The following is a 115,343-nucleotide window of genomic DNA, read 5'->3' as shown; positions in this document are numbered from 1 at the left end:
GGACGCCGGTGGCGTCATGGCTGGTGAGCGTGCCGACGTGTTCGTGCTGTCGGGTGCGGAGGATCTGGTTCCCGTAGCGGGTGCCTACCCGGGGCGGGTGCACTACCGGCCGAGAACCGAGGGCGTGTTCGCCCGGATCGAGCACGTCAAGGACGCCTCCGGCGACTTCTGGGAGGTGCGTGCCAAGGACGGCTCCCGCACCAGGTACGGCACACCGCGGCCGGCCGACGCACCGGACGGCTGGCGGGACCCGGCCGTGGTCGCCGACTCCCGCACACCGGGCCATGTCTTTTGCTGGCGGATCACCGAGACAGCCGACGCCCTCGGCAACCTGGTCAGGTACTCCTACCTACGGGACTTCGGCCAGGAGCCGGGCCGTGTGTGGGACCAGCCCCTGCTGGCCCGGATCAAGTACGCGGACTACGGCGACCGGTCCGACCCGACGTTCTTGGTCACGGTGGACTTCGACTACTCCACGCGCCCCGACCCGTTCTCCGACTATCGGGCCGGTTTCGAGGTCAGGACGTCCTTGCGCTGCGACACAGTCAGGGTGAGCACGCACGCGGGCGACGGGGTGGCACGGGTGGCCCGCGAGTACCGCCTCGGCTACGACCAGGCCGCCTTCAACGGTGTGTCCTTGCTGACCGATGTGACGTGCGTCGGTATCGACGAAGGGACAGCAGGCACGGGAACGGACTCCCCGGGCGCGGGGGACGGCGGTAGCGGCTCGAGCTCTGGAGGCGGTGGATCGGGCACGAGCGGAGCGGGGAGTGGGCCAGGCGGACCCGCGTCAGGAGGGGAGCCGCTCACACCGACGCCGGACACAGGGTCCGACAACCGCCAAGTCTCAGAGAACCGCCAAGTCTCAGACAGCCGGAACATTGCGGAGGACAAGCAGCCGGCGAACCGCGCCATCGCCGCGGCCGTCTCCTTCGCCGACCCTGCCGTCGAGGCTTTCCCGCCCCTGGCATTCACGTACACCGACTTCGAGCCGGCAAGCCGCCGTTTCGCGCCCGTCACGGGCCCCGGCCTGCCCACCACTGCGCTGAACGGCCCGAGGCACGCACTCGTGGACCTGCGTGGGGTCGGCCTGCCCGATGTCGTGGAGTTCGGCGCGACCCAACGAGTGTGGCGCAACGCCGGGAACGGCCGGTTCGAATTGCCCAGGACACCGGCCGAGGCCCCTGCGTTCCCGCTCGGCGCGGCCGGGGTCCAGTTCCTGGACGCGGACGGCGACGGGCGTCCCGATCTGGTCGTCTCCCCCGCCGCCGCACCGGGCGCCCGCACGACCGTGGGCGGCGGACCGACGGGGTACTTCCCGATGACGTTCGCCGGCGGCTGGTCGCGACGGTCCTTCAGGCCCTACCGGCACACGCCGAGCGTGAGTCTGGCCGATCCGAACGTGAAGCTGGTCGATCTCGACGGTGACGGGCTGACGGACGTGCTGCGTTCAGGCAGTCGCCTGGAGGCCTGGTTCAACGACCGGGACCCCCAACTGGCCTGGCAGGCCACCGCGCTGAGCAACGGCAGCGGGCCCGGCGTCGACCTGGCCGATCCCCGGGTCCGACTCGCGGACATGACCGGCGACGGCCTCCAGGACCTCGTACTGCTGCGCAGCGGCAACATCTCCTACTGGCCGAACCTCGGCTACAACCGCTGGGGCGCCAAGGTGACGATGCGCGACTCGCCGCGGCTGCCCGACGGCTACGACCCCCGCCGGGTGCTGCTCGGCGACGTGGACGGGGACGGCACGGCCGACCTGGTGTATGTCGACCGCGGCCGGGTGTCGCTCTGGGGCAACCGGTCGGGCAACACCTGGACGAGCGAGCCTCTCGTCGTCGCCGGCACTCCTGACCTGGTCGACGCGGACTCGGTCCAGCTGTGCGACCTGAACGGGACCGGCATGGCCGGGCTGCTGTTCAGCCGCGCGGCGGGCACCTCGGGTCGCGGCGGGGCGAACGTGCGGTTCCTCGACCTGACCGGCGGTACGAAGCCGTACCTGCTGACCGGCATGGACAACAACCTCGGCGCCGTGACCCGGGTGACGTACACACCTTCCACCCGGGAGTATCTGCGCGACCAGACGCAGCCCGCGACGCGCTGGCGGACCACCCTGCCGTTTCCCGTGCAGGTAGTCACCAAGGTCGCGGTCGAGGACCGGATCTCAAGCGGCCGCCTGAGCACCGAGTACCGCTATCACCACGGCTACTGGGACGGCGTGGAGCGGGAGTTCCGCGGTTTCGCGATGGTCGAGCAGCTCGACACGGAGAGCTTCGGCGCCGCACCCACCGGGCCGGGCGCGGTGCCGCCCGAGCACTACACGCCGCCCACGCTCACCAAGAGCTGGTTCCATCTCGGGCCGGTCGCCGCCGACGAGGCCGGCGACTGGACCGAACTCGACCTGCGGCACGAGTACTGGGCCGGCGACGCGCAGATGCTGTCCGTGCCGGCCGCGCAGGATGCGCTCCTGGCCGCCCTGCCGCGCGACGCCCGCCGGGCCGCACTGCGGACGCTGCGCGGGCAGGCGCTGCGCACGGAGTTGTACGCGCTCGACGACACCGCCCGCAGGGGCCTTCCCTACACGGTGACCGAGAGCCTCCCGGGCGTCCGTGAGGTGTCCGCTCCGACCGACGCGCAGGATGCGAGCCGGGAACGCATCTTCTTCCCCTTCGCCCTGGGCAATCGCACCACGCAGTGGGAGCGCGGGGACGAACCCATGACCCGGTTCACCTTCCCCACCGGCTACGACGCGTACGGCTTCGCGACCGGGGAGATCTCCGTCGCGGTGCCGCGCGGCCGGGACCCGCTGGCCGCGGCCCCGCCCGGCGCGCCGACCGAGCCGTACCTGGCCACCTACACGACCACCGAGTACGCCCGCCGCGACGACACCGACCACTATCTGCTCGACCGCAAAGCGAGGACGACCGGCTACGAGGTCGTCAACGACGGCCGGCTGTCCGTGGCGGACCTGCGTACCGCCGTCCTCGCCGGATCCCAGCGCGCCACCGGGGACGGCGTGTCTCTGCGGGTGATCGGCCACACCCGCACGTACTACGACGGCGACGCCTATGTCGGGCTGCCGCTCGGCACGCTCGGCGAGTACGGCCTGGCGACCCGCACCGAGACCCTCGCGTTCACCGACGCGTTCCTCGACTCGCTCCACGCCCCGGGCGACCCACGGCCCCCGTACCTCGCGCCGGGCGGGCCGGCCACCTGGCCGGCCGATTACCCGCCGGAGTTCCAGCGCCTGCTGCCGCCGCTGGCCGGCCACAACCACTGCACCGACACCGACGTACCAGGCTCGCCCGGTGGCTACTACGTCACCGACGCGCGGCACCGCTACGACGTCCACGTCACCGGAAGGGTGCCGCGCGGGCTGCCGGTCGCCTCGCTGGACCCGCTGGGCGCAGAGAGCCGGATCGACTACGACGAGCACGACCTGCTACCGGTGCGTTCCATCGACCCGGCCGGGCTGGAGATGGCCGCCGCCTACGACTACCGGGTCCTGCGGGCCCGCACGGTCACCGACCAGAACGGCAACATCGCCGAAGTGGCCTTCTCCCCCAGCGGGTTGGTCACCGCCCACTTCGTCCGGGGCAAGAACGGCGAAGGCGACCGCACGGCGCCCGGCACCGTGATGTCGTACGACCTCACGGCCTTCGCTGAGCGCGGCGAGCCCACCTCGGTACGGAGCGTCAAACGGGTCTACCACGACAGCGACAACACCGCCCCCGCAGACCGACGCGACGAGGTGATCGTGTCGGTGGAGTTCACCGACGGCTTCGGCCGGGTTGTGCAGTCCCGCGGCCAGGCCGAGGACACCCTGTTCGGTGACCCGGTCTTCGGCGGCGGCCTCATACCGGGCCGAGATCTCGCACCGGCCGACGACAGCGCGGGCCGTACCCGCGGTCCGTCCGACCCGGACAACGTGATCGTCTCCGGCTGGCAGATCTACGACAACAAGGGCCGGATCGTACGCAAGTACGAACCGTTCTTCTCCACCGGCTACGCCTACGCGCCGGCACTCGACGCCCAACTGGGGCAGCGGACCAGCACGTTCTACGATCCGCGTGGACACGCCGTCCGGGTCGTCGGCCCGGACGGCAGCGAACAGCGCGTCGTCCTCGGCGTTCCCACCGAGCTGACCGACCCGGACCGGTACGCACCGACACCGTGGGAGTCGTACACCTACGATCCCAACGACAACGCCGGCCGCACCCACCCGGACGCCGGCACCGCCTTCCAGAGCCACTGGAACACCCCCGCGAGCGCCGAGTTCGACGCGCTGGGCCGCACGGTGCGCGCGGTCGTCCGCACCGGAACCGCCGACGAGGACCGGCTGACCACCGTCTCGGCGTACGACATCCGGAGCAACCTCGTCTCGGTCACCGACCCGCTCGGCCGCACCGCCTTTCGCTACGTCCACGACCTGACCGGGCGCTGCTGGCGCACCGACGGCATCGACGCCGGCCGCCGCGACACCGTGCCCGACGTGCTCGGCTCTCCGGTCGAATCGCGGGACGGCAAAGGGGCGTTGGCGCTCGGCGTCTTCGACGCGCTGCACCGGCCGACCCGGGTGTGGGCCCGCGACGCCGCCGGCAAAGCGGTGACACTGCGGCAGATCCTCGAGTACGGCGACGGCGGCACGCCCGACCAGCCCACCGCCGACCGTGCCGCCGCCCGCGCGGCCAACCTGCTCGGCCGGGTGGTGCGCCATCGCGACGAGGCGGGCCTGGTCTCCGTGACCGCGATCGATTTCAAGGGCGACGTGCTGGAATCAGCTCGCCGGGTGATCGCCGACGCCCCGGTCCTCGCGACCTACCCGGCTGCGGCGGCGAACGGCTGGCAGGTGGCGCCGTTCCAGGTCGACTGGACGCCGGCCGCGGGCCAGGACCGGGCGGCCCGGGACGCCGTACTGCTGGAGCCGGCCGGCTACCTCACGACGATGCGCTATGACGCGCTCGGCCGCGTGGTGTCGCGGCTGCTGCCGGCAGACGTGGAAGGACGCCGCCGCGAGATGCGGCCCACGTACAACCGGGCCGGAGCGCTGGAGGCGGTCAGCCTGGACGGTACCGTCCTCGTGCAGCGGATCGCCCACGACGCCAAGGGCCAGCGGATCCTGGTCGCCTACGGCAACGGCATCATGACCAGGTACGCCTACGACCCGCGCACCTTCCGGCCGACCAGGATGCGCAGCGAGCCCTACACGCTCGCCACCGGACCCACGTACCGGCCGGCCGGGGCCGCGGTGCAGGATCACGGCTACGACTACGACCTCGTCGGGAACATCCTCGGCGTGCGCGACCGCGCGCCCGGCAGCGGCATTCCGAACAATCCCGCGGCTCTGACCACGACCGACGCGGTGCTCCGGGGACTGCTCGGCGGCGGCGACGCGCTCGACCGCAGGTTCGCGTACGACCCGGCCTACCGTCTGCTGTCCGCCACCGGCCGCGAGCACCGGGCACTGCCCGCCGGTGATCCGTGGCCCGGGCTGCCGCGCGGCACCGACGTGACGCAGACCCAGGCGTACACCGAGACCTACGGCTACGACCGGGCCGGGAACCTGCTCACTCTTTCCCACACCGCCACCGGAGGCTTCACCCGCACCCACACCGTTGCGGCCGACAACAACCGGATCCAGCGCACGACCGTGGCAAGCACGGTGTACGACTACGTCTTCGACGGCAACGGCAACATGCTGTCGGAGACCACGTCCCGGCACTTCGGGTGGGACCACGCGGACCGGTTGACGGCGTTCGCCACCCAGACCGCCGGCGCCGAACCGTCCGTGCACGCGCAGTACTTGTACGCGGCGACCGGCGAGCGGGTGAAGAAGCTGGTCCGCCGCCAGGGCGGGGCCGTGGAGGTGACGCACTATCTCGACGAGATGTTCGAGCACCACCGGTGGGCGGCGGGAACAGCGGCGGGGCAGAACAACCACGTCCACGTGATGGACGAGAGCCAGCGCGTCGCCCTGGTCCGGTCGGGGCCGGCCCACCCCGACGACCGCGGCCCGGCGACCGCCTACCACCTGCCCGACCACCTGGGCAGCAGCACAGCCGTCCTCGACGCCGCCGGCGCCCTCACCAACCGCGAGGAGTACACCCCGTACGGCGAGACCAGCTTCGGCAGTTACACCCGCAAGTGCTACCGGTTCACCGGCCGGGAACGCGACGAGGAGAGCGGGCTCAGCCGTCATGGCGCGCGCTACTACGTTCCCTGGTCTGCGCGTTGGGCATCGTGCGATCCGACCGGCCCGGCCGGTGGCGTCAACCAGTATCGGATGTGCGGCGGTGATCCGGTCAATCGCACCGACACACGCGGCACGGACTGGGAATTCACCTGGGACCCACGGGAATGGGCTCCGCTGGAGTTCACCAAGGAGGAGATCGCTCCCAGAGCGGCGGGTGCCGTCAAGGTGGTGGCCGGCGCCGGCGCCTTCGTCGCCGGAGCAGCGCTGTGCGAAACGGGGGTCGGCTGCATCGCCGGCGGCCCGCTGATGGTGATGGGCGCCGACGTGGCCGGCTCCGGGGCGGTCCAGACGGTGCAAGGTGCCCCCGCACCCACCGCATTGGGCGCCCTTGCCGGCCCTTCCGCCCAGCAGTTCGAGGAGAACGTCGTAGCGGCCGCCGGCTTCGCTCACCTGGCCGCACAGGGCTATGCGATGTGGCAGACCGGTCGGCCGCTCGGACCGCCATCCGTACCGCCCAGGCCGAGCACCGCAACGAGATCCGCGGGAACAGGCGGGGGCAAGCCGGGCCCTGGCGGCAGTCCGCCGGCCGGGCCACCCGCCGAGCCGGCCTTCCTCAGGTCCACGGCACCCGAGCCCGCCGCCCCGGCTCCCAGGGCGCCCCGTGCCGAGCCGCCTCAGTCTCCACGCTTCCACATCGGTGAGGGTGTCCGCAGGGCGGTGGCGCACCGAGAACTGGGCATCCCCTCCGTCGAGGCGGTCCACGCCACCACCCGTCAGCCCCTGGGCCGGATCCCGCTCGACCAGTTGCTGTCGCCCAAGGCAGCCGTAGCAGCGGACTCCCGGTACCTGAACGTGCTTCGAGGAGTTGGAGGCGGCAATCCTCCGGGCGTGCCGGGCCCACCGCCCATCGCAGTGGACCCGCTGCCTCCGACGGCCAACACCAGCAACCTCACCCCGGTCTCTCAGGTTCGCCTCACCCGACCGACACGGTGAATACGCATGTCCCGTTCTCGCCCGTTCAGCGCGACCGCCAGCAGCGAAGAAAAAGCCTATGACCGGATTGGAAGTCTCGTGACCGTCAACGAATCCGCAGCCCCGAACGGCGCGATGGAACCGACCCTGATCTCCCAGACGATCCCCAAGGCGCCCCCGGAAGTCTTTCCCTCCGTGACCATCGCACCGGTGACCGCCCGTGTCGTGGCCGGAGTCGCGACCGCGGTCACTGTCAACGCCGGCCGGGGTACCCACTGGGTGTGGATATCTGCGGACCTGAGCTGGAACGACGAGCCGATGGTCACCTACACGGAGACCAGGATCAGCATCGACGGTGTCCAGGTCCTCGCCGACCACCGGGGCGGTGGCGGCACCGAGGCCGTGACCTTCCCGGCCCCCGGGACGCACACGCTCGTGGCGTCCGCGGTGACCACCGACGGGAGGGTCATCTCGTCGGACCCGATGAGCGTGCGCGTCTACGCGCCCGGACCGCCCGCGTTCACCATCGCGGCACCCGCGGCGGGCACCACGGTCAGCCTCGACGAGGCGGGCAAGGACATCGTCGTCCAGGTGACCACCACGAGCGACCAGTACTTCCCGCTCACGGTCAGCGTCGCTTGGGACGACAAGGTGGCGACCGGTCAGATCCTCAGAGGCAGTACCCAGTTCCAGACGACGGTCCACCTCGCCTCGATGCCGCTGGGCACCCGCACCATCGCGGTGACGGTCGCTGACCCCGACGGGGTCGGCTCGCAAAAGACCACCTCGGTGACCTGCAAGGACATCTCGCCCCCGCAGGTGCACGTCGACTACCCGCCCCAGAACGGCAACATCGGCGCCAGCGACGACACCGGGGCGGCGACCGTCCTCATGCACGGCACCGCGGCTGACCTCCAAAGCGGCATGCTCGGAGGCAGCGCCTCGGTGGCCTGGGCGCTGACGCCCACCGGCACCAGGACCCCGGCGATCCCGGTGGCGCCCGGTGACTTCCGTGACTGGACCGCCACCGTGCCGCTGACGCCGGCCGGGTTCGGCGCGCACACCATCTACGTGTGGGCGACCGACTTCGCGGGCAACACGATGGCGGCCCCGCAGACCGTCCCGGTGACGGTGATCAGCTCGTACACCCCGAAGACGCTGGACGAACGGCTCAACGACCGTGAGTACCTCGCCGCGCTGCTGTCGTTCACCCAGGAGCAGGTGACGTTGCCCGGGTCCCCGCCCACGCCTTTGGACACCCACACCCTCGTCGGCGCCCTCGGGCAGCCCGTGGACCGGCTGAGCCAGCCGCTCTCGGCGGCCGTCGACCAGGGAAACCGCGAGATCAACCAGTTGCGGGTGCCCATCGAGGTGCTGCGGGCCTACATCGCCGCCACCGGCACCTCCACGACTCCCGGGGCGGCCGGGGACCGGGCGTACCGCATCGCCGCCTACACGGCGCTGCTCGCCGCGGCCGGGACCTCGTACACCGAACTGCGGCTGGCCCGCGGTGCCGACCCCGCCGTCCGGCATGCCCTCGCCGCCCGGCTGGGCATCCGGCTGTCGGCAACCTCGCCCGACGAACTCGACCTGTTGCTGCTGGACTCCGCCGGTCCGGCCGAGTCGGTACTGGAGACCGTCTTCGGACTGCTGTCCACCGCGGCCGGCGACCCGCTGCGGGTGCCCTCCACGCCCTGGCTGCTGACATGGCGGCAGACCGCCCTCGCCCTGATGTGGGCCGACCAGGACCAGCACCCGACGGTGCCGCCCGCCTACCGGGTCCTCGCCGACCCCGACGTGATCACCACCGCCGACGTCGTGCCCGGCCCGAACGGCGACCGCATTCGCACGCTGCTCGGCTCGCGGGCCCTGGTGCTCACCCTCTACCTGGCCGCGCTCAACGACGCACGGACCAAGGCCGCCACCCCGGCCGACGGGCTCACCGCCATGCAGAAACTCGCCCTGCCCGGCGTCGACCTGGCCGCCCTGGAGACCAGGAACGCGCAGGGCGGCGACATCGGCGCCGACCTCGCCGCGCTGGGCCTCACCCGCGGCGGTTTCCTCCTGCTGCGGAAGCTGTGCAGACTCGCGGCCACCGGGACCGTCACGACCGACGAGTGGAACGACGCCATGGCCGTGCTCGTCCGTGCGCACAAGGAGTCCCTCTACCCCAGCTGGCGGGCGCAGGAGTCCACCTTCGTGCTCTCCCCGGACTTCTTCCTGCCGGGCACCACAGCCGGGCCGACGCTGAACGCCTACCGCGTCGACACCCAGGCCCGCACCGACTGGAAGGCCACCTTGCGCAACCGGATCACCCAGCGTGAGGACCTGATCGAAGCCAACGCACAAGCCGTCGCGGCGGCCGAGCAGGCCGCCCTGCCCCTCCTGCGCGACGCCCTTCTGGCCGACCTCGCACCCTCCACCACGGGCAATATCGGCGAGGAGATGTCGGCCCGGTTCTTCCTCGACGTGCTGGCCGGCGGCGCGCTGCGCACCACCCGCATCCGGCAGGCCATCGAGAGCGTTCAGTCGCTGCTGTCGGCCAAGCGCTCCGGTGAGCTGCCGGCCAACCACCCCGCGGCGCCTTGGATCCTCAACGGTCCCGCGTTCAGCGCCGCCTGGACATGGATGGGCCAAAAGGAGAGCTGGCAGGCCGCCACCCAGGCGTTCCTGTTCCCCGAGCGCCACCTGGACCCGGCCCTGCTCGTCCCGGCCACCGGTCCGCTGCACGACCTCTTCGAGACCGTCCGCGGCGCGGGCGTCTTCACCGGCACCGTCGCCGCACAGGCGGCGAGCACCTATCTCAAGGCCATGGGGAAGACCTTCGGCTACTTCGACACGAACCTCAACAGCCTGCCCACCGTGCCGGAACCGGCCAACACGGAGATCTTCTGGACCGTGCCCCTGTTTCTGGCCCAGCGGCTGCAAGCGTCCGGCGACTACCAGGCCGCTCTGGACTGGTATCGGCTGGTCTACTCCTACGACGTCCACGACACCGGCAAACCGGTGTCCCTCTACAGCCGGATCAACACCGAGAAGGTCTTCCAGCCCGACCTCAGTTTCCCGCCCGGCTGGACGACAGCGCTCAATCCCTTCGCACTCGTCGCCAACCGCCCGGCTCCCTACACCCGTTACACGCTGCTGTCCGTCATCAGGTGTCATCTCGACTACGCCGACGCCCAGTTCACCCGGGAGACCGACGAGTCGGTGGCGCAGGCGCGCACCCTGTACGTCACCGCGCGCCGCCTCCTGCAAACGCCCGCCCTGCAACCCCAGACGCCGCTGACCGCCGGCGAACCGGCCCTGCCCATCCCCGACCTGGACGTGCTGCGCAACCGGGCGCAGGTGCAGCTTGCCAAGATCCGGCAGGGCCGGAACATCGCGGGACTGCCCCGCGCCCAGGGCGTCACGGCGGCGACGGTCGTGCAGCCCACCCCCTACCGGTTCAAGACGCTGCTGGAGCGGGCCCGGCAACTCGCCGCCCAGGCCGCCCAGATGGAGGCCGGCTTCCTCGCCGCACTGGAGAAATACGACGACCGCAGCCTGCGCCTGTACGACGCGGTCAAGGGCATCGACCTGTCGGCCGCGCAGCTCGGCGTGGCCTCGAGCCGGGTGCAGGAGGCCCATGACGCGGTCACCGCCGCCACCGCGCAGAAGACCAAGGCGGACACGATGATCACCTCCTACGCGGCCGCCATCGACGCGCCGCCGAGCCGCTACGAGCAGAACCTGCTGGACGACTACGGCGACATGCGCGACATCAAAGACCACATATCGGAGGCGAACACGGCGATCGGAGTGGCCCAGGCCGCCTCCACCGCATCGAGCCTCTTCGGACTGTTCGACAGCGGAGGCGCCAAAGCGGCCCTCGCCGTCGGCATCGAAGTGGCAACCCTCGCCAAGGGCGCCTTCGAGCTCCAGCAAAACGCGCTCGAAGCACAGATGCAGGCCAACCAGCTGCGAGCCGGCATCGAGCAGCGCAAGGACGAGTGGCGGCTACAGCAAGTCTCCGCGCAGCAGGACGCACTCATCGCCGCCACCCAGGTCACCACGGCCCGCGACCAGGTCACCATCGCCGTCCAAGAGCAAGCCGTCGCCTCGCTTCAGCACGACCAGGCCACGGCCACACTGAAGTTCCTGAGCCAACAGTTCACCAACGCCGACCTGTACCTGTGGATGAGCAACACCCTGGGCGGCGCATACCGGTACTTCCTCCAGCACGCGACCGCCACCGCCCGGCTCGCCCAGGCCCAACTGGCCTTCGAACGGGCAGAACCGGCACAGACCTTGATCCGCAACGACTACTGGCAGTCGCCGGCGGAGCTGACGGCCAACACCGTACAGCCCGATCGCCAGGGGCTGACCGGCGCGGAACAACTCACCACCGACCTGGCCCAGCTCGACGACTACTCCTTCAACTCGGCGCGACGGCGTCTGAACCTGTCCCAGACGTTCTCGCTGGCCCGGCTGATGCCGGTGGAGTTCCTGGAGTTCCGGCGAACCGGAACGCTGGCCTTCGCCACGCCGATGGCCCTGTTCGACGCCGACTTCCCCGGCCACTACCTGCGGTTGATCCGCCAGGTACGCACCAGTCTCGTCGCGCTCGTGCCACCCGACCGGGGCATCCGCGCCACCTTGTACTCCAACGGCATCTCCCGGGTGACCACCGGAGCGGACGGCACCTTCCAGGACGTCACCGTGCGCTCCGACCCAGGGGTGATCGCCCTGACCTCGCCGGTCAACGCGGGCGGGGTGTTCGAGCTCGATGTCCAGTCGGACCTGCTGCTGCCGTTCGAGTCCAGCGGCGTGGACACCACCTGGGAGTTCCAACTCCCGCCCGCCGCCAACCCCTTCGACTTCTCGAACATCGCCGACCTGCTGCTGACCATCGACTACACCGCGGCATACGACGACACCTACCGCAGGCAACAGCTCACCCGGCTCAACGCCGACCGCAGCCGCGGCGCCGACTGCGTGTTCAGCCTGGCCCGTGACTTCCCCGACCAGTGGTACGACCTGAACAACCCCGCCGACCCCACGGCCCGTTCGGTGACCATCCCCTTGCGGGACGTCGACTTCCCACTGGAGATCGACTCCCTGTCCACCGCCGCCGTGGCCGTCCGCCTCTCCAGCAGGACACCGGTGCCCGACACGGCCGTCACCCTCACCCACGGCCCGAGCACAGGCACCGCCACCACCACGAACGGAATCGCCAGCACGAGACGAGGCAACGCCACCGCCTGGATCCCGCTGTGCGGCCCCGCCCCCACCGGACCCTGGCAGCTCACCTTCGGCAGTGAGGCCGCCCCGCTGTTCACCTCCGGCGCCCTCGACGACATCGTCCTCGTCATCAGCTGGACCGGCCAGGCCCCAGCCTGGACTCCATGACCCCTACCCGGCGGGAGCCCCCGAAGGACTCCCGCCTCGCAGGGCGGGCAGAACCGGCAGCCGATGAAGTCGACGTCGACCTGCGGGAGTTGCAGGGCCAGGAGCGACTGGATGTGTTCTGCGACTTCCTCCGGGAGATCGGCCGGCGGCTGGGCAAGCCCGCGCTGATGGAGCCGGAGGGCGACGATGGCCATCCGGTGATCGGCTTCGACGTCGAGGCCGACCGAGTCGTCCCCTCGCAGTCCCGCAGGTCAGGTGACTGCGGCCGATGGCTGAGGTTCATAGAAGGTTCCATCGCGGAGCATCGCGAACAGCACGTCGGCCCTGCGGCGGGCGAGGCAGAGTAGGGCCTGGGTGTGGGGCGGGCTGCTGCTGGCCGCTGGGCGCCCCTGGCAGCGCACCGGCACACACTGGGCACTCGGGTCGGTCGGGCTCGGTGCGGGGACAGCCCTGCTGACCCTGTTGGTCAAGGGCTAGACAAGTAGGTCCAGTTGCGGTGTTCTCAGACGTAGGGAGGGTGTCCGACATCGGGTTGTTACGACCGATTTCGACACCCGACGTCGTCCACCACCGCCGACTGGGTCAACTCCGTCGCGGGCTGCTCGGCGAAGAAACCGCAGGGCACACGAGCGAGCCGTTGTGGCCGTACGGGCGACGTGAGCAGATCACTGGCCGCGATGCGCTGTTGCCCGCGTTGGGCAGTGGTTCACAGGGCCGTGTCCGAGCCCGACCGGATCACAGAGAGACGGAGTTCGCCGACGCCCCTGATTTCGCTGATCACCTGGATGGTCGGTCGCGGGGGCACCTCGCGTTCATGGCCGGGACCGGTTCCGTTCGGCGTTCCGGTCGTGATCAGGTCCCCGGGCAGGAGGGTGCGGTACCGGACTCACGCCGGCGGCCCCACATCGGCCGGTTCGGGTTGCGGCACATCAGCCGCGACGACCTGGAGAACCGAGTTGGCCCTTGCCCCGACGGCACCACCTCAGGGCTGTCGTCTCCAGCCACTCGGCGGGGGTGGCCCCGACGGTCGTCGGATGTGCCGACAGCGCCCGGGTGTCCAGGCTGGGGACATGACCCAACACGTGCGTGAAAAGGAGCCCGGGACCGCTCCGGGGGCGTCGGCCGACGCCGACGTGCCGGACCGTGACGTCCCGCCTCGTAGGAGCGAAGTGCGGGAATTTATCGGCCTGGCGTTGGCGGCGGGCGCCGGTGCCCTGTTCGTCCTCCGTCCCGAGTTCTACGCGGCAGGGGTGCACATCCTCGCCACGCAGGCGGCCGCACTGGTCCACTGAGCCGCCGATCGCAACTCTCTCGGGGCACGCACCTGGCCGTCGTACGCCCTGATCTCCGTCTTGCCGTTGTGCACACGCTCGTTACGAGGGTGACGGCAACCGTCGACGCGGTGCGCGGCCCACCACATTGGAAAGGAATCCTGTGAACACCGCATCCGCCCCGGCGGCGACGGGTGCCGAGTCCTTGCGCGCCCGCGAGACGATCAAGGCGCTGTACGGATACGTCCGTCCGCACCGGCGGGCCGTCGCGCTCGGTCTGCTGTTGGCGCTGGCAGGCGCCACCGGCGGACTGCTCCAGCCCCTGGCCACGAAGGCGCTCGTCGACCGGCTCTCGTCCGGTGGCACGATCGGCGCCATCCTGCTGGCCATGACCGTTCTGGTCCTGCTGAGCATGGTGGCCGAGGCGTTCGGTGCCTACGTGCTCGAACGGACGGCGGAATCGGTGGTGCTCGCGGCCCGCCGCAGCCTCATCGAACGGCTGCTGCGGCTGCGCCTCACGGAGGTCGACCGGATGCAGCCCGGCGATCTGATGTCCCGGGTGACCTCGGACACCACGCTGCTGCGGGCGGTCAGCACCCAGGCGGTGGTCTCCGCGGCGACGGGAGGGGTGACACTGGTCGCGGCGATCGTGGTGATGGCATTCCTTGATGCCGTCCTGCTGGGCGTCACGCTCGGCGTCGTCGCGGTCGTCGGTGCGGCTGCCGCGCTGGTGATGCCGAAGATCGGGCAGGCCGCCGAGCGTGCGCAGGCGGCTGTCGGGGAGATGTCCACGGGCCTGGAGCGGGTCTTCGGCGCGTTCCGCACGGTGAAGGCGTCCGGCGCCGAGGAGCGGGAGGCCGCTCGCGTCGAGGGAGCGGCACGCAGGGCGTGGCGCCACGGCGTGCGCAGCGCGAGGTGGGAGGCCGTGCTGGGGTCGGCGGACAACCTCGCCGTCGAACTGGCGTTCCTGGCGGTACTCGCCGTCGGCGGGGCTCGCGTGGCGTCCGGGGACACGCCCGTGTCCACGCTCATCGCGTTCCTGCTGTACCTCTTCTACCTGATGGAGCCGGTGTACAAGCTGGTCGAAGCGGCGTCCCACTACCAGGAGGGGGCGGCCGCGATCGCCCGGATCGCCCAGGTGGACCGCTTGGCGACGGAGCAGCAGGACCGGCACCGGCCGGGGCGGCCCGCAGCGGTCAAGGCGGTGCGGCCCTCAGCGGTCAAGGCGGTGCGGCCGCGTCCGGCATCGGTTCGCTTCGAGGAGGTGTGCTTCCGGTACGGTCCCGGGTTGCCGTACATCCACCAGCGGCTGGACTTCGACGTTCCGGGCGGCGGGATGACGGCGTTCGTCGGCCCGTCGGGTGCGGGCAAGTCGACGGTCTTCGCGCTCGTCGAGCGGTTCTACGACGCGACCGGCGGCCGTGTCCTGGTCGACGGCAAGGATGTGACGAAGTGGCCACTTTCCGAGCTGCGGTCCGTCATCGGGTACGTCGAGCAGGACGCGCCTGTGCTGGCCGGCACGCTGCGGGAGAACCTGGTCTTCGCTGCGCCGGGCGCGACCGACGACGAGATACGCGAAGTCCTGACCCGGACCAGGCTTGCCGCCCTCGTCGAGCGCCTGCCGCATCGCCTGGACACCCCGGTCGGGCACCGCGGCACGAAACTGTCCGGAGGCGAGCGCCAGCGCATCGCGATCGCCCGCGCGCTGTTGCGCAGGCCACGGCTACTGCTCCTGGACGAGGCGACCTCGCAGCTCGACGCCGTCAACGAGCTGGCACTGCGGGACGTCATCGCCGAGACCGCACGCGAGACCACCGTGATGGTGGTGGCCCATCGCCTGTCGACCGTCATGGACGCCGACCGCATCGTCGTCATGGACGGGGGCAGGGTCCGGGCGGTCGGCGCCCACGAGGAACTGGTAGCCGAGGACGAGCTGTACGCACAACTCGCGGCGACCCAGCTGCTGACTCCTGCCGAAAGCCCCAGCGGGTGAAGCGGGCGGCCTGCTGGGACCCCACAGGCCGGCTGCTGCGCACGCAGGCGAGTTGGCGGGTCTCGACGCCCACTGCTGGTACGCGTAGGTACGCCGCGTCGTCATCAACCTGCGGACCGAGTGGTGGCGTGCGTGTAAGCAGGAGGGGCGCCGCCGGAGCACCTGCCGGACCCCGGGTTCGAGGAAGTTCGCACGCAGCAACTCGGGACAGCCCCCGCCGCGCGCGGACGGGGAATTGGCGGGTATCTCGACTGCCGGTTGACAGTGGACCACGAGTCCATACAGAGCCAGCTGTCCGGTGCGCTCCAGACGATCCTCAGGCTGGGCAGTGTGTCGATCCAGGAGGTGACGCGTGTGCGCCGGATGCTGGAGATTCCTGCCGCACCGCCTGGCCGCGGTGCAGCGGTCGGATGAGCAGGCGGCGGAATTGCGTGGTGGCCGCGATCGTCGCCCAGGACGCCGACGCGGCCGAGGACGCCAACAGCCGAGTAGACCAATAGACAGCAACCGCTCCCACCCCGCGCCACCACACCCGACGACCATGTTGACGTGATTCCAGGCCTGGGAGAGGTCGCGGAAGCTGCGCTCGAGCCCGCACCGGTCCCGGCGGCAGGAGCCCAACCGACGTCCGCTGGACAGCGGTACATCGGCGGCCTGTACCGGCGCGAGCACCGCGCATCCCCCCGGCCCCCGAAGACACCGACTCGTCAACGGCCCTGCCCGAAGTCGGCCGCGGGGAGCACCAGGCGGAAGGTGCAGCCCTCGCCCGGGACGGTGTCGAGTTCGAGACGGCCGCCGTGGCCCTGGGCGATGGTCGCGGCGATGGCGAGGCCGAGGCCGCTCCCGCCGTGGCTGCGGGAGCGGCCGGGGTCGGCCCGGTAGAAGCGCTCGAAGACGTGCTCGGCGTCGACGGGGTCGAGGCCCGGTCCCTCGTCCGCCACCTCGATCACGCTGACCGGGAGGCGCTCCGGAAGCGGCGGCGAGGCCGAGGTGCGCCCCGGCCGGTCGGTGCCGCCTGTTCGGGGTCCGGTCGCTGTCGTGCCCACCCGTACGTGGACACGGGTGCCGGGCGGGGTGTGGGTGCGGGCGTTGGACAGCAGGTTCTCCAGGATCTGCCCCAGTCGGCGCGGGTCGCCGACAGTCTCTGCCACGTCGAGTTCCTCGGTGCCGCCCGGGTCTGCCGGAGTGGGCAGCGGGCCGAGGTCGACGGGGTGGCAGTGGCTGTGGACGGCGGCCGCGCTCACCGCGTCCGCCGCGAGCGAGAGCAGGTCGACCGGTTCTTTGCTGTAGGAGGGTTCGCGGTCCAGGGTGGCAAGCAGTTGGAGGTCGTCGACGAGCAGGCTCATGCGCTCCGCGTTCTGCGCGATGATCCGGTTGGACTCCCGCAGCTCACGCTCCGGGCGCCGCTCCGGACGCAGCGCGAGCTCGGCGTATCCCTGGATGGCCGTGAGCGGCGTGCGCAGTTCGTGCCCGGCGTCCGCGACGAACCGGCGCAACCTTGCCTCCGAGGCCTCTCGGGCCAACAGGGCGGACTGCAACCGGTCGAGCATGGAGTTCAACACCCGGCCCAGTCGTCCGATCTCGGTGCCCGGGTCGGTGTCCGGCAGTCGCAGGTCGAGCCGGCCCGCGGTGATGTCCTGGGCAGTACGTTCCGTCCTGGTCAGTGGCAGCAGTCCCAGCCTGACCACCCACCGGCCCAGGGCGAGCAGGCCGGCGATCGTGACGGCGAGCAGCACGGCATTCAGCCACAGCAACTTCGAGGTGGCGCCGTCGACGGTGTCGAGCGGCAGGGCGACCACCGCGCTCATGCCGTCCGGGCCGGGATTGACCAACACCCGCCAGCGGCCGTCGCCGCTGGTGGCGGACACGGTTTCCGGGTGCCCGTCCCTCAGGCCGAGGTCCTGCGCCTGGTCGGCCAGCCGGGGCCCCGGCTTTGCCTGCGTGCCGAGGGAGCTGTTCAGGCGATGCCCGGAGGAGTCGTAGAAGTAGACGTGGAAATCCGACGGCAGTACGTCCAGGCGCTCGGCGGGCACGGGGAAAGCGCCACGGACGGCGTCGTAGAAGGCCGGGGTCGGGGGGTGGAACTCCACCAGCTGCTGGTCGACGCGATCGAGCAGCCAGGAGCGGAGCACCACGTAGCCGATGGCCTGGGAGGTCAGTACCGCCGCTGTGGCGAGGACGGTGACGCCGAGGATCAGTCGTCGTCGCAGTGAGCCGGGCGGCCGGGGCAGGCGGCGGATCACTGCTCCGGCGTCCCCTCGTGGTCGCGGGGCAGCCGCAGGCAGTAGCCGACACCGCGCACGGTCTGGATGAGCGGCGGCTCGAAGCAGTCGATCTTCCTGCGCAGGTAGCGGACGTACGTCTCGATGATCCTGGCGTCACCGGCGAAGTCGTAGCTCCAGACGTGGTCGAGAATCTGGACCTTGCTCACCACCTGGCCGGCGTTGGACAGGAGGTAGGCCAGGAGCTTGAACTCGGTCGGGGACAGGGCGATGTACTGTCCCGCGCGGTGCACTTCGTGGGCGCCCAAGTCGAGTTCGAGGTCGGCGTAGCGCAGGACGCTCGGTGGTGGGAGTGCGACGTCCAGCGGTGCCGTGCGGCGCAGGATGGCCTCGATACGCAGCAACACCTCGTCGATGCTGAACGGTTTGGAGACGTAGTCGTCCCCGCCGACTCTCAGGCCCTGGATACGGTCGCCGGTGCCGGTGCGGGCGGTCAGGAACAGGATCGGACACTCGTCCCCCGCCGCCCGCAGCCTGCGGGTCACCTCGAAGCCGTCCAGGTCGGGCAGCATCACGTCGAGCAGCACCAGGTGCGGTCGCAGGCGTTCGACCTCGACGAGGGCGGACTGTCCGGTGTCGGTGCTGCTCACCTCGTATCCGGTCAGGCGGAGCGTCGCCTCCAGCAGCGTGCGGATGCTGGGCTCGTCCTCGACCACGAGAAGCCTATGTCGCGGACGAGTCGTTGCGGACTGCTCGGTCATGACGTGATGCTGGTCCGTTCTCCCGGGTGGTCCCCGTTGCTCCGGCGTCGCCTACTTGGCGGCGCAGTCGTAGAGCACGTCGGCTCCTCCTCCGAAGCCCATCGCACTACCGCTGCTCTTCTCCGACGACGTGCCACCGTACGCCGATGCCGGAACCTTGGTGCAGTTGTCGGCGATCCAGTCGGAACGCTGCTTGCTGTAGTTGGCGGCCCCGTTCATGCCCGGCCTGCCGCCGCTGTTCGTGTCGGAACCCAGGACGTAGCGTAGTTCCCCGCTCTTCGTCCACTCCTTCAACTGGTCCACCGACGGCGCGTTGTCGCTGCTGGTGAAACCGCCCATGCCGATGACGGTCTCGTCGGAGCCCAGGATGAAGGAGCTGGCGGCCATGGCACCGCCTTCGACGGCGAGCTTGATGCGGGCGCGGGGTGCGTGCTCCACGGCGTAGTCGAGGATCTTGCGCTGCTGGCCGGTGAGTTCGCCGCCGCCGCCGAAGCCGCCGCGTCCGCTCGGGGCCTTTCCGGAGCCGCCGCCGGGGAACGACGGCATGCCGCTGCCTCCCGAGGTCGAGCCTCCCGACATGCCGGGCATGCCGTTCACTCCCCCTGTGGGCATACCGGACGGCATATCGGTCGGCATGCCTGACGGCAGTCCCGAAGGAGCATTGCCGGAGGAGGGCTGACCGGACTGTCCTGAAGGCGCGTCACCCCCAGGGAAGCCGGACGGCATCCCCGACGACGGAAGGTCGCCGTCGGTCCCGCTCTGCCGTGGCATGCGGCCGCCCCCGCCGAAGCCGAACGTCGTCGGACCGGCCGTCGGGTTGGAGCCGCCCATCGCGGATGCGGAGCCCGGTACGCTGACCGCCCACGCTCCCGGGGCCACCAGGACCGACGCGACGGTGGCACCCACGGCGACCGTCAGCAGCCGGCCACGCCGCCGCGCGAGGAGCAGCAGGACGACCGCGGCGCAGCCGAGCAGCAGGACCGGCCACACCAGCCAGCCGTTCCAGTCGGAGTCACGGCGGACCAGCGCCACGGCCCAGACCGCGCTGACGACGACCGCGGCCACGCCCACCAGGGGCGCCCAGCGCACGCCTGCACGGTGGACACGGGCCAGGGTGGCGGTCAGTCCGCCGCACAGGGCGGCGATCGACGGGGCGAGCTGAGTGGTGTAGTAGGGGTGGAAGATGCCTTTCTGTGTCGAGTACACGGCCGCGCAGACCACCAGCCAGGTCCCCCACAGCAGCCAGCCGGAGGCCGGCAGCAGGGCGTCGGCGGACAGCATGCCGCGTCGGCGCAGCACCACGCCGACCAGGGCGACGGCCAGGGCCAGTGCGCTGACCGGCAGCAGCCAGCTGATCTGGCCGCCCACCTGCGCGTTGAACAACCGGCCCAGTCCGGACGCGCCGCCGAAGCCGCCGCCGAACCCGCCCATGCTCTGGGACATCCCGTCGCTCGAGCCGAAGACCCTGCCCAACCCGTTGTAGCCGACCACGAGATCCCAGGCCGAGCCGTCCTTGCTGCCACCGATGTAGGGGCGGTCGCCGGGCCACAGGGCGACCATGGCGACCCACCACAAGGAGGACGCCGCCAGGATGGCCCCCGCGCCCAGCAGACGCCGCACTCGCGGTATCCAGGGGCCGCTTCCTCCCACGAGCCAGGCGAGAGTGAACGCGGGAATGACCATCCAGGCGGCGAGCATTTTGGTGAGGAATCCGCACCCGATCAGGAAGCCGCTCGCACACAGCCACCAGGTCGCGGTCCTGCCCACGGCCTGCAACGCGCGGGTGAGCGTGTACGCCGCGGACACCAGCAGCAGGACGAGCAGCGTGTCGGGGTTGTTGTCCCGGTTGATGGCCACGGTGATGGGTGTGAGCGTGAGCACCAGTGCGGCGACCAGCGCCGCCCCCTCCCCCGCCCAGCGCCGCACGGTGCGGTGCAGGACGAGGACCGCGGCCACGCCCTCGATCATCTGCGGCAGCACCAGCGCCCAGCCGTGCAGCCCGAAGATCTTGCTGCTGATCACCTGCGGCCACAGCGCGGCCGGCGGCTTGTCGACCGTGACCACCCCGGCCGGGTCGTACGAGCCGAAGAGGAAGTTGGTCCAGCTCTTCCCCATCGACTTCACGGCCGCGGAGTAGTAGCTGTTGGCCCATTCCAGGGAACCCAGTGCCCAGCCGTACAGGACGGCCGCGAGCAGGAGGATCGCTCCGAGTGCGGCCGGTGCCGCCCAGGCGGGCAGCGAGCGGACGAACGCAGGCGAATCGTCGGGTGTCGAGGCGGCCGGTACGGGCTTGAGGTGCGTGGGATTGCTCATGTCGGAAGTCGCTCTCGTCAACGGGTACGGCGGGGGGCGCTGGTGAAGACGGCCAGCCGCAGCACGGCGAAGCGCACGCAGGTGACCGCGATGGATGCCGTGGCGAGGATCGCGGTCTCCGCGGCTGTCGAGGCCCCGGGGTCGATCGACTTGAACCACAGCACCGCGCCGGAGGTGACCAGGTAGCCCAGGACGAACAGGCCCCCGGCGCCCAGGTGCGCCCGTGCGGGCGGGGCAGTGGAGTACCGGAAGGTGAGGCGTCGGTTCGCCTCCGTGTTGAGGACGGTGAGGACGAACAGCGAGACCAGGTTGGCGGCAGCCGGGTTCCACCAACCGCGCAGCAGCCAGTACAGCAGCGCCTGCCCGAGCGTGGAGACGACGCCGATCGCCAGGAAGCAGCCGACCTCCCAGGACAACGCGCCCCGTCGGGCAGCGGGTGCGAGGACCGCGTCGGGGTGCTCGGCGGCCGGTGCGGGGCGAGACGGTACGTCGACCCGGGCGCCGCCGGATGCCTTCAGCCGCGCCATCCGCCACAGGCCCCGCAGGTCGTCGGTGGCGGTGTTCACCACGTCCACCCGGGTGTCGACGTCCTCGACCCAGTCGACGGGGACCTCGTGGACCCGCAGTCCGTTGTGCTCGGCGAGCAGCAGCAGCTCGGTGTCGAAGAACCACGCGTCGTCGCGGGTCACTTGCAGCAACGGCCGCAGCACCTCGGTGCGGGCCGCCTTGAACCCGCACTGGGCGTCGGTGAACCGGACGCCGTGCGTGAGCCGGATGATGCCGTTGTAGCAGCGGGAGATGAACTCGCGGCGCGGACCGCGCACCGTGCGCGACCCGGGTGCCAGCCGGGAACCGATGGCGAGGTCCGAGTGACCGCTGGCCAGGGGCGCGACCAGCGGGAGCAGCCCGTCGAGGCCGGTGGACAGGTCCACGTCCATGTACGCGACGATGTCCGCGTCGCTGGCGCCCCAGACGGTGCGCAGGGCGAGCCCGCGGCCCTTGCGGTCGAGGTGGACGACGCCGACGCCCGGCAGTTCGTCGGCGAGGCGACGGGCGGTGGCGAGGGTGTCGTCGGTGCTGGCGTTGTCGGCGACCGTGATCCGCCAGGGAAAGGGGAAGTCCGCCGCCAGTCGGGCGTGGAGGGTGCGCAGGCAGCCGGGCAGGGCGCGTTCCTCGTTGTGGACCGGCACGACGATGTCGACCGTCGCGGTACCGGCCTGTGGATGAAGAGACCGCTCGACCTGCTGGAACGGGGCCAAGCGCTCCGGTCGGGCGGTGGTCTCGAGGTGGGGGGTGGGAGTCATGGCTTCCTCAGGCGTGAGGGGACGGCAGACTGCGGCTCTGAGGCCCTGGTCCGGGCCGCGGCCTCACTGTTGCCGCCCTGCCTGTGGAGGCGGGGAAAGAATGCTGGGAACTGACGGGGAGTCAGATCTATGGCCGAAAGCGCTCCCCCTTCCACGGCGCCGTCACCGTGGCTTCGATCCGTCTTTGGCTCAAGCCGTGATCACTTGGCCGTCATGACAAGATCTGGGCGTGACGACGTTGTTCCTGACGGTTGGCCTGCCAGGGGCCGGAAAGACCACGACAGCGCGGCAGCTGGCCGAGGAGCACGGTGCGCTGCGGCTGACGCCGGATGAGTGGATGATCCCGCTGTTCGGCGACCCGCAGCCGGAAGGGAAGCGCGATGTGCTGGAAGGACGGCTGCTCTGGCTCGGCCTGGAGGCGCTGAAGCTGGGGACGAACGTGGTCCTGGACTTCGGATGCTGGTCTCGTGACGAGAGGTCCGCGATCCGCTGGTTGGTGATGTCAGTAGGCGCGTCCTGTCACCTTGTGTACGTACCGGTGGACCATGAGACCCAACGTGCCCGGATCGCCCATCGCCGGTCGACCACCCCTGATCAGACCTTCGCGATGAGCGAGGCGGACCTCGTCCACTGGAGGACGCTGTTCGAGGAGCCCGACGCCACGGAACTCGATGGGCATGAGGCTGGAGGTCCGCCTCCTGGGTGGTCAGGATGGCTGGAGTGGGCCGCCGATCGGTGGCCATCGCTCGCGTGACTGTCAGGCCAGCCTTGGTGCGGCCCAGAAACGCAGCCGTGCCAGGAGCGCCGGCCCTGGAAAGATCCGCCGGACAGGCACTGGTCGGCACCCGCAGTGACCAGCGTCTTCGCGCTCTGTCGCTTGGCCGCGTGGGCCAGTGCCTCGAGCCCGCTCGTGATCGGATAGCGCGCGGTGACAATAGGAGTCAGGTCGATTCGGCCCGCCGCCCGGAGAGCGCTGACGGGGTCGAAGCCACCCAGATGCCCCATGCTGAAACTGTGTGTGGCGCCGTTCACCATCGTCACGATCGGATGAATCGGCGCGGCAGGGCCGCCGACCCCCAGATGGACCACATGCCCGCCGACCGCGACAACGCGCTCGGCCTCGGGCAGAACGTCCGCTCCCGCGCCGGTGGCGTCGACGACCACATCGAAGCCGCGGCCGCAGGTGACGTCGCGCAGCCCGTCGGCCAGTTCGCGGCCGGACTCTCCCCTCAGGACCCGGTCGGCTCCCACTCTCCTGGCGATTGCCCCCGGTCCGCAGTGGGTTCAGTCGCCACGACAAGGTTCGCTCCTGCCCACGGGCCAGCGCGACAGCCGCCAGACCGAGCGGCCCGCAGCCGAAGACGGCCACGTCGGCCCCCGGTGCGAGATGACGATCGGCCTTGAACAGGGCGAGGTGGGCGACAGCCGCAGGCTCGCAGAGCGCGCCCATCTCGTAGATCGACTGTTCGTCCAGGCGGCCGCGGAGAGGCTCGAGCGATCGCGCGTGCATCTCCGGAACGGCCGCGTGGTCGGCCAGCCCGCCGTTGCTGTGGAATCCCACGAACTCGCCGTCGAGGCAGGCATTCGGCCGTCCGCGTCGGTAGGCCGAGCATCGCCCGCATGCTCGCAAGGTCTCGGCGGCGACAGCGTCTGTCGACCACTGCCTCGTCGGTCCGCAGAGCGGCGACGGTCTCGACCACGCGCATCAACTGCGCCAGGTTGAAGAAGTGCAGACCGGCGGACCGGCTCGGGTTGGTGACCGCGGTAGCCAGGTCCGTGACCGAGAGCGCCGAGGTGTTGGTGACGATGACCGCGGCCTCGCCGACCACTTGGGCCACCTCGGCGAGGATCGAGCGCTTGATCGCCTGGTTCTCGGTGGCGGCCTCGCGCGACTCGGTCGGCGTCCACGTCCAGGACGGTCACTTGCCGACCGGACTGAGCGGCCACCTGCGCGATCGGTGGAGTCGTGTCACCAGATCGCCGGCGTAGTTATGGACGTGGGTGCGCAATCTGCGAATCGGGGAGCCAGTCGCCCTTCCGACGCTCCGGCCCTGGGGCCAGGCACTCGTCTGAGTGCACCACCGAGTACGGGTTGGGTGCACCGCTGCTCATCGTGCGGCGGCCCGTGGCCTGTCCAACGCCGCAGTGGCGAGGACCTCGTTCGTCAGCGAGCACACAGTGAGGACCCATATCAGCAAAGTGCGGGGCATGTCCGAGGTCCGCCGATCCATGATCCGCCGGTCAGCAGATGGACGACCAGCGGTGCGAGCGGAACTTGGCGTTGATGTTCGACGCCGTATCGCCATGCTGCGCGATGAAGTAGCACCTGGTACCGCCGTAGTTCGCACCGTCGTAGAGAACGACCCAGTCGTACGAGGACGACGTCCCGTTGTTCTTGGCCGACCCGACGACCTGGTCGTCGGCCCACGAGCACACGACGGGGGCTCTGTACCAGTCCACATCGGCGTTCGACCATGTGCACCGATTGCCCGTACCGGCGGTGCCGGTCCAGATGCACAGATCACCGCTCGGACAGTCCCACGCCGCTTGCGTCGAGGCACTCGCGGCACTTGGTGCGATCAGCCCCAGGGCGGTCGTGGCAATGGCGAGCGCCGCAGCGGCGAGGGGCCGGCTTCGGCGTGGTGTGCGGCTGGACTTCCGGTCGTGCCCCTGCTCGTACGAGGACATTGCGTGCCCTTTCTCGCGGCAGCGCCAACACGTCTGTGGCTGGCGAGAATCCATGCTTCCGACCGGGGCATGTCACTGTCACCCTCATGCGAGTGCACTGACATGTCGCAGGTCACCAACGGGGGTTCACGGGGATGGGGATGCTCCGCTTCCATTTCATGTCCGAGGACCTCACCAGGTCCGAGTGGCGACCGCGCCGCGCGCGCTGTGGAAGATCGCGGTGAGTCTGCACCCTCTCCGGACCCGCGAGGGCCGCTGGGGCTGAGTGCGTTTGGAGTGATCCCCTGGATCCCAGCCACGCCGAGGACTTGGCAGGGGGCGAGATCGATGGTGCCCGCGAGCACGCGGTGGCTCCATCCAGCTCGGTTGAACCCAGTCGGTGGTTTACGTGAAGCAGTAGCGGGCCGCTGCGGCAGAACGCCACAGCCGGGCTCGCGCTCGCAGCGCCGCGAAGCCCGGCCACGCGCTGCTCGGCGCTGCGGGCGTCTCCCCTACAGGGTGATCCCGTTGAAGATGACCAGGTCAGCTCGTGTAGAGGTGATTTGGGCGAGCGTGCGAGCCGCTACACGATCGTCGTGGTCGGCCGGCCGGACCTGGTTGGCCCCAGAGGGAAAGCCATGCCGTTGCTGGAACTCGCCTGTCATGGCCGTGAGATTCTCGGAAATCCTCTGCCCACTAGGCCACTGACCCCTCATGCGTCGACGTCAGTGTGCCCAGACGGCTCCGACGGTGGGGGCGAGGGCGCGGCCTTGTTGCCGGCCGGCGTCGGCGGCCGGTTTGGCCTGGGCCGGGTCGTAGGGGTTTGGCCCGATGGCGGCGCGGCTGGTGGCATCGGGCGTGGCAAGCACGGTCTGCGCACTCTGGCTCAGGCGGGCGACGTCGTCCTGGGCGCTGGGGATGCCTGCGTGTCCTTCGGGCATGGGGGCCAGGACGACTATGCGGTCGTGGCCGGCCGCAAGGGTGGCGTTCGCGGCGGAGACCATGCCGGCGTCAATCCATTCGCGCCCACTGAAGTGCACGCTGGGCCATATACCGGGAACGGCACCGCTGGCTGCCGTGGCGGTTTCGATCGCGATCCCCGCTTCGGGCCCGAGAAGTTCAAGACGACCGGTGTCCGCGTCAGTGACGGCGACCCGCATGGTGGCCGGCCACTCCTCAGTCCGCAGGCGCGCGCGGACCACAGCCTGGCGCATCCGGGGGGAGACGTTCGACCCGAATTTCCGGGCCACCCGGCCGAAGCCGGCGCCCACCGCCTCAGGTGCGCCCGCGCCTGAGCGGAAGGCTTCTGCCCAGCCCTCATAGACGGCCGGGTCGATGCGCACCACCGGTTCGTGGTCGGCGGCGCGCGCCTGGTCGGCGAAGAGTGCTTCCCAGTCGGTGCCGGAGGTGAAGTTCGTTCCGACGAAGGCGCCGGCGGAGGTTCCGATCACCGTGTCCGCGGTGCGAAGGTCGATGCCCTCATCAAGCAGACCCGCGAGCAGGCCGACTTCCCAGCCTATGCCGGTGACGCCGCCACCACCGAGGACGAGTGCGCGGGTCGGGTTCGGGGGAGTCACAGGAACCGCCTTTCCGGTAATCACTATTTCCGATAATCTACGTTACCGTAAGCGGATGCAGCCTGTGCACCGTGGCCGCCCCCGCCAAGCCGACATCGACCGTGTCGCCCTCGAACACACCCTTGCCCTCCTGCAAGAGCGCGGCTACGACGGACTGCGGATGAAGGACGTCGCCGAGTCGGCCGGCATCGGCCTCGGTGCGCTCTACCGGCGCTGGGCAGGCAAGAAGGAGCTGGTCATTGCGGCCCTCCGGGCCGACGTGACCCAGCACGAGGCGGATGACACCGGTGATCCCTTTGCGGACCTGGTCACCGCCCTTGAACGCATCGGCGAGGCCGTGCCCCATGGCCTGGGCAGGCTGATCGCCGCCTGCCTTGCGGATCCGGACTCGGAACTGGCACGCGTGGCCATCGAGGCCAAGTTCACCCCCATGCTCGACGGTCTCACTGCCCGGCTGGAAAGAGTGACCGGCGCCGCGCCCGACGTGCGCCTGCGCGCCGAAAGCGGCCTGTTGTACCTCCTGTGGCGCACAGCCGTCGACGAGCAGACAGCCGACGCGACCGCCCTTCACCGGCGAGTCCTGAAAGTCATGGGAGTCCCCCCACAGCCTGGCCTGGAACAAAGCAGCGCGGCTACGGGACTCTGATGGTCAGCCAGGTGTGCCGTTTACTGACGTCGGCGCATTCACCCACGGGGTGAAACCGCGGCGACTCCAGGTGCAGCCAATAACTCTTCGAGGTGTGCGCTGCTCAGCGGCGTTCAGGGCTGAGCACCCGGGCAAGGTCCAGGAACAGAGGTGACTCGCCTCCGCCCGCGCCCAGGTCCGGATACGTCGTGACCAGCCTGGTCCGCCTCGATGACGGCGGAGACTCCGCGCCCCAGTTGGGGCACGACCAGCGACTTGCCACGTCCGGCAACGGACCCCCTCCCCACGTCCCACCCCCCACACGCCTTCCTCCACTGCCAATTGCGCCCGAAACAGGGGCTGTTGACGACAATGAGAGCACTCGAGCAGCAGAGGCCCCGCACGACTGTGCCGCCCTGCGCACCCCGCCTCAACCCGGTGGAAACCCTGTGGTCCGTGCTGCGGCGCACCAGCCAGGCGAGCCGGCCCTTCGCCGGCCCCGACGACCTGATCACCGCCATTCGGCGCGGCCTTCACCAACTCCAGTACCGATACGACGTCTTCGACGGCTGCCTCACCGGCACCGGACTAGCGAACCACCATGACGAAGTCACGCACTCATGGTCAGGGCTGGTAGGGCAGGGCGCGAAGCGCGCGGCCCACGTCCTTGCCGTAGATGCGCTGTACGTCCATGCCGGGAAGGCTCGGCATCTCGGCCCAGTGCGTGACCATTTCCTCGCAGGTCGGCCCACCGATCGGGAAGCGGACCACGCCGTCGGAGTCGTAAAAGCAGTTCTCGATGATCTCTCCGGTTTCCTCCACCGGATGGATGCGACGGAAGTACATGGGGAGTACCAGCCAGAACTCCTGACCGGAGAGCGAGTCGGGATCATCCTCCTGCTCGCCCGGATAGCGACCGGTCACGGCTGCGAGGATGCCGGCACCGTCGTAGGGGAGTCGCTCGTCGGCTCGGATCCATTCGACTGTCGTATTCATGCTTTGCTTTCTGGTCGAGAGGCGTGGGCAAGTTCCAGTCCACCCGATCTCGTGGCTCGCCGCATCGGGGATGTCCCCCAGCACGCCCCTGAGATCACTCCAACCCACCCCCGCTTGGGCTGTGCAGATCGACATCTCCGGACGGATCGACGGCACCGCAGAGGTTCACCGGATGGTCGCGCTGCTGCTTGAGCATGGGGGCGTGGCGATCGACGACTACACCCCTCACCCATGGACCCTGCCGGAGATCGTGTCTGGAACAGTGATCGACGGTCTCCGCTTCTTCCACTTTCGCGGCTACCACGAACGCATCCGCGGACATGGGCGTCCTGACTCGCTCACCCCACCAGCGCAAGTTCACAGAAGCAAGCGTGTTCGTGGGTGTCATCAGCTCGGTGGGCACAGCTGACCATTTCGTGCAGGGTGCAGGCGATCACCGGGGATCTCGATGCACTGTGTGGATACGGGCTCCCCCTGCTGGAAGTTGCTTGCGCAGCGCCGCGGGGGCCGCGGGTTCGTCGGCTGTGCGTCGGTCATCACGTTCGTCGGCGACAGCCTCGGTCGCAGTCTGACGGATCCACCCGTCCAGTGCTCTGGGATGCACTCCGAGGTCGACGGTCAGCTCTTGATCCACGGCTCTCGAAGCTGGCCGACGACACCGTCGGCAGGAAGCCGGTTCGGAGGTCACCTGCGTCCGCACCGCATGCTCGCGCGACTCTCACTGGCCTTTCGGGGTGCGGCCACTCCCGTCCACCGCACAGGCCCAGTAATCGGGCGGCCACAGACCCGACCGCTTCCGTGACATGTGCATCGAACACTCCTCACCAGGGCCGTTCGGCCCTTGTTGCCGGTCGGGCGCACTGTCTTCACTGGTCCCGCGGCCGTGCCGGTGCCGCTTGGACCCCGTCCCGGTCCCGAACTGGCGGTCACGTCACGTCCATTGGGGGCGACGTGACCGCAGAGCAAGAGGTGACGTGCGAGCGGGAGTTCCGTAGAGCGAGGAGGTGAGCGGGACGATGATCACGGCGGTAGGCCACGCAGACCTGACTGCGGACACGTTGGCGCTGGTGGAGGTCGAGCTGCGGACACGGCTGGAGCAGCAGTTCGCACAGAAGCCGGCAGTGGTGCGGGCGGGTGCCGGTGTGCCACTGGCGTTCGGGCGGGCGGCACGGGCGACGGGGCGGCAGCTGGTCGTGGTGACGCCCACCCAGGGCCTGGTGCCCGCGTTGCTGCCGCAGCGCGACCGGATGCCGACCGGGGAACTGCTGATGCTCGCCCAACAGGCGCGCCTGCTGGCTTACGACCCGGCTGACCGCGACGCGTGCGTCGGCGCGGACGAGCAGATGATCACGGGGTGTCGGCAGCTCCTGGCCGTCTGGGACGGCTCGCCGTCCGACGGACGGGATGCCACCGCGCATCTGGTGGCCTACGCCCGTGCACACGGGGTTCTGGTCGAGGTCGTATGGCCGCGGGACGCCGTGCGCGAGGGCATGGCCGTCGGCCCGGAGCCGGATCACAGTCGTGGTCCGCGCGCCGGCGGCAACCCCTCACCCACCGCTGGTCCATGGCCCACCTCCAACACCGACGAGTCAGGAACATGCCGATGACCGGCACCGCTGGTCGCGTGCGGCACCTGCCCATCAGGAGCCGTCGAGACAGACGAGAACGTGAGATCACGCCAACGACTGCCACCGGCGCCTCCCGCGCCTTCGCCTGGTTGCTGATCGTCTCCGGCGGGCTCGGCGCCCTCGCGTCTTTCGTGATCACCATCGACAAGTTCCGACTGCTCCAGGACCCGCAGTTCGCACCCTCGTGCAATCTCAGCCCGATCCTGTCCTGCACCAACGTCATGAAGAGCGCCCAGGCCTCCGTGTTCGGCTTCCCCAACCCGCTGCTCGGCCTGCTCGCCTATCCGGTGGTCATCGCGGTCGGTTTCGCGCTGCTCGCCGGTGCCCGCTTCCGCCGCTGGTTCTGGCTCGGGCTGAACGCAGGCACGGTGCTCGGTGCGGGCTTCTGCATGTGGCTCATGACTCAGGCGCTCTACCAGATCGGGGCGTTGTGTCTGTGGTGCTGCCTGGCCTGGGGGGCCACCATCGCCGCGTTCTGGTACACCACCGTGCACAACGTCCGGCACGGGATCATTCGCGCACCGCGAGGAGTGGTTGCGGGCATGCTGGAGTTCCACTGGGCGGTGCCCGTCACCTGGTACCTGGCCATCGTGATGCTGATCGCCACCCGCTGGTGGGACTACTGGCAGACACTGCTCTGACCCCGTCCCCTTTCAGCCCGCCGTAAGCAACGAGCAGTGCGGACAGGGGCATTAACACGCCGATCGTGGACGCAGGCCACCCGACACCTTCGCCGGCCGGGTGGCGAGGCCGATCGGATACCACTTCATCAGTACAGTTCCCCCCCCATCGGCCATGGGCGGGTCCCACGGGACCTCTGATCATGGTGTGGCGGGGGCGCCAGCTCCCCCGCCACCGGCCACTGGTGAACAACTACGAGCAGCGGACGGACGGCCGGCGAACTGTGACGCTGCTCTCCCATACGGTTGTGCGTACGCCCGGGCAGTTCCGCTCGAGCTGGGTGTCCATGGGCGACGCCGTACGACCGTGGCTGGACACGGCTGTCAGACCGGCAGAAGCGGCGCGGTCAGCGCGCTCACCGCCTCGCCGACCGACTTGGCGAGACCGCGCTGTTCGTCGGCGGAGACAGGACGACCTGCGGCTGGCCCGCGGCCGGAGGCGGCGGGGTCAGGTCCTGGGCCGGGAGATCGGGCTGGGAGGTCTCCTGCACGACGACCTGGTCGAAGTCGACGAAGCCGGTCTTCTCCATGACCGTGATGTGCTCCAGTACGGTGTCGTTGGCCTGAGTAGCGAGGGCTCGGATCAGAGAGTTCTTCGTGGTGGTGCGGACGCTCGCGATCGTGGAGAGGATCCGGCCGCTCGCCGCGCGCACGACAGTGACCATGTCGGTGTCGAACTGCTTGCCGCTCTCCGCTTTCAACCGGAACACGAAGCTCTGCTCCTGCGGTGACGACTGGTTGGGCAGCGTGATGCCCAACAGACCTGCCGTATTGCGGCAGGCGGCGTCCATTGAGGCGACTCCGTCGATCAGGTGCTCCCCAGCGGTCCTGGCCGCCGTCGTCCTGCTCTTCTCCAGCGCCATCTGCCCGACGGCGTACTCCCACAACCCGGCCGCACGCATCTTGACCACGAAGTCCCGGTCGGCTTCCGTCAGCGCTCCGGATGCCGGGGTGGCGATGACCCGGTCTTGCGCGGTGTTGACCTTCTGCACCCCGAGCATGGCGGGGTAGAGGAGAGAGGCCAGGGTGGTCACCACTGCTCCACCCATGAAGAGAGTTCCCGCCGCTTTCCGTGAAACCAACACGGTGTCTCCTGATTCCGGTTTACGGAACCCGCACGGGCAGGAATACGGATGGGAGGTTCCGCAGAACCTCTTGGGATCGCAATGGATTCGTAAAGCCCGTCAGCGTTCGGCTCTCTGCCAAAGGGCCAACGAGCGCCACCGAGGGGCCCCGAGGGGCCCCGAGGGGCCCCGGTCCAGCCCACCATGAACGGCCAGGCATCTCGCGGCTGTGGCTGGGCCGACGTCCGTGAATGCGCGTACACGCACCGGCCCCATCGTCTCCCCCTCCCCCTCCCCTCCCCCTCGCCCCTGCGGCCTTTCGTCCTGGACGACCACGAGGTCGTACACCGGGGAGTGAGTGACGGCTTGGATGCCGAACCGGACGTCGTCGTGGCCGGGGGGCGTGCCGTGAGCTGCGGGCTCGGATGCCCGGGCCGGCCTGGTCACATGCCGGCCTCGTTCTCCAGTCCCGGACCGATAGGCGCTCAGCACCGTACCTCCGCGGCCCGGTGCGAAGCGCGCCCGTCCACACACCGCTGCGAAGAAGGGCCGTTCGACCCTATCGCCGGGCCGCACTGGGGCTGTTGGGCCCTATCCGGGCCGGGTACCGCACGGTCGATCATGGGGCGACGGCCGGGAAGGGCCAGGACCATACGCCCGCACACTTGGTCCTTCCCGGCTCGTCCACAGCATGAGCACATGGGGAGGACACCGTCCGGTGGACGACATTCAACAAGTTGGGGCCGCGCGGTCAGGTGCCGCCGCCCCCGCGGTGGACAAGGCATCCGCACCTGCGCGACGCCTGACACCCCGGCCCGCGTGGACGGAGTGGCTGACGACCACCGACCACAAGAAGATCGGCACGATGTATCTCGTCACCGCGTTCGTCTTCTTCCTCGTCGGCGGTGTGCTGGCATTGATGATGCGAGCCGAACTCGCCCGTCCCGGACTGCAGATCATGTCCACCGAGCAGTTCAACCAGGCGTTCACCATGCACGGTTCGATCATGCTGCTGATGTTCGCGATGCCCTTGTTCACCGGCTTCGCCAACTGGATCATGCCGCTACAGATCGGCGCGCCCGATGTGGCCTTCCCTCGGCTGAACATGCTGGCCTACTGGCTCTTCCTGTTCGGGTCCTCGATCGCCGCCTTCGGCTTCCTCACCCCCGGCGGAGCCGCCGACTTCGGCTGGTTCCTGTACGCCCCGCTCTCCGACGCCGTCCACTCGCCCGGGCTCGGCGCCGACCTGTGGATCATGGGCGTCGCCCTGTCCGGCTTCGGCTCGATCCTCGGCGCGGTCAACTTCATCACCACGATCATCTGTATGCGCGCGCCGGGCATGACCATGTTCCGCATGCCGATCTTCACCTGGAACGTGCTGCTGACCGGCGTACTGGTCCTCATCATCTTCCCGGTACTGGCGGCCGCGTTGTTCGCCCTGGAGTGCGACCGCAAGTTCGGCAGCCATGTCTTCGACGCGGCCAACGGCGGTGCGCTGTTGTGGCAGCACCTGTTCTGGTTCTTCGGCCATCCGGAGGTGTACGTCCTCGCGCTGCCGTTCTTCGGCATCGTCTCCGAGGTGGTACCGGTCTTCTCCCGTAAGCCGATGTTCGGCTACATGGGCCTGATCGGCGCGACCATCGCGATCGCGGGCCTGTCAGTGACGGTGTGGGCCCACCACATGTACGTCACCGGTGGTGTGCTGCTGCCCTTCTTCGCCTTCATGACCTTCCTCATCGCGGTCCCGACCGGCGTGAAGTTCTTCAACTGGATCGGCACCATGTGGAAGGGCTCCTTGTCCTTCGAGACGCCGATGCTGTGGGCCACCGGCTTCCTCATCACCTTCGTCTTCGGCGGCCTGACCGGCGTGATCCTTGCCTCGCCGCCTCTGGACTTCCACCTGTCCGACTCGTACTTCGTCGTCGCCCACTTCCACTACACGGTCTTCGGTACGGTCGTGTACGCGATGTTCGCCGGATTCCACTTCTGGTGGCCGAAGATGACCGGCAAGATGCTCGACGAGCGGCTCGGCAAGATGACCTTCTGGACGCTCACGGTGGGCTTTCACACCACCTTCCTCGTCCAGCACTGGCTGGGTGTCGAGGGCATGCCCCGCCGATACGCCGACTACCTGGCCGCCGACGGCTTCACGGCGCTCAACACCCTGTCCACCATCGGCTCGTTCCTGCTCGGCCTGTCGATCCTGCCGTTCGCCTACAACGTCTGGAAGACCGCGAAGTACGGCAAGCCGGTCGAGGTCGACGACCCGTGGGGCTACGGACGATCGCTGGAGTGGGCCACCGCGTGCCCGCCACCGCGCCACAACTTCACCTCCCTGCCGCGCATCCGTTCCGAGTCCCCGGCCTTCGACCTGCACCACCCCGAGATCGCCGCACTCGAAGCGGGGAACTGAGCCATGGCTCAGCCCGTGGTGTCCCTTGGCGTCGCGCTGGTGACCGCGGCCGGCAACGTCTGGTACCTCCCAGCTCTCGCCGATCTGCGCGCGGGGGCCGACCGGCCGGACTCCCGCCGGACCGCGGCGGCGGCCTGCCTGACGGGCTGGACCACTCTCGCTGTCATCGCCGTACTGCTCTTGTGGGGTGTGCCGTGGCGGCCGACGTGGGTCATGGCGGCGGCCGGTGCCACCGTCACGGTTGCTCTGCGGATCCGCGCCGCCGCACAACATCGCCACGAGACACGGGACATCACCCGTCACTGGGTGACACTGGCGCCCGGCCGGCCTCAGCACGGCCGGAGCCAGCACCTCTCCCGATACGCCGTCGCCGCTCTCCTCGGCTGCGGCTTGGTCGCCACCACGGTCACTGCCGTAGTGGCCCTGGCCTCAGCGTCCGACCGGGGCCGGGGTTGGGCGCTGACCGCTGCCCCGACCGTCGCCGTCGGCCTGCCACTCACTGTCGCGATCACGTACCCACGCACCGCCCGGCGCCGCACCAGGAGCGGCCGTGCGCGCCCAGGACAATGAGACGCCTTCTCCACGAGTGCACACGGGGGCACGAGCCGGGCCCGTAGGCGTCGGTGGCAGGAACGGGCGCTCCTGCCAGTAGGGGCGACCGGTCGGTGGCGAAAGTGCGCTGCACGCCAACCGGGGCACCGCCCGGGTCGGGGTGCCTTCCGCCGCCGCCACGACCAAGGGAGCATGTCCGCGTCGAGGATCACCCGGCGCACTTCGTGCACGCCGCCCAGGTCGTTCGCGCCGCCGGCGACAGTGCCAGGAAAGCAGTCCTCGACGAGCCGGTCGCCACCGACTTGCGAGACAGCGGTGCTCGGTTCGACCACGGCGAGCGTCGGGCGGCTCGCACCGGAAGCCCAAGGCCCAACCCGACCTCAGTCGGGCCACCCCGGTGGTTCCCACCCCGTGCGTCCGGCCGGGCCGGGGGGCCCGGCCGGACGCATCGGTCATCGGATCGAGGTGTCAGGCGTTCGCGTCGACGGATCGGCTACCAGCCGACCGCGACCAGGAGCCACTGCGGGTTGGCGTGGGAGACGAACGAGGACTGGCCGGCAACGTCGTCGTAGGGGAAACCGTAGGCGAGGTGGTCGATGGCGTTGTCGTGCCAGAACTTCGCGTAGTAGTTGGCCGGTGCCGCCTGGTAGAACCGCGCCGGGTCGGACTGCTGGGATGCCGGCAGGGTGGCGACGTGGCGGTTGAGGGCGGCGCACATGTCGGGGTTGCCCGCCAGGGAGGCGGCGCAGCCGAAGATGTCGGAGGTGGCGGCGTTGACGCCGACGGACTGGGCGTAGGAGGTGAAGTAGTTCGCGTTGGCGCCCCCCGCGCGGAAGCTGGGGTCGCTGCCGGGGGCGATGATCCGGTACGGGGCCTGGGTCCGGGCCAGCACCTTGAACTCGTTCGGCACGGCGTCGGTGAAGCGCTGGAAGGTGGTGGCGCGGTCCTCGGCGAAGGTCTGCCGGTTCTCGCCCACCTCGACGTCGTAGCCGTCCTTGGTGTGCAGACGCATCGCCAGCTTCAGGCCGAAGGCATCGACGCGGGTGGTGTTGCCGTTGAAGACGTTGTTGCCGACCGTGAACTCGATGAAGTCGTAGTAGGGGCCGTTGGGTGAGCCGAGGTAGAAGTACATGCGGCCCGCGGAGTTGGCCGGCATGTCGAGGTAGGGCTGCTCGGCGATGGAGTGCGTCTGCCCGTTGAAGCTCCAGTACACCTGGCTGTCGGGGTACTTGCCGTTGGTCCGGTTGAGGATCTTGACCTCGACGGCGTTGCTCGCCGGGGGTATGTCGCCGGTGCTGCCCCAGAAGTCGTCCGGCGGTGTGCTGCCGCCGGGGCCGTAGACCTGGAGCTCCCACAGGGAGTAACCGTACGGAGTGCCCCGCGCGGTGCCGTAGAGGCGGACGTATCGGCCGCTGCCGGAGACGGTGACGTTCTGGGTGCCGCCGGTGGCGCTGGTGGTGGAGTAGACGGTGGTCCAGGTGTTGGCGTCGGTGGAGGTCTGGATCTGGAAGGCCGTCGCGTAGGCGGCTTCCCAGACGAGGTTGACGCGGCTGAGCTGTTGGACGGATCCGAGGTCGACGCGTATCCACTGCGGGTCGGCGAAGGCGGAGGACCAGCGGGTTCCGGTGTTGCCGTCGACCGCGGCACTCGCGGGGAAGGTGCCGTTCTCGGTCGAGGAGGCGGTGGCGGGCCTGCCCTGGGACAGCAGCTGGTCGGCGGCGTGGGCGGGTGACGGTGCCAGGGCCGCGAAGAAGGCGGCGATCAGGATGACGACCAGGCCCAGGGCCACGCGGGTGCGCGTGACACCGCTGGGTGGTCTGTGGAGGGGTGCGCTGACGGAACTCTGCATGCGGGTCTCCTAGCCGGTTCGGCGTGTGTGGGGGTGGAGCAACAGCAGACGTGAGAGCGCTCTCTCGGGTTGTAGTCCCATCCGTGTCAACCGTCAACAACTGAAGCCGAAGACAGTCGGGTTCCGACCCCACGGCAAGAAAGGCCTGACGGCAGCGCTGGTGCCCGGCTCGACGCATACGGCACCTTTGTCTTCCGATGCGTTCAGCGGGTTCAGCTGGTCCGTCCTTACATCCTTTGACGCTTCCGGTCTGGACCTGACTGTTCCGTAACGCCGATGCGTGGGCTGTGGATGTACTCGTCGAACGGCCGGTCACTCTACGACTGTCCCCGCGAGCCCTGTCCCCTCGGCCGACGCATCCGCCGGAACGCGACTTCCCGAGCTGCGACAGCCGAACGCGGCGTGCTCCTGCCGTAAGCGCGAAGCGGGCCATCGCGCCAGTACATACCGTGCATTGGGGCCTGGCCCGGCGGTGCCGCCCTCACGCCGACGGGGCCGCCAGGGCGAGACGCCGCTGCATCCGCCTCGCCGCGCCGCCGCGCCTCACATACGGCTCACGACGTCCGAAGCGTCGCCAGATACGTGGACACCAGGGTGCGGGCCCAGTCGGTGGAGGCGGGCTCGGCGGTGAAGACGGCGCGGTAGTAGAGCGGGCCGAGAAGGAAGTCCGCCGCCCTCTCCACATCGAGTGCCGCTCCCCCGCGTTCCCGTTCGCGTCGGATGATCGCGCCGAGCTGGCGGTGGCGGTCCTCGACGCAGGCACAGCCGCCCGCCGGACCGGAACCGATGGTCGCCCGCATAAGGGCGAGCGTGTCCGGGTCGGCGACGTCGGTGGCCACATCGGCGAGCCAGCGCTGGAGGTCGCCTTCGAGGGAGCCGGAGTCGGGGACGACCAGGTCGTCAGTGAAGCGGCTGGTGGCGACGTCGTTGAGGAGCTGGGCGGTGGATCCCCAGCGCCGGTACAGGGTGGTGGGATGGACGCCGGCGCGGGTGGCCACCGCGGGCAGGGTCAGGGTCTCCGCCTCCTCCTCGGCGAGGAGTTCCGCGACGGCGCGGTGGACGGCCGCCCGCACCTTCGCGGAGCGGCCGCCGGGACGTACTTGGGTCGACGAGTCAGCCATGGGGAAATTATCGCACTGATCGTTGCGTTAGTGGTAGCGTCCTAAACGCATCGATCACTGCTTTTGGAGTCGCGTCGTGTCCGGTCCCGCCCCGTCCCAGGTCCAGCCCGCCTCGCCGCCCACCGGCAGCCCGGCGCCATCGCAGGAGAGGCGACGACAGTTGAGCCGCCCCGTCGCCTTCGCCTCACTCGCGGTCGTCTTCGTGCTGTTCATGGCGGCCTCCAGCGCGCCCTCCCCCCTCTACGTCGTCTACCAGCAGGAATGGCACTTCTCCGCCACCACCCTCACCACGGTGTTCGCCGTCTACGTGCTCGGCATGATCGGGGCGTTGCTTGTCCTCGGCGCCCTCTCCGACCACCTCGGCCGCCGCCCGGTCCTGCTGGCCGCGACAACCCTCGAAGCCGTCTCCATGTTCCTGTTCCTCACCGCGGGCAACGTCGGCCTCCTGCTGACGGCACGCTTCATCCAGGGCATCGCCACGGGGGCCGCCATGACCACACTCGGCGCCGCCCTGTCCGACCTCAACCCCACACACGCCCCGCACCGGGCGGGCCTCGTCACCGGCACCGCGCCCACCTTCGGACTCGGACTGGGCTCGCTCGGATGCGGACTGCTCGTCGAGTACGGCCCGCACCCCACCCGCCTCGTCTACGTCCTGCTGCTCCTCGCCCTCGTGATCGCGGGCGCCCTGCTGTCGGCCCTGCCCGAGACCTCGCTGCGCCGCCCCGGCGCCGTCCGCTCCCTGCAACCCCGCCTGCGCATCGCCGGCCACCTGCGGGCCGACCTGCTGAGCCTGGTCCCGATCCTCATCGCGAGCTGGGCGCTCGGCGGCCTCTACCTCTCCCTGGGCCCGTCCGTCGCCGTCGGCCTGTTCGGGCTCTCCAGCCATGTCGTCGGCGGACTCGTGGTCACCCTGCTCACCGGCCCGGCCTTCCTCACCGCTCTCGCCCTGCGCGGCTGGCCCGTCGCCCGCACCCTCGCCGTGAGCGCGATCCTGCTGCTGGTCGGCACGGCCGTCGCCCTGACCGGCGTGGAGGAGCACTCCCTGACCGCGGCCGCGGCCGGCACCGCGATCGCGGGCGTGGGCTTCGGCGGATCCGCCCTCGCCAGCTTCGGCACCCTGGCCCGCATAGCCCGACCCGCCGAACGCAGCGAGCTGCTCTCCGTCGCCTTCGTCATCTCCTACCTGGCCTTCAGCATCCCGGCCGTGATCGCCGGCATCGCCGCCACCCACGCCGGCCTGAAGGACACCTTCGTCACCTACGCGGCAACGGTCGCCGCCCTCTGCGCCCTCGCCCTGCTCGCCCAGCGCCTGCGCGCCACCCGCCCCGCCGCACCCGCGGGCCTCCCCCAGGCGTAGGGAGAAGCCCGAAACCGGTCGCCGCGGCTCGCTCGGGCCCGCGGCGACCGCGGTGTGCAGCACACGCAGGCTCTCTCCTGGAGCGCCGCCCGCTGCCCGACGACCCGCGCAACGACGGGCTACTGGCTGACCCGCCTGCGCCCACTGCGGGCAGCCGGTAGCCCCGGGCGAGGTGCGCGCCGAGGTGACCGCGGAGGGCTGGACACTGGCAGGGCCGGCCGTGGCTCACGAGGGCGTGCATGCCGTCCATGAACGGCATGAAGGTGTCACGCAACGACGGCGTGGGTGAGGCCTGGACGCCCCGGGCCCGCGACACAACCGGCTTCCCGGCGTCACCGGCCAGCAGGGCCGGAGCCGACGCGGCAGGCCGCGACCTGGATATCGCCCCGGCGTCGGGACCAGGTGAACCGCACCTGCCTCGGGGCCCATCAGCGTCGAGGTCAGCGACGTAAGGCACCTTCCCTTGGCCTGCGGGCCACAAATTCTCCCCGATCACGGCAACCTTTGTGCCCGTTACGGCAACTGGCAGGCAACTGGGTCCCAGAGCATGGCCCACCGCGCAAGAAAGACAGGCCGTTGCCAGATCAGAACCGCTCTCATCGCCGCCGTCCGGCAACCCGCCGCGTGATCGCCGCCGCCGTGGTCCTCGCCGCCGCGGGGGCCGCCGTACCGCTGGTCGCCCTGGCCGCACGCACGCCGGAGGCCCACACGCCGACCACGGTCGCCGACGCGGCGGCCGGCAGCGGCCGTTACTTCGGGACGGCAGTGGCCGCGGGCAGGCTCGGCGACTCCACGTACTCCACCATCCTCGACCGGGAATTCAACATGATCACCCCGGAGAACGAGATGAAGTGGGACGCCACCGAACCCTCCCGCGGATCGTTCAACTTCGCCGCCGCCGACTCGATCGTCAGCCACGCCTCCGCGCACGGCCAGCGCCTGCGCGGCCACACCCTGGTCTGGCACTCCCAGTTGCCCGGCTGGGTCAAGTCCATCACCGACGCCAACACCCTGCGCAATGTGATGAAGAACCACATCACCACCGAGATGGCCCACTACAAGGGCAAGATCTACGCCTGGGACGTGGTCAACGAGGCGTTCGCCGACGGCGGCAGCGGGCAGCATCGCAGCTCGGTGTTCCAGGACGTCCTGGGCAACGGCTTCATCGAGGAGGCCTTCCGCACCGCCCGGACCGCCGACCCCTCCGCCAAGCTCTGCTACAACGACTACAACATCGAGAACTGGACCGATGCCAAGACGCAAGGCGTCTACCGCATGGTCAAGGACTTCAAGGCGCGCGGCGTGCCCATCGACTGCGTCGGCTTCCAGAGCCACTTCGGTGCCGGCGGCCCGCCCGCCGGCTTCCGCACCACCCTGTCCGGCTTCGCCGCGCTCGGCGTGGACGTGCAGATCACCGAGCTCGACATCGCCCAGGCGTCCGCCACCGCGTACACCAACGCCGTCCAGGACTGCCTCGAGGTCGCACGCTGCACGGGTATCACGGTGTGGGGCATCCGCGACAGCGACTCCTGGCGCACCGGTGAGAACGCGCTGCTGTTCGACGCGGGTGGCAACAAGAAGCCCGCCTACAGTGCTGTGCTCACCGCTCTCGGCGGCACGGGCAGCACCGGCGGCGGCACCGGCGACGGCAGCGGCAGCGGCAGCGGCAGCGGCAGCGGCGCGCAGGCCGGGGGCCTCACCTCCGGCACCGTCTACACGCTCTCCAACACGGCCGCCGGACGCGTTCTCGACCAACCCGCGGGACAGAACGGCAACGGCACCCCGCTCCAGGTGTGGGACGCCAGCGGGGCCTCCAACCAGCAGTGGAAGGTCGTACGGAACAGCGACGGCTCCTACACGCTCACCAACGTCGCCAGCGGCCGGGTACTGGACGAGCCGGCCAACCGGACGGCCAACGGGACGAGAATGACAGTCTGGGACGCCAACGGTGGCGCCCACCAGCACTGGAAGGCCCGCCAGAACGGCGACGGCTCCTACACGCTGACCAACGTCGCCAGCGGCCGGGCGCTGGAGCTCCCCGGCGGTCGCACCGCGAACGGCACTCCGGCCCAGATCTGGGACACCAACGGCGGCGCCAACCAACGCTGGAACGTCCAGCCGACCGCGGCACCGAAGAGCGACACGTGTGCCCTTCCGTCGTCGTACCGATGGACCTCGACGGGCGCCCTGGCGCAGCCGGCGAACGGGTGGGCCTCGTTGAAGGACTTCACCACCGTGTCGTACGACGGCAAGCACCTGGTCTACGGGTCGAACTCCTCGGGATCGGCCTACGGCTCGATGATGTTCAGTCCTTTCACGAGCTGGTCGGACATGGCGTCGGCCCGCCAGACCGGCATGAGCCAGAAGGCGGTGGCGCCCACCCTGTTCTACTTCGCGCCCAAGAAGATCTGGGTGCTTGCGTACCAGTGGGGCCCGTGGCCCTTCAGCTACCGCACCTCCAGCGACCCCACCGACCCCAACGGCTGGTCCGCGCCGCAGCAGTTGTTCACCGGCAGCATCCCCCGCACCGACTCCGGCACCGGCCCGATCGACCAGACCCTGATCGCCGACGACAAGAACATGTACCTCTTCTTCGCCGGTGACAACGGCAAGATCTACCGGGCGAGCATGCCGATCGGGAACTTCCCGGGGAGCTTCGGCTCGTCGTACACGACGGTCATGAGCGACACGGTCAAGAACCTGTTCGAGGCGCCGCAGGTCTACAAGGTCCAGGGCAAGAACCAGTACCTCATGATCGTCGAGGCGCGGGGGGCGAGCGAGCAGCGCTACTTCCGATCCTTCACTGCCACCAGCCTGAACGGGCCGTGGACCCCGCAGGCCGCCACCGAGTCCAACCCCTTCGCGGGCAAGGCCAACAGCGGCGCCACCTGGACCAACGACATCAGCCACGGCGACCTGGTCCGCAGCAACCCCGACCAGACCATGACCATCGACCCCTGCAACCTGCAATTCCTCTACCAGGGCAAGTCCCCCGACACACCGCCGAACACCTCCTACGACAACCTGCCCTACCGGCCGGGCATCCTCACCCTTCAGCGCTGAGCCGCCCGGCCAACACTCACCACCTCGGGGAACCCCGGCCGTGCGTCGGCCGGGGTTCCTCTGTTTACTGCTGGCAGGCAGAGGCCAACGCGCAGTCCTGATGACGTGGGACATCACCGTGGACTCACCGGTCGCCCGGACCTACCATCACGAGCCCTGGCCGTGAAGCAGGGACAGAAGCCACCTTCGCTGCTCTTCACCGCTGGCCAGCGCCACGTCAGCCCGCAGTTCCAGCCGGTCCTGGAGGGCATCCGGTGCCCCGCACGGGTCCGGGTCGGCCGCGCACCAAGCCGGACAGGGTCCGTGCGGACAAGGCGTACGGCTCCGGCGCTACCAGGACCTAGCTGCGAAGACGCGGGATCGGCTGCACGATCCCGGAGACTTTCGCAACACTCTCAGTGATCAGGGCCTCAGGAATCGGGGTCCTGTGTTCGGCTCCGTGGGCTCAATCGGTCGATCTCGGCGAGCACGCGGTCCATGTGCGGACGCAGCTGCGCCCGAAACGCCTCGCTCCAGCTCTCTTCGGAGTACCGGCAGTTGAGATAGAGGTTCCTGGCGTGCTCGAGGACGGGGCGATGTTCGGGAGGGAGTTGGGCGAGGGCCCAGTCGGCGGCGGCTTCCTTCGACCTGATCTGGCCGGTGGCGAGCGTGGTCCAGATGCGTGCAAGGGTCAGTAGGACGTTGCGGGTGTCGCCCTCCAGGTTGTCGAGCAGGTCGGGGATGCCCGCCACGCTTGCCCGGACCAGGTCGGGTTGCGGGACGCGGTCGAGAACCTGTGTCGGCCGCGGGCCGATGAGAGGGTGGTCTCCGGTCAGCGCCATCGTGATCAGCAGGGCCAGATCGGGCATCGGCTCCGGCTGGGGGACCTCCCCGGCCTCATACTCGGCGCGCAGCCATTCGCCGTACAGGAAGTCGCAGGTCGGAGGGTATCGCCATGGCTGGACCTCGGACTGGACGACCACGGTGAGCTCGACCGGGCGGACCATGTTACGGGAGCCGGAGATCCCGAGCAGGCCACCGAGGAGCGCTCGTCGCTCACCCTCGTTCATCGACCGCCGGGAGACGATGAGCACGTCCACGTCGCTGGCCGGCCTGAGGCCACCGAGCACGGAAGACCCGTGAAGATAGGCGCCGATGGCATCCCCACCCAGCACGCCGCTGGTCAATCCCACGATCTCCTGAAGCTGATCCACCGCGCCAGTGTCTCTCGTCGTCCGGTCCGGCTGCACGGGAGTACGGGTCGGCTCGCGGTCCGCCGCCAGGCGACTCTGCTGGTCGCGCCCGTCAACGAGTGGCGGTGACCGGCACTTTGGCAACAGACCCTAATCGACCAACTCACCTGCAAGTCGACGAGTGGGCCGCCACGTCCAGAAGCCTTGTCAGGGCCAATCAGAGCCGATAGGAGCGCGATCCCCAGCAACTCTCTAAGCCTCGCCTCAGGTTGATCGAAGACAATGAGCGGCAAAACAACGACTGGAAGGGGGGCGGGCCTGCGTGCGGATCATGATCGCGGATGATGAAGCGGCCATCCGTGAGTCGCTGGAGCGGGTGCTCCAGGTCGAGGGTTATGACACGAGCACCGTCGCCAACGGTTTCGCCGTGCTCGACGGGGTCGTGGGGGCCGACGGCGACACGCTGGATCTGCTGATCCTCGACGTGATGATGCCCCGCCTCGGGGGGGGGTGGAGACCTGTCGGAGGTTGCGGGCCGCGGGGCGCGACTTGCCGGTGCTGATGCTGACCGCCCGTGACCAGGTCTCCGACCGGGTCACCGGGCTGGACGCGGGCGCCGACGACTGAAAACCCAAACGGACTGGTTCCGGGGAGTCGAAATGCCACGCGAAGCCAAGGAGAAGATTGCGTTCCGAAATGCGGAAAAACTGTTCGGAATGAAAGTTCCCACGAAGTGACGCGTCAACGATGCGCGGTTCGACCTGCACACCGTCATCCAGTGGGAGTCTTTCGCGCAGGAGCTGGGCTCTTCTCTGACTACGCCTAGCACCGGGCGTGCCTCCCGACCGGCGCTGCGAACGCCGGGCTGCTCCGCGACCAATCGCAACGACCACACAGGCGGATCAAGAACAGCAAACGACGTCCCCCTCTGAGCGATAGGTCACTCTCAACTCCTCAGCCACATAGGTTTCCTGATGACTCGTCGGGTAACACGGCAATCGCCGGCTGGGAAGGCCCCGGCCGGAAGGGAGTTTCGATCATGAACCGGACCCGGTTACACCGCCGCTCGGCCGCGATTCTGGCGAGCGCGACGGCCATGGCCGTCCTGCCCACGGTCACCGCAGCGGCGGCCCCCGCACAGGCCCAGCCCTGCGTGCAGAAGGTGGCCGTCGTCAACAACGCCGGCTTCGTCCTTTCCTGGGCCGCCACCGCCCGCACCGGCGAGCAGTCCGCCCCGACCGACGAATACCCGATCAACCAGACCAGGGTCATCGACCTGTCCACCACCTCCTGGCCGGAAGGTACCGACGTCCACCCCTACATCGACGCGGTCGCTGGAACCAAGGAGTTCGGCAGCTCTTACGTCTCCTACTGCGACAACGGTCAGACGGCCACGTACACCGTCACCGGCACCACCTTCGACTACTCGGTGACCCTGCTGACCTGACCGGCCACCGCAGGGTTCTCACGCGGCCGTGTCGCGCAGGTGCGCCGACCCCGCCCACCCGCTGGTCCGGGCGCTCCACCACTGGAGCGCCCGGACCAGTGCCGCGAAACCGGCCGACTGCCGCGAACCCGGCCGACATGCACCTGCTGCTGCACAACCGCCGCTTCCTCACCGCGCACTGCGCCCAGGGAACTTCCCTGCTCGCGTACAAACAGCTCTACCTCGCTCTCTCGGCCGAGGTTCAGCGCGCGGTCGGCAAGCCACATGGCCTGCGGCCGCTCCGCCCAGCAGGTAACGCTCACCCTGATACCCCTCTCGCGCATCCACTGAACAGCGCCGTCCCATGGTCATCCACCGTGTGAATGGCCCGAATACGGGATTCGGATCGCTCAGGGGATGGCAGGAGCGCCGCGGGCGACCCATAGTCGTCCCGACCCGCACGTACTCGTACGCCGCTGTCCGGATCAGTGGCCGACCCTGCGGCCACTCCCCCACATGCCGTGCGCCGTCGGTGCCCCCGAGGCCGTGTCCGCTTCCGTACGCCGTCCCCTGGAGTAGCCATGCCTGGTTCCGTCCCGCCGTCCGCGACATCGTCGACCGCGGTCGACGATGTGGCGTCGCCGCCCGTCGCTGCCTCCGGACCGGCCCATCTGCTGCGCGTGACCCTGCTGATGGCGGGCAGTTGCCTGCCGATCCTCGGGGCGGTGCTGATCGCCCCGGTGCTGCCGAAGATGCAGGACCATTTCGAGTCGACGCCGGGTGCCAAGGCGCTGGTGCCGTTGGCGCTGACCGTTCCGGCGCTGGCGCTGGCACTGCTGGCGCCCTTCGCCGGAGTGATCGTCGACCGGCTGGGCCGCAAACGCCTGCTGATCGTGACGACTCTGCTGTACGCCGTGTTCGGTACGGCCCCGCTCTATCTGGACTCCCTCGGCGCCATCGTCGCCAGCCGTGCCCTGGTCGGCATCGCCGAAGCCGCCATCATGACGTGCTGCACCACGCTGATCGGCGACTACTACAGCGGCGCACAGCGGGTGAAGTACCTTGCCCTACAGACCATGTGCGCTTCCGCGTCGGCCACCGTCTTCTTCGTGATCGGCGGTGCCGCCGGGTCGGCGGGCTGGCGGGTGCCCTTCTGGGTGTACGCCGTGAGCCTGGTGCTCGCCCCGCTGATGGCGACCGCTCTGCCCCACCCGGCGTCCCGCGCCGCCGTCGACGAGCTCCCCGCAGAGGTGGAGGTCCGGCGCAGCTTCCCGTGGCGGCAGTTGCGGGGCATCTGCGGCCTCACCTTCTTCGGGGCCATGGTCTTCTACACCGTCCCGGTCGAGATGTCGTATCTGCTCGACGACCTCGGGGTGAAGAACTCCGGTGTCATCGGCCTGGCCACCGCGGTCTCGAGCGCCGCCACCGTGGGCGGAGCCATCACTTTCGCCCGGCTGAAGCGCGCCCCCGCCCCGATGTTGCCCGCTGTCCTCGGGCTCTGCGCGGTCGGCTTCGGGGTGATGTTCCTGGCCGGCAACGCGCCGCTGCTGGTCGTCGGGGGCGTGATCAACTGCGTGGGCACGGGCATGCTGCTGCCCGCCCTCCTCACCAGCGCCATGTCCCGGCTGGCCTTCGAGGACCGCGGCAGGGGAACGGGGCTGTGGACGGCGGCCTTCTTCGGCGGCGAGTTCGTCTGCCCGCTCGTGCTGCTGGCCGGGGAGTCGGCGGTCGGCACGCTCGCCGGCGCGGTGGGTGTGCTCGGGCTGGCCACCGGTCTCGTGTCCGCCGGCCTCTATGTGGCCCGCCACCGCGGCGGTGCCGTCGACCGGCCGCTTCCGAAGCAGGCGGTCTGACGATCTGACGGACGCGCGATCGGTTCGAACTGCCGTGATGTGCCACCGCGAGGTCGCGGCGGCACATCACGGCCTCGTCGTGTCAGCGCGGCGCAGCGGCATGCGAGGCGCCCCGAGCCTGTCGTGCCAGCGCGGCGCAGCGGTCTGCGAACCCCCCCCCCAGCCCGTCGTGTCAGCTCGGCGCAGCGCCCTACGAAGCCTCCCCGAGCCCGTTGAGGCCGTCACCCTCGGCTGTCAACGTCGCCCCCACCTCCGCCGCCTTCTGCCGCAGCCAGATGTGGGCTGCGTCCTGTGCGTGCACGGGGTGCCACCACATCGCCTCCTGCACCGGTACGGCCTCGAACGGGCAGGGCAGGACACGCACCGCCGCGGCACGGACAGCCCGGCGGGCGAGCCGCTCCTGGATCATCGCGACCCGGCGGGTTCCCTCGACCATGTGCGGCAGCAGCTGGAAGGTCTGCACGGACACCTCGACCCGGGGGCTGATCCCGATCATGCTGAGCTGGCGTGCCGCCGGGGCGTCGTAGGGGCGCTGGTAGACGGCCCAGGGCAGCCGGGCCAGATGGTCGAGTGTGACCTCGTCCCGGACCTCGGGGTGGTCGTCGGCGACCAGGCACAACCACCGGTCGCTGAACAGGTCGACCGCCGGCAGACCGTCGATCACGCCGTGGGGCATCAGCAGCCCGTCGACGGTGCTCAGCACGGTCGCCGTGTTCTCCACGACGGAAGGCGCCGGGTGCTGGAAGGCGAGCCGGATCCCGGGTGCCTCGCGGTGCAGGGCGCGGGCCAGGGCAGCCCCGAACACGGCCGCGCCGTAGTCCGATGCGAGCAGGGTGAACTCGCGGGTCTCGGCTGTCGGATCGAAGTCGGCCTGGCTGGTGAAGACCCGTTCCAGCAGGTCGCACGCGGTCGCGCTGCGGTCGCGCAGGGCCACGCCGAGGGGGGTCAGCTCGTAGGAGTTGCCGGTCCGGGCGAGCAGCTCGTCGTCGAAATGGCGTCGCAGCCGGGACAGCGCCGCGCTCATCGCCGGCTGGCTGAGCCCGATGCGCTCACCCGCCCGCGTGACGTTGCGTTCCTCCAGAAGGGCGCGCAGGGCGACGACCAGATTGAGGTCGAGACGGGACAGGTTCACCGGGCACCACCTGGAGGTCAAGGGTATTTGTCACGTGGATTTGCATCATCCACAGGATTCATTTCCGCGATCTGCGCATGACGGTCACAGTAGACCGCAACTCAGCGGGAGGAAATCTCATGGCAACGCTCGCGCAACCTGTCGGCCCGTTCGCACTCGGCACGCTCTCCGCGCCTGACGGGCGGCTGTTTCCCGGCCTGGTGGTCCGGGACCGGGTGCTCGACCTGAGCCAGGTTCTGGCCTGGAGTCCGGCCGATGTGCGGACCGTGCTGGAACGGTGGGAGGAGATCCTTCCCGTTCTGCACGTCCTGGCGGGCGAGGACGCCCTGGAGTGGCAGCCACTCGACGGCCTGAGCGTGCATGCCCCGGTCGAGCCCCGCCAGATCTTCCAGTCCGGCGCCAACTACCGGCAGCACGTGATCGACCTGGAGGTCGCCCACCGCTCCCCCGACGACCCGCGCTCGGCCGAGGAGGCACGCGCGGAGATCGCCGCAGTGATGGACCGGCGGGCCGCGGAGGACCTGCCGTACGTGTTCATCGGCCTGCCCAGCACCATCGCCGGCCCCTACGACGACGTAGTCCTGCCCGCCTGGGCCGAGCAGCCGGACTGGGAGCTGGAGCTGGCGGCCGTCATCGCCAAGCCTGCCCACCGGGTCTCCGTCGAGGACGCACTGGAGTACGTCGCCGGGTACACGATCGCCAACGACCTCACCGACCGCGCCACCGTCTTCCGCCGGGACATGAAGGCCATCGGCACGGACTGGCTGCGCTGCAAGAACGCCCCTGGCTTCACGCCGCTCGGCCCGTGGATCGTCCCCGCCGGATCGATCGCGGACCCCGGTGAGCTCCGGGTGACGCTGAAGCTCAACGGCCGGACCATGCAGGACGAGTCGACCAAGGACATGCTCTTCGGCGTCGCCCGCCTGGTGTCGTACATCTCGCAGACCGCCCGGCTGCTGCCGGGAGACCTGGTGCTCACGGGCTCCCCGGCCGGAAACGGTATCCACTGGGGACGGCTGCTGCGCGACGGCGACGTCATGGAGGGCTCGATCACGGGGCTGGGCGTTCAGCGCACCCGCTGTGTCGCCGAGGAGGCGGACGCATGATCGACCGGACGGATCCCGAGGGCGCGATCGCCGAGGCCGCCAAGAAGTACTCCAACTGGGGCCGCTGGGGTCAGGACGACGTCCTCGGCACGCTCAACTTCCTGGACGAGGCGAAGCGGCGCGAGGGCGCGGCCCTGGTGCGCCGGGGCGTGAGCCACTCGCTCTCGCAGGCTTTCGACATGGACGGCCCGCAGAAGGGCTGGCGCCGGCGCACCAACCCGGTGCACACCATGCTGGACACCGGCACCGACGCGGCCCTCGGCAACCAGGGCTTCCCGCACGGCATCGGCGGCGCCGACGACGTGATCGCGATGCCGCTCCAGTGCTCCACGCAGTGGGACGGGCTCGGGCACATCTTCGACCACGGCAACGCGTGGAACGGGCGCAAGGCCGAGAAGGTCGTCACCTCCGACGGCGATCTCGTCACCGGCATCGAGCACATGGCGCCGCACGTCGCCGGACGCGGAGTGCTCCTCGACGTCGGCCGGGTGATCGGCGACGAACACGGAGAACTCCCCGACGGCTTCGCGATCACCGAGGAGCACCTGACCGCGACGGCCGCGGCGCACGGCGTGGCCGTCGGCCGCGGGGACATCGTCGTCGTACGGACCGGGCGGCTCACACGCGCCCGCCGTGAGGGCTGGGGCGACTACGCGGGCGGAGACTCCCCCGGCCTGTCCTTCACCACCGCCGGCTGGCTGCACGCGAGCGAGATCGCCGCCATCGCCACCGACACCTGGGGGTTCGAGGTACGGCCGAACGAGTTCGACCACGCCTTCCAGCCCCTGCACCAGGTCGCCATCCCCAACATCGGCCTGCTGATCGGCGAGATGTGGGACCCCGACGCCCTCGCCGCCGACTGCGCGAGTGACGGCGTGTACGAGTTCTGGCTCACCGCAGCCCCCCTGCCCATCACCGGAGCCGTCGGCTCCCCCGTCAACCCTGTCGCCGTCAAGTAGCACGCAGAGCCGGGCCGGATGCGTACTCCCCGGACAGCAGCCGCGCATCCGGCCCCCACCCGCTCCACCCGCCCACGGGTGATGCACCACAACACCAGCCCGCTCTCCAGGCGGGCGAGCCGCACCCTGCCGCCCGAAGCCGCGCGGCCCGATCTCGGGAGGATCCCGACATGGCAGACAGCCCGACACCAAGAGTGCTCGTCATCGGCGGAGGCGCCTCCGGCAACGCCGTGACCGTTCTGCTGCGCCGAGCCGGCATCACCGTCGACCTCATCGAGGCCAAGCCCGACTGGAACGCCACCACCGGCTCCGGCATCACCCTCCAGGGCAACGCCCTGCGCGTGCTGCGCGGACTGGGCGTCTGGGAGCAGGTGAGGGCTTCCGGCTTCGCCTTCGGCACGCTGGGCATCACCACCCCAGACGGCACCGTGCTGCATGTCGCCGAGGACATCAAGACCGGCGGCGACGACCTGCCCGCCACCCTCGGCATGCAGCGCCCCCAGCTCCAGCAGATCCTCATCGACGCGGTCCGCGCCAGCGGCGCCACGGTCCGCCTGGGCACGACCGCCGAGACCCTGAAACAGGACGCCGACGGAGTCTTCGTCCTCTTCAGCGACGGCACCGAAGGCCACTACGACCTGGTCATAGGGGCCGACGGCCTCAACTCCGCCACCCGCGCCGCGATCGGCATCACCGACAGGCCCGAGCCGACCGGTATGGCCATCTGGCGCATCGCCGCCCCCCGCCCTCAGAGCGTGCAGCGCAGCGACCTCGCCTACGGCGGCCCGGCCTACATCGCCGGCTACACCCCCACCAGCGAGACCACCATCTACGCCTTCCTCGCCGAGAAGTGCCGCGACCGCGCCTCCATCGACACGGCCTCCTACGCCGACGAGATGCGCCGCCTCGCGCAGGCCTACGGCGGAGCCTGGCCGGAGATCACCCGGCACATCACCGACCCGTCGAAGGTCAACTACACCTGGTTCAACCGGCTGCTGGTGGAGGGGTCCTGGCACCGGGGCCGCGTCGTGCTGATCGGGGACGCCGTCCACTGCTGCCCGCCCACCATCGCCCAGGGCGCGGCCCAGTCCCTGGAGGACGCCCTGGTCCTCGCCGAACTGCTCACCAGCGGACGGGACTGGGACAGCGAACTGCTCCAGAGCTTCCACGAACGCCGCATCCCCCGGGTGCGGGCCGTCGTCGAGGCGTCCGTGCAGATCGGCCAGTGGCAACTCGACGGCGTGCGTGACGCCGACGTCCCCGGGCTCATCGCCCGCATCATGAACCTCCTGAAGGAACTGCCGTGAGCACACCCACCGTGGACGTGCACGCGCACGTCCTGCTGCCCGAGGTCGACGCCCTGGTGGCGGGCCTGCCGGGACTGGCCGAGGCCCGGGCCCTCGACGTCCGCCGCAACGGGCCAGCGGCCCTCGCCGTCAGCGGCCCCATGGTCCGCGAGCGCGCCCCGAGGATGACCGACGTCTCCGCGCGGCTGTCCGCGATGGACGCCCAGGGCGTGGACGTGCAGTTGGTCAGCCCTTCCCCCTCGCACTACCACTACTGGGCGGACGAGGAGACCGCCGAGAAGGTCTTCCGGCTCGCCAACGAGGCGACGGCAGCACACTGCGCCCAGGCCCCCGGACGGCTGCACGGGCTCGGCCTCGTCCCCCTGCAACACCCCGAGCAGGCCGTACGCGCCCTCGAACACGCCCTGGAACAGGGCCTGTCGGGTGTCGAGATCTCCAGCCACGCCCCCGGCCGCGAACTGTCCGACCCGGCGTACGAACCCTTGTGGACCCGCGCTTCGCAGACAGGCGCGATCGTCTTCCTGCACCCCTTCGGCTGCACGCTCGACGAGCGCCTCGACCAGTGGTACCTGTCCAACACCGTGGGCCAGCCGGTGGAGAACGCGGTCGCGCTGTCGCACCTGATCTTCTCCGGTGTGCTGGACCGGCACCCCGGCCTGAAGCTGATCGCCGCCCACGGCGGTGGCTACCTGCCCACCCACATCGGCCGCTCCGACCACGCGTGGTCCGCCCGCTCCGACGCGGGCACCGGCTGCGCTCATCTGCCCAGCAGCTATCTCAAGCGCCTGTACTTCGACTCCCTCGTCCACGACCCGCACGTCCTGCGGGAGCTCGTGCGGGTGGCCGGTGCGGACCGTGTCCTGCTGGGCTCCGACTACGCCTTCGACATGGGCACCGAGGACCCCGTCGCCGCTCTGCGCGCCGCCCGGCTGCCCGACCCCGACTTCCACGCCATACGCGGCGCGAACGCCGCCGCGCTTCTCGACCTCGCCTGAGGAGGCCCCCCACATGTCCCACCGCTTGCTCACCCACCTGCGGCACGTCGACCTCGCCGTGCCCGACTACGACAAGCAGCTCGACTTCTACGCCGGCACCTGGGGCCTGACCAAGGTCGCCGAGGACTCCGGCATCTCCTTCCTCGCCGCCGAGGGCAGTCCCGAGCAGTACGTCGTCCGGCTGCGCAAGGCCGACGAGAAGCGCCTCGACCTCGTCTCCTACGGCGCCGCGAGCGCCGCCGACGTCGACACACTGGCCGAGCAACTCCTCGCGGGTGGTGTCCAGTTGGTCTCCCAGCCGGGCAAGGTGGAGACGCCTGGCGGTGGTTACGGCTTCCGCTTCTTCGACGTCGACGGACGGACCATCGAGGTCTCCGCCGATGTCGAGGTACGGCAGCACCGCAAGATCGAGGAGAAGGAGTCGATCCCGGTCAAGCTGTCGCACGTCGTCCTCAACTCCCCGGACCTGGACAAGACCAGGGCCTGGTACGAGGAGCACCTCGGATTCCGGCTGTCCGACACCCTCGGCCACCCGCACATCGGCGACGTCATGCACTTCATGCGGATCAGCAACCAGCACCATTCCATGGCCATCGCCAAGGGACCGCACACCTCGCTGCACCACATCTCCTTCGAGATGCGCGGCATCGACGAGTACATGCGCGGCTCCGGGCGTGTGATGCGCGCCGGCTTCAAGAAGATCTGGGGGCCCGGCCGGCACATGGCCGGCAACAACACCTTCACCTACTTCCTCGACCCGCACGGCAACACCGTCGAGTACTCGACGGAGTTGGAGCTGCTGGACGAGGACACCTGGCACCCGCACGTCTACGACTTCTCCCAGCCCGAGGTCACCGACCAGTGGGGCACCGCGAACCCCATGAACGAGCTGGTCACCAAGGAATCCTTCAACGACGTCGACCGCGGCGTGTTCGTCGCCCCGCCGGTCTGACCGGCGAAGCCCTCAGTCCCCGGGGGCGCGGTGGCCCTGTCACCGCCCTGACTCCCTCGCCGCGCCCCCGGCCTTCACGCCCATCCCTCACGCCGACAGGGAACCTTCATGCGTTTCGCCGCGTACGAGTACCGCAACAGACTCCAGGTGGCCGTCGTCGAGGAGGACGGCACCCTCTACCCCCTCCCGGGTGTCGATTCCCTGACCGGTCTGCTCGCCCAGGGCGGCGGCCTACCCGAGCTGCTGGAGGCGGGCTCCGCCACGCTCGACACACCCGCCGGCCCCCACGTCTCCGAGGTACGGCTGCTGCCCCCGCTCCAGCCGCCCACCGTGCGGGACTTCGTCACCTTCGAGGAGCATGTCGAGGGCGTACGACGGTCGGTGGACGGGGCCGCAGGTGTGCCCGAGCAGTGGTACGCGGCCCCCACCTTCTACTTCACCAACCCCTACGCGGTGTGCGGCCCGCACGACGACATCCCCGTGCCGCCCGGCTCGACCGCGCTCGACTTCGAACTCGAAGTGGCCGCCGTGATCGGCACCGAGGGCCGCGACCTCACACCCGAGCAGGCCCGCGACCACATCGTCGGGTACACGATCCTCAACGACTGGTCGGCACGCGATCTGCAATCCGCAGAGATGAAGGTGGGCCTCGGCCCCTGCAAGGGGAAGGACACCGCCACCACACTGGGCCCGTACCTCGTCACGGCTGACGAACTGGACAAGTACCGGGACGAGGACGGATTCCTGCGGCTCGCCCTCACCGCGTCCATCAACGGCCAGACCGTCGGCACGGACCTTCTGTCCAACATGAGCTGGACCTTCGAGGAGATGGTCGCCTACGCCTCGCGGGGCACCCTCGTCCGTCCCGGCGACGTCCTCGGCTCCGGCACCTGCGGCAACGGCGGCTGCCTCGCCGAACTGTGGGGCGTACGCGGCGAGCAGGACCCGCCCCCGCTCAAGCCCGGCGACACGGTCACCCTCACCGTCGAGGGCATCGGCAGCGTCTCCAACACGGTCGTCGCCGGGGCCACCCCGGTGCCCCTGCCGACCGGCCGACGCCGCTCCCGGGAGCGGCCGTGACCCGGCACCAGGAGAGGCTTCTCGGCAAGGTCGTCGTGGTCACCGGCGCCGCCCGCGGCCAGGGCGCCGCCGAGGCCGAGGCCCTCACCCGCGAGGGTGCCCAGGTCATCGCCACCGACGTGGCCGAAGCCCCGGGCTGCCGCCGGCTCGACGTCACCAGCGAGAAGGACTGGGCCGAACTCGCCGCCGAACTAGGTGAGACGTACGGACAGGTACACGGCCTGGTCAACAACGCGGGCATCACCTGGCGCGCCCGCCTCGACACCGTACGCCCCGAGGACATGGCCCGTGTCCACGCGGTCAACGTGACAGGCCCCCTCCTTGGCATCCAGCACCTCACTCCGCTGATGCGCCCCGGGGCATCCGTCGTGAACGTCGGCTCCTCGGCGGCGCTGACCGCCCACTACCCGGTCGCCTACACCGCCAGCAAGTGGGCCTTGCGCGGCCTGTCGGCCACCGCCGCCATGGAACTCGGCCCACGCGGCATCCGCGTGAACACCATCCACCCCGGCTACATCGAGACCGAGATGACCTCTTCCGCCGCGCCCGCCTTCCGCGAGGCCAACCTCGCAGGAACACCTCTCGGACGCACCGGAACCGTCGACGACATCACCCCCCTCGTCGCCTTCCTCCTCTCCGACGAGTCGTCCTTCATCACCGGCGCCGAGATCCCCGTGGACGGAGGCCTCACCGCGCACGGCGGCGCCAAGCCGATCTCGGACGCCGTACGCACCTACTGAGCGTTAGCGTTTCAAGAGATGTAGTGGGCAAGGCGGTTTTCCAGTGACCGGGGCAGCGGGTACGCGCGCTCTACGACAGAGCCTCCTCTCAGCCACGATCGTGTGAGCGTCGTAGTCGGCACGAACTGATACACGGTCGCTTCGGGGACGCGTGCCGTCTCGCGTGGATGCCAAATTCGGCACGCGTTCGGGAGTCACTCGTCGACCAGCCGCCGAAGCAGACAGTCGCCGACGACCAGCGTGAGCATCCCGAGAACGGGTCCCGCCGGTCCTTCGATCTGCGACTTCAAGTTGGCGCAAGCTCATTGAACGTCACCCCCGACGCACGTCGTTGTCGTCTCCTACGGAGTCGGGCTCTGCCGCCCGAATTCATCGAACCGGTTCGACGAAACGTAGCACCGGCGAATCTGGCCAGCAACGGTCTCGACACGGGTCACTGGGGCGAGCGCGGCCGATCGTTGCGGGCGCCGACTCGGTGCGCTGACCCTCGCATCCGCTCCGGAAGCAGCGATAAGCGGGTGCTTAACAAGGCAATACGGACACACATCCCTGGGTGGCGACGTTTCCGCGTCGTTACGAGAAAACGACCACGAGGCGTTGACACCCGCCCGAGTTGCTCCTACCTTCACTTCACGCGAACCGGTTCGACGGTCGAAATCCAGTCGACTCGGTCCGCCTGAAGAACCGAACCGGTTCGACTGTCTTCGGCGAGGAGTCCCCGTGAACATCGGTGAGATTGCCAAGAGGGCCGGTGTCTCGCGGAGCACCGTGTCGTACGCCCTGAGCGGCAAGCGCCCCGTGTCCGAGGACACCCGCCGCAAGATCCAGCGCGTCATCGACGAACTGGGCTACCAGCCCAACGCGAGTGCCCGGGCCTTGGCCAACGGCCGGACCAACACCATCGGTCTGGTCTTCCCGCCCGCCGGGAACCACTACACCGGCATGCAGCTGGACTTCATCGGCAGCGTCACCGAGGCCGCCGCAGCCCACGACTACGATGTGCTGCTCTCACCGAGCGGCGCGGACAGCGACCGTTCGTTCCAGCGGCTGCTGGGCGAGCGGCGGGTCGACGGCGCGATCCTCATGGAGATGCGTCTTCAGGACGACCGGCTCGACCACCTCACCGAGGTGGGATTCCCCTCCGTCGCCATCGGCCGCACCGCGAATCCGCAGGGCAGCTGGTGGGTGGGCCTGGATCACACGGTGCTGGCGGCGGCCTGCGTACATCACCTGGCCGACCTCGGTCACCGTCGGGTCGCCCTCGTCAACCGTCCCGAGCCGCTGCTGCGGGCCGGGTACGAGTCCGCGCACCGCGGTCTGGACGGTTTCACCAAGGCCGCGGCGGAACGCGGGCTGACCGTCCGGACGTACTGCTGCGGGGACGACGCCGCCTCGGGCCAGGCGTGCCTGGAGCAGATCCTGCACGACGACCCGGCCACCACGGCCCTGGTCACGCTGAACGAGGCCGCACTGGGCGGCATTTACCGGGGGCTGGCTCAGGCCGGCCGCCGGGTGCCCCACGACTTCTCCGTCACCGGAGTGGTGGCCGGCAGGTGGGCGGAGACGGTGACCCCGCAGCTCACCGCGGCGGACGTGCCGGCGGAACAGATGGGCCGCCTCGCTGTGGAACTGCTCGTGGAGCGGCTGAACCATCCCGCCGCGCCCGCCCGCCACCACCTGCTCGCGCCGCCGATCTCGCTGCGAGCCAGCACCGCTCCCCCCGGCCCCGGGCCCGCCGGCGCCGCCACCGACCTCGGTGCCCCCGCGCACCCCTGAGCGCCCTTCCCATCCCCCCGCACTCCGCACGAAATACCGGGCGATGGCGGGACTCACCGTCCCGAGCCCAGCAGTCCCCGACACCCTCCAGGGCACACCTGTGCCGACTCCCAGGGCACAGCCGTGCCGATTCCAGGGCACACCCGTGCCGCGCACTCATGAGGAACCGCAATGAAGCGAACCAGCAGAAGGCGTCTCACCGCCGCCGTCCTGACCGTCGTCGCCGTCACCACCGGCGCCACCGCGTGCTCCTCCGGCGCGAGCGGTACGTCCACGAAGGGCGCGGACAGCAAGACGTACACGATCTGGGACCCGTACCCGCAGTTCAGCAAGGGCTCGGAGTGGACGAAGCTGCTGGACGGCTGCGGTACCGAGGCCGGCGTGAAGATCAAGCGGACCGCGTTCGACACCAGCGACCTGACGAACAAGGCGCTGCTGGCCGCACAGCAGGGCAACTCCTCGGACATCCTCATCGTCGACAATCCGGTGGTCTCCACGCTGGCCGAGGCGGGCGTGCTGACCACCACCGACGACAACAAGCTGGACACGTCGAAGGTGAGCCCGAACCTGCTCGCGGCAGGTCAGTCGGGCGGGAAGACCTACGGCACGCCCATCGGCGCCAACACCCTCGCCCTCTACTACAACAAGAAGGTCCTCAAGGCGGCAGGGGTGGACATCTCCTCGGTCAAGGACTGGACGTCCCTGACGGCGGCGCTGGCGAAGGTCAAGGCGGCGGGCAAGAAGGGCATCACCTTCTCCGCGATCGGTACCGAGGAGGGCAGCTTCCAGTTCCTGCCCTGGTTCTGGGGCTCCGGCGCCAAGCTGACCGCGCTCGACTCCGCCCAGGCGACCTCCGCGCTGTCGCTCTGGAAGGGCTGGCTGGACAAGGGCTACGCCCCCAACTCGGTGATCAACAACACCCAGACGACCAGCTGGCAGGAGTTCGCCGGCGGCGACTACGCGTTCGCGGAGAACGGCACCTGGCAGCTCGCCAACGCCGACAAGGCGGGCTTCGACTACGGGGTCATCCCCGTCCCCGCCGCCACGGGAGGAGCCGCGGAGGCCCCGACGGGCGGTGAGTTCGTCACGATGCCGGTCCAGCAGGACACCGGCCGCTACGCCACCTCCCAGAAGCTCGTGTCCTGCCTGACCAACAGCCAGAACCTGCTCCAGACGGACACGACGCTGTCCTACGTGGCCCCCACCACTGAGGTCCAGGACCAGCAGGTGACCGCGAACGCCAAGCTGAAGCCGTGGGTGGACGCGGTCAAGGCCGCCAAGGGCCGCACCAGTGACGACCTGGGCACCAAGTACCCCAAGATATCCGAGCAGTTGTGGAAGGCCGTCCAGTCCGCCCTCAGCGGGTCGGCGTCACCGAAGGACGCCCTCGGCTCGGCACAGTCCGCCGTCAAGTAGTCGAGGACTCCGGCCAGCCGATGAAACCCATGACACAGGTGCCCAAACGCCGGTCGGTGCGGAGCCGGAACGGGGCGGCCACCGCCGCCCCGTCCCCGGCCCGCGCACGAGCCCGGCGCCGTCCGACCTCCCAGCCGGGGGTCCCCCCGGGCGGAGCCTGGGGGAGGGCAGCCTGGGCCTTCCTCGCCCCGGTCACCCTCTACCTCGCTCTCTTCTACGCCTATCCGCTCTACCGCAACCTCGACCTGAGCCTGCGCAACTACACCGTCCGCTCCTTCGTCCAGGGCGACGCGCCGTTCACGGGACTGGCCAACTACCGCAAGATCTTCGACGACCCGACCTTCGCCCCGGCCCTGCTGCACACCGTGGTGTTCACCGCCGTCTGTCTGGTCTTCCAGTACGCCATCGGGCTGGCCCTCGCGGTCTTCTTCCACCAGAACTTCCGGCTCTCCGCCACCCTGCGCGCCCTGTTCCTCGTCCCGTGGCTGCTGCCGCTGATCGTGTCGGCGTCCACCTGGTCCTGGATGCTCAACAGCGACTCCGGGATCATCAACACCCTGCTGGGCGCTTTCGGCGTCGGCCCGGTCAACTGGCTGACCTCACCCTCCTGGTCCCTGACCTCGGTGATCATCGCCAACATCTGGATCGGCGTCCCGTTCAACCTCGTCGTCCTGTACAGCGGCCTTCAGTCCATCCCCACCAGCCTGTACGAGGCCGCCGCCCTGGACGGGGCGAACGCCTGGCGCCGCTTCTGGAGCATCACCTTCCCGCTGCTGCGCCCGGTCTCCGCGATCACCCTGCTGCTGGGCCTGGTCTACACGCTCAAGGTCTTCGACATCATCTGGATCATGACCAAGGGCGGCCCGGCGGACTCGTCCACCACCTTCGCCACCTGGTCGTACCAGCTCGGCTTCGGCAACCTGCTGCCCGCCTTCGGCCCCGGCGCGGCCGTCGGCAACCTGCTCGTCGTCGCCGCCCTGGTCTTCGGCCTGATCTACCTGAAAGTCCAGCGAAAGCAGGCGCTGTCATGACAGGAATCGCCCTCAGCACCCCAGGGCACCGCAACCGCACATGGGTCAAGACGACCGTCGGCGTCCTGCTGACCGCGGCCATGCTCTTCCCGGTGTACTGGATGATCAACGTGTCCTTCACCCGCGACCAGGACATGCGCAAGAGCCCGCCCGACCTGTTCCCCGTCCACGGCACGCTGGAGGGCTACCGCGCCGTCTTCGATCAGCAGTTGCCCTACCTCGGCACCAGCCTGGTCATCGGCCTCGGCACCGTCGTACTGACCGTGGCCGTGGCCGCGCCCGCCGGCTACGCGCTGGCGAAGCTCCGCCCACGCGGAGGAGGCGTACTCAGCTTTCTCCTCCTGGTCGCCCAGATGGTCCCCGGCATCATCATGGCGATGGGCTTCTACACCATCTACCTCCAGCTCGGCCTGCTCCAGTCCGTCCCCGGACTGATCGTCGCCGACTCCACCCTCGCCGTCCCCTTCGCGGTCCTGATCTTCACCGCGTTCATGTCCGGCATCCCGGGCGAGCTGATCCAGGCCGCGCAGATGGACGGAGCAAGGGCCCTGCGCACCTTCTGGTCGATCGTCCTGCCGATGAGCCGCAACTCGGTCGTCACGGTCTCGCTGTTCGCGTTCCTGTGGTCCTGGTCCGACTTCATCTTCGCCAGCACCCTCGCCAACGGCGGCGCCCATGAACCCATCACGCTCGGCATCTACCACTACATCGGCAACAACAACCAGCAGTGGAACGCCATCATGGCCACCGCCGTCGTGGCCTCCCTGCCCGCCACGGTGATCCTCGTCCTCGCCCAGCGCTACGTCGCCGCCGGCGTGACCGCCGGTGCCGTCAAGGACTGACCACTGCCCCGCCGGCCGACGGCAGACCCCCGAACTCTCCTGCCCAAGAAACGAGTTGCACCACATGACCGCCGCCCGATCCGGCCCACAGTTCTCCGTCCACGACATCCCGTTCAGCACGCACGGATCCTGGTTCGGTTTCTCTCCCGTGCTGGCGGAGAAGACACGCTCCGAGGACCTCCACCTCGTCTCGCACCAGAACGGCATGCACGCCGTCCTGCGCCTGGTCCCCCAGGACGCGGCCACGGGCGAGCGCGCCGAGACCCGTGTCGAGGCGGCCCCGGGCCTGCTCAGCTGGCTCGGCGAGCGCGGCCGCTTGGACCTCGCGTACGAGACGCCGGACACCGTACGCGTGCGCGGCGAGCGGCTGGGGCTGCGTGTCACCGCGGCGGCGCAGAGCCTGACCCCCTTCAGCGGCACCTACTTCTATCGCGACCCCGTGGCCGACGCGCACATATTCACCTCGTACGAGACCGGCCGCCGCTACCGGATCACCGTGCTGTCCGGCACGGTCACCGAGGTGTCCGGTGCTCAGGCCCTGGGCGCCGGCGACCGTGGTCTCGCGGTCACCGCCGGGGCCGACGGATCGTGGGAGCTCGCGATCGAGGAAATCGACAGTGCGCGCCAGCCCTACCGCTCGTCGGCGGCGTTCGGCGAGGTCATGGAGGCCGCACGCCAGTCGTTCGCCGAGTTCGTCGACGCCGTAGCCCCCTGGCGCTCGTCCGACACCCCGGCCGTCGAACTCGCCGCCTACGTCGTCTGGTCGGCGACCGTCCGCCCGGCCGGCCTGGTCACCCGCCCCGCCGTGCTGATGTCCAAGCACTGGATGGACAAGGTCTGGAGCTGGGACCACTGCTTCAACGCCCTCGCCCTGGCGCCGGGAAACCCGCAGCTGGCCTGGGACCAGTTCTCCCTGCCCTTCGACCACCAGGACGAGACCGGCGCTCTGCCCGACTCCGTGGCCCACTCCGAGGTCCTGTACAACTTCGTCAAACCGCCCATCCACGGCTGGGCCTTGTCCCACCTGCGCAGACTGCTGCCCGAACCCCTCAGCCGGAAGGACCTCGTCGAGATCTACGGCAGGTTGGCACGGTGGACGGACTTCTGGCTCACCGCCCGGCGCGCCCCCGGCGCTTCCCTGCCGCACTACCAGCACGGCAACGACAGCGGCTGGGACAACGCCACCACCTTCGACCCGGAGCGCGTCGTCGTCACCGCCGACCTGGCTGCCTTCCTCGTCCTCCAGCTCCGGGAACTGGCCGTCCTGGCCAATGAGTTGGACCAGCCGGACGACGCCCACCGGTGGGCCCAAACCGCCGAGGCCACCCAGGCCGCGATGCTCGACGAGCTGTGGAGCGGTGAACGGTTCGAGACGCGCGGCGCCGACAGCACCGCGACCTGGGCAAGCTCAAGCCTCCTGGACCTGATGCCGGTGGCCCTGGGCGAGCACCTCCCCGAGCACGTGGGAAAGGCCCTGGCCGCCCGGGTCGAGAGCCACCTGACCGCGTACGGACTGGCCACCGAACTGCCCACGTCACCGCACTACTTGTCCGACGGTTACTGGCGCGGTCCGATCTGGGCACCCGCCACCGTCCTCATCGAGGACGGCCTGCGCCGGGCCGGCCACCACCGGCTGGCCGACGACATCAGCGCCCGTTTCCGCGCCCTGTGCGAAACCCACGGTTTCGCCGAGAACTTCGACGCCGTCACCGGCACCGGCCTGCGGGACCGCGCCTACACCTGGACCGCCAGCAGCTACCTCCTCCTCGCCCGCGACCACCAGCGGCGCGCGGACACCGCCACCACCGTCGCCTGAACCGCGAGCGACGACCCACCCACACGTCCGGCACGGGGGCCGGCAGCACAGCGACAACAACCCCATCCGAAGGGACGTAAGCACATGCCAGCAATCGGGCAAAGACGCTCGGCCGCGAGACGCCTTCTCCGCGGCGTCGCGACGACGCTGCTTCCGCTGACCCTCGTCGCCGGCGTCACCGCCGTGACGGCGACACCGGCCTCCGCCGCCGGCCCCACCCTCACCGTCGACCTCGGCAACTCCACCGGGGCGTTCCGCGGCGGCGCCTCCGGGGCGCTGTACGGCCTGTACGGACCGGACGTTCCGACGAACAACCTCATCGAGGGCATGGGGCTGACGACCACCAACACCAAGTACCAGGACGGTCAGCAGCACCCCGGCTCGGACGCCCTGGAAATAGCGAAGCCGTTCGTGGACAGCGGCGGCAGGGACGTCATGATCTACATGACCGACGTGTACCGCACGGTCTACGAACGGACCAGCTACGCGCAGTACCAGGGGTACATGAAGACCCAGGTCGAACAGGCGATGGCCAGCCCGTACGCCAGTCACATCGTCTTCGTGCCCTACAACGAGCCGGACATTGGCTGGTTCAACGGCATGCGGAGCAACTCGTCGACGCTGGCCGCCTTCAACTCCGAGTGGCGCCAGACCTACAACTTCATCAAGGGCATCTGGCCGGCGGCACGATTGGCCGGGCCCAACCTCGCCGGCTTCAGCGCCTCCACCCTCAGCACCTTCCTCAGCTACTGCAAAACCAACAGCTGCCTGCCGGACGTGGTGACCTGGCACACCTTGGGCAGCCCGGCGGACGTCCGCAGCACGGTCGAAGCCTACCGGGCCGCGGAGGCCTCCGCCGGAGTCTCCCCGATCACCGTCAACCTCAACGAGTACGCCCACCGCTACCACCTGACCGACCCCGGCCAGATGGTCCAGTGGATCGCGGGCATGGAGGACGAGAAGGTCGACGGCAACCTGCCGTACTGGAACATCAACGGCAACCTCGGCGACTCCGCAGCCGCGCAGAACACGCCCAACGCCCAGTGGTGGCTGTACAACTGGTACAGCTCCATGAAGGGCGGCAACACCGTCAAGGTCACGAGCAGCGGGGCCAACGCCGCCTACACGCTCCAGGGCGTGGCAAGCCTGGACACGGCCAAGAAGCAGGCCCGGGTCATCCTCGCCGGGGGCGGCACCAGCGGTGCCTCCGACACGGTCATCAAGAACATCGACCCCGCTGTCTTCGGCAACACTGTGCACGTCAGCGTGTTCCAGGACCGCTGGAGCGGCTACATCGGCGCGGCGGCCACGCCGACCCGGCTCTCCGACGCCGACGTCGCCGTGGGCTCCGACGGCTCGATCACGGTCCCGATCAGTCTCGACGCCATGTCCGCGTACCAGGTGATCGTCTCCCCCGGCGGCACCGGCAGCTCAACTGCCTCCGACAGCACCTGGCGGGGCACGTACGAGGCCGAGAACGCCACGCTCAGCGGCAGCGGCTACGACATCAACACCGAAGGCACCACCGGCAACGTCGGCAAGTTCGCGACCTCCGGCACCAAGGACGTAGGAGGCCTGCGTACCGGCTCGACAACGGTGATCTCCTTCAACGTCTCCGTGCCCACCACCGGCGACTACAACCTCTCGGTGTTCGGCAACAGTTACGCCAAGGACCCCGACGTCAAGGGCCCGACGAACATCTACGCGCGGGTCGACGGCGGCGCCTCCACCCGGATCGACATCCCGGTGGGCTTCCAGTGGGTGGTGTGGGGGCACGACGACGCCACCGTGCACCTCACCGCGGGCAGCCACACCATCACCCTGGCGACCACCGGCGACAACGGCGCGGCGACTGTCGGCGACGCGATCATCGACAAGATCGACCTCCAGTACAAGGACGCCTCCGTCCAGGGCACCACGCTCTACGAGGCCGAGCAGGCGAACCTCTCCGACAGCGCCACCGCCACCTACGCCTCCCAGGGGCAGTCCGGCGCCGGCGCGGTCAACCTCACCTCCGGCAAGTCGGCGACGTTCTGGGTCTACTCCGCTCGGGACGGATACGCCGACCTGACCGCCCGCTTCCGCAACACCGGCCAGGCAGCCCTGACCGTCAACGGCAGGACCGTCAACGACCAGACGCTCTCCGGTGCGACGACCGGCGCCTGGTACACGTCCACCAACCGGGTGTACCTCAACGGCGGCATCAACAAGGTCAAGGTGACCGGCTCCGGCGGCACGCTCGCCCTCGACGACCTGGCCGTCACCCCGTTCAGCGCCTCGGACCCCGTCACCACCGGCAACGTCGTCACCTACCAGGCCGAGAACGGCACCCTCACCGGGACCGCGGCCGTGGACAACACCTACAGCCAGGCCAACGGTGGCGTCGTCAAGGGCATCGGTGACGGAACCGCCAACTCCCTCACCCTCAACGTCAACGCGACCGCGGCCGGCACCTACGCCATGACCATGCGCTTCGCCAACAACGAGGAACTGCCCTCCAACCACTACAACCCCGACCTGTACGCCGAGCACGCCGACGTCAGCGTCAACGGCGGCACCGCCACCCGCGTCAACTTCGCCAGCACCCTGCACTGGAACCAGTTCCAGAACTACACCGTCCCGGTGACCCTCACCAAGGGCGCCAACAGCGTCAAGTTCACGGCCTCACAGCTGTACAACTGGGACGGCACCACCGTCGGCGTCGTCTACTCCGGCGGCGGCAGCGACATCGGCCAGCCGATGCGGTCCAGCTCCGCGCCCCACCTGGACCAGGTCTCCTTCGCCCCCGCGAGCCTGCACATCGGTGCTGCGACCGGCTTCTCCTCCACGGCCGTGGCCCAGCACAGCGGGCTCTGCCTGGAGAACCCCGGTCAGTCCACCGCCGACGGCACCCAGTACCGGCAGAACACCTGCGGGAGCGGACAGGAGCAGGTCTTCGACTTCCACCCGGTCGCCGGAACGACGGACACCTACACCGTCGTCAACCACTACAGCGGCAAGTGCCTGGACATCAGCCAGCTCTCCACGGCAGACGGCGCCGCCGTCCAGCAGTGGACCTGCCTCAACGGCCCCAACCAGCGCTTCACGCTCCGGCCGGTGACGGCGCTCGGCAACAGCCACGACTACCAGCTCGTCGCCGTGCACAGCGGCAAGTGCGTGGACGTCAGCACCATCTCCACCGCACCCGGCGCCCTCGTCCACCAGTGGACCTGCGACACCGGGAGCACCCTGACCACCAAGAAGAACCAGATCTGGAGGCTTGCCGGCAAGGACTGACGAGGAGCGGATCCCGCGCCTCCCCTGCCTGTGCAGAATCCGAGAGGGCCACGACATCCGGTCGTGGCCCTCTCAGCCTGAGCGTTGGCCCGTCCGGTGGTGGCGGGAGATGCCGGAGCCTGACCCGCGCGTGTGTCGGGCGGCGGTCTCTGCTCGTGCGTCGTGGGCGACCGCGACCGCGGCGCGGACGAAGGCGGCGACGGCCGGTGAGTGGGCATCCTCGGGCCATGCGACGGCCAGGGTGCAGTCCGGGACGTCGCTCACCGGCCGAAAAGCGACCCCGGGGCGTGGGTTGCGGCGGGCGACCGAGGTGGGCGTGAAGAACACGATGCTGCCCGTCTCCACGAGGCTGAAGATTTCCGACAAGTTGGAGGCCGGTGCAGCTTCCCCCGGCGAGGACGGCGCACTTGGGCCCTCATCGGCCGGTGCGCCGTCGAGGAGACTGCGGCCGGCCAGGTCCGCCAGGCACAGCTGGGTCCGGGCTGCGAGCGGGTCGGTGGCGGCCATGGCCACCAGGACCGGCTCGGTCAGCAATGGCTCGCTGTCCAGTCCACGCTCGTCCACGGGGCGCAGCACGAGCGCGACGTCGGCGAGGCCGTCGCGCAGCGCTTGGGGTTGCGCGCCGATCCCACCGAGGACCAGTTCTGGGGGCAGGACGGCTCGGTCGGCGCTGTAGGCGTCCAGGATCTGCGGCAGCAGACCGCCGTCGATGTCGGCCTTCAGGGCGATGCGCAGCCGGGGCGAGACGCTGCCCGCGTGCCGGGCCCGGTGGGCGGCGGCGCTGACCGCCTCCAGGGCGGTTCTGGCATCGCGCAGCAGGACCTCTCCGGCACCGGTGAGCTTCACCTGCCGAGTGGTCCGTTCGAACAGCGTCACGCCGAGCTGTCGTTCAAGGTCGCGGATCGTTCGGGACAGCGGGGGCTGCGCCATGCCCAGCCGCTCGGCGGCGCGCCCGAAGTGCAGTTCCTCCGCGACGGCGACGAAGTAGCGGAGCTGGCGCACCTCCAGATCATTCATACCTCCAGAGTATCAATTGCGCTCGAAGTGGTCCTTCACCTGTGTCGTTGCGCCGGGTTCACTCGAACACAACAGCCCGACACCAAGTCCATGGAGGCACTCGTGATCGTCATTACCACGCCGACAGGTGACATCGGCCGACAGATCCTGGACCGAGTCCTGGGCAGTGGCGCGGCAGTCCGGGTGATCGCCCGCGATTCCTCCCGTCTCCCGGAACGCGTGCGCACACAGGTGGAGGTGGTGGAGGGTTCCCACGCCGACGCGAACACGATCGCGAAGGCACTACAGGACGCCGACCAGCTGTTCTGGCTCGTGCCGCCGGCCGACTTCCACGACGCCGAACCCGCCCGACGCCACTACCTGGACTTCACCCGGGCCGCAGCCCAGGAAGCCGCGAGCCGGGGCGTGCGGATGGTGCACGTCACCTCACTGGGGCACGGGTACGACGGCGAGGCAGGACTCCTGTCGGCCGCGCTCGACATGGACGAACTGATCGAGAGCACCGGCGTGCAGTACCGGGCCCTGGCACTGCCGTTCTTCATGGAGAACATCCTTCGCCAGGCCCAGCCCATCACGCAGCAGGGCGTGTTCTCCCTGGCGAACAGCGCGGACCGGCCTTTGCCGACCGTCGCCACTCGGGACGTGGCCGCGGCGGCGGCAGCCCTTCTGCTGGACCCCACCTGGAAGGGGCAGGCCCGCATTCCCCTGGTCGGCCCGGACAACCTGAACCCCGACGCCATGGCCGAGATCATCTCCGGAACCCTCGGCAGGCAGGTGCGCTACGAGCAGGTTCCCCTCCCCGACTTCCGGGCCCGCCTGGTGCAGCACGGCGCGAGCCCTTCGCTGGCCCGGGAATGGGCCGACATGGTCAACGCGCAGAACAACGGCATCTACGACGCCGAACCCCATGACGCGGTGTGCGCCACCGGCTTCCGCCAGTGGTGCCAGGACGTCCTCGAGCCTGCCGTCCCGACCGGGGCCTGACCAAGACGGACGGCCGCCGCACGACGCGTACAGCAAGCCGCTCCGGCTCAACGGCCCCGCAGGGCCGCGCTGATCATCCGCCCCGTCTGCTGCACCGCGCCCACGAAACGGTCCAGGCTGTGCTCGGGTCCGGTCACCAGGCTGAGGGACGCGAGCGGTGCGCCGGTCGGGCCGCGGAGGGCTACGGCCACACAGCAGACACCGGACACCACCCCTTCACGGTCGAACGCGGCGCCCCGCTCCCGGATCGTCTCCGCCTCCCTCTGCCAGGCCGCGGGCAGCGGGCCCTTCAGCGTGTGCGGATGGGCCCCAGCAACGAGAACCTTGCCCGCGGCGGTGAACCACGGAAAGGTGGCACCGTCCTGAAGCGCGCCGATCGCGCCGACGCCGTCCCCCGGCGTCCAGTCCAGGACCAGCGTCTGGCCCTCACGCAGCACGTTGAGCGCCACGGTCGCGCCCGTGAGGCGCGCGAGGCGGCGGGCCGGTGCACGCGCGGCGGCGCGGAGGCCGGGATACGGCTGCCAGCTCCTCCCGAGCCGGAAGACCAGCGGTCCCATGCGGTAGCCGCCACGGCTCCGCTCGACGGCCCCCAGGTCGACCAGCTGCTCCAGGAGGCGGTACGCCGTCGTCTTGGGCAGACCGCACTCCGCCGCGAGCCGGGTCAGCCCGGCCTCCCCCGCCCGCTCCACCGCACCCAGCAGCGCGAACGCCCCCTCCATCACGCTGCGTCCGCCCCCGTCCGCCACAGACCGCGACGGCGGCGAGCCAGGCATCACACGCGGAACACACGGCTCGTACGGATGCTCTTGCTGCCGCGCCGGCGCCTGCACCGCGCCTGCCGCCGGCGTTCTGAGTGCCTCGTTCACGACCCTCTCCCCCGGCTGCCGCCCGACCGGCCCCGCGCCGCTGTCCCCGTGTACGGAGCGCCGCCGTGCACCGGTGCCCGACGCTCCAGCAGACTCAATTCCGCATCACCAGACTGAAGTTCGAGTGTGGCTGAGAACGTTGTCGATAGGTTGTCGCCCGACGCGAGAATGTGTGCACCAGGTGATGGCCACCCGCGCGAGAGGTGTGGAAGTCGTGACGGAACTGCGCCTGCTCGGTCCGGTCGAGCTCTCGCTGGCGGCTCGGACCGTCGAAGTCGGGCCGCCGCAACGCCGGACCGTGCTGGCCGCGTTGGCCGTGGACACCGGTCGCCCGGTCCCGGTCGACGTGCTGATCAGACGGGTGTGGGGCACCGAACCGCCGGACGGGGCCCGGCGCGCGCTGCACGCCCATGTCACCCGGCTGCGCCGACTGTGCGAGCAGACCGAGATGCTGGGGACTTCACGGTTACGGCTGCTGCGGCGCTCCGGGGGATATCTGCTGGAGGCGCGCCCCGACCAGGTGGACATCCACCGGTTCCGGCAGCTGAGCGGCTGGGCCCGGGAGAGCGAACGTACCGACGAGGCGCGGGCGGCGCTGCTGCGCGAGGCGCTCGGACTGTGGCACGGGGAGCCACTGGCGGGGCTCGGCGGCCAGTGGGTGGCACAGGTCCGGGAGGCATGGCGACGGCAGCACGCGGACGCCGCGGTCGCCTGGGCCCGCCTGGAGTCACGCCTGAGCGACCCCGTCACCGTGATCGGCCCGCTGACCGAACTCCTGGAGGAGTATCCGCTGGTGGAGCCGCTGACCGAGGCGTTGATGCGGGCCCTGCACGCGGCCGGGCGCAGCGCGGAGGCGCTGGACTGCTACACCGCCGTCCGCAAACGGCTCGCCGAGGAGCTGGGCACCGATCCCGGCCCGGGCCTGCGCGCGGTCCACGAGGCGATCCTGCGGGGCGGCCTGGCCGAGTCGGTCGCCCGACCGGTCTCCTGGACAGCCGAGTCGGTCGCCCGACCGATCTCCCGGACGGGCGAATTCGCCGCCCCGCCGGGGCCGCGGCCGACCCGATCCGCCGACCGGCCGGAGCCTCGGACGAAGGAGCCGCCGCCCCCGGCGGCGCCCGGGACCGGGGTCACGGCCTCCCCCGGCCCGGGGGCACCCCCCTGGCCGGGTATCGCACCGGGTCAACTGCCCATGGGCGTAAGGGGTTTCACCGGCCGCCTGGAAGAGCTCGCCCGGCTCACGGACATCCTCGGCTCGGCGGAGGACCAGCCCTCCGCGGTGGTCATCACCGCGGTGTCCGGCACGGCGGGCGTGGGCAAGACCGCCCTGGCCGTGCACTGGGCACGACTGGCCCAACCGTCCTTCCCTGACGGCCAGTTGTATGTGAACCTGCGCGGATTCGCCCCGAGCGGCTCGGTGATGGACCCGGCGGAGGCGATACGCGGCTTCCTGGACGCCCTGGGCGTGCCGCCGACCCGGATACCGGCCGGCCTCGAGGCACAGGTCGGGCTCTACCGCAGTCTTCTGACAGGGCGAAAGGTGCTGATGGTGCTGGACAACGCCCGGGACGCCGAGCAGGTCCGCCCGCTGCTGCCGGGAGCCCCGGGCTGCCTGGCCCTCATCACCAGCCGACGGTCGCTGACGGGGCTGGCCGCCACCGAGGGCGCGCAATTGCTGACCGTCGGCCTGCTCTCCGCCGACGAGGCCCGGGAACTGCTGGCCCGCCGGCTCGGCGCGGACCGCGTGACAGCCGACACCGCCGCCGTCCAGGAGATCGTCCGGCGCTGCGCGGGGCTGCCGCTCGCCCTGGCGATCGTCGCCGCACGGGCCGCCGCCCAGTCCGCACTGCCGCTGGCCGCACTCGCCGCTGAACTACGCGGAGCCGAGGGGCCGCTGGACGCCCTGGACGGCGGCGATGCGAGCAGTGAGGTGCGGGCGGTGTTCTCGTGGTCGTACCGGGCGCTCGGCACCGAGGCCGCACGGCTCTTCCGATTACTGGCTCTGCACCCCGGGCCCGACGCCACGCTCCCGGCCGTCGCCGCCCTGGCCGGGACACCTGCCGCCCGGACCCGGGTGCTGCTGGCCGAACTGGTCCGCGGACATCTGCTCACCGAGCAGCCCGCCGGGCGCTTCGCCTTCCACGACCTGCTGCGCGCCTACGCCACCGAACTCGTCACCGGGATCGACGACGACGCCCTACGACACCGCGCCGCGCACCGCATGTTCGACTTCTACCTGCACACCGCCCACCGGGCGGACGCTCTGCTGACCCCCCGCCCGACCCCGGACGCGTTGCCTGGGGCCCAACCCGGTCCCACACCGGTGGAGTTGACCGATCACCGGCAGGCGCAGTCGTGGTTCAGCGCCGAGCAGCAGGTCCTGCTCGCCGCCGTGGAGCAGGCGTCCGTGTCCGGCTTTCCAGGTCACACCTGGCGGCTCGCCTCCGCCCTGACGACCTATCTCGACCGGCACGGCAACCGGCGGGCGCTGATCGCCGCGCACACCACGGCCCTGGACGCCGCCCGGCGCGAGGGCGACGTCGTCGGCCAGGCCGAGGCCCACCGGGGTCTCGGGCTCGCCGAGGACCGGCTGGAGCGTCCCGACGAGGCCAGGGCCCACTATCTGCGTGCGCTGGAGCTGTTCGGCGAGGTCGGCAGCGACACCGGGCAGGCCCGTATCCATCAGCACCTGTCGCGGATGTCGGAGGCCCACGGCCGGCACGAGGAGGCGCTCGGCCACGCCCACGAGAGCCTCGCCCACCACCGGGCGGCCGGCGACCGGGCCGGAGAGTCCGCCGCCCTGAACCACATCGGCTGGATCCTCGCGCAACTCGGCGAGCACCGGAGGGCGCTGGCCCACTGCCTCCTGGCGCTGGAGCCGGCGCGGGAGACCGGGGACCTCAACGGCCAAGCCCACATCCACGACAGCCTGGGCTGGATCCGCCACCGGCTCGGCGAGCACACCAAGGCCGTCGACCACTACCAGCAGGCCCTCGAACTCTTCCACCAGACGGGTGACCGGCACGGCGAGGCCGCCGGGCTCCTCTGCCTCGGCGACGTCCACGACACGACCGGGCGCCCGTATCCGGCGCGCGTCGCCTGGGCCCAGGCCCTGGCCGTCACCGCTGAACTCGGGCTCCCGGACGCGGATCCGCTGCGTGCCGTTCTCCTCGAACGGCTCGGTCTCCTCACTGTCGGGTCTTGGGGCCGAAGTCCACTCCCTGATCGTTGAGGCCGTGCCGGATCACGAAGTCCTCGACATCACCGGTCGGCCAGATCGAGCCGTGCCGGCGCAGGGCTTCGAGGTACTGCTCGTTCTGGGCGGCGTCGGTGACGATCAGGTTGGCGGGGTCGTTGTACCGCCAGGGGTCGTCCGACAACCGGGTGCGGTGCTCCACGCCCAGCGACTCGAACTCCGTGCCCGCCCCTCTGCGGGTGTTGACCCGCAGCGCGGTCCCTCCCTGGGCCGCGTCGCCCGTGGTCTGGAGCTGCCCCTCGATCTGGCGGAGGTCCGTGTCGGCGCGCAGCCGGCGCCAGATCGCGTCCCGTACGTTGTCGAAGTCGGCCCGTGCCAGGTCCCTCGCTTCGCGGAGGATGGCGTTGGCGTCGGCCCGCTGGGCCGGCGTCAACGGGCCGTTGCCGACCTGCCCGCGCAACTGGTCGAACTGCCGGCGCAGTTGGCCCAGCCGGGTCCGGGTGGGAGTGGTGCGCTGACGGCTGAGCACGTCGAGCACCACCGCGCCCATCTTGCTGTTGGCGACGCGCTCGTACTGGGCGAGCAGGCGCGGCTGCGACACGGCCGGGGCCCGGGTCTGCGGCGAGATCACCGTGGCGGGCGACGAGACGGCGTGATCGGGAACGGATGCCTGCGCGACCGCGGTGTCGGCCGGGGACTGCGGCGCGGGGGCGGTGCGGGGCTGCGGCGCGGGGGCGTTCGGCGCTTCCAGCTCCGGGATTCCGGTGCGGGGCGAGGCCGCGCCGGGCCGTTGTCCGCCCGACAGGGTGATGGACGACGACGTCTGCTGGAGGCGCAGCGCGGGCACGGGGTCGGCCAGACCGATCGCCGCGCCCGCCACGTACGACCGCACCTGCCGGCCGACCGAGGTGACACCCCGTCGGACGGACTGCCCGGCCTCGAAGGCCCGTTGCTGCGTGCTCTCGCCCAGCCCTGTCGGACGTCCGGTGACCAGGGCCCCGACCGCCAGCGAGGTTCCGGCGGACAGGAAGGACTGGGACAGGTCACCGGTCTGAAGGTAGGTCGCCCCGGCCTCGACGGCCGACGGCAGTGCGGCGCCGACGGCCCACTGGGCGGCGGGCGAGGACAGGCCCTGCGCATAGGTGCCCGCCACGCCGCCGAGTGCGCCCAGGCCGAGTCCGGTCAGGCCGGCCCGCACCGCCGCCTCGCCGCGTCCCGTCCCCTCCGGCGGGGTCAGCAGGGCACCGGTGATCCCGCCCGCGGCGTTTCCTGCGCCCTGCGCAAGCGCGCCCCGGCCGAGCGACTGAAGCCGTGACAGGCCCTGGGCGCCGACGCCGAGGGTGCGGGCCGCGGCGAGACCGACGCCTGCGCCCACGCCGATCTGGACACCCTGCGCCCCGACGCGCGCTCCCTCGTCGACACCGGCCGACAGGGCGGCGCGCACCCCGTGCCCGGCGACCAGTTCACCGCCGGCGCCCGACGTGAACCCGAGGACCACTCCCTCGCCGCCCACGACGGCACCTGTACCGGCGGCCGTGAGGACGGTCGCGGTGAGTCCGGTGGCGCCCAGGCCGGCGACTCCGGCGGCCACCACCGGGGCGGCCAGGACCGCGCCCACCGACAGCGCGACGGCGAAGGCGAGATTGCGGGTGATCTCCAGTCCGTGCACGATCGCCCCAGCCGTCGCCACGGCACGGTCGATGCCGTCCAGGACGATCTGCTGGGCCCTGTCCGCCTGTTCGACGGCGGTGAGGACAGCGTCCCCCATGTCGGCGAGGGATCCACCGCGCGCCGCCGCCCGGAAGCGCGCCAGAGCCATGTTGGACTCGGCGAGCGGCCCCAGCATGCGGCTCTGCAATGCTACGGGCTCCTCTCCGCTGAACACGCTGACGAGGAAGCCCACCACCTCGTGCTCCTCGTAGTTGAGGCGCAGGTGTTCGCTCATGCGGAACTGCGTGGAGTCGTTCATTCCCCGCGCCCGGCGGGCGGCCTCCGCGAGCGAGGTCAGTACCTCGGCCCGTACTCGCTGGGCGGTCTCCAGAGGGAAGACGAGCATCTCGCCCTCGTGGATGACGTACGCGGAGCCCGGTGCGGCCTGGTAGGGCCGGATCGAGTCGATGATCCGCAGGTTGGCGAGGACGCCGGCCCGGTCCTGGGTGGTGGTGGGGCTCAGGGCACGGGCGAGGCGTGTCTGCCGGCGCTGGGTGCGGGCACGGTCGAGGTCGGCGGCGACGGCCGGGGCGAGCAGCGCCAGTTCCTCGCGGAGGAGGGCCCGGTCGGCGCGGCTGACGTCCGGCCTGAGCAGCCAGGCGGCGATGCGGTCGGACTCGGCGCGGATCTCGGCCGGGTCGGTGAGAGCGGTGCTGGCACGGTCGCGCAGGACATGCGGCATCTCGGTGTCCGGGAGGGCCGGTTCGGGCGCCGTGGCGGCCGGACGTCGTGCGCCGCGCGCAGCCGCGGGCCGGCCACGGGGTCCGGCGGCTGTCAGGGCCGGGGCGCGGCGGGCGAGTTCGGCCCGCAGGGCTGCCCTGGCCTCCAGCATCCGATCCGTCTCGGGGGTGGAGGAGATCTGCCGGTCGAGCCATTCGTCGACGGCGCGTGCTTCGTCCGTGAGATCGGACAGGCCGTAGCGGCGGACGTCCGGTGTGCTGTGCAGCCAGTCCTCCGGTGCCCAGGCGACATAGGGCGCCGCCACGCCGGCGAGGGCCGTCGCGCGGGTGCCCCGGCCCGCCTCGGCGGCCTGGTGTTCCGCGGCCTCGGTGCTCGCGAGGCCGCCCATGCCCTGTTGGGCCGCGTGCACGGCCTCGTGGACCAGCAGGGCGTGCGGGGCCTCCTCGCCCGGTCTGGTGGCTATGCCGATGTCGCGGCCGAAGGTGAATCCGGCGGCGCCCGCCGCCCGGGCGGCCGCGCGGATCCTCGGCCCGGTGTGGACGCGGACGTCGCCGGGATCATGCCCGACGGCCCGCGCGGCGGCGGCCCTGGGGCCGGCGCCGAGCGGGGTTCCCGGGCCGTCCAGCGCACGGACGGCCTCGGCGGCGGCCGCCAGCGCGCCGTTGCCGAAGGCGCGGTGCAGTCCGTCGCCGACGGGGCGGGCCGGGGACGGGGGCCGACGGGCGGGGTCTCCCGTCCGGTCGTGCGCGGACCGGTGCGCTGCCTGCTGCTCGAACACCGTCGGCCTCCGTCCCTGGTGGTGCCTTGTGAGTGGTCAGTCCGAGAAGCCCTGGAGCCGCTTGCGGACGTCGATCGTCGGCAGCACCACCTTGGCGGCGCGGACCACGAGCGCGGGTGACTGACGGTTGGAGAAGAGGATGACGCGCCGGTAGGTGCCGTCGGTCGCCACGGGGGCGGGCTGGTGCTGGAGGACGTGCTGGAAGGTGCCGTCGCGCAGGGACCAGATGACCGAGTCGTCCTTGCCGGGGCCGAGGTCCTCGCCGCGGGCGTCCTGCGGGGTGATGACGACCAGTGCGGCGAGCATCCCGCTGGGGTCGTTGTGCAGCCGGGTCACCTTGATCGTGGTGGCTTTGCGGTCCACCTTCACCCCGGCGAAGGTGGAGGTGTCCAACTCCCTGGTGAACGCGTTGCCGTTGACGTCCCGCCCGTCGACGGACAGGTGCCAGGTGTAGGTGCCCTCCTTGAAGACCTGGGCGAAGGTGTTGGTGTAGTTGCCGTTGCCGTCCGGGTCGAAGAGCTCGTCGGTGCCGTCGACGAACAGGCCGCCGGTCGGCCGGTGGCGCGGCAGGTGATGCCACTTCCTGTGGCTCATGAGCGTGCCGATGCGGCCCTCCAGCCAGGTCGGCTCGTCCTGGTCGCTCCTGACGGGGTCGCTGGGGGTGGAGCCGAGGGCGGTGAGCTGTTCGCCGAGTCCGAAGGCGGGCGCGTCGAGCACGGCCTTGACGGTGGCACCGGTGACGGGCCGGTCGTCCTGCCGGATCCGCACGGTCAGGTTCATGCGGTCGCCGGTGAGGTACGCGGGCTGGTCGAGCTGGATGTCGGCCAGCAGGTGCAGGTCCACGTAGGCGAGGACCTGGCCGGGGGCGAGCGGTTCGGCCGTGGAGGGGCCGGAGCCGTGGATGACCCGCCAGTGGACGGGCGCGCCCTGGGCGAGGGCGGGGAGCTTGGCCACGGCCGTGGCCCGGTCCGAGGCGGTGGACAGGATGGTGATGTTCTCGGGGATGTAGGAGGAGCCGTCCCAGCGGGCGAGCTGGATGGTGCCGGTGAAGAGGGTCTGGCCGTCCGGTGGGGTGACCGCGAGCACCAGGCGGTCGGCGTCCGGCTCGGTGGACAGGTAGACGGCCGGTATCGCGCCGTCGGGGTCCGGCAGACCGGTGGTCGGGGTGGTCTGCTTGGCCGGCAGGTTGACGGTCTGCGCGTTGGCCAGCATCTGCCCGAAGGATCCGGCGAGTTCGCTGGGGTTGTCGACAAGGGCGAACCGTCCGGCGCCGAAGGTCGCGAGCCGGCTGAGGACGTCCTGGTCGGCGGTGGGGCCGAGCGCGATGGTGGAGAGCTTGCAGCGGCTGGGGTCGAGCACGGCCCGGCGGGCCGGACTGCCGTTGACGGCGTCCTGGAAGGAGATCGCCCCGTTGACGGCGGAGGACGGGACCAGCGCCACGTGACCGCTGTTCTCCTGGCCGTCGGTGCACATGATGATGGTGAACCGCTGATCGGTCAGGGGCCCGGAGCCCGCGAGGAGGTCGATGGCCGCGATGAGTCCGTCACCGATCGGCGTGTTGGTGCCCGGGGCCCCGAAGTCGAACTTGGGGTCGTCGATCGCGGCGACGGCCTCCGGCAGCGGGGTGAGGGGCAGCAGGGTCTCGATGCGGCCGGAGGGCGGACCGGCACGGAATCCGGCGATCTCGTCCTCGAAGGCGATGAGGGCCACGCGGTCCGCGGTGTTGAGGTTCTCCCGCAGCCCGTTGAAGAGGTGGATGAGGACCCGGCAGGCGGTCTTGGCGTTCTCGAACCGGTTCTCCAGGGCCATGCTGCCGGAGCGGTCGAGGACGAGCACGATGTTCTGCGCCCGCTGTGCGACCGTCATGCGCGCGGGGACGCTGGTGTTGCGCAGGAAGCCCGTGTAGATGTTCGCCGGGTCGGTGAGGGTGGTGGAGACGGTGAAGTCGAGCGGTACGGGTTCGTAGACGCCCGGGGTGTGCACGGTCAGGGACGGTGTGGTGGTCGTGGTGTCGGTGGTGATCTCCAGGATGGGCGCGGCTCCGGTGTAGGCCCAGTGGTACTCGGGGCTGAAGGTGATGCCGGCGGGCAGGGACCCGGCGATGGTGTGCGCGGACACGGCGCCGCCCGCGTTGAGGTCGACCGGTTGCAGTTCCAGCGCGTGCGCCGGGACGGTCAGTGCCGCGACCGGGTCGACGGCCAGCCAGTTCACGTCGACGTTCCCGCTGGACAGGCTCAGGGTCCAGGCGGCGGCCGCGTCCGCCGAGGCGCGCAGTTCCCAGCGTTCCTGCGGCGCGCTGCCGTTCCCGCCGCTCTCGTTGATGTTGACCGCGAGGGTGACGACACCGCCCGACGCGGAGGGCGGGGTGGCGCTGACGGAGTAGTGCGAGACATTGCCGCCGGCCGGCAGCGGCACCGGCGCGCTGCGTCCGGTGTTGGGCGCGGAGTCGATGTGGATCAGGGAGAGGGACAGCCCGGGCAGGTTGTCCGGGTAGGTGAGGGTGAAGCCCTGCTCGTCCAGGGCGTTCATGTCCGCCTCGAACACGGCGACGAAGGCGGAGGAGTCGGAGACCGTGTAGCTGGACTGACTCGCGGTGATCGGGTTGACGGATGGTGCCGGCATGCGGGGTTCCCCCTAGATGGCGGTGATGATCTGCTTGGCGTAGATGTCGGCGTCCCCGGTGCGGGTGCTGACCCACAGCAGCCACAGGCCCAGGTCGGGCACGAGGAAGGGATGCGGACTGAGGTTGGCCTGGGCGCCCGAGACGAGGCGTTGGGCGGGAGTCCAGTTGCCGCCGATGACGGTCCGGCGGCGCAGCACGAGATCGCTGCCGCCGCCGGTCGCGGGCCTGTTGCTGACCAGGTAGACGGTGCCGTCGGCGTCGCGTACGGCGGCGGGCTGGGCGTCGGCGGCGTCGGAGTCGGGCACCTTGACGGTTGTCCAGACGCCGTTGTTGCCCGCGACGACGGTCAGGCCGGTGCCGTCGTCGTAGAGGACGAGGACCTCGGCGGCGCTGAGCGCGAGGACGAAGACGGTCAGTTCGCCCGTGGCCGCGAAGTCCTTCTGGAGGTCGATGACGGGCGGGTCCTGCGGGTTCCCGGAGCTCGCGACCGGGGTGAAGCGCAGGATCTGGAGTTTGGTGCCGTCGGCGTAGGCCACCCACACCTTGCCGTCGGCCGAGGCGGCGTGCAGGTCGCGCTGGGTGAGTCCGGTCGCGGACAGGGCGACCGGGGCGACGTCGAGGAAGACGTTGTCGGTGTGCCGGTAGCGCCGGTAGAACCACTGCTTGAGCGTGGAACTGCTCTGGTGGGTGAAGAACACGACCTGGTCGCCGGCCAGGACGGCGCGCACCCGCTGGTCCGAGACCGGGCTGGCGGTGGCGGCGACCTGCTGGGCGGTGGCCGCGCCGAGGCCGGCCAGGGGTCCGCGTTTCATCAGGACGTCCGTGGCCGGCCCGTCAAGGAGTCCGTTCTGGTAGGCGACCACGAGATCGCCGCCGGGCAGGGCCACCGCCGCGGGCTCGATGTTCTGTCCCTCGGTGGTGACGGGCGGGGCGAGCGAGAAGCCGAGTTCGGGGCGGGCCGGGTCGAGCCGGGCGGCGAGGATCTGGTTGCTTCCCGAGCGCGGGGACTGCCAGACGGCGACGAGTCCGCCGGCCGCGTCGACCACGCTGGCCTTGTTCAGCAGGTCCGCCTTCTCCCCCGGGGAGACCGAGATCTCCGGGCTGGGCGGGAGCTGGCCTGCCAACAGCGCGTTGATCGCGTCGCGCAGGCTCACCCTGGGGCGGTCAAGGCCCTGGCGGTAGTCCGTTGGGCTGGTGCCCAGGACGTCGTCGACGAGGGTGCTCGGCGGCATCTGGAGGTTGCGCGGCCGCAGGTCGGTGAGGGCGGTGCTCCGGACGGCCGCGGTCCCGGACTGCCGGGCGAGCCGGGACAGCGGCAGGTAGGCGTGTCCGGCCACGTGGTCGCTGTCGCCGGGTGCGGGTGCCCTGGTGGCACCGGAGCGCACCCGCACGGTCCACTCGCGTCGCACCCGCACACAGGTCTCGACGCCGATCAGCGGGTCCACGAGGGTGTCGTCCTCGGCCGCGGTGACCTCCCGGTCCCACACGTCGAGGTAGACCAGGTCGGTGCGGCTGCCGGAGGTGGGGGCGGAGAGTTCGGCGACGACGGGCACGCCCCATGCGGTGGCCAGGGCCGGGTTGGCGTACAGCGGTTGCGACGAGTAGGCGATCCGGCCCTCGTGCACCGCGTCGCGGCCGTCGGCGAGACAGCGCCCGGCCCTCTCGGGGGTGCCGTCGCCACCGGCGACGAAGAAGTCGTTGCCGGTGGCGACGGTCGCCGTGACCCGGTTCGCGGCGGCGTTGACGGCGGCGGCCACCTCGGCGGCGGTGGCGGCGCCGAGGTCGGCGAAGCCGCTCGCGGTGAAGGTCACGGTCTGCGGCGGCGCCCCGTTCGCCGACACCACGAGGGTCATTCCGGGGCTCAGCGCGAACGGCTGGGCGGCGTCGCCGGTCAGCCGTGCCGGGGCCAGGCCGCGGGCCGCCTGTCGGTTGACCGCGGTGAAGCCCAGGGCCGCGGCGGCGGTGGAGGCGCTCAGGTCCACGCTCACCGAGGACCCGGGACCGGCGGACGAGGCCGGGGAGAGGCGGATCGTGCCCACTCCCCCGCCCGCGGCGGCCTGGATGCGGAAGCCGTCGTTGCCGGCGGGGACTCCGTCGCCGACGAACCACTTGAGGAACGCCTCGACCTCGAAGCGCCGGATGTCCTCCAGTTCGTTCCAGTCGGCGTCCACCAGGGGCACGCCCTGCTGGAGCCGGACGCCCACGTAGTGCTTGACGCGGTCGAAGGTGCTGCGGGAGAAGTCACCCACGGCGGTCCCCTTCCCGGGACGTGCGGCCGGGGCCGCTGGTCGGTGGTGTGATGAGGACCGGCCGGGTGCTGACCGGCGTGACGTCCGCGAGCGTCCCGGCCAGCCGGGTGGCGACCTCGGCGATCCGCACCGGATCGGTACTGTCCGGGATCAGGAACAGGCCGACCGTGTCGCGGGAGATCCGGTCGTCGCCGGTGCGGGTGCCGCCGGAGCCGGTGTCGTAGGTGTAGGTCTGGAAGTCCTCGAAGGTGCCGCGCAGCAGGCGCTTCGCGGTGTCCCGGGTGTCGGCGGTGGTGGTTCCGGCGTAGCGGTGGTCCAGGGTGCGGACCGTGCCGGAGTCCTCGTCGGTGTGGGGCAGGGACGCGTTGGAGCGGTACACCAGCAGGGTGTTCGGGCCGGTGTGCACGGCCAGGGGCCCGCGGCTCGCGGAGGGATCGCCGACGACCTGCTCGGGGCTGCCCCAGGCGAGGGTGGCGGGTGTGAGGCCGGCGCGTTGGATCGACCAGCCGCCGTCGCGGGTGGAGGACCAGAAGACCTCCACGGTGCCGTCGGGAGCGACGAGGGGTGCGGGCTGCCGGTCGTGGTGGGTGCCGCTCCTGGGCAGCGGCCGTACCGGTGACCAGTCGGACGCGGCCGGGTCGAGGCCCTGCTTGACCCGGTAGACGACGCTCCAGCGGCTCTGGCCGGCCGGTCCCGCCGGTTCGTGCCGGGCCCAGAACAGCCAGAGCCGTCCGGCGGCCGCGGTGGGGTGGAGGACCGCGCACAGGTCGTCCTCGACGCGCGGGTCCTGACCGCCGTCCAGCGGGAAGGCGGCGGGCGTGGTCAGTTGCCAGGCGGTGCCGTCGTGCCGGTTGTGGCGCATCTGCCAGACCCCGCAGACGCGTTCCAGCCAGAACAGCCACAGACCGCCGCTGCCGTCGGCCACCGCGGTCGGTGCGCGGCGTTCGGCCGAGGGGTCGCCGAAGACGGCCGGTGCGCTCCAGCGGGTGCCCGTGCGGGTGGTGAAGGCGATGCGCCGGCGCTGTTCGCCCGGGGCCTGTGCGGGGTCGTAGGTCTGCCAGAAGAGCCACAGTCTGTCGCCCTGGCGGGCGGCGGAGGGGTGTTTGTCCGCGGTGGGTCCGTCGGTGACGGGCAGGCTCGGCTGCCAGCCGGTGTCGGTGTACCGCTTGGACCAGATGTCCCAGCCGTGCCGGCGGCGCGTGTGGTAGAAGACCAGCGTCGAGCCGTCGGCCTCCTCGACGGCGGCCGGGCGGCCGTCGTGGGCGAAGTCGACCGAAGCGAGCGCGGGCTCGCTCCAGCGGCCTGTGGTGTCGCGCAGGGCTGACCACAGGTTCAGGCGTTCCGGCCGGTTGCTGCGGGCGACGTTGTGGACGAACTCCTTGGTGCGGTTGGACCAGCCGGTGACCCTGGCGACCGTGGCGTCCAGGGCGGGAACGCTCCCCGTGGTCCGGTACAGGCGCGGGGCGAAACGGATCTCGTTGCGCTGTGCGGCGATCGGCAGGGCGTGGTCGGTGTGCCAGCCGATCCACTGGGCGAGCAGCGGCAGCAGCCGTCCGTCGACCCGTTCCAGGTCGGTCAGCGACAGTGCGGCGCGGCCCAGGCTGTAGAGCCGGTCGAGTTCCGCGCCGGGCAGGCCGAGGAAAGCGCGCAGTTGCCCGGGGGCGGTGCCCGGTGATGCCGTGGGGTCCTGGTGGGCGGGCGGCAGGTCGGCGTCGTAGCGGCGGTGGATCGCGGGCAGCAGTCCGTAGAGCCGCTCGCCGAAACCGTACGGCGTGATGGCCGTCGCGGTGGCCACGTTGTGCGGGTCGGGGTCGTAGACCGGCGGGTGGCCGGTGTACGGGAACAGGCCGTAGTAGTAGACGTGTTCGCCGAGCAGGCCCTTGTCGGTGGCACGGACGAGACCGATGCCCTGGTCGACGGTGGTGCCGTCGTCCGGGTTCGCCGGGTGGGTGCGCTCCCGGCGGACCACACGCACGCCGGCCTCCGAGACCCCTTTCGGGTAGGACCAGGTGAGGTCGACGCGGTTGCCGTCGGGGTGGCCGGTGGCGGTGAGGCCGAACAGGCGCATGCTCAGCTCCCCGTCTGTTCGATCAGGACGACCTTCAGGCCGCTCGCGTAGTCGGCGTCGGTGGGCACGACCGGGACCTCGTTGGGGCCGAGGGTGATCGTGCCGTGGGGCTCGATCACCGGGGTGGGGCGGTCGCCGCGGCGGAACTCGGTGATGTTGACGAACACCACGCCGGGCACGCTCTGGCTGTCCTCGTAGAAGCGGCTGAGGTAGACGCTCTGCTGGAAGTCGACGCGGTCGAAGGCGAGGAGTTCGGCGGCCGCCGCCTGCACCGCGGCGACGACGTCGGCGGGCACGTAGAAGCTCTGCACCGCGATCTCGGCCGTGACGAAGACGGGCACGTAGTCGACGTCGGCGATCTCGACGATCTGACTGAGCATCCGTTTGTCCTCGAAGTAGCCGATGAGGTCGGCCGTCAGGACGTCGCTGACCTTGCCGCCGCCCTCGGGAGCCACGTAGAGCGTGATTTCGTTCCAGCCGGTGGCGGCGGCGCGCACCTTGCCCACGCCCCTGTGACTGAGCGCCAGTGCCTCGAAGTCGGGTGCGGTGACCGCGCGGCGCAGAGAGCGGAAGACCGCCGGGGCCTGCCGCACGGCGTGGGCGATGTCCTCGCGTTCGGCGCCGCCCGTGGCGGGCAGCGGATTGGTGACCTGGGCGCCGAGCAGGGCGAGTTGGGGGGCGTCGGCGATGGTCGTCACCGCGCCCGCGGGGACGTTCCCGGCCGACCCGCCGCCGACGCGGTAGGTCGCGGTGATCCGCGCGCCCTGGCGGGGGATCGCGCCGAAGGTGCCGTCGCCGAAGACGACGGTGGCCCGGTCGTTCTCGTCGACCTCGACGACGTACTCGTCGTGGCCCGCCTGGCTGAAGGCGAGGCTCTCGCGGCGGGTCCACGCGTCGACGGTCCCGGCCAGCGTGGTCAGCAGGGCGAGGTCCTGACCGCCTGCGGGCCGGGAGGCCGTCGGCGGGCCGAGCAGGGCGCGCGGGTGAGCCAGGAGGAAGCGCTGGTCGGGTGTGCCGTCGGAGATGCCGAGCAGTTCGTCCTGGATCAGCCGGCCCTCCTGGACGGGTACGCCCGGAACGGTCTTGCGGCCGGTCGCCGGGTCGGCGCTCACGGCATGGAAGTCGATGGTCAGCGGGGAGTCACCGGTGTACTCGAACCGCACGCCGGGCCGGTCCTTGGCGCTTGTGGTGGCGAACGCGTCGCCCTTGGTGAGGGTGACGACGGTGTCGACCGATCCGGGCACGGACAGGGTGAGGGCGGTGGCAGCGGGGGCCGCGGTGCTCAACTCGTAGCCGATCAGCCGCAGATGGTCGATGACGCTGCGCCGGGTCCGGGCGGTGCCGAGGAAGCTCTCGTTGGCCACCCGGTCCTGGTAGTAGCTGAGGATGTCGCCGATGTGGGCGAACAGTTGGAGCAGCACGTTCCCGAAGTCGGCCTCGTTGGTGAAGTCCGTCCACTGGGGGAGTCTGCGCGGGATCTGCTCGCGCATCGCCTGGAGCAGGCTCTCGTAGTCGCGGGCCATGTAGTCGATGACCGGCCGGCCGTCGACCCGCACTATGTCCACCATCGTGTTCCCCTCGTCCTCACCGGAAGCGGACCCGCAGCGCCTGCGGTGCCAGGTCCTTGCGTCGTACGTAGGCCACTTCCACGGTCAGTGCCTCCTCGGCGGAACGGACGTCCACTCCGCCGACCACCAGCCGGTCGCCGAGCCAGCGGGTCAGTGCCGAGCCGATGGAGAACTCCACCGCGGCGGCCATGATCGTGTTGTCGGGATCGAAGACGAGGTTGAACAGCCCGCAGCCGAACTCGGGTTGGTTCACCCGCTCCCCCGGCGCGGTGAACAGCACCTGGAGCACCTGGCCGCGCAGTTCCGCGTCCTCCCCGCCGGGCCGGACCGCTCCGGAGGCGTCCACGTGGAACGGGAAGCCGAATCCCGTCGTCATGTGCTTCCTCCCTCACCCGGAGCACGTCACGAAGTCCTGGCCGGCCGCGGTGACCTTCGATCCGGCCGTCTCGCCCACGCCACTGCACGTGTCGACGGGGTCGCCGTCGAGCAGAACCCGGACTCCGGCGACCGTCAGCAGGGCGTTGCCCGCGGCGCTGTTGGGCACACCGGTGCCCAGGGGGGTGTCGGTGATCCGGAGGGTGCCCGGCAGCGGGGTCGGCGCGACGGTGGTCGCTGCGGGCGTGAAGTTGCCGCCGGACGGTCCGACGTGGCCGCCTCCTGGCTTGTCCTCGCCCGGATCCAGGCCGCTGCGGCTGCTGACCAGCGCCAGGGGCGTGCCGGCAACGGTGACGAACGTGCTGAGCGCTTCGGTGAGCGAGCCCTTGTAGGCGTAGTCGCCGAGGCCGGCGTAGAACACGGTGGCGGGTGGCGGGGCGGGGTTGGTCCCCTCGCCCTCGACGTGGTGCCGGTCCGTGCCCCGCACGGGGTCGCCCTGGACGACGAGCAGGTGTCCCATGGTTCAGCCCTTCTGGAAGTCGATGGTGTCGCCGAGGATGCGGACGGGCTGGCCGGGCGCGTCGATGGTGAACGGCACGGCGGCGTGCAGGGTCATCGCGCTGTCCGTCATCTCGACGGTGTTGCCGGTGGCGTCGGTGATCCTGATGCCGTCCTGGGTCAGGGCGATCAGATGGCCCTTGGCGCCCTCGCGGACGAGGATCGCCTCGGCGCCGTCGCGGTCCTCGAACTGGACGGTGTGGCCCTTCAGCGTCTTGATGATCTTTCTGGTGGGCGGGTTCTGGACGGCCGACCGCTCGGTGCCGTCGTCGTCCTGCGGCTTGGGGACCTGGCTGACCGCGTCCGGCGCCGTCCAGTAGGTGCCGACCCAGACCGGGAACTCCAGGTCGCCCTCCTCGAACTCCACCCACACTCCGGAGGAGATGCCGGGCACGAAGAGGAAACCCTGGTCGGCGGCGCCGCCGTAGGGGACGCACGGTGCGGCCCAGCCGGTGACGACGTCGGGGCCCAGCAGGCTGGGCACGCTCACCTTGAGCCGGCCCAGGAGGGAGGGGTCCTCGTTGTCGCGCACGATGCCCCGGTACTTGCCGTAGAAGCGGCGTTCGACCTTGTCCGCGAGGTCGGCGACGACCCTTTCCAGCTCCAGCGTCATGGCGCACCCACCGGCGTGCCGAGGGCGCCCGCGGTGAGGGCGTTGCGCCGGACCCGGAAGTGCTGGGTGTAGCTGTCGTCCCGGAAGCGGTGGGTGACATGGGTGATGTGGTATGTGCCGCTGTGGGTCTGTCCTGCGCCGTTGACGACGACGGTGCGCCGGGGCAGGAGCACGCTGCCGTACCGGTTGGCCGCCACCTCTCCCTCGCCGGTGACGAACCATTCGCCCCGGTCGTGCAGGGACTGGCAGAGCGCGGTCATCTCGGGTCCTCCGGTGGCGGCGGTCCGCGCGAGGCGCACCTGTGCGGGGGCCAGTCCCGCGGGCAGGGCGTCGACCGGTCGCAGGGTGCCGAGGGCGGGCTCGTGTCCGCGGGCGGACGTGGCCTCCACCGGCGCGCCGGTGGCGCGGTCGAGTCCGGACATGGTCACGTCGGCCGGGGCGAGCGCGTCGACCTCCAGGCGGAACCGGTTGACGTTGGTCCGTGCGCCGGCGTGGACGTTGAGCGGGTCCTGTACGGGGTCGGAGAGGTCGGGCGGCCGGAAGTAGCCGGTGTCGCCGTCCACGAAGCACTCGTAGCCGTTGCGCAGAGCGAGCCGTCTGAGGAACTGGATGTCGGTCTCGCGCTGGACGATCGTGGAGATCTCCTCGTGGTGCACGACCGTGGTGTCGGCCACCCGTGGGACGAGTCCGGCCTTCTGGAAGACCAGGGCCGCGATGTCGCTGTCCTTCATGTTCGGCCAGGCCTTGAGCACGTCGGTCCGGTCCATCAGCACACCGGCGTCCATCCCCCACACCTCCAGTCGGCACTGTTCGAGACCGGGCCCGAACTCGGGCCGGACGTGGGTGATGCGGGCGCTGAGCAGTCGGCGGGTGTCGTCCCCGAGGCCGGCGGTGACGGCGACCCTGCGCCACAGTGCGAACCGCGGGTCGTCCAGGTGGGTCCACGAGCCGTCCGCGTTCAGTCGCAGGGCGAGCGTCATCCGGAACATGCCGGTCAGTTCGTCGTCGAGCTCGATGTCGAGGCCGATCAGGTCCCCCTTGAGGTCGGAGGCCTCGGCGCCGTCGATCGTGATCAGCAGATGGTCGTTGCGCACGGCCCGCCCCCTCAGCTCACCGGAGCGGGGACGACGACCGGCCGACCGAGCCGCCCCTGCTCCACCGGCGGACCCACGGTGAACCCGGTCGACCTGATCGCCTCGGCCAGCGCCACGACGTCCGCGCCCGCCCGCACCTGGGTGACCACCACGGCGAGCTCCCTCTGCTCCACCACCGCGCCGCCGGGCTGCGGCACGGGCGTCATCTCGTCGATCACGTGCACCTCGTCCACGCCCGTGGTCGTGGACAGCGTCCTGATCAGCAGGGTCCAGGGCGGGGCGCCCGGGCCCGCCGACAGCGGGAAGCGGTGGGTGACCAGCGGCCCGCCGTCCAGCAGGTCGAGGGGTGACAGGAAGGCCGGATTGGCATCGCAGATGTGCCAGTACCGCAGCGGCTGGCGGTAGGCGGAGAAGGCCAGGATGTCCAGCCGGTCGCCGCTGTCGACGATGTGGGTGAAGGTGCCGGTCACCGTGGGCAGCGGCCGGACGTCCTTCGCGGCCACGACCCGGCCGTGCGCGTCGGGCACCGCGATGTCCGGGACCTGCCGGTAGCGGGAGAGTGCGCTGAACACGCCGCGTCACCCCGGGACCACGACGTCGGCGGCGGCGGTGGCCTCGGCGACGTTGAGCGCCGACATGGCCTCGACCATGGCCCTGGAGTACAGGTAGGGCACGTTGTCGCCCTCGATCACGGTGAGGTTCACCGAGACCGTGGCCCGCACCGGGTTGAGATCGGCACTGAACTCCGTCTCGGTGATGTTCATCGCGGTGATGTTCACCGGCAGCACCCGCTTGCGTCCGAAGACGAAGAGGACCAGCGGCGGATTGGGGCTCCGGGCGAAGCTGAATCCGTCAGGCGTGCCCAGCAGCGCGTCGACACCCCGGCCCAGGAGGCTTTCCGCCTTCGGGTACACCATCAGTTCGAGCGTGGAGATCTGCGGTCCGACGCCGAACTGCTCCGTCACCGGGTCCCGGTCGTCGAGCCGGTCGGTGGCGTCGAGCCGCAGGTCGAACGCGATGGTCTGGTCCTGCACGTTGACCAGTTGCTCCCGCTGGAGCTCCAGCAGGTCGGAGAACTCGCCACGGACCTGGCGCAGGGTGCGCTGGGGCACGGCGGCCGGCGCGTCACCGGGGGCCGGCACCCCGGGGAAGCCGTACGTCAGCGCGTGACTGCGCGTCAGCTGCACGGGGTTGAACTGGAACACCACGGTCAGTGGTGGCACGCTCAGCCCGAACTCGACGAAGGCACCCCGCAGGATCCTGGGCTTGTTCGGAAAACCGTCGGTCATGACTCCCCCGCCTCGGCCGGTGCGGCCGGTGCGCCGCGTCGTGTGGTGTGCGGCATCAGCCCGTCTCCGCCCAGAGCTTGCCGATCTTCTCGAACTCCCTGCGGGCTCCGCGCAGGATGTGCGCCCGCCCGATGGCGGTCCCGTCGGCCGCCGCGAGGAACGCCGCCTGGAGCACGATGTTCCTGATGTTCGCGCCGGTCACCGGGAGCTCCCGGGCCAGGACCGCGAGGTCGACGTCCGGGGCCAGCGGGGCGCCCGGCGGCAGCAGGGTGCGCCAGATGCGGCGGCGCTCGTCCGCATCGGGGAAGGGGAACGCCACGACGAAGCGGATCCGCCGGGTGAAGGCGTCGTCGATGTTCTGCCGCAGGTTGGTGGCGAGGACGACGACGCCTTCGTACTCCTCGATCCGCTGGAGCAGGTAACTGGTCTCGATGTTCGCGTACCGGTCGTGCGCGTCGGTCACCTCGGTGCGCTTGCCGAACAGCGCGTCGGCCTCGTCGAAGAAGAGGATGGCGTTGCCGGTGCTCGCCTCCGCGAAGATCCGTGCGAGGTTCTTCTCGGTCTCACCGATGTACTTGCTGACCACGCCCGACAGGTCGATCTTGTAGAGGTCGACGTCGAGTTCGTGCGCGAGGACCTCCGCGGCCATCGTCTTTCCGGTGCCGGGCGGGCCGCTGAACAGCACGCTCAGGCCGGTGCCGTGGCCGAGCCGGGCCCCGAACCCCCAGTCGTGCAGGACCCGTTGGCGGAAGCGGACCTGGTCGCAGATGTCCCCGAGCTGGGTCAGACGGTCGGCGGGCAGCACGAGGTCGTCCCAGCCGCGGCGGGCACGGACCCGGCCGGCCGCGGGACCGAGCGAGTGCTGAGCCTCGCGGCGGCAGGCCGCGGACACGTCCGCCAGGGTCAGCGGCGCCGAGCCGCCCCGGGTGAGCCGCACGTGGTCGGCGCCGCGGACGGCGGCGGCGATGCGGGACGCCGGCAGCCGGTGGCGCACGGCCAGGTCACCGGCCCACTCCTCGGCCCGTTCGGTGTATGGGGCGAGGAGCTCACGCCACAGTGCGATGCTGTGCGCCCCGTCCGGCAGCGGTACCTCCAGGGAGTGCACGGGCAACGGCGTCGGTCCGGCCGTCCAGTGCGAGACGCCGGTGAGGAACAACGGCAGGCCGTAGTCCAGGACCTCCTCGGCGAGCGCGCCGAGCAGCTCCCGGTGCTCCTCCCGCAACAGCGTGTCCGCGTGGGCGAGATGGACCGCCGCGCCCTGCAACAAGGCCTCACGAAAGACCAGTTGCAGACGTGCCGTACCGCCGGGACCGGTCAGGGTGGCGGCGTCGGCGCCGACCACCGTCAGGCCCAGCTGCCGGCCGGTGTGCCGGACCAGGTCGAACTGGCCGTCGCCGTCGGGACCGTACAGATGGAGGACCAGTGGCGGTCGGCCGGGTCGCAGGTGGTGCGCGGCCGTGCGCAGCAGGAGGTCGGCGAGCGCCGGGTCCGGCTCGGGGCCGCCCGGTCCGGCCGGCCTGTGCACGACGACGTGACCCAGCAACCGGCCGTCGGGCTCGGCGGAGCCCAGCAGGTAGGCGCGGATCCGGGGATCCAGCACCAGGAACCGGGCCAGGTCGGACGAGCCGGAGGGGCTGTGCGGGTCGTCGACGGCGCGCAGGATGCCGTACCGCAGAAGGGGCGCGCCCGCGGCGAAGGCGCCGACACGGATCCAGCGCTCCCGCTCGCTCGTGCACAGCAGCTCCAGGACGAGGTCGACGCTGGGCCTGCGGCGGGTGATGTCGTCCTGGAGGTAGGCGTACAACCGGTCGTACTTGCGGCGCAGTTCAGGGGCCAGGCACACGACGACGGCGGCGCGCTCCAGCGGTGACAGACCGAAGAGCCGGCCGAGGACGGACAGGGGCGGTTCCGTGCCCGCGCGGGCGCTGTCCTGGAGTCTGGTGTCGATCTCGGTGGACAGCAGCTTCAGCGCGAGGGCGTCAGCGGCGGTTCCGCTGTCGGCGTCGGCGTCGAAACCGTCGGTGAGCAGTCGGTCGACCTCCTGCCGGGAGATGTAGACGGTCCGGTCCAGCTGGGAGTGCGGGAACGCCTCGTCGAGGAGGTCGGCGGTCCTCAGCCGCAGCGCGATCAGCAGGTCGAGCCGGCGCAGTTCGTCGGCGAGGTGCTCGAAGGTGTCCTGGTAGGCCGTCATGGCGTGACCTCGTAGAGGAAGGTGCGCCGGAACAGACGGGCGATGTCGACCCGCACCTCGTAGAAGCCGGGCAGCAGGTCGTCGGGGACCTCGGCGGTGAACGTGTCCCCGGTCGGCTCCCCGCCCCCGGTGACCGGCCGGTCGCCGACCACGACGTGGCCGCGCCGGTGGTCGAGGTGGGTGCCGGTGAAGGTGAGGGTGGTGCCCGCGGGGCCGGCCGCCGGGGTCATGGCGGTGACCTCGGGCAGGTCGAACGGCGCCCCGACCTCGGGCACGCCCACTCGTCGCACCCGGTTGGGCAGGGGTCGGCCGGCGCCCGTCGACCGGTCGAGCTGTACGGTCGAGACCTGGTAGAGCACGGACAGCCGGAACGGCTGCGAGAACGTCGTCCAGATCCGGCTGAGTTCCTCCGGGTCCAGGGTGTTGCCGGCGATCTGGAGTCGCTCCCGCGCGTCGGCGAGTCCCGGGTCCAGGTAGACGGGCGGCACGACGGCGTTCTCATGGAACACCCGCATCGCCTCGCCCAGCAGCTGGTGCGCCGCCGCGTTTCCCTCCTGCGGGTCGTTGGGCGCGTACGGCGTCAGCAGATAGGACAGGGTGAGCGACAGGGGCGCGGGCACCAACTGCTCGGGGCTGCCCGGCCGGACGGTGAAGTCCTGGTTCTTCAGGAACGGGTTCTCGGCCAGCTTGTAGAGGAACAGGTTCAGTCGGCGGGTGCTGCTCTGCTCGTCCGGCGCGAGGATGGTGACGTCGGGCGCGGGGCTGAGCCGCATCTCGCCGAGCAGGAGGTTGCGCAGCGAAGCGCTGACCATGCCGAGGGCGGTGGAGGCGCTCATCGCACCACCCCGTTCCGCAACCGCCCGTGGTGGCGGCGCTCCCAGAACGCGGCGGCACCGGTGGCGGCCGGTGCGCGCACCACCACGACCTGCGGCTGGGGCGCGGGCGGGATGGGTGCCGGGGTCGGTGGCGCGGTCTGCGCGAGGGGGGTGGGATCGGTGACCTGACGCGGGGCGGTGGCCGAAGGTGCCGGGGCGGTGACGGTGCGATACGGCGGTGCGGCGGGCCGGCGCGGGGTGATCACGGCCTGCCGAGTGAACGAGTCCTCGATCGAAGGGAGTTGGGCAGCGACGGCGACCGGGTCTTCGGCGAGGCGCCGGTCCCGTGGTGCGCGGGAGGGGACGCTCACCACGGGACGGCCGGACGGGGGCGTGGGCCGGTATCCAGGACCACGTGCCGGTCCGTTCCACGGTTCATCCGCAGGGGCGGGCGGGCGCACGCCATGTCCTTCTGCGGCCACTTCGGCGCCGGACCACCCTGTCGTCGGCCGGCGTTCGGCCGGCCGAAGCGGGGACGCCGCGGCCTCGATCGGCTGTGAACTCGGTTCAGGCGGCGTGATGTTGCCCTGTGTCTGGGCTCCGGACGCGCGGGACGGGGTCCGGGGAGCCCTCGCGCGGGACCGGTTTGCAGCCTCGCCGGGCCTCAAGGTCTCGCCGGGTACGACGAGTTCGGCAACGACGGGGGGAACGGGCGGCGGGTATCCGGTGACGTCCGGCCGCGTGTCACCGGGCGGCGCGGCGGCCGGCTGCGAGTGACGAGGCGGCACGGTGGCCGGCTGCTCGTCACGGGGCGGCACGGTGGCCGGCTGCGCCTCGACGGACCATCCGGTGACCCTGGCCTGGGACTCCCGCTCCGGCCGCTCCACGGCCTTGCTCACCGGCTCCCGGGACCCCGTCCGAGGGGACGATGTGGCGTCGGCCGGGGTCTGCGTCGGCTCCGGCCACCGGGCAGGCATCTCGGGAGTGGCCGGCCGGGACAGGAGGTCGTCCCAGCCCGACGGGGCCTCCGGATCTCCGGAGTGCTCGCGGACGTAGGGGAAGGAACGCCCCTGCGCGGCGGGTGTGAAGCTCACCGCCACGCCGGTGTCGTCGGGGACACCGAGCAGGGCCCGCACACCGGAACGGTGGAGGTAGGGACGCGAGCCGTCGGCGAGGACGGCCCGGCCGTAGCCACCGGAGTGTGCGGCGGGGGCCGTCGCGGGAGTGCGGTCGTCAGGTGCCACTGTTGAGCACCTCGATCGCGTCGGCCAGCACGTCGATGTACAGGTGCCGTCGGTCGCGGGTCATGGCCATGATCTCGGTCTCGCTCCAGTGGTAGTGATAGGCGAGGTAGTGGACTTCCCGGTACAGCGCGACGGCGTCGGTGCGCAGTTCGCCGAAGAAGAAGCGGTGGACGTCGAAAGGGGCCAGGAAGGTGCGTCCGCACTCGGCGCACCCAGCCTCCAGCGTCTGCTCGACCGAGGGTGCCCGTTCACGCATGGCCTCCTCGATCTCCGCTCGGACAGTCGCCGGGAGCGCGGCGATCTCCTCGCGGTCCGGTGGGCCCTGACCCGGTCCGATTCGCAGGACGCACCGGGCCAGCAGTGCGGTCAGGGTCTCGGCCTCGTTGACGGCCAGGTGCTGCGAAAGTGCTTCCTGATCGGCTCCGGTGGGCAGCCGGAAGACGATCTCGGTGCCGTCGGACGCGGTCATGGCGTGGGTGGGCGCCCGGTCCCGCGCGTCCTCGACCGGCACGCTGTCGACGGAGAACCGGACGGTCACCGGTCGGCCGCAGTCGGGCCAGGGACAGACCAGGTTGGCCCCGACCAGGTCGCCGAAGGTGGCCCGGCGCAGGCACAGCAGCAGGTACTGGCGGTCGGCCACCAGCAACTGCCGTGTCACCTCGGGGGGTACGGGACTGATGTCGCCGAGGCGGGCCAGACAGCGGCTGAGCACCTCGGTCACCAGGGCCGCGGGGTGCGCCGAGCGGGAGCCGGCGAGCAGTTCCTCCTCGCGGCCGGTCAGCGTGGCCAGTTCGAACTCGCGGTGCAGTCGTCCGGCCGAGTCCCAGTAGCCGCCGGGAAGCACGCCCATCGGGAACTCCTCAGGTCTCCTTGAGCTCGGTCACCGAGGTGTCCCGGGCCCAGCCCTCGTTCTCCAGCCGGATGGAGCTGATCATCACGGCGTTGCCGCTCGCGTCGAGCTCGGGCAGCGCCTGGTACTCGGAGACCCAGCACCGGTAGACGTTGTAGGCCAGCACCTTCTGGCCCCCGAGGTTGTAGACCTCGATGGCGATGTCCTTGCGGAAGGTGGCCAGGGACATCGCCGCGTCGCCCTGGAAGTTGTTCACCTTGTTCGCCCAGTCCTCGAACGTGGTGTCGTGGGTGACACCGGCCTCGAGAGTGATCTGGGCGTGCTGGGTCTTTCCGGGGATCTGGTGCGGCCCGCTGGCGTCGCCGCCCTCGTACCAGGAGGTGACCTCGGTAGTGCGCTTCAGTGGGCTGCACTTGCTGAGGCCGGCCACGTACTGGCCGTCGATCCTGATCTTGAACCTGAAGCCGTGATACGGGTCGAACCGGGTGCTGTTGACCGTGAACTTGGGCATCGGCCCTGCTCCTTCCGTTGTCCGTCCGCCGTCACCCGGACGCCAGGCCGGCCTGCTGACTGATCTTCACGACGACGAACTCGGCGGGCTTCAGCGGTGCGAACCCGACGAGAACGTTGACCACTCCGGCGTCGACGTCGGCCTGGGTGGTCGTCTCCGCGTCGCACTTCACGAAGAACGCCTCGGAGGGCGTGCTGCCCTGGAACGCGCCCTGACGGAACAGCGTCGTCATGAAAGAGCCGATGGACAGCCGCAGTTGGGCCCACAGGGGTTCGTCGTTGGGTTCGAACACGGCCCACTGGATGCCGTTGTAGATACTGACCCGCAGCATGATCGCGGTGCGCCGCACCGGGACGTACCGCCATTGCGGGTCCGCGCTGATCGTCCGGGCGCCGAAGACGACCACGCCCGCTCCCGGGAAGCGGCGGATCACGTCGATTCCCCTGGGGTTGAGGTTGCCGTGGTCGACGTCGCTGAGCTCCGCGCCGAGGCCGACCACCCCGTTCAGCCCGGCCTCGGTGCCGGCCGGCGCCTTCCACACCCCGCGGGAGGCGTCGATGCGGGCGTAGAGCCCGGCCACGCAGCCGGAGGGCGGCAACAGAATCGGTTCCGCCGAACGCCCGCTGGGATCCAGCGACTTGACCCACGGAAAGTACAGGGCTCCGTAGGAGTTCGACGTGGTCAGTCGGCTGCGGAAGGCGGTCGCGTCGGCGACGGTGTCGTCTCCGCGGCCGGTCTCGGCGAGGTAGAAGACGTCCTGGAGGGGACGGTTGGCGCAGTAGGCCATGCCCAGGTCGGCCATCGCCGGGGTGCTCTCCCCCGGTACGGCGAGCAGGCTGAAGTCGGTGACGTGGTCCAGTCGGGAGAAGGCGTCGCCGAAGGAGGACTCGGTCAGCTCCGCCACCCCGTCGGAGCCGGCGGTTGCCGCTGTGACCGGCGCTGCGATCCCCGAGTCGCCCACCTGGAGCAGAGAGACGGCGGCCGGGCGGCGCGGGGCGATGCCGTCCTCGGAGCGCCCGCCCGCTGCCTCACCGATCCTGAGCAGCGCGGTGGCGTCGTGCGTGGCGGCGGGCTGGACGCGTACGGAGGAGGTGGCCGCCTGGGTGCCGGACCGGAGCACGAGCCGGGACTGCGAACCGGCGGTCTCCGCCGTGCAGGTGAACGCGGAGAAGGCCGCGGGGTCGGTCGAGGCCTTCCGTTTGGTCAGGGCGTGCACGGCGGTCTCGATGGCACTCGCCACGTCCGAGAGCGCGGTGGCCGTGCTCGCACCCGTGGCCAGGGTCACCGGCTGGTAGCCGTCGCCGTCCAGGGAGATCCGGAAACCGAGGTGGGTGTCCAGCGGGAGGGTGGGGCTGAGGCCGCCGCGGTGAACGCCGTGCTGGGTCGCGTTGTTGCCCGACAGCACCTGGACACCGATCAGCCCGGATGCCTGGCCGACGACGTCGACGACGTAGGCGGGTGAGGCCGGGTCGACGCTGAGGTTGTCGAAGACCTCCAGCGGCGGCAGGTCCTGTGGGCTGTCGGGCACGGTGGCGGGGTCGGTCTGCCGGCGGACCGTCAGCTTGAAGAGGTTGCCGGGGTCCAGCGTGGCGTCCTCGATCTGGAGCAGCAGCGTGTTGCCCCACTCCCCCTTGCTCTTCGCCGAGAACCTCATTCCGGCCACCGGGGAGGCGGCACGGTTGTGGACCGTCACGTCGGCGACAGCGGCGTCCCGCCGGGTCACCCGCGCGATGTAGCACTGCCGGCCGCCGTTGGCGAAGTACTGGAAGACACCGTGGGCGAGGTGACCGTCGGCGATGAACGAGCCGTAGACGCGTTGGAAGTCGGTCCAGTTGGTGACCAGACCGGCACCGGTGTCGGGGCCCATCTCGCTCAGTCCGACGAAGGCGGCCGTGGACGTACTGGCGGTGTCGAGCGGCCGTACTCCGCCGGCCACCTCCTGGACGTAGACGCCCGGGTAACTCAGGGCAGGCATGGGTGTCTCCTCTGCGAGTCTGCGATACGAAACCTGGGGCGCATCCTCATCCGGCGGCGCCGGGGCGTTTCCGGGAGCGCTGCGGCTTGCTTCCGCCGGGGATCTCCCCCTGCCCAGCGGGCCCTTCGGGCTCTTCGTCGGCCTGCTCCACCTCGATGTCGCCGCGCCGGCGCAGCTTGTCCAGGCAGGCGTTGTCCGCCACCTCGGCGTCGCGCAGGTCCGCCGACCAGCACCCCGGGGACAGCCGGACGGTGCGTCCGCTGTTCAGGGCGACCATGAGCGGCCCCGATGCGAGCAGACTCCTGATCCGTGCGGTCATGTGCCTCTCCTCCCGTGCCGCCGGGCCGATGCCCGTCGGTTCCCGCGTTGCTCGGACCTCGCGGTCCCTCAGTCCTCCCGGCTGCGGTCCGCAACCGAGCGGATGGTGTCGAGCAGGTACTCCGGCCACGGGGCCCCCGCCCTGTGCACCCGCTCCACGAGCCGGCACACCCGGACCAGACCGAGCCGGTCCGCCGGGTCCACGACCACCACGGCGAGGTCCGGGTGGCTCCCCAGCAACGCCAGGCAGGCACCGAGCGGGCCGGTTCCGGAGGCGGCGGTGAGCAGAACGTCGGCGCCATGGGCTTCGAGTGCGGCGGCGGCCTCGGCCGCTCCGCGTGCGCTGCCCACGATCGTCATGTCCTCGGGTTGTGCGGCGATGCGTTCCACGATGTCGCGGTCGAGGGCGACCATGTCCGCGACGAGAACTCGAATCGGGTCCATCGGTGTGTCCCGCTTCCGGTGAGAACAGTCTGGTGAAGCGCCCCGGCCGCGGCATGAATCCTCAGGGTCCGGAAAGGGCCCGGTCCTGGATCCGGATCCCGCGGTGGATCGCTGGTGGGAGACGCTGTCCTCATGACGTCACGTCGTGCTTGCCGGGGGACCCGGCCGGTGGGCATGCCGATGCGCCCAACGGCACACGACGCAGCCCGCTGGTCGGGGCCTTGTGCGGCGGTTCGGGCACCTGGCACCTCCGTGCGAAGAGGGCGTCAGGGTGATGGTGCCGAGATCCTCCGGAGGGCGAATGAACCCGGGCGATCCGAAGAGGGCCTGTTCCCGGATCCGGATCCCGCGGCCGGTGCGGGCAGGGCGGGCCTGAGGCTGCGTACCGCGGCGGCCACTTCACCCCGGCTGCCGACGCCGAGTTTCTCCAGGACGTTGTGCACGTGGTTCTTCACGGTGGTCAGCTGGATGTGCAGCAGCCGGGCGATCTCCTTGTTGGCGTGCCCGGACTCGATCAGCGCCACGATCTGGAGTTCGCGGGAGGTCAGCCGGGGCGCCTGTACTCCCCTGTGGACACTGGCCAGTGCCGCCAACCGTCCCACGAGTCCCGCGGCGACTCCGGCGCGGCAGTTGAACTCGCCCCGGGTCGCCGACCGCAGGGTCTCGACCAGATCCGTGAACGAGCTCTCGTTGGTGACGTATCCGGCGATGCCCGCCTCGGCGTACGTCACCACGTCGTCGGGCCGGTCGGAGATGCCCAGCACGACACACGGCAGGGCGGTGCGGTCGGCCAGTCGGTATAGGGCGTCCAGGCCCCGCTCGCCGGCCATCGCCCCCGTCATGTCGAGCAGGACCACGTCGACCGCAGCTCCGGCGAGGAACGCCTCTGCGGCACCGACCCCGGGCGCCGTCCCGACCACCTGGACCCCCGATTCGGTCCGGAGCAGATGGGTGAGGCCCTGGAGATAGATCCGGACCGGTGAGATCACGGCCACTCGGATCACCTCGACCCCTGCCGTCACACTGTTCACTCGCTCGCCCGCACGACCCGTATCGCTCATTCGAATGCATCCCCCGATGCGTACCCGCAACTCGCCCGGCGCTCCGGATCCCCGTTCACCCGGCGCCTGTTGGCCCACCAGGCTGCTCCGCCGACCGTCGGCTGTCACGTCCCGTTCCGGTCACCGGACCGAGACGGCGGGGCCGGTCGGCGGAGCGGGACGGCGGGAGGCCCGTCGGCGGGGCCGGTCGGCGGAGCGGGACGGCGGGAGGCCGGTCGGCGGTGCCGGTCATCGGAGCGGGACGCCGGGAGGCCGGTTGCCGGGTGACGGTCCGCATCCGCCGGCCTTCCCCGGGAGGGGAGCCGCCATGCGTGGCCGCGCTCCGCGGCACCGGCGGCGACGGCCTCCGTGGACCAGGCGGTGTCCGTGTGCGCCGAGCGGCACCGTTCGGTTTCCTGGGCGACTCGCGGCGGCCGGGGCCCGCGGAAGCGGCGGGGCGGCAGACCGGCTCGCCGATCCCGCACACGCCACCTCAGGACTGCTCGTCGCGCCGGGGCGGGGCCGTGTCGACGCGGCGGCGCGGATGAGCCGCGTGGGGGTCGGAGCCTTACCGGTGTCCGCGGTTCCGGTGGGCAGCCGGGCATGATGACCGCCCCGGACTCCGCTCCCCCGCGTCCGGCACCCCCGGCCGAGGGTGCCCTCGTTCACCTGGACGGCTTTCAGCCTGTGTCGTGCTCAGTGCTGATGGTGATCGTGCTGGGACAGATAGAGAGGACTGATCTGTCGCCAGTAGCCGTACACGAGGTCCTCGGCCTCCTGCGCCGCCCGCTGAGCGCCCGGCGCCTCCGTCGGCAGGCCTTGTACGGCTCGACCGCCGGCAGAGCCCATGCGCCAGGCAGCCTTCAGCGTCGCCCGACGCGATGCACGGCGGTACGCGGCGGCAGAGCAGGGGCTGCTGTGTCGGCCCGACAGACACCATCGCGAGAGCAGCATCGCCGCCACCGCCGACAACGCGCTGACGGCGTACATCTCATTCCCGGCCACCGGTTCCTCCTGCCGAACGCATGGACCGTGCCGGGTTCGCCTGCCCCCGTATCGCATTCTCAACGTCACAGCTGGGCTACGAAAACCTCACAGCCGTCGCCGGGTGGTGGGGCGACGCCCGGCACGGACAAGGTCATCTTCGTACGGCTGCGGTCGCATTCCCGTGATCAGCGGTTCTGGCGTGCGGAAGCGGTCCGGCAGGGGCTCGGGGCGATCACCTGGTGAACGTGCTCCTGGACGGCCTGCATGGGGACGGGCCGCGCCTCCCGCACCACGGTGTACCGGCTGACATGTCCGGCGACCTGAGGACCAGCGACCCCCGCAGCCTCGAACGCACGGGTCGGGACGCCCCGCGGCGGCAGCCGCTCTAGGCTGGAGGAGGCCGGTGGAGGCCAGTCCCGGCGGACACCGCTGTCCGGACGGAGGTGTGACGCGTGACGATCGCCGACGCTCAGGACGACGCCCCGACCGCCGTCGTCGTGGTCGATCCGGACGGCCGGGTGAGCGGCTGGAGCGAGGGAGGAACCCAGCTGCTCGGCTGGACGGCGGAGGACACCGTCGGACGGCCGGTGACCGACCTGCTGGCCGGGCCTGTGCCGCCCGGGTTCCCCGAAAGCCACGACGCGGACGTCTCCGGGCCTGTCGCCCTGCGTCACCGCGACGGTCACACGGTGGACTCCGTGATCACAGCACAGCCGTTGCGCGGCCCCCATGGGCTCGTGCAGGGCCAGGTGGTCACCGTCCAGCGGTGGGATCGCCGACCGGTGATCGCGGACCGGGCCTTCGAGCAGTGCCCCTTCGCGCTGGGCGTCTACGACCCAGAGCTGCGGTTCCTGTGGATCAACGCCTCCTCGGGACGGGTGATCGCACACACCGAGGAACAGGTGGTAGGCAAGAAGTACCGCGAGGTGCTACCCGAGTTCGACCGCTCGCTGTTTCCCGAACGGGACGACAAGCCCTACACCGACAAACTCGCCGAGGTGGCGAGGACGGGCGTGCCTGCCCGCCTGATCACCGTCTTCCGCCCGCTCGGCAGCAACTACGCCAATGCCTGGGCCACCAGCATCTGGCCCGTCCGGGATGCCGAGGGCAACGTGCGCGGGGTCGCCAACTGGGGATTCGACATGAGCGCCGAGTACTGGGCCCGGCAGCGCCTGCTCATCCTCAACGAGGCCACCACCGGAATCGGGCGCACCCTCGACGTCGTCGGCACCGCGCAGGAGCTGGCCACGACGTCCGTGCCGGGGTTCACCGACCTGGTCACCGTGGATCTCTTCGACGAGGTGCTGCGCGGGGAGGAACCACCCGCACCGCCGAAGACGAGCCACGACGAACCCCTCACGCTCAGCCGTGCCGCCCTGTACGGCGCCGGGGAGGACGCCCTTCGGCCGGCCGGCCCCGGGGGGACAGTGCCCGTCACGCACGCTGTGCATTCCGTGGCCGCCACCTGCATGGCCACCGGAAGGTCGACCGTGGAGCTCGCCGTCGATCCCGGCGTCGGCGGTGAATGGGCCTTCGGCCCGGGCCTGGCCTCGGACCCGGCCCACTGGCCGCCCGGCAATCCCGTGGTCGACAAGGGCATCACGGCGGAAGGACTGACCGGCCGTATCACGGTGCCCCTCCGGGCTCGCGGCGCACTGCTGGGCGTCGTCACCTTCTCCCGGCTCGACCGGCCCGAGTCCTTCACCGCCGACGACCTGATCCTCGCCGAGCAACTCGCCGCCAAAGCGGCCGTAGCCATCGACAACGCCCGCCGGTACGTCCACCAGAGCACCACCGCGCTGACCCTCCAACGCAGTCTGCTTCCCCAGCGGTTGCCCCACCAGGAAGCGGTCGAGGTGGCCTCGCACTACCGGCCCGCGGGGATCGACGCGGAGGTGGGCGGCGACTGGTTCGACGTCATCCCCCTGTCCGGCGCACGGGTCGCGCTGATCATCGGCGATGTCGTCGGGCACGGCCTGCACGCCTCGGCCACCATGGGCCGGCTGCGCACGGCGGTGCGCACGCTCGCCGACGTCGACCTGCCGCCGGACGAGTTGCTGACCCATCTCGACGACCTGGTCCTCCACTTCGCCAGCGACCTCCAGCCCACCAGTCACTTCCAGACGACCGCCGAAACGGGGGCAACCTGCCTGTACACCGTCTACGACCCGGTATCGCGCCGTCTGACGCTGGCGAGCGCCGGTCACCCGCTCCCCCTGGTCATCGCTCCGGACGGCACCAGGATCCCGGTGTCCGCACAGCCGGGGCCGCCGCTCGGGATCGGGGGCCTGCCGTTCGAGGCGACCGAGGTCGAGCTGCCGGAGGGCAGCCTGCTGGCCCTCTACACCGACGGGCTGGTGGAGAACCGTGAGCGCGACGTCGACCAGGGGATCGCCGAGTTGCTGGGTCTCCTGGACCACAAGGCTCCCTCACTGGAGGCTTTGAGCGACACGGTGATGGAGGCCATGCTGGCCGAACACCGCACGGACGACGCCGCGGTCCTGCTCGCGCGCACCCGCGCGCTCGATCCCCAGCACGTCGTCGACTGGGACGTCGGGCCGGACGTCGCCGAGGTGTCGCGCGCCCGCCAGTTCGCCGTCGACCAGGTGGAGGCCTGGGGGCTGGAGGAGACGGCGTTCGTCACCGAACTGGTCGTCAGCGAACTGGTCACCAACGCCATCCGGTACGGAGAGCCACCCATCAGGCTCCGGCTGATCCGTGACACCGCCCTGATCTGCGAGGTCTCGGACTCCAGCAACACCGCACCGCACCTGCGCCGTGCGCGGGCCTTCGACGAGGGCGGCCGGGGTCTGCTGCTGGTCGCCCAGCTCACCCAGGGATGGGGCACCCGGCACACTCCTCACGGCAAGACCATCTGGTGCGCGCAGTCCCTCGCACCCACCCCCGGCGAAACGCCGCCACCCCTACCGTTCGAGTGAGCGTGGTGGCCAGGACCGGTCGGGTAAATGATGTCTCCGCGGCGGACTTCAGCCGTCCCGTCGGTCATCCTGCGCGCCACGGTCGACGAGATGGTGATCCGGGTCGACGCGTTCGTGGTGAGCCGCCGGAGAGGTGGCAGCACGCGTCTCGACTCCCCCTCCCCCACAGCCTGCCAGGGCTTCGGCGGCCCGTCGCCGGCCGGCGCGGAAGCGGCGCAGGTAGGACCACGCCATGGGACCCGGAGGTACGCCGCGGGCGAAGGCGCGCATGTTGCGTTCGCCCGCGTTGTATCCCAGGGCGAGGAGTTCGTCGCGGGTGTACCGGCGCACATGGCGTGCCGGAAGCCTGCCGTCGAGGTCCTTCAGGTGCAGCGCCGCCGCGCGGATGGCGAAGGCGGGGTCGTCCCGCAGATCCTGCCAGCGCCCGGGCAGGTCGTGTGTCCGTCGTACCTGGTCGAAGGCCGCCCGGTGCATGTTGGCCACCCCGAAGGACGCCTCCGGCTTCCACCACTGCCACAGCCGCTCCAGCAGCGGATGGTGGGGCTTGTACGCCTCGTTGTACAGGACGCCCATCACCAGCCGAGGAGAGACACCGGCCTCCTCGGCACTGCGCGCCACCGCGTCGGCGTAGTCGGCGGGGTCGTAGCCACCGGGCCGCAGCGGCGGGACCGGGGCGCTGTCACTGTCCATGGACCTGCACGTGCCCTCAAGGTCCCGCCGCAATCCCGCCCGCCGTCGATCAGCACGAGGCTTGCGCTCGCTCACGCAGACCAGCCCAGCACGCCCACGGCAGCCGACAGCGCGCATATGGTCCTGCCTCACATCCAAGTGACGTCCCAACACCTGTGAACTCCGCGCTCTTGCGGTTTCAGACGATGGGGCCGCTCTCGACCGTCTGGCCGGCCTGAGCGGCCATGCGGCGCAGCTCTCGCACCACTTCGCCGAGATCGTCACCCGCAGCGCCGAGTGGCTGGCCGCCACCTTGCGCGGCTGACCGCCCCACCATCCGTTCCCGTCCGGTCCGCCGGAGCCCACGGGGCCCGGCGGACCGGCCCCCGTCCACCGAACACAACGAGGTGTCGTGATGCGTCTGCTCGGACTTGCCTGCGGGCAGCAGGACGGCAGTGCCGAGGTACTGCTGAAGGCCGCGCTCACCGCGGCCGCGCGCGAGGGGACAGCCGTCGAGATGGTAAGGCTGACCGACCTGTCCCTGGTGACCGCGGCCACCGCGGACGCCGTGGACGACGCGGCCTGGTTCTGCGACCAACTGCTCGACGCCGACGGTGTGATCGTCAGCTCGCCCACCTACACCCGCAGCGCACCAGGTGCCTTGAAACTCCTCATCGATCGCGCCTTCGGTCCGCGCACGGACGTGGTCTTCGTCCGTGAGGCCCTCGCCCGGCGCGACCACGGGCGGGCCGGGCAGGAAGAGCCTCGCGGCCTTCTGGGCCTCGACACGGCCCCTGACCCGCGGGTCCTCAAGCCGCGTGTGGCCGGCTTCATCGCCGTGGGCAGCTGCCCCTCACCCCACTGGCGCACGCTGACGCTGCCCACTCTGCACGCCCTGGCCTTCCCCCTGCACATGGCCGTCGCCGACCAGATGGAAGTCCCCACCCCCGGCGGCCTGGGCGGCATAGCCACCGACCCGACGGCCGTGGCGCGCGCCGAGCGGCTGGGTGGCGCCGTGGCCAGGCAACTCGGCCTGCCCCACGACGAGGTCCGGTTCCTGGGGGAGCCCGGCACCTGTCCGATGTGCCACCTCGACCTGATCGTGCTACGCGGCGACCACGCCGAATGCGGCACCTGCGGAGCCGCGGGCCGGTTCGTCGTCGAGGACGGCGACGTCCGGGTCGACTTCTCCCCCGCCGGCACCGCTTCCTCCGTCCACACCCTCACGGAGCTCGAGGAGCACCACCGGGAACTGCTGGGCGCCGCCTCGCGGGAGCCGGACCCCCAGGAGATCGACAAGCACGCCGCCCCGTTCCGCGACAGCGTCCCCGTCGTGCACCCACCGCGGCTGTAGACGACCGTTCGCGGGCTCTGTGCCGTCGGCCCTGCGGCACGCCACCGCCTAGGCCTACTTCACCCTGGTGTCCAGGACCACCATTCCGTAGCCGAGGCACGCGGCCGTCAGTACGCGACGGGGCCGAACCGTGTCGTCACGCCGTTTCTCCGAGGCCGCCGACGGCGACCGCAGGGTTTTCCTTGGAGAGCGTCTCGTGCCAGCTCCTACAGCAGCGCCAGTAGTTTCAGATCGGCCACGTACTCCTCGATTGCTCCTGACAGGGGTCGTACGGGTGCGTCGTACACGTGGAGCAGCTGGAGGAGGGAGTGCTTCCGCTGCCGTTCGGGCAGCGCCTCCAGGGCGAGGCGGTCATCCGCAGCATTTACGGCAGGGCCCGCCTGCCGCGCCGTAGAGGCCCTCAACCTGACGCCGGCGAGCCTCGACGGCGTGCCCCGGTGGTGGCCGCGGTGCGCGGCCTCGGGGCCAGTGCCGCGCGCAGTGCCGGAGTGAGGATGTGGCGTATCTCGGACGTCGTGAGGGCGGACGGGGTGGGCAGGGGGTTGAGGTAGCGGGTGTAGATGAGGCCCCCGAGGATCGTCACCACGGCCGTGGCGCGGGCGGTCGCGTCCCGGCCGCCGAGAAATTCAACAAGCCGGGCCAGCAGCTCACTTTCCAGGTACTCACGGATCACCTCGGCGGCCTCATCCCCCTGGGCGGTCAGCGTCAGGAAGTCGGCGTCCTCCCACAGACCGGTCACCGCGTCGATGAGGCGGTCGGGGAGGGTGGCCGGGTCGCCGGCCAGGACGTGGTCCACCGCCACTGCGTTGGCGCACTGGAACTGCATGACGTCCGCGAACAGGCCCTTCTTCGAGCCGAAGTGATAGGCGATCAGTGCCGCCTCCACGCCGGCGACCGCGGCCACCGCGCGCACCGTGGTGCCCCGGTATCCGCGCTCCAGGAACAGCGTCCGCGCCGCCGAGACGATGCCCTCGCGGGTCGGCGGGTTGCCGCGGGGCCGTCCTCGCGTGCGGGCAGGGGCAGGGGCGGCGTTATTCATCAGCGTTGAGCCTGCGGTGCGTGATCGGCACAGTCAAGGGCGTTCCGGCAGTCATCAGCCATGTGAAAGGACGGCCGCACACCATGCGTATCGCAGTCTTCGGCGCCAACGGACCGACCGGCCGCCACCTCACCGAGCAGGCCCTCTCCACCGGCCACGAGGGCGTCGCCGTGACGCGCCGCCCCGGCTCCCTCACGCCACGACCCGGCCTCACCGTGGCCGTCGCCGACGCCACCGATCCGGCAGCCGTCGAGGCCGCGGTCGGCGGGACGGACGCCGTCCTGTCGGCCCTGGGCGCGCGCTTCAGCAAGGAGCCCATCAGCTTGTACTCGGCGAGTGCCACGGTCATCACCGGGGCGATGAGCCGCCACGGCATCAAGCGGTTGCTCGCCGTCAGTTCGAGCATCGCCGACCCGAACTGGCGCCCCACCGGCGCGCACTTCTTCAACCATGTGCTCGACCCGCTGGTGAACCGGCGTCTCGGCCGCACCCTCCACGAGGACATGCGCCGCATGGAGGCCGTGATCCGTGGGACGGACCTCGACTGGACCCTCGTCAGGCCGTCGGGCCTCTTCGAGCATCCTCACGTCACGGACTACCACGCCCGCGAGACCAGCGCTGACGGTGTCTTCACCGCACGTGCCGACCTCGCCGCGAGCATGCTGCGCGAGCTGGCGGAAGGCCAGTACGTCCGCACGGCGATGGGCGTCATCACCACCGCGGTGAAGCCGAACATCGTCAAGCTGATCTGGCAGGAGGGTGTGCGGAAGAAGTGAGCGGCAGCGACAGCTCGACCGGCCTGATCCGGGTGACTACGTCAGGGGTGCGCAGTGCACGTTGTTCGCTCCGCCGCTCTGGTCGGAGATCCGTCCCCAGTAGCTCACGCAGTGCCCGGGGTGGCCGATGTACACCGGACCGGCGTAGCTCTTGTAGGAACCCTCATCGAACTCGGGGTCCACGTCCTGGGCGTCCGTGACCGCCGCCAGCATGGAGACAGCGGTGCCGGTACGGGCGCGCACGGTGACCACGCAGTCCTTCCCGGTCGACGGGTTGTACGTCAGGTAGACCGTGCCCGCCGTACCGACCGGTGAGGAGTCGGCCACCGTGTAGCCCGCCCCGCAGACACCGTTGTACTTCGCCAGTGGCGTGGCCGCCCCCGCCTGCGGCGCGACAGCCCCCATGGCGCCGATCACCGCGGCCGCGACCGCTCCGACCGCTGCGGCACGCTGAATGATGTTCATGTCGATCCCCCGTTTCGTCGACTGCTCCAACAGCTGTCGACCACGGAAGAACTGACCGTCCTCACCCGTCCGGCGTTGTAGGCCACCGGCACCGGTTACCGAACCCGTACACGGACTGAACGGCTCCGTGGCAGTCCCCTCAGGAAACAGCACTCGAGGGCCCCCGTGCCCGGCTCCCCTCACACGCGAGGCCGGTTCAGCAGCCGGGAGAGGACGATGGCGCTCTCGGTCCGTTGGACGGGAGCTGTGGAGCGGACGCGTTGGATGGCACGTTCCAGGTGGGGGATGTCTCTGGCGAGCATGTGCACGACTGCGTCGGCGGCGCCGGAGACGGTGCACGCTTCGACGACCTCGGGGATGTCCTTCAGGGCTTGGCACAGTTCGGCGGGGGTGGGATTGCCGGTGCAGAAGACCTCGACGAATGCCTCGGTGTTCCAGGCCAATGCCTGAGGGTCGATGAGGGCGGTGAAACCCCGGATCGCGCCGGTGGCCACCAGGCGGTCGAGACGCCGTTTTGCGGCCGACGCGGACAGCCCGGCCGCGGTGCCGATCTCGGCGTACGTGGCTCGTGCGTTGTGCACCACGCAGCGGACGATCGCTTCATCGATGGCGTCCATGACTTCGCTCCAGGGTCAGAGGCTGCTGCCTCGCCAGGGCGCGGCGGAGACAGGGACGGGGGCGAGGCGCGCAATAATCCGCCATTGACCCGATGACATTGCAAGAAAGCCACGGCAGACAGCAGCAAATGGCGATTGCTTGCGCAGTGCGCCGAACATAGTCTCCGGCTTGTCCTGATGTCACGTGCCGGGAGCAGTGTTGATGACAGCAATTCTGAGCGACGTGGAAGCCTCGGCCCTGGCCGCGGTGGACGAGGCCGCCATCGCCCGGTTGCTGCTGGAACTTCTCGCGATTCCGAGCGTGACGGGGAGCGCCGCGGAGTCCGAGCTTCAGCACGTTTTGGCCCGCCACCTGGAGCGGATGGACCTCGATGTGGACCTGTGGTCCATGAACCTGCCCGAGCTGCGTGCCCAGCCCGACTTTCCCGGCAGCGAGGCCGCACGCACGGAGGCGTGGGGCCTGGTGGGCGGCACACGGCCCCAGGGCGACGGACCCACCCTGGTCCTCCAGGGGCATGTCGACGTCGTCCCGCCCGGGGACCTGGCGCGATGGGAGGGCGACCCGTTCCGTCCGCGGGTCACCGGGGACGTGGTGCACGCAAGGGGAGCGTGCGACATGAAGGCGGGGACGGTGGCGATACTCGCCGCCCTGGCCGCGATACGGGAGGCGGGCGCAAGGCTGCGGGGACAGGTGTCGGCGCACTTCGTGGTCAGCGAAGAGGACGGCGGACTCGGCGCGTTCGGCACCCTTCAGCGCGGTCACCGCGGTGACGCCTGCATCATCACCGAACCGACGGCCGGAGCGCTCATGACCGCGAATGCCGGCGCCCTGACCTTTCGCATCCAGGTACCCGGCCGGGCCACCCACGGCAGCACCCGATACGCAGGAGTGAGCGCCATCGACGCCTACCTGCCCATCCACCGTGCGCTCGCCCACCTGGAAACCCGCCGCAATGCCGGCGCCGACCCGCTCATGTCCGAGTACCCCGTCCCCTACCCGCTGTCCGTCGGCACCGTCCATTCCGGCGACTGGGCCAGCAGCGTCCCCGACCTGCTGGTCGCCGAAGGAAGACTGGGCGTCCGGCTGGACGAGGACCCGGCTCAGGCACGCACCGAACTGGAGGCGTGCGTGGCCGAGGCCTGCGAGGCCGACCCCTGGCTGCGCACCCACCCCGCCACGGTGACGTGGCCCGGCGGGCAGTTCGCCAGCGGACGCCTGCCGACCGGGCATCCCCTTGCCGCACAGGTCGCCGCCGCGCACGCCGAGGTCACCGGCGGCCCCCGCCCTGCCGAGCGAGGCGCACCGTACGGCAGTGACCTGCGGCTGTACTCCGGGGCGGGCATCCCCACCTTGCAGTACGGCCCCGGCGAGGTGCACCTCGCACACGGCCCCCAGGAACGCGTCCGCGTGAGCGAAGTCGTCACGGTCACCCGGGCGTTGGTGCTCGCCGCACTGCGCACGGTGGGTACCAGGTAGGAGCCGCCGGCCCCGTCCCCTGCCGGTTGCTCACAGCCGGGTGGGTCCGCACCGGGAGGTGCGGGACGCGGGCGATGGACGCCCCTACTCGGAGGCGGCGCCTGCCCGGAGTATCTCGATCCCCGCTCGGTCCGTGTCCACCGGTGCCGCGTTCAGGCGGTGTGTCAGCACCCAGCGTCCGTCGTCCGTCGCTCCGGCGAAGAGGGAGGCGTGACGTGTCGCCCCGTTGTGCCACAGCAAGGGGCCGGACGTCTGCCAGCTCGGTGCGGGGTCTCCCAGCCGACGCTCCACCAGAAGCCGGACTACGAGGTCGGCCGCCGCACGGGGAGTTGCCCACAGGCCTCCCGCAGGCAGGATCGCGCCGTCCATCGTCCACGGCCGGCGGGGTCGGCCCAGGAGTCCGGGGGTCGGGAGCCGTCGGCCGGGGTCGGGGTTGACGGCCACCTCCGTGATGCCGAGCGGCCGCAGGACGTAAGCGGTCACAAGCTCCTCGTACGTCATCCCCGAAGCGACCGTCAGGGCCGCGCCGAGCACGGCGTAGCCAAGGTTGGAGTACTCCTCCTCCGTGCCGGCAGGGCGCGTGGCGAGCGTGTCGAGTCGGGACAGCAGCTGGTCCAACGCTCGGCGGTCGAACGAGGCGTACGGGTCACGGCGGGAGTGCCGTCCGGGTGGCAGACGTGGGAGGCCCGAGGTGTGCCGGGCGAGGTGCAGAAGCGTGATCCCTGTCCCTGGAGCCGCGGGAAGCCACCGCTCCACGGGGTCGTCGAGCGACAGCACCCCGGAGGCGGCCAGACGGGCCAGCGCGGTGCCCGTGACAACTTTGGTGAGCGAGCCGATCTCCACGAAGCGGTCCGCGGCGTGACCGTTGCTGAAGGTCGGCGGGCCTGTGTGGGTGAACACGCAGGTCGGTATGCGTCGCACGGCGGCCCTCACATCTCCCGCGGCGACACTGCGCAGACGTACGCGATGGTGCCGCAGGCGAATGGCGACGGTAATGCTGTGAGTGATGGCTTGATGCAGGGGTGGTTCACACGGTCTCCGTTCAGTGCCTCAACAGGGCCCCTCGTTCGGGCAGTCACCCATTTTCGAACGGCATCCAGCCCACGGCGGCAGGGTCGGACGAATCCGCGTTTCATAGTTCAAACGAGGTCACGCTCTGAGAGCCTGCCTACGACGGCCTGAATCAACACCACTGAAACGGGAGCGGCGATGATCCCGCGCGTGGCTGTATCGGAGCCGATGCCGACCGATGACCGCGACCGGGTACTGGAGGCCGCGGCCGGGGTGCCGGGCGCCCGCGGCACCTATCACCTCGTTGATCCCGCGACCGGCAACCAGGCCGCCCCGTAAGGGCGAAGGCTCAGCCAGGCGGCAGCATGAGGCCGGTCTGCACGAGGGATCCCGCGGGGTTCCAGTGATCGTGCCGAGATCGGCGCGCGCCGGGGCTGGGACGAAGAGCCCCGTCGCGAGTGCGCCCCTGCTCACTCTGGCGGCCTGGAGCCGGGGCGTGCCGCGATGGTGGCCGATGGCACGGGGGCGGCCTTCCGTCGAAAGAAGGCCGCCCCCGGCTCCTGAGTGCGGCTCGTCAGCCTTGGTGCGGTGCGCCGTGGACGACGAGTTCGGTCGCGTCGAGGTATCGGCAGCCCGAGGGGCCGGAGTCCTTCGCGCAGTCCACGCCGTTTTCGGCGGCCTGGTTGCCGAGCATGTTCAGTCGGACGTACTGGACGTTCTGGCCGGTGCCGTCCTTGAGGGTGACGGCGTTCTGCCGGCCGGTGTCGGCGGGCTTGAAGTGGCCCTCGGCGGCGGTGGTCCAGGTGGTGCCGTCGGAAGAGGTGTCGATCCGGTAGTCGCCGAGGGACGCGGTGGTGTCGTCCCCGCAACCGGCTGTCGGGTCGATGAGAAGCCCCCCGATGTCCACGGCCTCCGGCAGCTTGATCGTGCCGTGGATCGGGTCGACCCCGGTGCCGTTGGAGCCGCCGTTGGCGTCCGAGCCCCACACCGCGGACGACGTGTCGATCAGGCTGCCGGGCCCGCAGCCGAAGTCACTGGCGTCGGAACCGTTGAAGTCGGTGATCGCGGCGCCACCGGAGGAGGCCGCCCAGTCGCGGGTCAGCGACCAGTCGGCGCCGGCAGAGCCGGACTTGACCTCGACCGTGTTGACCTTCGGCTCGTAGCCGTTGCCGCTCGCGTACACCTTCCGGTACGTGCCCTCGGGGACTCCCGGGATCGCGTAGGAACCGTCCCCACTGGTCACGGCGGAGAGGTCGGCACCGGGGAAGCCGGAGTTGTGGCCGCTGACGCTCACCGTGACCCCGCTCAAGGGGGCGCCGGTCATGTCGTCGGAGACCTTGCCGGTGAGCGTGACCCGCGGGGTGCCCGGGCCGGGCGGCAGGGAGAAGTCCTCGTCGGGCTGGGCGTCGTCACTGGAGAGAGCCGCGGCGAAGTACCCCATCCCCCGGTGTGCGAAGACCTTCCAGATGGCCGTGCGGGCCCGGCCGCCGTTGACCACGGTGTCGGCCTCCAGGATGGCGTTGCGCTCGTCGAGGAAGGACGGGGTGGCGGGCGACACCTCCATCGCCCGGGTCAGCAGCGATTCGGTGAGCTTGCTGCCGAGCACGTCGCGCAGGTCCCAGAGCGTCTCGCTCCAGATCTCCCCGTCATAGTGCGATTCGGGACCGTCGGGGCCGATCTTCCCGTAGTCGCCGTACGTGTACCCGCCGGAGCCCGCGTTCTTCGTCCCCGGGCACTTGGCCGACTTCGACCCCACCCGGCAGTCCAACGCCTGGCTGCGTGAGGGGTATTGGTCCGTCCAGTGCGGCGGGTCGAGGGCGACGTCGCCGTCCTTGTGCGGACTGTCCTTCAGCGTCTTCTGGTTGACCAGGAAGTCCAGTGCGTACCAGTCGCTCCACGCCTCGCCCATGGCCACGGACTGCCCGCCGGTGAGGGTCGAAAGACCGTCGGCGTCGACGACGAGCCGGTTGGACAGGCCGTGCGTGTACTCGTGGTAGACGGTGGCGGCGTCGTCTCCCCAGTTGCCCTGGAGGATGCCACCGGACTCGGCGCCGGTCAGGTACATCTGCATCACGGGCGGCCGGCCGTCCGGCGGTGTGCCCATGTTGGCGTTGTTCAGGTGGTCCCCGTCCGGCAGCCCGTTGTTGATCGCCGCGCCGTCGTCGGTGTTCGCCTGTACGGCGTCCCCGTCACGTCCGTCGAAGTTGCCGGCCTCGCGGGTGAAGCCGATCGGGGGGGCTTGCAGGTGGTCGTGGAAGGTGCCGAGGTAGTAGTAGACCTGCGCGGCGTTCTGCTTGCGGTTGGTCTTCCAGGAGTTCGGCTTCTTCTGGTTCCAGGAGCAGGGCAGCGGATCGTCGCAGCCCTTGCCGGTGAAGGGTTTGAACGGGAAGGCGAACGTCCCGCTCGCCGTCGGGGCGACCTCCTCGCCCTTGTCCGCCTTGTTGTTGTCGTTGACGTCGCTGTAGACGTGCGCGATGCGGCCGTCGAGGGTCTTGGCGTTCTTGGGGAGCCAGCCCTTGGCGGTCAGGTTCCGGGTGCGCTGTTTGCCGCCCACCGGGGCGCCCGGGTAACGGTCCCAGACCAGTACCTTGCCGCTGGACGCGGGAGCGGACGCGGCTGCGGCTGCGGCGTCGGCGTCGGCGTCGGCGTCGGCGTCGGCGTCGGACAGGGGCTGACCGGCAGCGGACGTCCCGGCCGGTGAAGCGGTCAGATCGGAGGACAGGTCCTGCCGGTACAGGACCCGGCCGCTCACGGCGTCGACGACGTGCAGCCACATGCCGTGGCCGTCCGGCGAGGTCACCGTCTGCCAGGCGCGGCGAGCGGTGCCGCCGGGAACCGGATAGACGACCTGCTTGGCGGTGTCGGTGGGCGCGCTGCCGCCGGCCTTTTCTCCCGCGATGTCACGGACGGCGTTGTCCCGGGCCTGCGTTCCGCTGACCCGGGCCCGGGCCAGCGTCGACGGCAGCTTCGTCACCGGGGCGCCGAGCACGCTGACCAACCGTCCATCGCGAGAGACGTTCGCCTTGACGCCGTTGCCGAAGACCGGCACGCCGTCGACCGACTGGACGAACGACAGGTGACGTATGCCGGCGACATCGGTGTACTGCTTGCGCAACGTCAGATCGTGGACCTGGGCGTCGGTCAGGCCGAAGACGTCTGGATGGGCTCGCAGGTAGTCCCGGACGATGTCCTCGGGGCTGCCGTCACTGGCTGACGTCAGGTACCCGTCCAGCTTGGCCACCTGGCGTGCAGTGCCGGTGGTCGGGTCCAGCTCCAGCACGCCCTGGGCGCCGAGCCGGCTGCGCAACTTCCTTACACCAGGGCGCTGTTCGGCCTTCGCGAGCCGGGCGTCACGACGGATCAGGGTCTGCTGGGAGGGGACGGCGGGCGTCCGGGCCGCCGGGGTACCGGTGTCGGCGGGGGGCATTGGGTCGTCCGAGGCCGCGTTCGCGGTGCCAGGGAGGATGGCGACGGTCAGCGCAAGGCCGGCCGTCGCCGCGAATATGGTGGTGCGCGTTCTGCGCAGGTCGGCTCTCGCCATGTCACGCCTCGTGGGGGGTGAGGAGTCCAACGGCTGCACGGGGCAGCCGAGTTGATCACTCCTGACCCTGTCATCACTTGCGTCTCACGAGTAAGCCTGAAACTTCAAGTTTCACAGAAGGTGCACAGGTCGCCGACCCCGCCGATCCGCCCTGCCGACTCGCTCTGCCCGTCTGCCGGTTGTGCCGCTGTCGGTAAGCTGTGGTCAGCCGCCGCGGGCAAAGGCGTGGTGGGAAATCCGCTTCAATCCTCGAGATTGTGACCTGTGTCGGTCTGAGCAGGTTCGAGTCCGGTAGCCCGCGGCGGTGCGGTTGCGCTTCGCCCCGGTCGGCAATGGGCCGAACGCGGTGCCGAGTCAGGCGAGCTGAAGGCGAGGACGGGTGGCGTTGGTCCCCGAACCCGATTCCGTTACGGAGACCAAAGGTCCATCCGCAGGTCCATCCGCTCCGGGGAGAACAGGGCTTGTCCGACGACAGGATTCAGCCAGGAGGAGGTCCCGATCGAGCGTGCCCTCAGATCTTCCAGGTGCGGAGCCGGTCGGCGACCTCAGGTACGCGCAGGCCGGTGTCTCGGATCTTTCGCACGAGGTCGGACAGGGCACCGTAGGGCGGGTCGATTCCCTCACCGGACTGGTCCATGTACTGGGCGGCGATGAACGCTGCGTAGAGGCTGTTGCGGTGCGGAAGCGGCTCCAGGCGCACGATGGTGTGCATGAGGGCGGCTGCCCGCCAGGCGGCGTCGGGGTCCGCTGCCTGGAGTGTGGGCAGCTTGGTCTTGTGCCGGGCCACGGCGGCGACGAGAGCGGAATAGTCGGTGACCGACATGTCCTCGGAGCCGAGCGCGGCCTCCTGGACATCGAGGAGCCAGGAGACGTCGACGTACAGGTGCATCAGGCCGCGGCGCTCCCGCCGGGGCGCTGGGACGGAGGCACCTCGTCGGGGAAGGCGTCGTCGAACTCGTCGCGCAGCCGGTCGGACCAGCTGCTCGCTCCCGCGATGAACTGCTTGCGCTGCATCTCCCGGACACCGAGGTCGTGCAGGTACTGCTTGAGGCTCTTGCCCTCGGCGGCGGCTGCGGCGCGCACGCCTTCGAGTTCCTCGTCGGTGAAGGACACGTTCAGGGATGGCATACCCGGATGGTACCTACTAGGTACCGGATAGGAGAACGGCATGCGGCGTGCGCCACCCGTCACGATCCCGCGACCGCGCTCCCCGGAGGAAGCGCGGGAACGGGCACCCGGATGACACTGAGCGGCGCGGGAGGTTGCTGTCCGCGACGACGAACCCGGCCGACCCGTCAGTGACGGCGCCGTGCTGCCATCCACTGCCAGACGTGGGTTCCGTTCATGCTGGGGTCGTTGCGGGCGACGTAGATCCATGACCAGTGGCCGTCGAACTGGCGGCCGTTCCACACGACGTGGTCGTAGAGCGTCATCAGTGAGCCGGGGATCGTGTCGTGCGCGTGCGCAGTGTTGACCTGCGGGTCCACGGTCGTGTCGTCGCGTGAGGCGACGAGCCAGGTGGGGGTACTGATCCGGGCCAGGTCGCTGTCGGGGATCAGGGGTGCACCGCCGGGCGGGAACGAGGCGACGACACCGCAGACCGGAACCGATGCGGCGAACAGCGTGGGGTAGACCGTGGTCATCTTCAGACTCATGTAGCCGCCGTTGCTGCATCCGGCGATGTAGATCCGGTCGCGGTCGACGTGGTTGCGGCGGGTGACGTCGCTGATGATCTCGTGGATGAGCGGGGCGAAGCGGGGGCCGTCCTCCATCCAGTACGAGGTGCTCTGCGGGGCGAGGACGTAGGCGCCGTCGAAGATGCGCTGCGCCTCGGGGGTGGCGAAGCCCAGGGCGCCGCGGTTGGCGCGCAGGGTGGTCTCGTTGTCGTAGTAGTGGTTGGGCAGTGAGGCGCCCTCGCCTCCGCCATGCAGCCACACGATCAGCGGGCGCTTCTTGTTCCGGGAAGGGTGCGGGGCGGTGGGCGAGTACAGCCGGTACTTCATTCCCGAGCCGGAGACGCGCGAGCTGAAGGCGTCCACCTCGGGGTCCGACAATCGCGGGTCCTGAACGAAGTCGTCGATGACGATCGTCCGGTGGTTGCGTAAGGGTATCGGGGCGTGCTGAGTGAGGGTGTAGACGAGGTCGAGCATCACGTTGCGGCCCGCGCGCGCGAGGTAGCCGAGCGTGCCGCCCCCGGTCTGGCCCTCGCCGTGGCTCAGTTCGAGCACGATGTCGCCGCGATGGTCGAGCCGAACGGCGGTCACCGCTCGGTCGACGTCGTACTCGCCGAAGATGATGTCGTCGGGGGCGACGGGAAACGGGCTGGTGGCTTTGGCGTGCACGCTGAAGGTGCCGGTGGTCAGTCCGGCCGGGTCGACCGGGCCGAGCCGGGAGGTCCTGAGGGTGAGCGACGTGACCTGCTCTCCCCCGTCGAGGACCTGGGCGTTCAGGGTGAATCTCACGCTGGTGGTCGCACGGTCGTCTGCCTACGCGACAACGCCGGGCAGGGACAGGCCGGCAGCGCCCGCTCCGGCGGCCAGGACGGTGCGACGGCTGATACGTGGTGCCATGCGGACTCCTTGTTGGGGGTTCGGAGGCTTCACCACGACCAGCTCGCGCCGAACTCGGCGGCACGCCACCGAGAAGCGCGAACGGTCGACCCCGATTTCCGGGGCACACACGACCAGATCTCTGCCGATGGCAATAGTCAAGAGTCATACAGGGCTGACACCGCCACAACTGTCCCAGGACGACGGCCAATCGGTCCGGTCGCCGTCCCCCACGACGGCGACCCGGATCCAGCTGTCTGCCACGACCCCCGACGCGCCCGGCGACCCGCGGATCTGTCCGCGGGTCGCCGGGCGATCACCACTGGATGGGGCCGAGCCGATCGGTGAAGGTCCCGCTCGGGCCGTCGGGGTCCAGCAGCGCCAGGCGAACGATCGAATCGGTGCCCTCGGTCACGGTCAGCTGGCCCATGTTGTTGTTCATGTCGGTGGCTGCGAAGGTGCGGTTCACGACTTCCCCGGGGGTGGCGGCGTTGAACTTGATGCCCGGGAACGCCTGCGCGTAGCGGACGGTGAGCATGTTCAGCGCCGCCTTGGAGGAGCTGTAGGCGAGCTCGTGCATCTTCGAGACCGGCTGCTCCGGATCGGTCACCACGGAGAACGCCCCGACGGCGCTCGACACCATCACCACCCGCGGGTGGTCGGCGGCCTGCAACAGCGGCAGGAAGGCGTGGGTGACGCGGATCGGGCCGTAGACGTTGGTGTCGTAGACGGCGTGGACCTCGGCGACGGTCGCCTGCGCGGGGTGGATCGCGTGGCCGCCCGCGCCGGCGTTGTTGATCAGGACGTCCAGCCGGTCGGTGTGCGTGCGGACCAGTTCCTCCGCGGCCGCCACGGACTCCTCCGAGGTGACGTCGAGCGGCACCAGGACGACGTCGATGCCGTCGGCGGCCAGCTTCTCGGCGGCCTCGCGGCCCCGGCCCTCGTCCCGGGAGCCGAGGAACACCTTCCACCCCAGCTTTCCGAGGCGGCGGGCGGCCTCGCGGCCCAGACCCTTGTTGGCACCGGTGATCAGGACTGTGGACTGCTTCGTGTCGGTCATGCCCCCAAGACACCGCTCCCGTCGCTCCCGTGACACGTTGTGAGCGGCATCACATCACCGGAGTTCATGCGCACGTTGTCCTGCACGACGACCCGCGGCGCACCGAGCTGCTGGTGTGCGGCGGGCCGGGTCCACCCCGTCGCGTTCCCGGGCACAGGTGGGGGACGCGGCTACAGGATCGCCGGGCACGAATGACGGCCCCCGACAACAGGCCGGCCCGTCAGGGTCGAGACGCACGACCTGCCCGGCCAGGTCGTGCGTCTCAGCCACGGCGATCCCGTGCGGCATACGACCCGGCCCGGCACCGCGTGTGCGGCGCCGGGCCGGTGACGATGCTGTGCGAGGACGTCAGCCCTGGCGGGCCTTGAAGCGGGGGTCCTTCTTGTTGATCACAAAGGTCACGCCACGCCTGCGCACCACCTGGGCGCCGGGCTTGGTCTTCAGCGAGCGCAGGGACTTGCGTACCTTCATAACGGCCTCCTTGCCGGGGCTTGCAGGGGGAGAACGGGTGGCTCGCGGACGAGATGTCCACGTCGACGACCGGGTACGTGATGCCGTCCTCCCACACCACCGTGCTCTGCGCGGCGACAGTGGAGCGGGTGAGCAGCTGGAAGCCTGCCGCGCGGTCACGGAAGACGACGGGGCGCAGGGCGGGGTGAATGCCGGATCTCATGGGTGGTGCCTCCTTCAAGGGGCCCCGGCCTTGGACCGGGGCCTGTGTCAGCGTGTCTCGCGGAACGGAACGTGCTTGCCGGCGACCGGGTCGTACTTGCGCACGACCAGCCGGTCGGGGTCGGACAGACGGTTCTTCCGCGTCACGTACGTGAAGCCGGTGCCCGCCGTCGACCTGAGCGTGACGACGGGACGCGTGGTGCTGCGTGCCATGAGGACTCCTTCCACCACCACCGAGC

At 70.5% G+C, this 115,343-nt stretch carries 84 protein-coding genes and 5 pseudogenes (1 of these 89 running past the window's edge); 38 read left to right on the top strand and 51 right to left on the bottom strand.

What is annotated here, in order from left to right; translation table 11 throughout:
- The 3 genes and pseudogenes from IF54_RS0125800 to IF54_RS43535 form a co-directional block, all read left to right on the top strand.
- Positions 1-7,186, top strand: partial view of a SpvB/TcaC N-terminal domain-containing protein gene (locus tag IF54_RS0125800; RefSeq protein ID WP_030322687.1) — the 3' portion only. It extends 287 nt beyond the left edge of the window; 7,186 of the gene's 7,473 nt are visible here — the last part of the coding sequence; the start codon falls outside the window, past its left edge; its stop codon occupies positions 7,184-7,186.
- A 78-nt stretch (positions 7,187-7,264) separates the two neighbouring features.
- The gene (locus tag IF54_RS0125795) at positions 7,265-12,553 is read left to right on the top strand and encodes a neuraminidase-like domain-containing protein (protein ID WP_030322685.1); all 5,289 of its coding nucleotides are present in this window, start codon (positions 7,265-7,267) and stop codon (positions 12,551-12,553) included.
- 56 nt (positions 12,554-12,609) lie between these two features.
- A pseudogene (locus tag IF54_RS43535) lies at positions 12,610-12,812 on the top strand (hypothetical protein); the annotation flags it as partial.
- A gap of 447 nt (positions 12,813-13,259) precedes the next feature.
- On the opposite strand, the gene IF54_RS42315 reads toward IF54_RS43535, so the two are convergent.
- A complete protein-coding gene (locus tag IF54_RS42315) occupies positions 13,260-13,421 on the bottom strand; it encodes a hypothetical protein (RefSeq protein ID WP_107047888.1) in 162 nt (53 codons plus the stop codon).
- Between the two features lie 202 nt (positions 13,422-13,623).
- Here IF54_RS42315 and IF54_RS0125780 point away from each other — a divergent pair, with 202 nt between their 5' ends.
- Together IF54_RS0125780 and IF54_RS0125775 are read left to right on the top strand one after the other, a co-directional pair.
- Positions 13,624-13,845 (top strand): hypothetical protein, encoded by a 222-nt coding sequence (locus IF54_RS0125780; RefSeq protein ID WP_159002196.1) that lies wholly within the window; start codon positions 13,624-13,626, stop codon positions 13,843-13,845.
- 142 nt (positions 13,846-13,987) lie between these two features.
- Entirely contained in the window at positions 13,988-15,817 is a 1,830-nt protein-coding gene (locus IF54_RS0125775; RefSeq protein WP_030322680.1) for an ABC transporter ATP-binding protein, read from the top strand.
- 707 nt (positions 15,818-16,524) lie between these two features.
- Here IF54_RS0125775 and IF54_RS0125770 read toward each other — a convergent pair.
- Genes IF54_RS0125770 through IF54_RS0125755 form a run of 4 tightly spaced genes read right to left on the bottom strand, consistent with a single transcriptional unit; the run spans position 16,525 to position 22,417 of the window.
- The gene (locus tag IF54_RS0125770) at positions 16,525-18,060 is read right to left on the bottom strand and encodes a sensor histidine kinase (RefSeq protein WP_078852107.1); all 1,536 of its coding nucleotides are present in this window, start codon (positions 18,058-18,060) and stop codon (positions 16,525-16,527) included.
- Entirely contained in the window at positions 18,057-18,800 is a 744-nt protein-coding gene (locus IF54_RS0125765; RefSeq protein WP_030322678.1) for a response regulator transcription factor, read from the bottom strand. The genes IF54_RS0125770 and IF54_RS0125765 overlap by 4 nt, the downstream gene beginning before the upstream one ends.
- Before the next feature lie 51 nt (positions 18,801-18,851).
- The gene (locus IF54_RS0125760; RefSeq protein ID WP_030322676.1) at positions 18,852-21,113 is read right to left on the bottom strand and encodes an ArnT family glycosyltransferase; all 2,262 of its coding nucleotides are present in this window, start codon (positions 21,111-21,113) and stop codon (positions 18,852-18,854) included.
- A 17-nt stretch (positions 21,114-21,130) separates the two neighbouring features.
- Positions 21,131-22,417: a bifunctional glycosyltransferase family 2/GtrA family protein gene (locus IF54_RS0125755; protein ID WP_030322674.1), complete on the bottom strand. Its 1,287-nt coding sequence runs from the start codon at positions 22,415-22,417 to the stop codon at positions 21,131-21,133.
- A 229-nt stretch (positions 22,418-22,646) separates the two neighbouring features.
- On the opposite strand from IF54_RS0125755, the gene IF54_RS0125750 reads away from it, so the two are divergent.
- Positions 22,647-23,171, top strand: coding sequence for an AAA family ATPase (locus IF54_RS0125750; RefSeq protein WP_030322672.1), 525 nt, complete (start codon positions 22,647-22,649; stop codon positions 23,169-23,171).
- Between the two features lie 131 nt (positions 23,172-23,302).
- On the opposite strand, the pseudogene IF54_RS44210 reads toward IF54_RS0125750, so the two are convergent.
- Both IF54_RS44210 and IF54_RS44205 read right to left on the bottom strand, forming a co-directional pair.
- A pseudogene (locus IF54_RS44210) lies at positions 23,303-23,680 on the bottom strand (zinc-binding dehydrogenase); the annotation flags it as partial.
- Positions 23,647-24,246, bottom strand: a complete 600-nt coding sequence (locus IF54_RS44205; RefSeq protein ID WP_420790575.1) for a 3-hydroxyacyl-CoA dehydrogenase NAD-binding domain-containing protein — start codon at positions 24,244-24,246, stop codon at positions 23,647-23,649. The gene IF54_RS44205 and the pseudogene IF54_RS44210, both read right to left, overlap by 34 nt.
- Here IF54_RS44205 and IF54_RS42750 point away from each other — a divergent pair.
- Positions 24,194-24,406, top strand: a complete 213-nt coding sequence (locus tag IF54_RS42750) for a hypothetical protein (protein WP_159002194.1) — start codon at positions 24,194-24,196, stop codon at positions 24,404-24,406. The genes IF54_RS44205 and IF54_RS42750 overlap by 53 nt on opposite strands.
- Before the next feature lie 252 nt (positions 24,407-24,658).
- On the opposite strand, the gene IF54_RS0125740 is transcribed toward IF54_RS42750, so the two are convergent.
- Both IF54_RS0125740 and IF54_RS0125735 read right to left on the bottom strand, forming a co-directional pair.
- Positions 24,659-25,105 carry a peptidase inhibitor family I36 protein gene (locus tag IF54_RS0125740; protein WP_030322670.1) on the bottom strand — a complete coding sequence of 149 codons (447 nt, stop codon included), beginning with the start codon at positions 25,103-25,105 and terminating at the stop codon, positions 24,659-24,661.
- A 704-nt stretch (positions 25,106-25,809) separates the two neighbouring features.
- The gene (locus IF54_RS0125735) at positions 25,810-26,661 is read right to left on the bottom strand and encodes a patatin-like phospholipase family protein (RefSeq protein ID WP_030322669.1); all 852 of its coding nucleotides are present in this window, start codon (positions 26,659-26,661) and stop codon (positions 25,810-25,812) included.
- Positions 26,662-26,716: 55 nt separating this feature from the next.
- Between IF54_RS0125735 and IF54_RS40570 the strand changes: the two genes are divergently transcribed.
- Positions 26,717-27,307 carry a TetR/AcrR family transcriptional regulator gene (locus tag IF54_RS40570; RefSeq protein ID WP_159002192.1) on the top strand — a complete coding sequence of 197 codons (591 nt, stop codon included), beginning with the start codon at positions 26,717-26,719 and terminating at the stop codon, positions 27,305-27,307.
- Between the two features lie 603 nt (positions 27,308-27,910).
- Here IF54_RS40570 and IF54_RS0125725 read toward each other — a convergent pair.
- On the bottom strand, positions 27,911-28,282 hold the full coding sequence (locus tag IF54_RS0125725; protein ID WP_030322667.1) for an AQJ64_40280 family protein: 372 nt from the start codon (positions 28,280-28,282) through the stop codon (positions 27,911-27,913).
- Between the two features lie 121 nt (positions 28,283-28,403).
- Between IF54_RS0125725 and IF54_RS42745 the strand changes: the two genes are divergently transcribed.
- The 3 genes and pseudogenes from IF54_RS42745 (at position 28,404) to IF54_RS0125715 (ending at position 30,551) form a co-directional block, all read left to right on the top strand.
- Positions 28,404-28,691, top strand: a complete 288-nt coding sequence (locus IF54_RS42745) for a hypothetical protein (protein ID WP_159002190.1) — start codon at positions 28,404-28,406, stop codon at positions 28,689-28,691.
- A 607-nt stretch (positions 28,692-29,298) separates the two neighbouring features.
- A pseudogene (locus IF54_RS0125720) lies at positions 29,299-29,778 on the top strand (hypothetical protein); the annotation flags it as partial.
- Positions 29,779-29,885: 107 nt separating this feature from the next.
- On the top strand, positions 29,886-30,551 hold the full coding sequence (locus IF54_RS0125715) for a vitamin K epoxide reductase family protein (RefSeq protein WP_030322663.1): 666 nt from the start codon (positions 29,886-29,888) through the stop codon (positions 30,549-30,551).
- A 395-nt stretch (positions 30,552-30,946) separates the two neighbouring features.
- On the opposite strand, the gene IF54_RS0125710 is transcribed toward IF54_RS0125715, so the two are convergent.
- Entirely contained in the window at positions 30,947-31,639 is a 693-nt protein-coding gene (locus tag IF54_RS0125710; RefSeq protein WP_037820545.1) for a DUF4142 domain-containing protein, read from the bottom strand.
- 706 nt (positions 31,640-32,345) lie between these two features.
- On the opposite strand from IF54_RS0125710, the gene ctaD reads away from it, so the two are divergent.
- Both ctaD and IF54_RS40565 read left to right on the top strand, forming a co-directional pair.
- Positions 32,346-34,067 carry a cytochrome c oxidase subunit I gene (ctaD, locus tag IF54_RS0125705; protein ID WP_420790569.1) on the top strand — a complete coding sequence of 574 codons (1,722 nt, stop codon included), beginning with the start codon at positions 32,346-32,348 and terminating at the stop codon, positions 34,065-34,067.
- A gap of 3 nt (positions 34,068-34,070) precedes the next feature.
- Positions 34,071-34,637: a hypothetical protein gene (locus tag IF54_RS40565; RefSeq protein WP_063754963.1), complete on the top strand. Its 567-nt coding sequence runs from the start codon at positions 34,071-34,073 to the stop codon at positions 34,635-34,637.
- A 475-nt stretch (positions 34,638-35,112) separates the two neighbouring features.
- On the opposite strand, the gene IF54_RS0125695 is transcribed toward IF54_RS40565, so the two are convergent.
- Both IF54_RS0125695 and IF54_RS0125690 read right to left on the bottom strand, forming a co-directional pair.
- Complete coding sequence (locus tag IF54_RS0125695; RefSeq protein WP_030322655.1) at positions 35,113-36,468, bottom strand: beta-1,3-glucanase family protein; 1,356 nt, start codon at positions 36,466-36,468, stop codon at positions 35,113-35,115.
- A 554-nt stretch (positions 36,469-37,022) separates the two neighbouring features.
- A complete protein-coding gene (locus tag IF54_RS0125690) occupies positions 37,023-37,589 on the bottom strand; it encodes a TetR-like C-terminal domain-containing protein (RefSeq protein WP_030322653.1) in 567 nt (188 codons plus the stop codon).
- A 160-nt stretch (positions 37,590-37,749) separates the two neighbouring features.
- Here IF54_RS0125690 and IF54_RS0125685 point away from each other — a divergent pair, with 160 nt between their 5' ends.
- Together IF54_RS0125685 and IF54_RS0125680 are read left to right on the top strand one after the other, a co-directional pair.
- Positions 37,750-38,949, top strand: coding sequence for an MFS transporter (locus IF54_RS0125685; protein WP_234439058.1), 1,200 nt, complete (start codon positions 37,750-37,752; stop codon positions 38,947-38,949).
- A gap of 624 nt (positions 38,950-39,573) precedes the next feature.
- A complete protein-coding gene (locus tag IF54_RS0125680) occupies positions 39,574-42,012 on the top strand; it encodes a non-reducing end alpha-L-arabinofuranosidase family hydrolase (protein WP_030322650.1) in 2,439 nt (812 codons plus the stop codon).
- A 410-nt stretch (positions 42,013-42,422) separates the two neighbouring features.
- On the opposite strand, the gene IF54_RS0125675 is transcribed toward IF54_RS0125680, so the two are convergent.
- Positions 42,423-43,205 (bottom strand): aminoglycoside adenylyltransferase family protein, encoded by a 783-nt coding sequence (locus IF54_RS0125675; RefSeq protein WP_030322646.1) that lies wholly within the window; start codon positions 43,203-43,205, stop codon positions 42,423-42,425.
- Between the two features lie 301 nt (positions 43,206-43,506).
- Here IF54_RS0125675 and IF54_RS39770 point away from each other — a divergent pair.
- From IF54_RS39770 to IF54_RS0125660, 3 genes and pseudogenes are all read left to right on the top strand, one after another.
- Positions 43,507-43,808: pseudogene (locus IF54_RS39770) on the top strand (response regulator); the annotation flags it as partial.
- 415 nt (positions 43,809-44,223) lie between these two features.
- Positions 44,224-44,631: a hypothetical protein gene (locus IF54_RS0125665; protein ID WP_030322644.1), complete on the top strand. Its 408-nt coding sequence runs from the start codon at positions 44,224-44,226 to the stop codon at positions 44,629-44,631.
- Between the two features lie 560 nt (positions 44,632-45,191).
- Positions 45,192-46,463: an MFS transporter gene (locus IF54_RS0125660; protein ID WP_030322642.1), complete on the top strand. Its 1,272-nt coding sequence runs from the start codon at positions 45,192-45,194 to the stop codon at positions 46,461-46,463.
- A gap of 190 nt (positions 46,464-46,653) precedes the next feature.
- Here the strand turns inward: IF54_RS0125660 and IF54_RS0125655 are convergent, their stop codons facing one another.
- Positions 46,654-47,595 carry a LysR family transcriptional regulator gene (locus tag IF54_RS0125655; RefSeq protein WP_030322641.1) on the bottom strand — a complete coding sequence of 314 codons (942 nt, stop codon included), beginning with the start codon at positions 47,593-47,595 and terminating at the stop codon, positions 46,654-46,656.
- Between the two features lie 119 nt (positions 47,596-47,714).
- On the opposite strand from IF54_RS0125655, the gene IF54_RS0125650 reads away from it, so the two are divergent.
- The 13 genes from IF54_RS0125650 to IF54_RS0125585 all read left to right on the top strand — a co-directional run bounded on the left by IF54_RS0125650 (position 47,715) and on the right by IF54_RS0125585 (position 64,891).
- Positions 47,715-48,701: a fumarylacetoacetate hydrolase family protein gene (locus IF54_RS0125650; RefSeq protein WP_030322640.1), complete on the top strand. Its 987-nt coding sequence runs from the start codon at positions 47,715-47,717 to the stop codon at positions 48,699-48,701.
- Entirely contained in the window at positions 48,698-49,660 is a 963-nt protein-coding gene (locus tag IF54_RS0125645; protein ID WP_030322639.1) for a cyclase family protein, read from the top strand. Before IF54_RS0125650 ends, IF54_RS0125645 begins: the two co-directional genes overlap by 4 nt.
- 170 nt (positions 49,661-49,830) lie before the next feature.
- A complete protein-coding gene (locus IF54_RS0125640) occupies positions 49,831-50,967 on the top strand; it encodes an FAD-dependent oxidoreductase (RefSeq protein WP_030322638.1) in 1,137 nt (378 codons plus the stop codon).
- On the top strand, positions 50,964-51,962 hold the full coding sequence (locus IF54_RS0125635) for an amidohydrolase family protein (RefSeq protein WP_030322637.1): 999 nt from the start codon (positions 50,964-50,966) through the stop codon (positions 51,960-51,962). Before IF54_RS0125640 ends, IF54_RS0125635 begins: the two co-directional genes overlap by 4 nt.
- Before the next feature lie 13 nt (positions 51,963-51,975).
- Positions 51,976-52,914 (top strand): VOC family protein, encoded by a 939-nt coding sequence (locus IF54_RS0125630; protein WP_030322635.1) that lies wholly within the window; start codon positions 51,976-51,978, stop codon positions 52,912-52,914.
- 108 nt (positions 52,915-53,022) lie between these two features.
- Entirely contained in the window at positions 53,023-53,994 is a 972-nt protein-coding gene (locus tag IF54_RS0125625) for a fumarylacetoacetate hydrolase family protein (protein WP_030322632.1), read from the top strand.
- Entirely contained in the window at positions 53,991-54,734 is a 744-nt protein-coding gene (locus IF54_RS0125620; RefSeq protein WP_030322631.1) for an SDR family NAD(P)-dependent oxidoreductase, read from the top strand. The genes IF54_RS0125625 and IF54_RS0125620 overlap by 4 nt, the downstream gene beginning before the upstream one ends.
- 720 nt (positions 54,735-55,454) lie before the next feature.
- Entirely contained in the window at positions 55,455-56,510 is a 1,056-nt protein-coding gene (locus tag IF54_RS0125610) for a LacI family DNA-binding transcriptional regulator (RefSeq protein WP_030322630.1), read from the top strand.
- Between the two features lie 171 nt (positions 56,511-56,681).
- The gene (locus tag IF54_RS0125605; protein ID WP_030322629.1) at positions 56,682-57,926 is read left to right on the top strand and encodes a sugar ABC transporter substrate-binding protein; all 1,245 of its coding nucleotides are present in this window, start codon (positions 56,682-56,684) and stop codon (positions 57,924-57,926) included.
- A 20-nt stretch (positions 57,927-57,946) separates the two neighbouring features.
- Entirely contained in the window at positions 57,947-58,957 is a 1,011-nt protein-coding gene (locus IF54_RS0125600) for a carbohydrate ABC transporter permease (RefSeq protein WP_030322628.1), read from the top strand.
- On the top strand, positions 58,954-59,799 hold the full coding sequence (locus tag IF54_RS0125595) for a carbohydrate ABC transporter permease (protein WP_030322627.1): 846 nt from the start codon (positions 58,954-58,956) through the stop codon (positions 59,797-59,799). Before IF54_RS0125600 ends, IF54_RS0125595 begins: the two co-directional genes overlap by 4 nt.
- Positions 59,800-59,863: 64 nt before the next feature.
- Positions 59,864-61,615, top strand: a complete 1,752-nt coding sequence (locus IF54_RS0125590) for an amylo-alpha-1,6-glucosidase (protein ID WP_030322626.1) — start codon at positions 59,864-59,866, stop codon at positions 61,613-61,615.
- A gap of 84 nt (positions 61,616-61,699) precedes the next feature.
- Positions 61,700-64,891 carry an RICIN domain-containing protein gene (locus IF54_RS0125585; RefSeq protein ID WP_030322624.1) on the top strand — a complete coding sequence of 1,064 codons (3,192 nt, stop codon included), beginning with the start codon at positions 61,700-61,702 and terminating at the stop codon, positions 64,889-64,891.
- Positions 64,892-64,963: 72 nt separating this feature from the next.
- On the opposite strand, the gene IF54_RS0125580 is transcribed toward IF54_RS0125585, so the two are convergent.
- A complete protein-coding gene (locus IF54_RS0125580; RefSeq protein WP_078852102.1) occupies positions 64,964-65,908 on the bottom strand; it encodes a LysR family transcriptional regulator in 945 nt (314 codons plus the stop codon).
- A gap of 102 nt (positions 65,909-66,010) precedes the next feature.
- On the opposite strand from IF54_RS0125580, the gene IF54_RS0125575 reads away from it, so the two are divergent.
- On the top strand, positions 66,011-66,892 hold the full coding sequence (locus IF54_RS0125575) for an NAD(P)H-binding protein (RefSeq protein WP_030322620.1): 882 nt from the start codon (positions 66,011-66,013) through the stop codon (positions 66,890-66,892).
- 47 nt (positions 66,893-66,939) lie between these two features.
- Here the strand turns inward: IF54_RS0125575 and IF54_RS0125570 are convergent, their stop codons facing one another.
- Positions 66,940-67,611, bottom strand: a complete 672-nt coding sequence (locus tag IF54_RS0125570) for an IclR family transcriptional regulator (protein WP_234439061.1) — start codon at positions 67,609-67,611, stop codon at positions 66,940-66,942.
- Between the two features lie 361 nt (positions 67,612-67,972).
- Here IF54_RS0125570 and IF54_RS0125565 point away from each other — a divergent pair, with 361 nt between their 5' ends.
- Positions 67,973-70,990 carry an AfsR/SARP family transcriptional regulator gene (locus IF54_RS0125565; protein WP_234439057.1) on the top strand — a complete coding sequence of 1,006 codons (3,018 nt, stop codon included), beginning with the start codon at positions 67,973-67,975 and terminating at the stop codon, positions 70,988-70,990.
- Here the strand turns inward: IF54_RS0125565 and IF54_RS0125560 are convergent.
- The 21 genes from IF54_RS0125560 to IF54_RS0125460 all read right to left on the bottom strand — a co-directional run bounded on the left by IF54_RS0125560 (position 70,947) and on the right by IF54_RS0125460 (position 96,953).
- Positions 70,947-74,123 (bottom strand): eCIS core domain-containing protein, encoded by a 3,177-nt coding sequence (locus tag IF54_RS0125560; RefSeq protein ID WP_030322614.1) that lies wholly within the window; start codon positions 74,121-74,123, stop codon positions 70,947-70,949. The two genes, IF54_RS0125565 and IF54_RS0125560, sit on opposite strands and share 44 nt — an antisense overlap.
- 36 nt (positions 74,124-74,159) lie before the next feature.
- Complete coding sequence (locus tag IF54_RS0125555; RefSeq protein WP_030322613.1) at positions 74,160-76,745, bottom strand: vWA domain-containing protein; 2,586 nt, start codon at positions 76,743-76,745, stop codon at positions 74,160-74,162.
- A 12-nt stretch (positions 76,746-76,757) separates the two neighbouring features.
- The gene (locus IF54_RS0125550) at positions 76,758-78,995 is read right to left on the bottom strand and encodes a DUF6519 domain-containing protein (RefSeq protein WP_030322612.1); all 2,238 of its coding nucleotides are present in this window, start codon (positions 78,993-78,995) and stop codon (positions 76,758-76,760) included.
- Positions 78,988-81,063 carry a phage tail protein gene (locus IF54_RS0125545; protein ID WP_030322611.1) on the bottom strand — a complete coding sequence of 692 codons (2,076 nt, stop codon included), beginning with the start codon at positions 81,061-81,063 and terminating at the stop codon, positions 78,988-78,990. The genes IF54_RS0125550 and IF54_RS0125545 overlap by 8 nt, the downstream gene beginning before the upstream one ends.
- Before the next feature lie 2 nt (positions 81,064-81,065).
- The gene (locus IF54_RS0125540; RefSeq protein ID WP_030322609.1) at positions 81,066-82,631 is read right to left on the bottom strand and encodes a baseplate J/gp47 family protein; all 1,566 of its coding nucleotides are present in this window, start codon (positions 82,629-82,631) and stop codon (positions 81,066-81,068) included.
- Between the two features lie 16 nt (positions 82,632-82,647).
- Positions 82,648-83,007, bottom strand: a complete 360-nt coding sequence (locus IF54_RS0125535; RefSeq protein ID WP_030322607.1) for a GPW/gp25 family protein — start codon at positions 83,005-83,007, stop codon at positions 82,648-82,650.
- A gap of 12 nt (positions 83,008-83,019) precedes the next feature.
- The gene (locus tag IF54_RS0125530; protein WP_030322606.1) at positions 83,020-83,526 is read right to left on the bottom strand and encodes a hypothetical protein; all 507 of its coding nucleotides are present in this window, start codon (positions 83,524-83,526) and stop codon (positions 83,020-83,022) included.
- A gap of 3 nt (positions 83,527-83,529) precedes the next feature.
- Positions 83,530-84,177 carry a phage baseplate assembly protein V gene (locus tag IF54_RS0125525; RefSeq protein ID WP_051735526.1) on the bottom strand — a complete coding sequence of 216 codons (648 nt, stop codon included), beginning with the start codon at positions 84,175-84,177 and terminating at the stop codon, positions 83,530-83,532.
- The gene (locus IF54_RS0125520) at positions 84,174-85,271 is read right to left on the bottom strand and encodes a phage late control D family protein (RefSeq protein WP_030322603.1); all 1,098 of its coding nucleotides are present in this window, start codon (positions 85,269-85,271) and stop codon (positions 84,174-84,176) included. The genes IF54_RS0125525 and IF54_RS0125520 overlap by 4 nt, the downstream gene beginning before the upstream one ends.
- A gap of 11 nt (positions 85,272-85,282) precedes the next feature.
- A complete protein-coding gene (locus IF54_RS40560) occupies positions 85,283-85,843 on the bottom strand; it encodes a hypothetical protein (RefSeq protein ID WP_051735525.1) in 561 nt (186 codons plus the stop codon).
- Between the two features lie 6 nt (positions 85,844-85,849).
- The gene (locus IF54_RS0125510) at positions 85,850-86,560 is read right to left on the bottom strand and encodes a hypothetical protein (RefSeq protein ID WP_030322601.1); all 711 of its coding nucleotides are present in this window, start codon (positions 86,558-86,560) and stop codon (positions 85,850-85,852) included.
- A gap of 55 nt (positions 86,561-86,615) precedes the next feature.
- Complete coding sequence (locus tag IF54_RS0125505) at positions 86,616-88,751, bottom strand: AAA family ATPase (RefSeq protein ID WP_037820536.1); 2,136 nt, start codon at positions 88,749-88,751, stop codon at positions 86,616-86,618.
- On the bottom strand, positions 88,748-89,587 hold the full coding sequence (locus IF54_RS0125500; protein ID WP_030322598.1) for a DUF4255 domain-containing protein: 840 nt from the start codon (positions 89,585-89,587) through the stop codon (positions 88,748-88,750). The genes IF54_RS0125505 and IF54_RS0125500 overlap by 4 nt, the downstream gene beginning before the upstream one ends.
- Complete coding sequence (locus IF54_RS0125495; protein WP_030322596.1) at positions 89,584-90,810, bottom strand: hypothetical protein; 1,227 nt, start codon at positions 90,808-90,810, stop codon at positions 89,584-89,586. Before IF54_RS0125495 ends, IF54_RS0125500 begins: the two co-directional genes overlap by 4 nt.
- Positions 90,800-91,660, bottom strand: a complete 861-nt coding sequence (locus tag IF54_RS0125490) for a hypothetical protein (protein WP_030322594.1) — start codon at positions 91,658-91,660, stop codon at positions 90,800-90,802. Before IF54_RS0125490 ends, IF54_RS0125495 begins: the two co-directional genes overlap by 11 nt.
- 10 nt (positions 91,661-91,670) lie before the next feature.
- Positions 91,671-92,171 (bottom strand): phage tail protein, encoded by a 501-nt coding sequence (locus tag IF54_RS0125485; protein ID WP_030322592.1) that lies wholly within the window; start codon positions 92,169-92,171, stop codon positions 91,671-91,673.
- 31 nt (positions 92,172-92,202) lie between these two features.
- A complete protein-coding gene (locus IF54_RS0125480; RefSeq protein WP_051735524.1) occupies positions 92,203-94,146 on the bottom strand; it encodes a phage tail sheath family protein in 1,944 nt (647 codons plus the stop codon).
- A gap of 46 nt (positions 94,147-94,192) precedes the next feature.
- Complete coding sequence (locus tag IF54_RS0125475) at positions 94,193-94,465, bottom strand: hypothetical protein (RefSeq protein ID WP_030322587.1); 273 nt, start codon at positions 94,463-94,465, stop codon at positions 94,193-94,195.
- A 68-nt stretch (positions 94,466-94,533) separates the two neighbouring features.
- Positions 94,534-94,908 carry a hypothetical protein gene (locus IF54_RS0125470; protein WP_159002188.1) on the bottom strand — a complete coding sequence of 125 codons (375 nt, stop codon included), beginning with the start codon at positions 94,906-94,908 and terminating at the stop codon, positions 94,534-94,536.
- A gap of 266 nt (positions 94,909-95,174) precedes the next feature.
- Positions 95,175-95,903 carry a LuxR C-terminal-related transcriptional regulator gene (locus IF54_RS0125465; protein ID WP_159002186.1) on the bottom strand — a complete coding sequence of 243 codons (729 nt, stop codon included), beginning with the start codon at positions 95,901-95,903 and terminating at the stop codon, positions 95,175-95,177.
- Between the two features lie 741 nt (positions 95,904-96,644).
- Entirely contained in the window at positions 96,645-96,953 is a 309-nt protein-coding gene (locus tag IF54_RS0125460; protein WP_030322582.1) for a hypothetical protein, read from the bottom strand.
- Between the two features lie 434 nt (positions 96,954-97,387).
- Here IF54_RS0125460 and IF54_RS0125455 point away from each other — a divergent pair, with 434 nt between their 5' ends.
- Positions 97,388-99,874 (top strand): SpoIIE family protein phosphatase, encoded by a 2,487-nt coding sequence (locus IF54_RS0125455; RefSeq protein WP_030322581.1) that lies wholly within the window; start codon positions 97,388-97,390, stop codon positions 99,872-99,874.
- A gap of 48 nt (positions 99,875-99,922) precedes the next feature.
- Here the strand turns inward: IF54_RS0125455 and IF54_RS0125450 are convergent, their stop codons facing one another.
- Positions 99,923-100,564: a lytic transglycosylase domain-containing protein gene (locus IF54_RS0125450; RefSeq protein WP_234439056.1), complete on the bottom strand. Its 642-nt coding sequence runs from the start codon at positions 100,562-100,564 to the stop codon at positions 99,923-99,925.
- Positions 100,565-100,958: 394 nt separating this feature from the next.
- Here IF54_RS0125450 and IF54_RS0125440 point away from each other — a divergent pair, with 394 nt between their 5' ends.
- Positions 100,959-101,897 carry an NAD(P)H-dependent oxidoreductase gene (locus tag IF54_RS0125440; RefSeq protein WP_030322576.1) on the top strand — a complete coding sequence of 313 codons (939 nt, stop codon included), beginning with the start codon at positions 100,959-100,961 and terminating at the stop codon, positions 101,895-101,897.
- Positions 101,898-102,297: 400 nt separating this feature from the next.
- Here the strand turns inward: IF54_RS0125440 and IF54_RS0125435 are convergent, their stop codons facing one another.
- Complete coding sequence (locus IF54_RS0125435; RefSeq protein ID WP_030322574.1) at positions 102,298-102,936, bottom strand: TetR family transcriptional regulator; 639 nt, start codon at positions 102,934-102,936, stop codon at positions 102,298-102,300.
- A gap of 83 nt (positions 102,937-103,019) precedes the next feature.
- Between IF54_RS0125435 and IF54_RS0125430 the strand changes: the two genes are divergently transcribed.
- Positions 103,020-103,712: an NAD(P)-dependent oxidoreductase gene (locus IF54_RS0125430; RefSeq protein ID WP_030322572.1), complete on the top strand. Its 693-nt coding sequence runs from the start codon at positions 103,020-103,022 to the stop codon at positions 103,710-103,712.
- A gap of 36 nt (positions 103,713-103,748) precedes the next feature.
- Here IF54_RS0125430 and IF54_RS0125425 read toward each other — a convergent pair whose 3' ends face one another.
- Both IF54_RS0125425 and IF54_RS0125420 read right to left on the bottom strand, forming a co-directional pair.
- Entirely contained in the window at positions 103,749-104,177 is a 429-nt protein-coding gene (locus IF54_RS0125425) for a hypothetical protein (RefSeq protein WP_030322570.1), read from the bottom strand.
- A 179-nt stretch (positions 104,178-104,356) separates the two neighbouring features.
- Positions 104,357-104,794, bottom strand: a complete 438-nt coding sequence (locus IF54_RS0125420; protein ID WP_020140604.1) for an Lrp/AsnC family transcriptional regulator — start codon at positions 104,792-104,794, stop codon at positions 104,357-104,359.
- Positions 104,795-104,996: 202 nt separating this feature from the next.
- Between IF54_RS0125420 and IF54_RS0125415 the strand changes: the two genes are divergently transcribed.
- Entirely contained in the window at positions 104,997-106,271 is a 1,275-nt protein-coding gene (locus tag IF54_RS0125415) for an ArgE/DapE family deacylase (RefSeq protein ID WP_030322567.1), read from the top strand.
- Between the two features lie 84 nt (positions 106,272-106,355).
- Here IF54_RS0125415 and IF54_RS0125410 read toward each other — a convergent pair whose 3' ends face one another.
- On the bottom strand, positions 106,356-107,171 hold the full coding sequence (locus tag IF54_RS0125410) for a serine hydrolase domain-containing protein (RefSeq protein ID WP_037820533.1): 816 nt from the start codon (positions 107,169-107,171) through the stop codon (positions 106,356-106,358).
- A 321-nt stretch (positions 107,172-107,492) separates the two neighbouring features.
- Between IF54_RS0125410 and IF54_RS43975 the strand changes: the two genes are divergently transcribed.
- Complete coding sequence (locus IF54_RS43975; protein WP_267884972.1) at positions 107,493-107,621, top strand: hypothetical protein; 129 nt, start codon at positions 107,493-107,495, stop codon at positions 107,619-107,621.
- 235 nt (positions 107,622-107,856) lie between these two features.
- Here the strand turns inward: IF54_RS43975 and IF54_RS0125400 are convergent, their stop codons facing one another.
- The 8 genes and pseudogenes from IF54_RS0125400 to rpmG all read right to left on the bottom strand — a co-directional run bounded on the left by IF54_RS0125400 (position 107,857) and on the right by rpmG (position 115,317).
- Complete coding sequence (locus tag IF54_RS0125400) at positions 107,857-110,823, bottom strand: M36 family metallopeptidase (RefSeq protein WP_030322562.1); 2,967 nt, start codon at positions 110,821-110,823, stop codon at positions 107,857-107,859.
- A 511-nt stretch (positions 110,824-111,334) separates the two neighbouring features.
- Positions 111,335-111,712, bottom strand: a complete 378-nt coding sequence (locus IF54_RS0125395; protein ID WP_030322560.1) for a hypothetical protein — start codon at positions 111,710-111,712, stop codon at positions 111,335-111,337.
- Entirely contained in the window at positions 111,712-111,951 is a 240-nt protein-coding gene (locus IF54_RS0125390; RefSeq protein WP_030322559.1) for a hypothetical protein, read from the bottom strand. Before IF54_RS0125390 ends, IF54_RS0125395 begins: the two co-directional genes overlap by 1 nt.
- Positions 111,952-112,118: 167 nt before the next feature.
- Entirely contained in the window at positions 112,119-113,285 is a 1,167-nt protein-coding gene (locus IF54_RS39765; protein ID WP_234439055.1) for a prolyl oligopeptidase family serine peptidase, read from the bottom strand.
- Positions 113,286-113,688: 403 nt separating this feature from the next.
- A complete protein-coding gene (locus IF54_RS0125380; protein ID WP_030322551.1) occupies positions 113,689-114,432 on the bottom strand; it encodes an SDR family NAD(P)-dependent oxidoreductase in 744 nt (247 codons plus the stop codon).
- 348 nt (positions 114,433-114,780) lie between these two features.
- Positions 114,781-114,903, bottom strand: a complete 123-nt coding sequence (gene ykgO / locus IF54_RS0125375) for a type B 50S ribosomal protein L36 (RefSeq protein ID WP_030322549.1) — start codon at positions 114,901-114,903, stop codon at positions 114,781-114,783.
- A gap of 31 nt (positions 114,904-114,934) precedes the next feature.
- Positions 114,935-115,105: pseudogene (locus IF54_RS41405) on the bottom strand (50S ribosomal protein L31); the annotation flags it as partial.
- A gap of 47 nt (positions 115,106-115,152) precedes the next feature.
- Positions 115,153-115,317, bottom strand: coding sequence for a 50S ribosomal protein L33 (gene rpmG / locus IF54_RS0125365; RefSeq protein WP_030322547.1), 165 nt, complete (start codon positions 115,315-115,317; stop codon positions 115,153-115,155).
- Positions 115,318-115,343 lie beyond the last annotated feature (26 nt).

It is taken from the genome of Streptomyces sp. NRRL B-3229, assembly GCF_000719505.1.
In the GTDB taxonomy this organism is placed as follows: domain Bacteria; phylum Actinomycetota; class Actinomycetes; order Streptomycetales; family Streptomycetaceae; genus Streptomyces; species Streptomyces griseorubiginosus.
This window is presented reverse-complemented; position numbering and strand designations above follow the sequence as displayed.

What these genes read in the sequence shown, in the direction of transcription:
- IF54_RS0125780 (WP_159002196.1), top strand. Translation starts at nt 13,624, where the DNA reads ATGACCCAACACGTGCGTGAAAAGGAGCCCGGGACCGCTCCGGGGGCG.
- IF54_RS0125765 (WP_030322678.1), bottom strand. Translation starts at nt 18,800, where the DNA reads ATGACCGAGCAGTCCGCAACGACTCGTCCGCGACATAGGCTTCTCGTG.
- IF54_RS0125760 (WP_030322676.1), bottom strand. Translation starts at nt 21,113, where the DNA reads ATGAGCAATCCCACGCACCTCAAGCCCGTACCGGCCGCCTCGACACCC.
- IF54_RS0125755 (WP_030322674.1), bottom strand. Translation starts at nt 22,417, where the DNA reads ATGACTCCCACCCCCCACCTCGAGACCACCGCCCGACCGGAGCGCTTG.
- IF54_RS0125740 (WP_030322670.1), bottom strand. Translation starts at nt 25,105, where the DNA reads ATGTCCTCGTACGAGCAGGGGCACGACCGGAAGTCCAGCCGCACACCA.
- IF54_RS40570 (WP_159002192.1), top strand. Translation starts at nt 26,717, where the DNA reads ATGCAGCCTGTGCACCGTGGCCGCCCCCGCCAAGCCGACATCGACCGT.
- IF54_RS0125725 (WP_030322667.1), bottom strand. Translation starts at nt 28,282, where the DNA reads ATGAATACGACAGTCGAATGGATCCGAGCCGACGAGCGACTCCCCTAC.
- IF54_RS0125715 (WP_030322663.1), top strand. Translation starts at nt 29,886, where the DNA reads ATGACCGGCACCGCTGGTCGCGTGCGGCACCTGCCCATCAGGAGCCGT.
- IF54_RS0125710 (WP_037820545.1), bottom strand. Translation starts at nt 31,639, where the DNA reads ATGGGTGGAGCAGTGGTGACCACCCTGGCCTCTCTCCTCTACCCCGCC.
- ctaD (WP_420790569.1), top strand. Translation starts at nt 32,346, where the DNA reads ATGAGCACATGGGGAGGACACCGTCCGGTGGACGACATTCAACAAGTT.
- IF54_RS40565 (WP_063754963.1), top strand. Translation starts at nt 34,071, where the DNA reads ATGGCTCAGCCCGTGGTGTCCCTTGGCGTCGCGCTGGTGACCGCGGCC.
- IF54_RS0125695 (WP_030322655.1), bottom strand. Translation starts at nt 36,468, where the DNA reads ATGCAGAGTTCCGTCAGCGCACCCCTCCACAGACCACCCAGCGGTGTC.
- IF54_RS0125690 (WP_030322653.1), bottom strand. Translation starts at nt 37,589, where the DNA reads ATGGCTGACTCGTCGACCCAAGTACGTCCCGGCGGCCGCTCCGCGAAG.
- IF54_RS0125665 (WP_030322644.1), top strand. Translation starts at nt 44,224, where the DNA reads ATGAACCGGACCCGGTTACACCGCCGCTCGGCCGCGATTCTGGCGAGC.
- IF54_RS0125660 (WP_030322642.1), top strand. Translation starts at nt 45,192, where the DNA reads ATGCCTGGTTCCGTCCCGCCGTCCGCGACATCGTCGACCGCGGTCGAC.
- IF54_RS0125650 (WP_030322640.1), top strand. Translation starts at nt 47,715, where the DNA reads ATGGCAACGCTCGCGCAACCTGTCGGCCCGTTCGCACTCGGCACGCTC.
- IF54_RS0125645 (WP_030322639.1), top strand. Translation starts at nt 48,698, where the DNA reads ATGATCGACCGGACGGATCCCGAGGGCGCGATCGCCGAGGCCGCCAAG.
- IF54_RS0125640 (WP_030322638.1), top strand. Translation starts at nt 49,831, where the DNA reads ATGGCAGACAGCCCGACACCAAGAGTGCTCGTCATCGGCGGAGGCGCC.
- IF54_RS0125630 (WP_030322635.1), top strand. Translation starts at nt 51,976, where the DNA reads ATGTCCCACCGCTTGCTCACCCACCTGCGGCACGTCGACCTCGCCGTG.
- IF54_RS0125625 (WP_030322632.1), top strand. Translation starts at nt 53,023, where the DNA reads ATGCGTTTCGCCGCGTACGAGTACCGCAACAGACTCCAGGTGGCCGTC.
- IF54_RS0125605 (WP_030322629.1), top strand. Translation starts at nt 56,682, where the DNA reads ATGAAGCGAACCAGCAGAAGGCGTCTCACCGCCGCCGTCCTGACCGTC.
- IF54_RS0125600 (WP_030322628.1), top strand. Translation starts at nt 57,947, where the DNA reads ATGAAACCCATGACACAGGTGCCCAAACGCCGGTCGGTGCGGAGCCGG.
- IF54_RS0125595 (WP_030322627.1), top strand. Translation starts at nt 58,954, where the DNA reads ATGACAGGAATCGCCCTCAGCACCCCAGGGCACCGCAACCGCACATGG.
- IF54_RS0125590 (WP_030322626.1), top strand. Translation starts at nt 59,864, where the DNA reads ATGACCGCCGCCCGATCCGGCCCACAGTTCTCCGTCCACGACATCCCG.
- IF54_RS0125585 (WP_030322624.1), top strand. Translation starts at nt 61,700, where the DNA reads ATGCCAGCAATCGGGCAAAGACGCTCGGCCGCGAGACGCCTTCTCCGC.
- IF54_RS0125580 (WP_078852102.1), bottom strand. Translation starts at nt 65,908, where the DNA reads ATGAATGATCTGGAGGTGCGCCAGCTCCGCTACTTCGTCGCCGTCGCG.
- IF54_RS0125570 (WP_234439061.1), bottom strand. Translation starts at nt 67,611, where the DNA reads ATGGAGGGGGCGTTCGCGCTGCTGGGTGCGGTGGAGCGGGCGGGGGAG.
- IF54_RS0125555 (WP_030322613.1), bottom strand. Translation starts at nt 76,745, where the DNA reads ATGCCGGCACCATCCGTCAACCCGATCACCGCGAGTCAGTCCAGCTAC.
- IF54_RS0125545 (WP_030322611.1), bottom strand. Translation starts at nt 81,063, where the DNA reads ATGCGCCTGTTCGGCCTCACCGCCACCGGCCACCCCGACGGCAACCGC.
- IF54_RS0125540 (WP_030322609.1), bottom strand. Translation starts at nt 82,631, where the DNA reads ATGGTGGACATAGTGCGGGTCGACGGCCGGCCGGTCATCGACTACATG.
- IF54_RS0125535 (WP_030322607.1), bottom strand. Translation starts at nt 83,007, where the DNA reads ATGACGACGGGATTCGGCTTCCCGTTCCACGTGGACGCCTCCGGAGCG.
- IF54_RS0125530 (WP_030322606.1), bottom strand. Translation starts at nt 83,526, where the DNA reads ATGGGACACCTGCTCGTCGTCCAGGGCGACCCCGTGCGGGGCACGGAC.
- IF54_RS0125525 (WP_051735526.1), bottom strand. Translation starts at nt 84,177, where the DNA reads ATGACGCTGGAGCTGGAAAGGGTCGTCGCCGACCTCGCGGACAAGGTC.
- IF54_RS0125510 (WP_030322601.1), bottom strand. Translation starts at nt 86,560, where the DNA reads ATGACCGACGGTTTTCCGAACAAGCCCAGGATCCTGCGGGGTGCCTTC.
- IF54_RS0125505 (WP_037820536.1), bottom strand. Translation starts at nt 88,751, where the DNA reads ATGACGGCCTACCAGGACACCTTCGAGCACCTCGCCGACGAACTGCGC.
- IF54_RS0125500 (WP_030322598.1), bottom strand. Translation starts at nt 89,587, where the DNA reads ATGAGCGCCTCCACCGCCCTCGGCATGGTCAGCGCTTCGCTGCGCAAC.
- IF54_RS0125490 (WP_030322594.1), bottom strand. Translation starts at nt 91,660, where the DNA reads ATGGGCGTGCTTCCCGGCGGCTACTGGGACTCGGCCGGACGACTGCAC.
- IF54_RS0125485 (WP_030322592.1), bottom strand. Translation starts at nt 92,171, where the DNA reads ATGCCCAAGTTCACGGTCAACAGCACCCGGTTCGACCCGTATCACGGC.
- IF54_RS0125480 (WP_051735524.1), bottom strand. Translation starts at nt 94,146, where the DNA reads ATGCCTGCCCTGAGTTACCCGGGCGTCTACGTCCAGGAGGTGGCCGGC.
- IF54_RS0125475 (WP_030322587.1), bottom strand. Translation starts at nt 94,465, where the DNA reads ATGACCGCACGGATCAGGAGTCTGCTCGCATCGGGGCCGCTCATGGTC.
- IF54_RS0125470 (WP_159002188.1), bottom strand. Translation starts at nt 94,908, where the DNA reads ATGGACCCGATTCGAGTTCTCGTCGCGGACATGGTCGCCCTCGACCGC.
- IF54_RS0125450 (WP_234439056.1), bottom strand. Translation starts at nt 100,564, where the DNA reads ATGGACAGTGACAGCGCCCCGGTCCCGCCGCTGCGGCCCGGTGGCTAC.
- IF54_RS0125440 (WP_030322576.1), top strand. Translation starts at nt 100,959, where the DNA reads ATGCGTCTGCTCGGACTTGCCTGCGGGCAGCAGGACGGCAGTGCCGAG.
- IF54_RS0125435 (WP_030322574.1), bottom strand. Translation starts at nt 102,936, where the DNA reads ATGAATAACGCCGCCCCTGCCCCTGCCCGCACGCGAGGACGGCCCCGC.
- IF54_RS0125430 (WP_030322572.1), top strand. Translation starts at nt 103,020, where the DNA reads ATGCGTATCGCAGTCTTCGGCGCCAACGGACCGACCGGCCGCCACCTC.
- IF54_RS0125425 (WP_030322570.1), bottom strand. Translation starts at nt 104,177, where the DNA reads ATGAACATCATTCAGCGTGCCGCAGCGGTCGGAGCGGTCGCGGCCGCG.
- IF54_RS0125420 (WP_020140604.1), bottom strand. Translation starts at nt 104,794, where the DNA reads ATGGACGCCATCGATGAAGCGATCGTCCGCTGCGTGGTGCACAACGCA.
- IF54_RS0125415 (WP_030322567.1), top strand. Translation starts at nt 104,997, where the DNA reads ATGACAGCAATTCTGAGCGACGTGGAAGCCTCGGCCCTGGCCGCGGTG.
- IF54_RS0125400 (WP_030322562.1), bottom strand. Translation starts at nt 110,823, where the DNA reads ATGGCGAGAGCCGACCTGCGCAGAACGCGCACCACCATATTCGCGGCG.
- IF54_RS0125395 (WP_030322560.1), bottom strand. Translation starts at nt 111,712, where the DNA reads ATGCACCTGTACGTCGACGTCTCCTGGCTCCTCGATGTCCAGGAGGCC.
- IF54_RS0125390 (WP_030322559.1), bottom strand. Translation starts at nt 111,951, where the DNA reads ATGCCATCCCTGAACGTGTCCTTCACCGACGAGGAACTCGAAGGCGTG.
- IF54_RS0125380 (WP_030322551.1), bottom strand. Translation starts at nt 114,432, where the DNA reads ATGACCGACACGAAGCAGTCCACAGTCCTGATCACCGGTGCCAACAAG.
- ykgO (WP_030322549.1), bottom strand. Translation starts at nt 114,903, where the DNA reads ATGAAGGTACGCAAGTCCCTGCGCTCGCTGAAGACCAAGCCCGGCGCC.
- rpmG (WP_030322547.1), bottom strand. Translation starts at nt 115,317, where the DNA reads ATGGCACGCAGCACCACGCGTCCCGTCGTCACGCTCAGGTCGACGGCG.